This is a genomic window from Paenibacillus sp. J31R34 (assembly GCF_059383715.1).
Genome location: NZ_JBXENU010000001.1, coordinates 634,385 through 749,727, shown reverse-complemented (window position 1 = coordinate 749,727; position 115,343 = coordinate 634,385). Strand labels below are relative to the sequence as shown.

At 48.1% G+C, this 115,343-nt stretch carries 101 protein-coding genes and 2 pseudogenes (2 of these 103 running past the window's edge); 16 read left to right on the top strand and 87 right to left on the bottom strand.

Annotated elements, in window-relative coordinates; translation table 11 throughout:
• The 3 genes in view from AC50YG_RS03205 to AC50YG_RS03195 are tightly spaced (at most 29 nt apart) and all read right to left on the bottom strand, a layout consistent with a single transcriptional unit that may run on beyond the window.
• On the bottom strand, positions 1-657 hold the 5' portion of the coding sequence (locus AC50YG_RS03205) for a carbohydrate ABC transporter permease (RefSeq protein WP_494824641.1). It extends 177 nt beyond the left edge of the window; 657 of the gene's 834 nt are visible here — the first part of the coding sequence; its start codon is at positions 655-657; its stop codon lies beyond the left edge, outside the window.
• Complete coding sequence (locus AC50YG_RS03200; RefSeq protein WP_494824639.1) at positions 654-1,607, bottom strand: carbohydrate ABC transporter permease; 954 nt, start codon at positions 1,605-1,607, stop codon at positions 654-656. Before AC50YG_RS03200 ends, AC50YG_RS03205 begins: the two co-directional genes overlap by 4 nt.
• A gap of 29 nt (positions 1,608-1,636) precedes the next feature.
• Positions 1,637-3,052, bottom strand: a complete 1,416-nt coding sequence (locus AC50YG_RS03195) for an ABC transporter substrate-binding protein (protein ID WP_494824637.1) — start codon at positions 3,050-3,052, stop codon at positions 1,637-1,639.
• 220 nt (positions 3,053-3,272) lie between these two features.
• Here AC50YG_RS03195 and AC50YG_RS03190 point away from each other — a divergent pair, with 220 nt between their 5' ends.
• Together AC50YG_RS03190 and AC50YG_RS03185 are read left to right on the top strand one after the other, a co-directional pair.
• On the top strand, positions 3,273-3,683 hold the full coding sequence (locus tag AC50YG_RS03190; protein ID WP_494824635.1) for a hypothetical protein: 411 nt from the start codon (positions 3,273-3,275) through the stop codon (positions 3,681-3,683).
• Entirely contained in the window at positions 3,680-4,108 is a 429-nt protein-coding gene (locus AC50YG_RS03185) for a DUF3995 domain-containing protein (protein ID WP_494824633.1), read from the top strand. Before AC50YG_RS03190 ends, AC50YG_RS03185 begins: the two co-directional genes overlap by 4 nt.
• 410 nt (positions 4,109-4,518) lie before the next feature.
• On the opposite strand, the gene AC50YG_RS03180 is transcribed toward AC50YG_RS03185, so the two are convergent.
• Positions 4,519-5,268 carry a GH25 family lysozyme gene (locus tag AC50YG_RS03180; protein ID WP_494824631.1) on the bottom strand — a complete coding sequence of 250 codons (750 nt, stop codon included), beginning with the start codon at positions 5,266-5,268 and terminating at the stop codon, positions 4,519-4,521.
• Between the two features lie 230 nt (positions 5,269-5,498).
• On the bottom strand, positions 5,499-6,161 hold the full coding sequence (locus AC50YG_RS03175) for a cell wall hydrolase (protein WP_494824629.1): 663 nt from the start codon (positions 6,159-6,161) through the stop codon (positions 5,499-5,501).
• A 241-nt stretch (positions 6,162-6,402) separates the two neighbouring features.
• Here AC50YG_RS03175 and xerS point away from each other — a divergent pair, with 241 nt between their 5' ends.
• A complete protein-coding gene (xerS, locus tag AC50YG_RS03170) occupies positions 6,403-7,476 on the top strand; it encodes a tyrosine recombinase XerS (protein WP_494824627.1) in 1,074 nt (357 codons plus the stop codon).
• Between the two features lie 127 nt (positions 7,477-7,603).
• Here xerS and AC50YG_RS03165 read toward each other — a convergent pair whose 3' ends face one another.
• Positions 7,604-8,137 (bottom strand): ADP-heptose synthase, encoded by a 534-nt coding sequence (locus tag AC50YG_RS03165; protein WP_099520235.1) that lies wholly within the window; start codon positions 8,135-8,137, stop codon positions 7,604-7,606.
• Positions 8,138-8,279: 142 nt separating this feature from the next.
• Between AC50YG_RS03165 and AC50YG_RS03160 the strand changes: the two genes are divergently transcribed.
• A complete protein-coding gene (locus AC50YG_RS03160) occupies positions 8,280-9,266 on the top strand; it encodes a YpdA family putative bacillithiol disulfide reductase (protein ID WP_494824624.1) in 987 nt (328 codons plus the stop codon).
• A 108-nt stretch (positions 9,267-9,374) separates the two neighbouring features.
• Here AC50YG_RS03160 and AC50YG_RS03155 read toward each other — a convergent pair whose 3' ends face one another.
• From AC50YG_RS03155 to AC50YG_RS03145, 3 genes and pseudogenes are all read right to left on the bottom strand, one after another.
• Positions 9,375-10,289 carry an NAD(P)/FAD-dependent oxidoreductase gene (locus tag AC50YG_RS03155; protein ID WP_494824622.1) on the bottom strand — a complete coding sequence of 305 codons (915 nt, stop codon included), beginning with the start codon at positions 10,287-10,289 and terminating at the stop codon, positions 9,375-9,377.
• Between the two features lie 348 nt (positions 10,290-10,637).
• Positions 10,638-11,519 (bottom strand): phosphotransferase family protein, encoded by an 882-nt coding sequence (locus tag AC50YG_RS03150; RefSeq protein WP_494824620.1) that lies wholly within the window; start codon positions 11,517-11,519, stop codon positions 10,638-10,640.
• Positions 11,520-11,622: 103 nt separating this feature from the next.
• Positions 11,623-12,441, bottom strand: a pseudogene (locus tag AC50YG_RS03145) (DUF3626 domain-containing protein); the annotation flags it as partial.
• A gap of 133 nt (positions 12,442-12,574) precedes the next feature.
• On the opposite strand from AC50YG_RS03145, the gene AC50YG_RS03140 reads away from it, so the two are divergent.
• Entirely contained in the window at positions 12,575-13,042 is a 468-nt protein-coding gene (locus AC50YG_RS03140) for a hypothetical protein (protein ID WP_494824619.1), read from the top strand.
• Between the two features lie 615 nt (positions 13,043-13,657).
• On the opposite strand, the pseudogene AC50YG_RS03135 reads toward AC50YG_RS03140, so the two are convergent.
• Positions 13,658-13,999: pseudogene (locus AC50YG_RS03135) on the bottom strand (winged helix-turn-helix transcriptional regulator).
• Between the two features lie 353 nt (positions 14,000-14,352).
• Between AC50YG_RS03135 and AC50YG_RS03130 the strand changes: the two are divergent.
• Entirely contained in the window at positions 14,353-14,973 is a 621-nt protein-coding gene (locus tag AC50YG_RS03130) for a hypothetical protein (RefSeq protein WP_494824617.1), read from the top strand.
• Between the two features lie 308 nt (positions 14,974-15,281).
• Here the strand turns inward: AC50YG_RS03130 and AC50YG_RS03125 are convergent, their stop codons facing one another.
• The 11 genes from AC50YG_RS03125 to AC50YG_RS03075 all read right to left on the bottom strand — a co-directional run bounded on the left by AC50YG_RS03125 (position 15,282) and on the right by AC50YG_RS03075 (position 26,309).
• Complete coding sequence (locus tag AC50YG_RS03125; RefSeq protein ID WP_494824615.1) at positions 15,282-15,950, bottom strand: DNA alkylation repair protein; 669 nt, start codon at positions 15,948-15,950, stop codon at positions 15,282-15,284.
• A 264-nt stretch (positions 15,951-16,214) separates the two neighbouring features.
• On the bottom strand, positions 16,215-17,597 hold the full coding sequence (locus tag AC50YG_RS03120; RefSeq protein WP_494824614.1) for a hypothetical protein: 1,383 nt from the start codon (positions 17,595-17,597) through the stop codon (positions 16,215-16,217).
• On the bottom strand, positions 17,594-18,568 hold the full coding sequence (locus AC50YG_RS03115; protein WP_494824612.1) for a DUF58 domain-containing protein: 975 nt from the start codon (positions 18,566-18,568) through the stop codon (positions 17,594-17,596). Before AC50YG_RS03115 ends, AC50YG_RS03120 begins: the two co-directional genes overlap by 4 nt.
• Before the next feature lie 150 nt (positions 18,569-18,718).
• Complete coding sequence (locus AC50YG_RS03110; protein WP_473758534.1) at positions 18,719-19,678, bottom strand: AAA family ATPase; 960 nt, start codon at positions 19,676-19,678, stop codon at positions 18,719-18,721.
• Positions 19,679-19,717: 39 nt separating this feature from the next.
• Positions 19,718-20,641 (bottom strand): polysaccharide deacetylase family protein, encoded by a 924-nt coding sequence (locus AC50YG_RS03105; protein ID WP_494824610.1) that lies wholly within the window; start codon positions 20,639-20,641, stop codon positions 19,718-19,720.
• Positions 20,642-20,659: 18 nt separating this feature from the next.
• Positions 20,660-21,682, bottom strand: coding sequence for a phosphotransferase (locus tag AC50YG_RS03100; RefSeq protein WP_494824608.1), 1,023 nt, complete (start codon positions 21,680-21,682; stop codon positions 20,660-20,662).
• Positions 21,683-22,060: 378 nt separating this feature from the next.
• Positions 22,061-23,695: an amino acid permease gene (locus AC50YG_RS03095; protein WP_494824607.1), complete on the bottom strand. Its 1,635-nt coding sequence runs from the start codon at positions 23,693-23,695 to the stop codon at positions 22,061-22,063.
• 121 nt (positions 23,696-23,816) lie between these two features.
• Positions 23,817-24,410: a response regulator gene (locus AC50YG_RS03090; protein ID WP_494824606.1), complete on the bottom strand. Its 594-nt coding sequence runs from the start codon at positions 24,408-24,410 to the stop codon at positions 23,817-23,819.
• A 33-nt stretch (positions 24,411-24,443) separates the two neighbouring features.
• The gene (locus AC50YG_RS03085; protein WP_494824605.1) at positions 24,444-25,055 is read right to left on the bottom strand and encodes a DUF3298 and DUF4163 domain-containing protein; all 612 of its coding nucleotides are present in this window, start codon (positions 25,053-25,055) and stop codon (positions 24,444-24,446) included.
• A 16-nt stretch (positions 25,056-25,071) separates the two neighbouring features.
• Positions 25,072-25,587: a GNAT family N-acetyltransferase gene (locus AC50YG_RS03080; RefSeq protein WP_494824604.1), complete on the bottom strand. Its 516-nt coding sequence runs from the start codon at positions 25,585-25,587 to the stop codon at positions 25,072-25,074.
• Positions 25,584-26,309 (bottom strand): phosphonate ABC transporter ATP-binding protein, encoded by a 726-nt coding sequence (locus AC50YG_RS03075; RefSeq protein WP_473758523.1) that lies wholly within the window; start codon positions 26,307-26,309, stop codon positions 25,584-25,586. Before AC50YG_RS03075 ends, AC50YG_RS03080 begins: the two co-directional genes overlap by 4 nt.
• Positions 26,310-26,592: 283 nt before the next feature.
• Here AC50YG_RS03075 and AC50YG_RS03070 point away from each other — a divergent pair, with 283 nt between their 5' ends.
• Complete coding sequence (locus AC50YG_RS03070; RefSeq protein WP_046232593.1) at positions 26,593-26,817, top strand: hypothetical protein; 225 nt, start codon at positions 26,593-26,595, stop codon at positions 26,815-26,817.
• A 154-nt stretch (positions 26,818-26,971) separates the two neighbouring features.
• Positions 26,972-27,706, top strand: coding sequence for an HAD family hydrolase (locus AC50YG_RS03065; RefSeq protein ID WP_494824602.1), 735 nt, complete (start codon positions 26,972-26,974; stop codon positions 27,704-27,706).
• A 194-nt stretch (positions 27,707-27,900) separates the two neighbouring features.
• On the opposite strand, the gene AC50YG_RS03060 is transcribed toward AC50YG_RS03065, so the two are convergent.
• The 10 genes from AC50YG_RS03060 to pdhA all read right to left on the bottom strand — a co-directional run bounded on the left by AC50YG_RS03060 (position 27,901) and on the right by pdhA (position 40,204).
• A complete protein-coding gene (locus AC50YG_RS03060; RefSeq protein WP_494824601.1) occupies positions 27,901-30,234 on the bottom strand; it encodes a type IA DNA topoisomerase in 2,334 nt (777 codons plus the stop codon).
• Between the two features lie 12 nt (positions 30,235-30,246).
• The gene (locus AC50YG_RS03055) at positions 30,247-31,449 is read right to left on the bottom strand and encodes a hypothetical protein (protein WP_494824600.1); all 1,203 of its coding nucleotides are present in this window, start codon (positions 31,447-31,449) and stop codon (positions 30,247-30,249) included.
• Positions 31,450-31,499: 50 nt separating this feature from the next.
• Positions 31,500-31,820 carry a hypothetical protein gene (locus AC50YG_RS03050; protein WP_473758518.1) on the bottom strand — a complete coding sequence of 107 codons (321 nt, stop codon included), beginning with the start codon at positions 31,818-31,820 and terminating at the stop codon, positions 31,500-31,502.
• Between the two features lie 84 nt (positions 31,821-31,904).
• Entirely contained in the window at positions 31,905-33,392 is a 1,488-nt protein-coding gene (locus AC50YG_RS03045; RefSeq protein WP_341277845.1) for a glutamate synthase subunit beta, read from the bottom strand.
• Positions 33,393-33,666: 274 nt separating this feature from the next.
• Positions 33,667-34,158, bottom strand: coding sequence for a dihydrofolate reductase (locus tag AC50YG_RS03040; RefSeq protein WP_494824598.1), 492 nt, complete (start codon positions 34,156-34,158; stop codon positions 33,667-33,669).
• 16 nt (positions 34,159-34,174) lie between these two features.
• On the bottom strand, positions 34,175-35,140 hold the full coding sequence (locus AC50YG_RS03035) for a thymidylate synthase (protein WP_494824597.1): 966 nt from the start codon (positions 35,138-35,140) through the stop codon (positions 34,175-34,177).
• Positions 35,141-35,359: 219 nt separating this feature from the next.
• Positions 35,360-36,775: a dihydrolipoyl dehydrogenase gene (lpdA, locus tag AC50YG_RS03030; RefSeq protein WP_494824595.1), complete on the bottom strand. Its 1,416-nt coding sequence runs from the start codon at positions 36,773-36,775 to the stop codon at positions 35,360-35,362.
• A 3-nt stretch (positions 36,776-36,778) separates the two neighbouring features.
• Positions 36,779-38,101, bottom strand: a complete 1,323-nt coding sequence (locus AC50YG_RS03025) for a dihydrolipoamide acetyltransferase family protein (protein ID WP_494824594.1) — start codon at positions 38,099-38,101, stop codon at positions 36,779-36,781.
• A gap of 15 nt (positions 38,102-38,116) precedes the next feature.
• Positions 38,117-39,094, bottom strand: coding sequence for an alpha-ketoacid dehydrogenase subunit beta (locus tag AC50YG_RS03020; RefSeq protein WP_473758512.1), 978 nt, complete (start codon positions 39,092-39,094; stop codon positions 38,117-38,119).
• Positions 39,095-39,124: 30 nt separating this feature from the next.
• Positions 39,125-40,204 (bottom strand): pyruvate dehydrogenase (acetyl-transferring) E1 component subunit alpha, encoded by a 1,080-nt coding sequence (gene pdhA, locus AC50YG_RS03015; protein WP_341277851.1) that lies wholly within the window; start codon positions 40,202-40,204, stop codon positions 39,125-39,127.
• A 311-nt stretch (positions 40,205-40,515) separates the two neighbouring features.
• On the opposite strand from pdhA, the gene AC50YG_RS03010 reads away from it, so the two are divergent.
• Positions 40,516-41,256 (top strand): alpha/beta hydrolase, encoded by a 741-nt coding sequence (locus tag AC50YG_RS03010; RefSeq protein ID WP_494825287.1) that lies wholly within the window; start codon positions 40,516-40,518, stop codon positions 41,254-41,256.
• Between the two features lie 119 nt (positions 41,257-41,375).
• Here AC50YG_RS03010 and AC50YG_RS03005 read toward each other — a convergent pair whose 3' ends face one another.
• On the bottom strand, positions 41,376-41,843 hold the full coding sequence (locus AC50YG_RS03005) for a low molecular weight protein-tyrosine-phosphatase (RefSeq protein ID WP_473758511.1): 468 nt from the start codon (positions 41,841-41,843) through the stop codon (positions 41,376-41,378).
• Positions 41,844-42,521, bottom strand: a complete 678-nt coding sequence (locus AC50YG_RS03000) for a trimeric intracellular cation channel family protein (RefSeq protein WP_473758510.1) — start codon at positions 42,519-42,521, stop codon at positions 41,844-41,846.
• A gap of 277 nt (positions 42,522-42,798) precedes the next feature.
• On the opposite strand from AC50YG_RS03000, the gene AC50YG_RS02995 reads away from it, so the two are divergent.
• A complete protein-coding gene (locus AC50YG_RS02995; RefSeq protein ID WP_494824593.1) occupies positions 42,799-43,437 on the top strand; it encodes a thiamine diphosphokinase in 639 nt (212 codons plus the stop codon).
• Between the two features lie 26 nt (positions 43,438-43,463).
• Here AC50YG_RS02995 and AC50YG_RS02990 read toward each other — a convergent pair whose 3' ends face one another.
• The 10 genes from AC50YG_RS02990 to AC50YG_RS02945 form a co-directional block, all read right to left on the bottom strand.
• Positions 43,464-45,422: an endonuclease MutS2 gene (locus tag AC50YG_RS02990; protein ID WP_494825285.1), complete on the bottom strand. Its 1,959-nt coding sequence runs from the start codon at positions 45,420-45,422 to the stop codon at positions 43,464-43,466.
• Positions 45,423-46,034: 612 nt separating this feature from the next.
• Positions 46,035-46,835 (bottom strand): MBL fold metallo-hydrolase, encoded by an 801-nt coding sequence (locus AC50YG_RS02985; RefSeq protein WP_494825283.1) that lies wholly within the window; start codon positions 46,833-46,835, stop codon positions 46,035-46,037.
• Entirely contained in the window at positions 46,832-47,506 is a 675-nt protein-coding gene (locus tag AC50YG_RS02980) for a GNAT family N-acetyltransferase (protein WP_494824592.1), read from the bottom strand. The genes AC50YG_RS02985 and AC50YG_RS02980 overlap by 4 nt, the downstream gene beginning before the upstream one ends.
• A 36-nt stretch (positions 47,507-47,542) precedes the next feature.
• Entirely contained in the window at positions 47,543-48,214 is a 672-nt protein-coding gene (locus AC50YG_RS02975) for a GNAT family N-acetyltransferase (RefSeq protein ID WP_494825281.1), read from the bottom strand.
• A 27-nt stretch (positions 48,215-48,241) separates the two neighbouring features.
• Positions 48,242-49,102: a carbon-nitrogen hydrolase family protein gene (locus AC50YG_RS02970; protein ID WP_473758506.1), complete on the bottom strand. Its 861-nt coding sequence runs from the start codon at positions 49,100-49,102 to the stop codon at positions 48,242-48,244.
• A gap of 17 nt (positions 49,103-49,119) precedes the next feature.
• Positions 49,120-50,475: a HAMP domain-containing sensor histidine kinase gene (locus tag AC50YG_RS02965; RefSeq protein WP_494824591.1), complete on the bottom strand. Its 1,356-nt coding sequence runs from the start codon at positions 50,473-50,475 to the stop codon at positions 49,120-49,122.
• Positions 50,472-51,170: a response regulator transcription factor gene (locus tag AC50YG_RS02960; RefSeq protein WP_338551486.1), complete on the bottom strand. Its 699-nt coding sequence runs from the start codon at positions 51,168-51,170 to the stop codon at positions 50,472-50,474. Before AC50YG_RS02960 ends, AC50YG_RS02965 begins: the two co-directional genes overlap by 4 nt.
• Positions 51,171-51,436: 266 nt before the next feature.
• Positions 51,437-52,993, bottom strand: a complete 1,557-nt coding sequence (locus AC50YG_RS02955) for an ABC-F family ATP-binding cassette domain-containing protein (protein ID WP_341277858.1) — start codon at positions 52,991-52,993, stop codon at positions 51,437-51,439.
• Positions 52,994-53,289: 296 nt separating this feature from the next.
• The gene (locus AC50YG_RS02950) at positions 53,290-54,945 is read right to left on the bottom strand and encodes a serine/threonine protein kinase (RefSeq protein WP_494824588.1); all 1,656 of its coding nucleotides are present in this window, start codon (positions 54,943-54,945) and stop codon (positions 53,290-53,292) included.
• A gap of 184 nt (positions 54,946-55,129) precedes the next feature.
• Positions 55,130-56,647 carry an extracellular solute-binding protein gene (locus tag AC50YG_RS02945; protein ID WP_494824586.1) on the bottom strand — a complete coding sequence of 506 codons (1,518 nt, stop codon included), beginning with the start codon at positions 56,645-56,647 and terminating at the stop codon, positions 55,130-55,132.
• Between the two features lie 94 nt (positions 56,648-56,741).
• On the opposite strand from AC50YG_RS02945, the gene AC50YG_RS02940 reads away from it, so the two are divergent.
• A complete protein-coding gene (locus tag AC50YG_RS02940) occupies positions 56,742-59,039 on the top strand; it encodes a helix-turn-helix domain-containing protein (RefSeq protein ID WP_494824584.1) in 2,298 nt (765 codons plus the stop codon).
• 27 nt (positions 59,040-59,066) lie between these two features.
• Here the strand turns inward: AC50YG_RS02940 and AC50YG_RS02935 are convergent, their stop codons facing one another.
• From AC50YG_RS02935 to AC50YG_RS02915, 5 genes are all read right to left on the bottom strand, one after another.
• Positions 59,067-60,212: a glycoside hydrolase family 88/105 protein gene (locus AC50YG_RS02935; RefSeq protein WP_494824582.1), complete on the bottom strand. Its 1,146-nt coding sequence runs from the start codon at positions 60,210-60,212 to the stop codon at positions 59,067-59,069.
• A gap of 78 nt (positions 60,213-60,290) precedes the next feature.
• Positions 60,291-61,172 (bottom strand): carbohydrate ABC transporter permease, encoded by an 882-nt coding sequence (locus AC50YG_RS02930; protein WP_341277863.1) that lies wholly within the window; start codon positions 61,170-61,172, stop codon positions 60,291-60,293.
• A gap of 47 nt (positions 61,173-61,219) precedes the next feature.
• Positions 61,220-62,131 (bottom strand): ABC transporter permease, encoded by a 912-nt coding sequence (locus AC50YG_RS02925; RefSeq protein WP_338556793.1) that lies wholly within the window; start codon positions 62,129-62,131, stop codon positions 61,220-61,222.
• A gap of 89 nt (positions 62,132-62,220) precedes the next feature.
• Positions 62,221-63,777 carry an extracellular solute-binding protein gene (locus AC50YG_RS02920; RefSeq protein ID WP_494824581.1) on the bottom strand — a complete coding sequence of 519 codons (1,557 nt, stop codon included), beginning with the start codon at positions 63,775-63,777 and terminating at the stop codon, positions 62,221-62,223.
• Between the two features lie 462 nt (positions 63,778-64,239).
• Positions 64,240-65,700 carry a M14 family metallopeptidase gene (locus AC50YG_RS02915; RefSeq protein ID WP_494824579.1) on the bottom strand — a complete coding sequence of 487 codons (1,461 nt, stop codon included), beginning with the start codon at positions 65,698-65,700 and terminating at the stop codon, positions 64,240-64,242.
• Between the two features lie 340 nt (positions 65,701-66,040).
• On the opposite strand from AC50YG_RS02915, the gene AC50YG_RS02910 reads away from it, so the two are divergent.
• Positions 66,041-67,291 (top strand): MFS transporter, encoded by a 1,251-nt coding sequence (locus AC50YG_RS02910; protein WP_494824577.1) that lies wholly within the window; start codon positions 66,041-66,043, stop codon positions 67,289-67,291.
• Positions 67,292-67,348: 57 nt separating this feature from the next.
• Here AC50YG_RS02910 and AC50YG_RS02905 read toward each other — a convergent pair whose 3' ends face one another.
• The 12 genes from AC50YG_RS02905 to AC50YG_RS02850 all read right to left on the bottom strand — a co-directional run bounded on the left by AC50YG_RS02905 (position 67,349) and on the right by AC50YG_RS02850 (position 81,875).
• Positions 67,349-68,383, bottom strand: a complete 1,035-nt coding sequence (locus tag AC50YG_RS02905; protein WP_494824576.1) for a glycoside hydrolase family 88/105 protein — start codon at positions 68,381-68,383, stop codon at positions 67,349-67,351.
• 29 nt (positions 68,384-68,412) lie between these two features.
• A complete protein-coding gene (locus AC50YG_RS02900; protein WP_473758489.1) occupies positions 68,413-69,249 on the bottom strand; it encodes a carbohydrate ABC transporter permease in 837 nt (278 codons plus the stop codon).
• 2 nt (positions 69,250-69,251) lie between these two features.
• The gene (locus tag AC50YG_RS02895; RefSeq protein ID WP_445933737.1) at positions 69,252-70,154 is read right to left on the bottom strand and encodes a carbohydrate ABC transporter permease; all 903 of its coding nucleotides are present in this window, start codon (positions 70,152-70,154) and stop codon (positions 69,252-69,254) included.
• 92 nt (positions 70,155-70,246) lie between these two features.
• A complete protein-coding gene (locus tag AC50YG_RS02890) occupies positions 70,247-71,566 on the bottom strand; it encodes an ABC transporter substrate-binding protein (protein WP_473758488.1) in 1,320 nt (439 codons plus the stop codon).
• Between the two features lie 130 nt (positions 71,567-71,696).
• Entirely contained in the window at positions 71,697-73,244 is a 1,548-nt protein-coding gene (locus tag AC50YG_RS02885; RefSeq protein WP_494825279.1) for a response regulator transcription factor, read from the bottom strand.
• A 10-nt stretch (positions 73,245-73,254) separates the two neighbouring features.
• Entirely contained in the window at positions 73,255-74,994 is a 1,740-nt protein-coding gene (locus AC50YG_RS02880) for a cache domain-containing sensor histidine kinase (RefSeq protein ID WP_473758592.1), read from the bottom strand.
• 75 nt (positions 74,995-75,069) lie between these two features.
• Positions 75,070-76,092, bottom strand: a complete 1,023-nt coding sequence (locus AC50YG_RS02875) for an SAM-dependent methyltransferase (protein ID WP_473758487.1) — start codon at positions 76,090-76,092, stop codon at positions 75,070-75,072.
• 30 nt (positions 76,093-76,122) lie between these two features.
• Complete coding sequence (locus AC50YG_RS02870) at positions 76,123-76,455, bottom strand: cyclic-phosphate processing receiver domain-containing protein (protein ID WP_494824574.1); 333 nt, start codon at positions 76,453-76,455, stop codon at positions 76,123-76,125.
• A 23-nt stretch (positions 76,456-76,478) separates the two neighbouring features.
• Positions 76,479-77,303, bottom strand: a complete 825-nt coding sequence (locus AC50YG_RS02865; RefSeq protein ID WP_494824573.1) for an Fpg/Nei family DNA glycosylase — start codon at positions 77,301-77,303, stop codon at positions 76,479-76,481.
• A gap of 39 nt (positions 77,304-77,342) precedes the next feature.
• Positions 77,343-78,155: a TIGR01457 family HAD-type hydrolase gene (locus AC50YG_RS02860; protein WP_494824572.1), complete on the bottom strand. Its 813-nt coding sequence runs from the start codon at positions 78,153-78,155 to the stop codon at positions 77,343-77,345.
• On the bottom strand, positions 78,145-79,593 hold the full coding sequence (locus tag AC50YG_RS02855; protein ID WP_494824570.1) for a ribonuclease H-like domain-containing protein: 1,449 nt from the start codon (positions 79,591-79,593) through the stop codon (positions 78,145-78,147). Before AC50YG_RS02855 ends, AC50YG_RS02860 begins: the two co-directional genes overlap by 11 nt.
• Positions 79,590-81,875, bottom strand: coding sequence for a DEAD/DEAH box helicase (locus AC50YG_RS02850; RefSeq protein WP_341277876.1), 2,286 nt, complete (start codon positions 81,873-81,875; stop codon positions 79,590-79,592). Before AC50YG_RS02850 ends, AC50YG_RS02855 begins: the two co-directional genes overlap by 4 nt.
• A gap of 196 nt (positions 81,876-82,071) precedes the next feature.
• Here AC50YG_RS02850 and AC50YG_RS02845 point away from each other — a divergent pair, with 196 nt between their 5' ends.
• The gene (locus tag AC50YG_RS02845) at positions 82,072-82,323 is read left to right on the top strand and encodes an autorepressor SdpR family transcription factor (protein WP_341282991.1); all 252 of its coding nucleotides are present in this window, start codon (positions 82,072-82,074) and stop codon (positions 82,321-82,323) included.
• 45 nt (positions 82,324-82,368) lie between these two features.
• Positions 82,369-82,998: an SdpI family protein gene (locus tag AC50YG_RS02840; RefSeq protein WP_494824568.1), complete on the top strand. Its 630-nt coding sequence runs from the start codon at positions 82,369-82,371 to the stop codon at positions 82,996-82,998.
• Positions 82,999-83,043: 45 nt separating this feature from the next.
• Here the strand turns inward: AC50YG_RS02840 and AC50YG_RS02835 are convergent, their stop codons facing one another.
• The 3 genes from AC50YG_RS02835 to metH form a co-directional block, all read right to left on the bottom strand.
• Entirely contained in the window at positions 83,044-84,012 is a 969-nt protein-coding gene (locus tag AC50YG_RS02835; protein WP_494825277.1) for a metal-dependent hydrolase, read from the bottom strand.
• Positions 84,013-84,120: 108 nt separating this feature from the next.
• Positions 84,121-85,056, bottom strand: coding sequence for a ribonuclease Z (rnz, locus tag AC50YG_RS02830; protein WP_494824566.1), 936 nt, complete (start codon positions 85,054-85,056; stop codon positions 84,121-84,123).
• 102 nt (positions 85,057-85,158) lie between these two features.
• Entirely contained in the window at positions 85,159-88,581 is a 3,423-nt protein-coding gene (gene metH, locus AC50YG_RS02825) for a methionine synthase (protein WP_494825275.1), read from the bottom strand.
• A 181-nt stretch (positions 88,582-88,762) separates the two neighbouring features.
• Between metH and AC50YG_RS02820 the strand changes: the two genes are divergently transcribed.
• Positions 88,763-89,305 (top strand): 1,2-dihydroxy-3-keto-5-methylthiopentene dioxygenase, encoded by a 543-nt coding sequence (locus tag AC50YG_RS02820; RefSeq protein ID WP_494824565.1) that lies wholly within the window; start codon positions 88,763-88,765, stop codon positions 89,303-89,305.
• Between the two features lie 113 nt (positions 89,306-89,418).
• On the opposite strand, the gene AC50YG_RS02815 is transcribed toward AC50YG_RS02820, so the two are convergent.
• From AC50YG_RS02815 to AC50YG_RS02795, 5 genes are all read right to left on the bottom strand, one after another.
• Complete coding sequence (locus tag AC50YG_RS02815) at positions 89,419-90,204, bottom strand: HAD family hydrolase (protein WP_494824562.1); 786 nt, start codon at positions 90,202-90,204, stop codon at positions 89,419-89,421.
• Positions 90,205-90,228: 24 nt separating this feature from the next.
• The gene (locus tag AC50YG_RS02810) at positions 90,229-90,735 is read right to left on the bottom strand and encodes a hypothetical protein (protein WP_341277881.1); all 507 of its coding nucleotides are present in this window, start codon (positions 90,733-90,735) and stop codon (positions 90,229-90,231) included.
• Between the two features lie 106 nt (positions 90,736-90,841).
• Positions 90,842-91,828: an aldo/keto reductase gene (locus AC50YG_RS02805; RefSeq protein ID WP_473758469.1), complete on the bottom strand. Its 987-nt coding sequence runs from the start codon at positions 91,826-91,828 to the stop codon at positions 90,842-90,844.
• Positions 91,829-91,858: 30 nt separating this feature from the next.
• Positions 91,859-92,062 (bottom strand): DUF896 domain-containing protein, encoded by a 204-nt coding sequence (locus AC50YG_RS02800; RefSeq protein WP_341277883.1) that lies wholly within the window; start codon positions 92,060-92,062, stop codon positions 91,859-91,861.
• Positions 92,063-92,420: 358 nt separating this feature from the next.
• Positions 92,421-92,801, bottom strand: coding sequence for a LysM peptidoglycan-binding domain-containing protein (locus AC50YG_RS02795; RefSeq protein WP_473758468.1), 381 nt, complete (start codon positions 92,799-92,801; stop codon positions 92,421-92,423).
• A gap of 235 nt (positions 92,802-93,036) precedes the next feature.
• On the opposite strand from AC50YG_RS02795, the gene lexA reads away from it, so the two are divergent.
• Complete coding sequence (lexA, locus tag AC50YG_RS02790; RefSeq protein ID WP_046232543.1) at positions 93,037-93,657, top strand: transcriptional repressor LexA; 621 nt, start codon at positions 93,037-93,039, stop codon at positions 93,655-93,657.
• A gap of 883 nt (positions 93,658-94,540) precedes the next feature.
• On the opposite strand, the gene AC50YG_RS02785 is transcribed toward lexA, so the two are convergent.
• From AC50YG_RS02785 to AC50YG_RS02695, 19 genes are all read right to left on the bottom strand, one after another.
• Positions 94,541-94,921, bottom strand: a complete 381-nt coding sequence (locus AC50YG_RS02785) for a dipeptidyl aminopeptidase (RefSeq protein ID WP_494824556.1) — start codon at positions 94,919-94,921, stop codon at positions 94,541-94,543.
• Between the two features lies 1 nt (position 94,922).
• Positions 94,923-95,045: a hypothetical protein gene (locus AC50YG_RS02780; RefSeq protein ID WP_494824554.1), complete on the bottom strand. Its 123-nt coding sequence runs from the start codon at positions 95,043-95,045 to the stop codon at positions 94,923-94,925.
• Positions 95,023-95,526 (bottom strand): accessory gene regulator B family protein, encoded by a 504-nt coding sequence (locus AC50YG_RS02775; RefSeq protein WP_494824552.1) that lies wholly within the window; start codon positions 95,524-95,526, stop codon positions 95,023-95,025. The genes AC50YG_RS02780 and AC50YG_RS02775 overlap by 23 nt, the downstream gene beginning before the upstream one ends.
• On the bottom strand, positions 95,519-96,160 hold the full coding sequence (locus AC50YG_RS02770; RefSeq protein WP_494824550.1) for a hypothetical protein: 642 nt from the start codon (positions 96,158-96,160) through the stop codon (positions 95,519-95,521). The genes AC50YG_RS02775 and AC50YG_RS02770 overlap by 8 nt, the downstream gene beginning before the upstream one ends.
• Positions 96,161-96,509: 349 nt before the next feature.
• Positions 96,510-97,838: a type I glutamate--ammonia ligase gene (gene glnA, locus AC50YG_RS02765; RefSeq protein ID WP_494824548.1), complete on the bottom strand. Its 1,329-nt coding sequence runs from the start codon at positions 97,836-97,838 to the stop codon at positions 96,510-96,512.
• Between the two features lie 48 nt (positions 97,839-97,886).
• Entirely contained in the window at positions 97,887-98,297 is a 411-nt protein-coding gene (locus AC50YG_RS02760) for a MerR family transcriptional regulator (RefSeq protein WP_341277890.1), read from the bottom strand.
• Between the two features lie 59 nt (positions 98,298-98,356).
• The gene (locus tag AC50YG_RS02755) at positions 98,357-99,676 is read right to left on the bottom strand and encodes a methionine gamma-lyase family protein (protein WP_494824546.1); all 1,320 of its coding nucleotides are present in this window, start codon (positions 99,674-99,676) and stop codon (positions 98,357-98,359) included.
• A 45-nt stretch (positions 99,677-99,721) separates the two neighbouring features.
• On the bottom strand, positions 99,722-101,014 hold the full coding sequence (gene hflX, locus AC50YG_RS02750) for a GTPase HflX (protein ID WP_494824545.1): 1,293 nt from the start codon (positions 101,012-101,014) through the stop codon (positions 99,722-99,724).
• Between the two features lie 35 nt (positions 101,015-101,049).
• Positions 101,050-102,033, bottom strand: coding sequence for an AAA family ATPase (locus tag AC50YG_RS02745; RefSeq protein ID WP_473758455.1), 984 nt, complete (start codon positions 102,031-102,033; stop codon positions 101,050-101,052).
• Positions 102,034-102,214: 181 nt separating this feature from the next.
• Positions 102,215-102,868: a YdcF family protein gene (locus AC50YG_RS02740; protein WP_494824543.1), complete on the bottom strand. Its 654-nt coding sequence runs from the start codon at positions 102,866-102,868 to the stop codon at positions 102,215-102,217.
• Positions 102,865-103,422, bottom strand: a complete 558-nt coding sequence (locus AC50YG_RS02735) for a ribonuclease FAU-1 family protein (protein ID WP_056028063.1) — start codon at positions 103,420-103,422, stop codon at positions 102,865-102,867. Before AC50YG_RS02735 ends, AC50YG_RS02740 begins: the two co-directional genes overlap by 4 nt.
• A 182-nt stretch (positions 103,423-103,604) precedes the next feature.
• A complete protein-coding gene (locus AC50YG_RS02730) occupies positions 103,605-104,258 on the bottom strand; it encodes a peptidylprolyl isomerase (RefSeq protein WP_494824542.1) in 654 nt (217 codons plus the stop codon).
• Positions 104,259-104,291: 33 nt separating this feature from the next.
• Positions 104,292-106,820 carry a transglycosylase domain-containing protein gene (locus AC50YG_RS02725; RefSeq protein WP_494824540.1) on the bottom strand — a complete coding sequence of 843 codons (2,529 nt, stop codon included), beginning with the start codon at positions 106,818-106,820 and terminating at the stop codon, positions 104,292-104,294.
• Between the two features lie 159 nt (positions 106,821-106,979).
• Positions 106,980-107,222, bottom strand: a complete 243-nt coding sequence (hfq, locus tag AC50YG_RS02720) for an RNA chaperone Hfq (RefSeq protein WP_056028072.1) — start codon at positions 107,220-107,222, stop codon at positions 106,980-106,982.
• Complete coding sequence (gene miaA / locus AC50YG_RS02715) at positions 107,219-108,241, bottom strand: tRNA (adenosine(37)-N6)-dimethylallyltransferase MiaA (protein WP_494824539.1); 1,023 nt, start codon at positions 108,239-108,241, stop codon at positions 107,219-107,221. Before miaA ends, hfq begins: the two co-directional genes overlap by 4 nt.
• Positions 108,222-109,013: a class I SAM-dependent methyltransferase gene (locus AC50YG_RS02710; protein WP_494824537.1), complete on the bottom strand. Its 792-nt coding sequence runs from the start codon at positions 109,011-109,013 to the stop codon at positions 108,222-108,224. Before AC50YG_RS02710 ends, miaA begins: the two co-directional genes overlap by 20 nt.
• Positions 109,010-111,169 (bottom strand): DNA mismatch repair endonuclease MutL, encoded by a 2,160-nt coding sequence (gene mutL, locus AC50YG_RS02705; RefSeq protein WP_494824535.1) that lies wholly within the window; start codon positions 111,167-111,169, stop codon positions 109,010-109,012. The genes AC50YG_RS02710 and mutL overlap by 4 nt, the downstream gene beginning before the upstream one ends.
• A 36-nt stretch (positions 111,170-111,205) precedes the next feature.
• Positions 111,206-114,007: a DNA mismatch repair protein MutS gene (gene mutS, locus AC50YG_RS02700; protein WP_494824534.1), complete on the bottom strand. Its 2,802-nt coding sequence runs from the start codon at positions 114,005-114,007 to the stop codon at positions 111,206-111,208.
• Between the two features lie 615 nt (positions 114,008-114,622).
• Positions 114,623-115,343: the 3' portion of a putative amidoligase domain-containing protein gene (locus tag AC50YG_RS02695; RefSeq protein WP_494824532.1), read on the bottom strand. 746 nt of this gene lie beyond the right edge of the window; the window shows 721 of its 1,467 coding nt (coding positions 747-1,467); its start codon lies beyond the right edge, outside the window; it ends in the stop codon at positions 114,623-114,625.

The window sequence follows — 115,343 nt, the reverse complement described above, 5'->3', positions numbered from 1 at the left end:
GGTAATGAATGCCAGCGGTCCTAAATAATCGTTCCAATTGGCGAGAAACGTGAGCAGGCCAACCACAATCATCGCCTGCTTGCCAATCGGCAAAATAATTTGCAAGTAGATGCGGAAATGTCCGGCACCGTCCACCTTGGCGGCTTCATCCAGCTCTGCCGGGATGCTGAGGAAAAACTGCCGCAGCAGAAAAATGTTGAACACGCCTCCCCCAAACCACGCGGGCGCAATGAGCGGTACGAACGTATCGGTCAAATGCAGCGTATTCCAGAACACATATTGCGGAATCATAACGACGAAAAACGGAATCATTAACCCCGTTAATATAAATCCAAACACCTTGTCGCGGCCCTTCCAGTGAATGCGCGAGAAGCTGTAGGCACAGACGGAGCTGGAAAATAACACGCCAAGCATCGCAGATGCCGTAATGACGGTGCTATTGAGAAAAAATCGTCCGAATGGATAAGCGCCCAGCGCCTGCTCGAAATTATCCCAGCTTAAATCGTCTGGCAGCAGCTTCGGCGGCATTTGATACAAATCGCCCATATTAATGAGCGAGGTGCGCAGCATCCAAAAAATCGGAAACAGGAAAAACAGGCTGCCTGCTATAAGCAGCGTGTAAATAACGATTCGATTGCCCAATGATTGCTTTTTCATCTGCGCTCCTCCTTGCCCTCATAATAGACCAATGACTTGGAGAAGTAGAAAATCGCTGCGGTGAACAGCATAATGACGAGAAACAGCAACACGGAAATCGCGCTGGCGCTGCCCATTCGCGAAGACTTGAAGCCTTCGTTGAACAAATACAGCACATAGAGCAAGCTCGCATTGTTAGGTCCGCCCTGTGTCATAACCGCTGGCTGCACAAATGTCTGAAACCCATTAATGAACGCAATGACCGTATTGAAAAAAATAATCGACGAGCTCATCGGAATGGTAATATAAATCAGCTTATGCAGCCGGTTGCCTCCATCCAGCTCGATCGCCTCGTATAAATGACCCGGAATGCCCTGCAAGCCTGCTAGAAAAATAACGATCGTATTGCCCAGCGTCCAGAAGCTGAATAAAAGGAGCGTCGGCACCACGGAGGTCGTATCGCCGAGCCATCTGGAGGTTGGCAAATGCAGCGCATCCAGCGCATAGTTGACGATGCCAAAGTCTGGCTGCAGCAGCCACATCCACACCATCGAGGATGCTGCAAGCGGGATAATAACGGGCAGGTAAAATACGCCGCGAAAAAAGCTTTTGCCCGCAACCTGCTGATTCAGCAGTATGGCTAAAAAGAACGATAAAATAATGCCCAGCGGCACGCTCAGTCCAACATAATAAACCGTTGCTTTCACTGCCGGGTAGAAAAAGGGATCTGCCCCGCTGAACAAGCTGGCATAATTGTCAAAGCCGATCCATTTCGGCACAGTGCCGACGCTGTAGGAAGTGAAGCCCAAATAGAAGGTTGCCGCAATCGGCACGATGACGAAAATGACGTAGCCAAGCAGCACTGGCGAAGCGAAGAGCAGGCCGAAGCCCAGCTCTCCGAATTTCCGTTTTTGCCTGACTCCGCGCTCCGCCTTTAATTCACGCTCATGAACGCTTGCCAGTGGTTTCATAACAGCTCTCTCCAAACTCGTTTTATCGTTTATTCACTCACATCATAACGGCCTTGAATTTCAGGCTGTACCTTCGCTTCGAGCTCCTTCATCGCTTCTGCCGCTGTTTTGCGGCCGAGCCATACTTCATCCATGCCGGAGAAGGTAATGGCATTCACCTTCGAGAAATTTTTAATATAATAAGAGCCATTCGGAACGCCGTTATGCAAAAGATTATTCATCATCGCATCCTTGAAGCCCGCCGGATGCGCAGGGTTATTTTCTGCCCACTTCGCTACAAGCTCTGGATCGGTGTACCATTTCGTCATCGTTGGCATCCAAAGTCCGCCTTTGTAGAGGTCGATCGAGCCTTCCGGATTTTCCAGGAATTTCGTAAGCAGCCACGCTTCCTCCAAATGCTTCGTCGATTGGTAAATGACCGACGCCCCGCTAATGCCCATTGGCACGCTGCGCTTCATTTTCGGCAGGACGCCGATATCGTAGTTGACTCCAGCCGCCCCGAGATCGAGATTAATCCACTGCCCATGCATCGACATGGCAACCAGCTTCGATTGCAGCGCCACAGCCTGTGAAGGAATCGACTTCATTTGTACCGGAGACGGCGCAACATGATGCACATTAATTAAGTCCGCTAAACGCTGGATCGCTTCGGTCGCTTCCGGCTGGCTAAAGCCGAATTTCCCATCCTTCGTAATCCATTCGCCTTCATTGTTAATCACCGTCGCATGCACAGGGCCATGCCAGGTTTCAAAGGATACACCGTATTGACGGATGTTTTTCGGATCAAAATCCGCTTCAGAGGCGTTTTTTCCATTTTTGTCAATCGTCAATTTCTTGGCAACATCGACGAACTCATCCCAAGTCCAAGCATCCTCCGCCTTCGAGGGCGGGTAAGCGGCATTCGCCTGATCGAACAAATCCTTGTTGTAAAATAAACCGAACGTCTCGCCCGCTGTGCTAATGCCGTAAGCGAAATCCTCGGAAGATTTGAACCAAATATAGTCGAGGAAATCCTCGCGCTTCAGCTCGCCGTCATTATCAAGCAGCTCAAACAGATTGACGAATTTGCCTTCCTTCTGCCAAGGGTCTGCAAGCTCCCCATGCATATAGCCGAGATCCGGTGAGTCGTTGCCTGCAACCATCGCCGTAATTTTCGCATCATAGTCAGCTTCCGGGATATGAATGGCGTTTACTTTAATCCACGGGTATTTTTCCGTAAAGGTTTTGGTCGCCTGCTCCATCGCCGCCTTCTCCTGCGGGCTTCCCCAAAACGTAAACTTGAGCGTTACAGGCTCTTTCTCCTCAGGCGTCGATGTCGCCTCGCCCTTCGGCGATTCCGCAGGCTGCTGGCTGCTGGCTCCTTCACTTGCTGGCGTGTTTCCCCCGCTGCCTGTGCCGCTGCATCCTGCCACAACGAGTGTTAGCGATAATAGCAATGTCGTCAATGCTGACCTTCCTTTGAATCGTGCGATCATATAAAGCCTCCCTTTGTTATGCCAATCTCTTTGTACAGCTCTATCATATTGAATGCGGTTACATTTTAAAATTCGAATTTATTTATAATGGTGGACTTTTTATAGCGCTTGCCAAAAACTTTAAAAAGGAACCTTTTATAATTACTTTCCTCGCAAGGAAGCGATCCTGCTGGATTTGGGCCAGACACAGATGGAAGTCACTCAAGCAAACCTTGAGCGATACCACTTAATTAACGACGTTAAAGAAAAATTGCTGACCCTGTTTCGCGACTTGTTTCAAAAATATGCCGTCAATGCTGAGCTTGCGAAGCTCACCATTTTGGAAATGCTGCGCTCTCCTCTGCTGCTGCAAGAAGAATTTAACGTCATTAATAAATTTGAAGAGCTGCTCTGCACCCTTTTGGATGAGGCCGAGAAGCTCAATAAATTGCCGTCCCAATTAGCTTCCGCAGATATAGCTGCCGTGCTGTCGGGGATGTACTTTCATGCTTTGCTTGATTGGGCAGCCTCCCATAAGGATATGTCACATATGCAGGCCAGCTTTGAACGCCGTTTTGAAGTTATCTGGGACGGCTTAAAAATAAGAGGTGAATTCGCATGATGCTGTGGATTGCAAAAAGCGGATTTATTTTGCTGCTGCTTAGCGCCATTCATGTTTATTGGGCTTTTGGCGGAAAATGGGGCGCAAGCGCCGCATTGCCTACGAAAGCAGGATCGCAGCAAACACTATTTGTACCGGGAGCAGCAGGTACGATGATCGTAGCCTGCCTGCTGTTTTGTGCGGCGATGCTCTTGCTCATGCAAGGAAGGCTGCTCCCCGCTTTCTTAGATGCTGCTTTCATCAAGTGGAGCTGTTGGGCATGTGCAGCTGCCTTTATGCTGCGGACGATTGGTGATTTCAACTATGTTGGCGTGTTCCGCAAAGTCCGCAATACCCGCTTTGCCAGATTTGACTTGTATTTGTTTACGCCGCTTTGCCTGCTGCTGTCAGCCGTTTTTTATGCGGCTACAGCCTGGGCAGTCTAACAAATTTAATATAGCCAACCAGATTCTGATGAATTCACGTACCGAATGGCAGCTTCATGCGCTTCGTTTCAGCGCTGACTTTCTGCACAAAGATAGACTTGCTGGGGCACAGCAGCCGCTATTTTAACAAAATCATGGGTTATAGCAAGGTGGCGGACTCAGGAGCCGCTAATGTGCGGTCAATCGTCATTTTGACGGGATAATGAAGGCAATAGCGGATTTCCTGTCCGCGTACAGCCTGAGATCGCATAAAAAGCCAGAATAGCGGAACCTCAGTCCTCCAAAAGCATGGAAGGAGCGTCAGAATGCAAGGAGCGTCCCAAACTGCGAGGTGTTGGCAACAGAGGTCTCATTAAGAGTGTCATACCTTACACAAAATTGTTATTCTGTTACGAATTTGTTTAAGCTTTTCACCCTTTTTGTTCTTTATTAGTGAAATCTGAGGCCGCAAACTGCTTCATAAAAGCGTCACGGCTTCCTTTAAACACATTGATATCGACGTACATGTCAATACCTGCCACATGTCCACGGTTATGATATTGCCAGAACTGCCAGCCGCGCTCTTCAAGCTTCGGATGTTTTACAATGTCGCGAATCCAGATTTCATAGGAGGCAAACGCAGATACATTTTCTATATAAGTATGATAAGTATCGTACGTCACATACAATATAGGCTTTTTGCCATAACCCGCCTCCATGCCATCCGCTAGCGCCTGCAGTTCCTTATGTATTTTAGCTTGGTCATGGTCCAGGCTGATTTCCAAATCGATGACTGGTGGTAGACTATCCGGCTCATAAGGAACTGTTTTTATAAAATGGGCCGCCTGCTCCTCCCCCGTACTCATCGTTGTGAAAAAATGATACGCTCCCGTCAAAAAGCGCTGCTCCCTCGCTCCCTGCCAATTTGCTTCGAACCACTTATCGGTATAATCTTTGCCCTCCGTCGCTTTCACAAACATGAATTCATATTTCCCCGTCGCCTTTATTTGCTGCCAGTTTATTTCGCCTTGATAATGCGATACATCCAGCCCTTTCACCTCATAGGCATTCGCAAATATGGAATTATGCCAAATGACTCCCTTATATTCTAAAACGCCAAGCAGCACTAGCAATGCCAGCCCGCCAATAATTATATTTCCCCATTTCTTATTACGCTTCATTTGCCTGCTCCTCCCCCTTAATAATGAATATTATACCAATTAGATACGTTAATGCCTACAAGCGTAAACGGCTTTCGCCGTCCTCTGGCGGTAAAGCTAACGTTTCGCGGTGAAATAGAAGGAGTATAAGGGAGAAACTTATAAATGCTTAAATTTTAAAAAAACTCGCCAAGCTTTCCTTGTTCAGGAAGCGAGCGAGTTTTTGCTGCTGCGTGCTGGATATAATGCTTTTAAATAGCAAAAATATGATTGCCAATTTGTACGATTTGTTCCCTCGTCCAAATCCATGATGATGTTGCCGTCTTCGGATTAAAATAATACAGTGCGCCATGCGTTGGATCGTTCCCGGCAACGGCTTCGACTGCCGCCCTGTAAGCTGTAGAATCCGGCTTAAGCTGGTATTGTCCATCATCAACTGCTGTAAACGCACCTGGCTGCTCGATAATGCCTTTAAGCGTATCAGGGAACTGCGAGGAAGCTAACCGATTCATAACAACAGCGCCTACAGCGACCTGCCCCTTAAACGGCTCGCCACGCGATTCGGCAAAAATAATACGAGCCAGCAGATTAAGCTCATGCTCGCTGACGGATACCTTTTTCAACGTCTTCCAGGTTTGTTTGCCAGCAATGCCGTCGGATTGAAGGCCATAATCTTTTTGAAACCGTCTCACGGCATCCTCCGTCATTTTACCGTAGAAGTCCGTTACCTCGTCATTCATAAAATACCCTAAAATCTTTAATCGATACTGAACGTCGGGAACATCTACCCCTTTGCTGCCATAGCTCAGTGTAGCTGGCGCCGCGGCTCCAACGATTTGAAGCGGCAAGCTGACGACCATAACAATTGCAAATATATATGCTAAGCAATTGCGAAATATTCGTTTATTTTTCATAATTCTAATATTCCTCCTTTGCAAAACAAGTTAAAAACTTATTTTTAAAATATATTTTTTATTAATTTCAGCACTCGTATGAGTTTAGCATAGTATTAATATGAAAGTAACCGTATTTGCTTAATTACATGAATTTACTAATGTTTGAACAGCTGTACTCGGCTCTCTTATACGCTGTACGGGAGTTTTCTCCAGGGAACTGCTATAATGAGGGTTAGATGATCGGCAGAGGTGATAAAGGATGAACATTATTAAAGTGAAGGATCGGCAGGAGCTCGACAAACGGGTTCCATCCATGCCTTGGTATATTGAGAAATTTATTAATTATAAGCTGCCAGACCTCTCTCCTTCGTCGCTGCTTGAGTATGTAAGGGATTATGAGCTCTTTCTAAATTGGCTTATTACAGAAGGACTCTCTGAGGCTGCGGTAATCAAGGACGTTCAGTTAACGGAGCTGGAGCAGCTTCATATGGACAGCATTGACAGCTTCCGCATGTTTCTCGCCACCCATCCGAGTCATAATAATCGTAAAACGACGATAACTCGCAAGCTGTCCTCGCTGCGCTCGCTCTTTCATTATTTGAGCCAGATCGCGGAGGATGAGCAGTTCTATCCGCTATTGAAGCGCAATGTCATGGCGAAGGTTGCTATTAAGCGCACAAGCAAGCCTAAGGATACGGCGGCGAAGCTGGAAGGCAAGCTGCTGCAGGAGGAGGAAATTGGGGAGTTTCTTGCTTATATTGCCAGCGGCTACGAAACCGATCTTGCCAGTAACAAGCAGGCGCTGTATTCCTATGAGTTGAACAAAATACGGGATACGTGCATCATCAGCTTTATTTTGCATTCCGGCCTGCGCATATCCGAGCTGATCAATCTCAACGTCGACGACATTGATATGAAAAAAAAGCTCGCGCATGTTTACCGCAAAGGTAAAAACGACGATTCGTTTAAAACCCCGGTCTATTTTCGCCAGGAGGCGGTAGATGACCTTCAGGTGTACCTCCAAATGCGCGATACGCATTATAAAGCACCAAAGCGTGAAAAAGCGCTGTTCCTTGCCATTGCGAACGGCAAAAAAGAAGGCTCTCGGATGACGAAACGGGCGGTGCAGGCCATGGTTATGAAATACGCGAAGCGTTTCGGCAAGCCCTATTTATCCGTACATAAGCTTCGCCATTCGTTCGCAACTGATTATTATTTGCGCAATGACTTGTACAAAACGCAGGAGCAGCTTGGGCATGCATCGCCGGAGACGACGCAAATTTACGCCCATTTGACCGATAAGACGATGGCGGAAGCAATTGATCGGGAATAATTCTGGATAATTGGCGAAGTTAACTGGCCCAGGCTAGTCCAGCCAACTAAAATCAAATAGCCTTCTCGGCTGCAGCTGGCGTTCAGCTTATGCAAGAAGGCTTTTCGTTTTGTGCTATATAATATGCTCAAAAATCTTTGGACAGCTCCATATCTGTAGCGGAAATACCCTCTTCCACCGCAAACTCAAAATCTTCAATGTCGTAAATTTGTACAGGGATTTCTGCTTGAATCAGCTTATCTTGAAACTCAAACTGGTCGGAAAGCAGCGGCAGATTAAATTTCAATGCGGTCAGCAGCAGCTCCGTCTCGATTGGATCAAATGCCTCGCCGTATTGTGCGCTGTCTACAGCATGTACAATTGTAAACTGTATCCGCTCGTTTAGCAGCAGCGGCGAGCTTTCCCGCCAAGGCACCTGCATCGTGCGTTCGATTTTTTTACGGTTGAGCGGATCTTCAAAAAAAGCAATCAGCTCGCCAATTTTATTTTTGACATGAGCATCATCATCTGGATCTTCCATTACGGGATCCGATCCGTCTCTCATATCATAAAGCTCTAAAATGGATGAATAAGGAACAACATAATCAATAGCACTGCTTGGAACGAGAAGGTGACCATAAGTTGCCACCATCACTGCCTCTATTACAAACCGTCGCGGCATGTTTGACCTCCTTCTATAAAACAACGTTTCCACATTATTATACAATAATCCAACTGGTGTACAAGATAGCCATTCGCCAAATTTGCATTAATTCCACGCGCCGCAGTACAATGGTGGGGAAATCATTATCGGAGGTACATACATGATTAGAGAAGAAGCTATCATTATTGGCGCTGGTCCATGCGGCCTTGCTGCGGCAATTGAGCTGCAGCGCATCGGAATCCAGCCCCTTATCATAGAAAAAAGCCATCTGGTCCATTCGATCTCACAGTATCCGACCTACATGCATTTTTTCAGTACGCCCGAGCTGCTTGAGATTGGCGATATTCCCTTCACGACGCCCAATGACAAGCCTTCGCGACTTGAAGCGATGAATTACTATCGCACAGCAGCGCTGCGCCATGAGCTTCGGATTAATCCTTATGAGACGGTAACGAGAGTCGCTCGTGATAATGGCCGCTTCACGCTCTCCAGCACCAATCGCTTTGGCGAACCGCTAACCTATTCCAGCCGCTATGTTATTATTGCCACCGGTTATTTTGACCATCCAAATTATTTGGGCATTCCTGGGGAAGAGCTGGAGAAGGTAACGCATTTTTTCCGCGAGGCCCATCCGTATACCGGAATGGAGGTCGCGATTATTGGGGGCAGCAATTCTGCTATAGATGCAGCGCTTGAGCTTGAACGGATCGGGGCGAAGGTGACCGTCATTTATCGCGGTGAGCACTATTCATCAAGCATTAAGCCATGGGTGAAACCAGGCTTTGAAAGCAAGGTAGCCAAGGGGCAAATTGCGATGCGCTTCTGCTCTCGCGTCACGAGCATCGACGACCGCAGCGTCACGCTTGAAGACCTCGAGAGCAAACATACGATTGCAAATGATTTTGTGCTTGCGCTGACTGGCTTTCATCCGGATCGGGATTTCCTAACTGACACAGGTGTCGTGATGGCGGAGGAAGGTTATCCGTTTTTCAACGAAGCGACGATGGAGACGAATGTGCCAAACTTGTTTTTGGCCGGTGTTGTTGCTTCACGCCATGAAGCGAATGAAATTTTCATCGAAACCGGACGTTTCCACGGCAGAAAAATTGCCTCGCATATCGCTCAAAACACCGCAGTCGAAAATTAAAATAGATTGATGGCAAAGGTTTGAGGCTGCCCATGCCCAGAGAGCACAATATAATGCGCTGTGCACCTGAGTATGGGCAGCCCCTTTTATAAATCTGTCATGAAACGGTTAGCCACGCTCGCTCCATGCTTTTCCCAATAATTCACTATTGATGCTTACAGCCGCCATTGATCCCATTGAAGCCGCCGCAACGACCTGATACTTTTGGGAAGCAGCATCTCCGGCACTATAGATGCCCGGCACATTCGTCTTGCCAAACTCATCGACTATAACAGCCCCTGCTTCTGTCATGGCACAGCCCATAGTCTGCGGAAGATCCGATCCAATCGCCAGCTTCGGCACAAAGAAGATACCTTCGCATGATAGGATCGATCCATCCTCCAGCACAACATGCTGAACGCTGCCGTTAGCAGCTTCAATTCGCTGAATTTTCGAGTCAAATATGGGTACATCATGCTGCTGCAATTCCTCGCGCTGCTCAGCGGTCATTTCGTCTGGACCATCGGTGCAAATGGTATATTGGCTTGTCCAGCCTGCTATTATTTTGGCAAAGTGCAGCGCATGATCCCCCTTGGATATTATAACCAGCTTCCTATCCCTCATTTCCCAGCCATCACAATACGGGCACACAAATGCGCTTTTTCCATAAACGTCCGTTAATCCTTCAATATCAAGTGGAAGATCCTTCATCCCTACGGCAAAAAGCAGCTTTTTAGCCCCAAAGGTTAATCCTTGGGCAGTCGTAATTATAAATTCCCCATCGGTTCCCGTTACCGCAACGGCTGAGTCATTTTCAAAATGAACGGTTGGGTAAACACTGATCTGCTCGCGCGCGATTTGACGAAACTCGTCAGGCTTAATGCCGTCTCTCGTTAAAAAGCCATGCGACTCCTGTGTCACCCGATTGCGCGGACGCTCTTCATCAATGACGATAACACTCTTCCTCGCTCTGCCTAATACTAGCGCGGCACTAAGCCCTGCCGGCCCTCCACCAATAATCGCAACATCCATCAATTGTTTCATATTAACCACCTTCCAAGAGCTTTAATGTCTTTAATTGAAAAATAAAAAACATTCTAATTCTCATTGTTTTCTATTGCGCTGCTATTGTTTAGAGATTGGATAAACATTACACTGCTTTGTTTAGAATCCCCTTTTCAAAACACCTATTAAAGATACTTTATATCTACTATTGAGTTGCAAACACTATTATAGACAAAGTAAATCTGTAATTCAAGCTTTATTTTTTGCCGGCAGCTCTGGTATGGTTAAATGAAGAGTATGCTGCCGACCAAGGTGAAGAAGCCAATCCTTTTGTAAGTGCTCGTGAGTTGGCTTTTTCGGATTATCTTCACCTGAACCGCGGACTACTCAATAACCCAGCAAATTCCTTAAAGTGAAAATATTTTCTTGAAGGAACGTTTGATTTTTTTCAATTCCTCTGTTTTTACACCAAACAACTGCGCTGAAAGCATCGTAGATATCATAAAATGGCAGCAATCTTTCCAGATCCAACATAGGTCGAATCGATTGATAACCTTCAATGAACGGTATCTTTGTTCTAGGATTGACTTCCCAAATATATCGATTGACTTTTGTGAAATCTATTTCCGAAGATCCACAACGGGCACTCTCGAAATCAATAATGCCAGCAACCTCGTTACCATTCACCAATATATTACCTGGTCTAAAATCCATGTGAACAATGCATGGTCCGTCAGGATCCGGTAAAGTAGAGAAAACTTCATCAAAGTGAAGAATACAACTTTCATACAATTTTGAGTCGAGAATCTCTTTGATTGGCTCTTTCCACTTTTCAAAATTACTTTTGATATGTAATCTCCAATTATTTTGGTCAAGCAACTTAAAACCATCGGTTAAATGGTAACCATACCCAGGAGTTTTAACCTCATGGAGCATAGCATGATAAACGCCAATTTGAAAAGAAAGTTTCTCATCAATGATCCCTGTACAAGGCATACCTTGAATTGCTGAAAGAAGCAATGCTCCAGTAGTACTTTCATCCCCATACCAAATGTCCAATACCTTAGGAACAGGTATTATACCCTTTAATGTTTCAAGCATCTGAAATTCACGGAATAGTTTATCCTTGTTAAATGGAATTTTTACAAACACGTTTTCTCCACTGGCAAGAATAAGTTTGTATACATCAGAACTAAATGACTCTGGAACATCTTCAACATTCAAGACGTTCAACTTTAGCTTTTCTATAACTTTTAGAATGGAGCTCATATGTTACCTCCTATATTAGATTTCCAGTGTTACCATAACACGAAACATACACGCATATATACAAATCCATGTCCCGCAAGGAATTCCGCAAAAAAACTTGCCCTTATTTATGGTACGGTTCTCCGAATCGCACCAGCACGTGCCACATGTATTTTAATTCCTGAAGCACCCCATCTAAATTTCCTCTATCACTCCAAAGATCCGGATTGCATATCAAATCATTGACCGCAGTTCCGACTGCTCTAACATCAATTAGATTGTCGATGGCTATACGTTTGGCGAGTAATGGCATGGTTGACCCCCTAAAATCCGGTGGTACTTTATCGGCCTGGATAGCATATCCCTTATGCCAATGAAGTTCTATTGAATATTTTAAGCATAGCTTCTCAAAAGTTCCCTCTATGTCTGTTCCTTGAAATGAAGGATCGGCCACCAGTATTTCCACGTCATCTTGCAGAAAAATATCACCGTGAATTTGAGCCTCAATGAAGTGATTAAGATTTCGACTAGGCATCTGTTTTATACGTTCAGTGATAGGGAGATTTAAGCAGAACAAAAGCCAATCGACCACTTTTCGGGGCGACAGATCCTTTTCTCCAAGAGCATATTCTCGGAAGAATGCATCTTTAAGAACGGCGGCTAAAATGTCATCGAATTCTTCATAGGTTCCTTTTTCTAGAGGATCATCCTGAGAACCACCGTAAGTATATGTGCAACGATAGGATGCCTGTGAAGCAAGAAGGATATAACACGAACCAAACCTCGGAGACGGACCATCAGAATGCAACATTAAATCTAACGCGCCGTATTTTGGCCTTTCACTGTTGGTGATGCCTTCCAACTGATAAGCGCCTCCAAACAACTTCATCTCCCAGAGATCCCGAGCGCCTCCCGGGTAGGCGGATACGCTGCCATTAGAAATCTAATAGAAATCGATTTAATCGAGAACAAAATGGCGGTAAATTACCCTTATTTTCATATTTATGTATATATTAGTTTTATTATCATATGCTCCATTTGTGGGGAGGCAATTATCAAGTTAAAGGAGTGGAATGATGAAAAAAAGGCTAGTCACTTCTATTGTTCTATTGTTTTCCATCTTTGTAATGGGTTTTAGTTTAAGCAGTTCGGCAGCACCATCCACATATGTCCACGGTATTTTTTCACAAAAACCGTTGTATGTATTGGATGGAACGACAGGCAATTGGCTGACCTCGACAAGCGGCAATGCGATAGCGAGTTGGACAGAAGCCCCGCTGGCTTCAGGAAATCAGGCATTTTTCAATGCAATCTCGATAGTCGGAACCGACCGTTTTGAATTCCGTCTAATCAGTCTTGGATCGACTACCGTCGATCAAATCAATGGCAAATTCGATATTTACAAAAATAATGTGAAGGTCGCTGCGGCGATTCCCGGCAGTGTATACGGTTTAAGCCAGCCGGTCGGAAATTATTTTAAATTTTATAACAGTACGAATACATGGCATGTATCCGGGTATATCACAGACCGGCTAGATTACTAAGAATTGACATCGAAGAAGTCCCACCCTCCCCGGACTTCTTGTTGCAATCATTCAAGCTTTTTTTGTAAACCTTTACATAAAATAACTCCGTCTGGTCCAACACCTACAATTTTAAGCCGAAACTGCTATGTATATGGGCAGACCGTTGCTGTCCTTGAATGCCTACCTTTATTCTACGCCATATCCACAAAAAAATGGAATTAATTTGATTTCAAGTTACAGAGTTCCTTAGCATAAAATTAAAAAAAGTAATTTCTCTTACATATATCATTTTCATGAACCATAGCCCGAATCCTACACACATTTATACAAATCCATGCCCCGCATGGATTCCTTCACAAAAACCTGCTTATTTATGATACGGTTCAGTGCGCTTTCTGTAACGGCAAGTCTCGTTAATCTATTCCTGCTTTCCGCATGCTATTCTATAAAACCAAGATTATCTATCTCGAAAGCAGGCATTTTCCTTCTAACCGTAGAACCACAATTGTTCTCGACTTCCGCTGATCATGACAGGTATGGGAAACCTCCACTTCGAGGACGAATCTATGATGCGGGATTACATTACTACCCTCCGTCAGCTTTACCCTCGGCGGCAGCATAAGATCTGCTTTATTAAGAGTCTTTCATAAAGTCGAGATGCTTAAATCCCCAACTGCACATATCCGTCAACACCGGCTCCAGCGTTTGTCCATGAACGGTTAATTTGTACTCAACTTTAGGAGGAATCTCCTGATATACACGACGTTCGACAAGCCCATCCCGTTCGAGCTCCCGCAGTTGATTGGTAAGCATACCCTGCGTAATTACCGGAAGCATTCGCCTCAGTTCTTCGAATCGCTTGGTCCCCTCATGCAGCAATATAAATAAAATCAGATACTTCTATTTACCTCCAATAATAGCCAATGTTGCTAGTATACCATCCCTCGTCTTATCGTCTTGGGCTCCTAACCGCAATATGTTCAACTCCCGACCATTGTAAGATAACCGCAAACCATCATCACAATATTAACAAAATATCTCCGATCCAAACACTAGTAGAAAATTATGGATATTTTTATTTTAAATTGATATGATGGTAGATAAAGTATTGATAATCGTCTGATGATGTGAACTGGCTGCCTTGTCTATCAAAGGAGGTGAACCTGAGAAAAGTTTAATTCTTAATTCCAGTTTCATACCAATTGGGGCGGGTTAATTTCTCCTTTGCCACCCCTGACAGAATGCTGTACAGAAACATGCACTAACTGTAACGTTTTCTTGTTCTATGCATTTAGCTTTAACCATTATAAAGATTAGGAGTGTATCAAATGAGTAAACAACTTTTCCCCCGTTTTTTTCGTATTATGATACCTTGCTTGTTGCTTTTGGTATTTGCCTTACCAGCGACGGCTTCCGCAGGCCATCTTGGAGATAGACTTACTATAGGTGGCAGCTTTGCAAAGGGGGATTATCTCACCTCGCAAGATGGTAGATTTTCAGCCATTTGGCAGAATGACGGAAATTTTGTCATCTATCAGAATGGTTCTTCTCTTTGGAGTAGCCGTACGAATAACAGTGGGGCCATTTCGTTTAAATTTGAACCAACTGGGAAACTGGTAATGTACCAATATGGAACAAAACCTCAAAGTATATACCAATATGCTTATCGTTTTGGATTCAACCACGCCACAGGTAAATTCGAATATCACTATGGGTGGGGGTATGATACGGTTTGGGTAATTGACACTACTAAAATTCAAGACGCTTGGTTTACCGATACCGCCTCTTGGATTTCCAAGCACGGAAGAGGTTTGCCAACTAACACAACTGGTGACACGCTGATCATGCAAAATGATGGGAATTTAGTTCTCTATAACTCAACCCTGACAAATAGCAATTATCCCAATAGTTGGATTCCTGTCTGGGCTTCGAACACGATTGGTCGATAAAATCAGATTGAGAGCCGCATAATCCGCGGCTCTTTTTTATTTATTCAAGCAACCTAATCATTTATCTGCTTAACGAAAAGAGCTCAACCCGTAAAAATCGGCGTATGAGCATTCAGATTTCTACCTCTGGAGAAAATTACATTTAAAGGCTTGCCGGTACTTGTGGTTACGGTTCACCGTATCATTCTAGAGGCGAAATTCTTTAAGCAAAAAGGATCTGGAAGCTTACCTTCAGAACCTTTGTCCATATTAAGGATTTCAATTCCTTTATTTTTACATCAAACACTAATGAAGTTTTTCAGGGGTAACTAATTTTTATTTCGTTTGTTAACTTCAATTGCAATGAACTCCGGCAAATAATTGGGAGTACAGCCCTTTGATACCATTTCATCTTTATAAAGACTCGTTTTCTCACCAAGTTTAATACAACGTGCTCGATACTTTTGATCATAAACGCCTATCCAGCCTGCGGTGAAATTCATTGCCCATTGAACTTCCGGTTCTTCCTGCGTAATATTAGCTTCTAATGTAGAAAGTAAGTCTACGGTGTTATCAGGCGGTGTTTGTCCAACCCATCTCAATCGCGCTTGAGAATACCAGAAAGCTCGCCTTTGAAGAGCAGAAGGGCTATTTTCCCATGACTCCATCAATGTAATTGTCTTCTTGTCTTTGGAGAGCTGATTAGCCATTAACCAATCCATTAAGTTATTTCGCTCATCAAAGGTGTGAGTCTGCATATCCTTATCAAGCTTATTTAGCACTTCTTTTGAAAGCAGTTTTTTATCCATAATTAAGATTGCTAATAGTCTGGGTAAAAACTCTTCGGTTGACCAAAGTTCCATAGCTAGTTCGTGATCTTTTTTAATGTCCTTCGCGATTTTTCGTAAGTCGCCTAGCTTAGTTTTACTATTGATCTGTGGTAGAATGTTTTCTGCTTTTGAAGAGTATTTCATTCCTGTACTTTTATTCCTATCCATTTGACACCACAACTCCTTTATTAAAGCACTGTTTCATAATATGTCCTTGGGGCGATATATCAATAACTTAATTTCGTTATAAGTGTTATTGCATACAATTGTGCAAGGTGTGATTCATTTCTCCCTACTTGTGATACGCTTCACCCAATCGCATCTTCAACTAAACTACCATCTTAATGCCGTTCAAAGTCTAGTCGTTTGTTTTTCTTGAACACCCATTCAAAACAGCCTGACCGGACCATTCTCCGACCAGGCTATTTTGAACTATTTACCGCGTTTCTTCTGGCGCGCATACAAGGCGTTTACCGCTTCTTCCTGCGGCTCCTCCTCCTTATAGCGCGCCTCCTCATAAAGCTTGATTAGCTGCTTTTGTTCTGCTTCGCTATAGCTATCCTCAGTCTTCGCAGCCACCTGCCATTTGACCAGCTCTTTTGCCGTTTCCCTAGGCGTCAAATGAGCCTGAAACACATACCCCTTACTTATGCTGCGCTTCACCCAGCGGCTGTATAAATAGCGGATTCGCTCCCTTGTTCCCGTGAGCTCCTCCCACTTCACAGCCTGCTCTCCCCTTTTGCTTTTTCTGCGCAGCCGCCAGCCATCCTGCCATTTATTTAAGGTCATTAAACTTTCAACCTCATCCGTGTAGCCTTGCTCGCCTCCCAGCCTTTCAGCAGAGCGCTCTGCCATCTTGGCGAGAAATGCTTTGGAGAGGCGATACACGACTCGCAGCAGCCAATAAACAGCTAGTCCTATCGCAGCAATAACGATGATTATAATAACGACTTTCAATACGTTTTCGATCCAAACGAGCCAAGTGGCAGGATCTTTTTGCTCCACAGGCGGAAAAGCGGGCGGCGATGCTTCCGGCTGCTGTGAAGCAGGCGTCTCCGCCTCGCGTCCCGTCATTAATGACAGAAGCAGCTGAACGAGAGAACGCACTGCCCATTCTATTCCCTGCGTAATTTGCCTGATGAAGCCGATTGCAATAATAGGAAGCAGCAGCAGAGCAAGCATCCATCTATTTTGACGTTTGAAGGCTTCTATAGAGGCTGAGATTGGGCGATGCTGCCCCGTCTGATCCGTCTCGCGCTGCATCAGCCGCTCATTCACCATGAAAAAATAAACAAGCAACGCTGTGATCCCGCCCGCTGTCATCCAAATCGAGTATTGCTGAAGCGGAATGAGCCAAAATTGAGCCAGTTGAAGCGCTAAATAGCCGAAAATGCCTATTATCATCGTGCTGCCGGTAAACATAATCGGCCAGCTGTGCAGCCGTTCATTCATTCCCCGATAAGCAGCGATGCTGCCGAAAATAGCAAGCGCTGGCCACCAAGCTTGCCAGCTTGCTCCTGATACCGTTGCAATTGCCCCACATACGGCAAGCAAACCATCAGAAAGCAAAATGCCAATCAGCAAGGCAAGGCATAGTCTTATTGCGCGATTGCTGTTAATCAGCTTCTCTGAAATGGCAAGCAGCAGCGAGCCAGCGCCATAGCATAATGGCAAGCTGATCAGCCATACGATAAGGAGGCCGCCTGAGAGCGCATAAGCACCAAACGGCAAAACGAAAGGCAGAAAAAACAACAGCTCCAGTAAGCCTTTCCCTACAGCTATTCCTGCGATTTTTCCGCTAAGCGATTTGTTCATGATACGCCACCTGCCTCCAGCTGTTCGCTAGCCTGCCCTGCTAATAGCCAAATCGAGACGGAGTTGCCGCCAAAACGCAGCTCCTGGGCAGCAAGCTCCAGCGTTTCATTCCAATACGCTGAAATAATGAGCACATCGCAGCCACTTACACCGCGCTCGCTCTCCCTTTGCAGCAGATCGCTGAACAGCTCCGTCCGGATCAGCGACAGCTTCGCGAGCAGCTCCAGTATCGCCAGCCACTGGTCATGTCCGCTGCGGGGCAGCAGCATGGCACTTTCAAGCTCGCCTTGCAGCGGCATATTGGCAGCAAAGCCGACTTCCATGCCGCTCGCCGTAATAGCCTCCGCTGCTCCTGCTGCCCATTCAATGCCCCGTTCGATTAATGCTTCATCCGTAATCGTACGCCACATTCCCTCATGATCCTCAACATTCAAATAAATCATCAGCTTCCGGTCAGCTGTATAATCATATTGATGAACCTGCAGCTTGCCTGCCCGAGCAGTCGCTTTCCAGTTGACCGCCTTGAAGGAGTCGCTTGGACGATAATCTCTTGCGCCTACCACAACGAATGGATCTTCCACAATCCATCGCCGCACCGACGTCTCGCCCTGCCAGCTATGGGAGGGCAGCTCATCCAACGGTACCTGTGCAGGGAGCGGATATACAAGCAGCTCGCCTTCAATCATCATTTGCTTCATATCATGCTGAATGCCCAGCAAATCGCCGCCGGTCAGGGCAACCGAGCGAAGCTTGTACACCCCGCGCCTGGCGCTGACAAACGAATGCGTGCGAGTAATTTTTGTATAAGGCATAAGGCTGAAAAAGCTTTTATGATTCTGGTAATGCTCGCCGCTGCTCACCGCAAGATTGTCCTGCGAGCGAAAGATGAGCTGAGAGGATAATTGAGATTCGACGCGAAGCCAAGGAACTGGCAGCCACTTGCCATTTGACAATTGCTCCACCAATTCCATACGATCACCACTAAAACAGGTTGATTGACTAAACCGCCTAGAGTAGCTAATGCTCCGCAGAGCAAATCTGCGAAAAATTTTAGCCTGAAGCACAACAATAATGATTGCAGCGATAATAAAAGAAAAGACAAGCATCGTCTATTAACTGGCCTATTTAGCGAGAAGCCCTGCCTCGGCAGGAACCTCGGTTCGCCTAATAATATCTTCGATAATTTTATCTGCGCTGCCTTGTGTACGCTGCAGTCCACGAAGCGCGAGACGATGGGCCAGCACGGGCTGCGCCATCGCTTTAACATCATCCGGCGTTACAAAATCTCTTCCCCGCAAAATCGCCTGCACCTGCGAGGCTCTCAGCAGCGCCTGGCTGCCGCGAGGGCTTACGCCCGTCTGCACTTCTTCTCTGCTCCGTGTCTGCTCTACAAGCTTCAACATATAAAGCAGCACATCATCCGATACGCGTACGGAGGAATACAGCTGCTGAGCTTCAGCAATTTCGTCTGCCCCTGCAATAGGTGCAAGCTGCTCCAGGGGGTCCTGTTCTTTAAAGCGCTTCAAAATTTGCAGCGCCTCATCCGTTGTGGGATAGCCCATTTTAATCTTGAATAAAAAACGGTCCAGCTGCGCTTCCGGCAGCGGAAACGTTCCTTGATGCTCGACGGGATTTTGCGTCGCCATAACCATGAACGGCCGCGCAAGCGGCATCGTCTCGCCCTCGAGACTAATTTGCCGCTCCTCCATACATTCGAGCAGGCTGGACTGCGTGCGCGGAGTGGCGCGGTTAATCTCATCAGCCAGCAGCATATTCGTAAATAAAGGGCCGGGCCGGAACTCAAAGTCGCCCTGCTTCTGATTGTAAAAATGAATGCCCGTCAAATCTGACGGCATTAAATCCGGCGTAAACTGCACACGCCGAAATGTCAGGCTGAGCGACTTCGCCAGCGATTTGGCCAGCAGCGTTTTGCCCGTTCCGGGCACATCCTCCAGCAGCACATGGCCGCCGGTAATTAATGCGATAAACAATAAATCGGCTATATGCTCTTTCCCTACGATAACGCGGCCAATATTGCTTCTCAGTTGTTCAGATAATGCAGCAATGGATTGGTAAGACATATTAGCAGCTCCTTTTTTTCACTATAAAATTAAGATGTTCTATTGGCCCCAGCCACAGCGCTCGCGCTGCACCCGCTGCAGATCCGACCAGCGAACGAGCCGAATGCCCTCGCCATGCAGTACCTGCACAATCTCTCGATCACGGAACAACTGGAACTCAAGCCCGCGTTTCTCAGGCTGGCCATGGAAGGAAAACAGCTCATCGGTTACGAGCGACGGATGAATAATAAGCTCTGTCAAACCCGGCTTAAGGCTGCGCAGCTGCTGTTTCATCGCCTCTTTGAACGACACATACGTCTCCCCTGCCTGCAGTTGAAATGGCAAGGCGACTAAGTAATCCAGTATGATGACGCCTTTGGAATCCGCCAGCATTCCGAGCTGCTTCGCCTGCTCAGCAAGCTCTGGAGAGGCTGTTTGTGCACGATCACCAAGCAAATGACGCGGAAGGCGAAAAGGCAAGCCATATTTGGCGCACACGTCGAATACAATAGGTAAAAAATGCTTGCCTGTCGCAAGCCCATACAAGCTGCCCATATGATTGTCGGCATGGCTCGGCTTCATCCCTAATTGCAGGGCAAGCTCTATCTGGGCAACCAGCTCTCGCTCAACCTGCTCGGAGTCGGCCTGCAGCTCAAACGTGCGGCTATCTTTCGGGAAATATCCGCCCTCTACGAGCAAAGAAGGAACATTCTCGGGCTTGCTTACGGGCCCCCAGCGATAATTATCCCACTCGCTTGTAAACGTGAAATGAACGCCAACATCGTGCTCCTGATGTAGTGCGCTCCACCTCGCCGCTTCCCGTGCTGCGGGGCACGGCATCATAATCGTTGCCGAGCTTACTGCGCGCTCTTCCAACAGCTGCTCCACCGCTTTATTGACTGAACCACATAAGCCATAATCATCTGCATTAACAATGAGCAGTCTTTCATCGCTGCTGTATCCTAATGCGGCTGCAACACTCATGAGCCCAACTCCTCCAAATTATTGTGGTCGACCAACACCAGCAAGCAGCTCCTGAAATAGCGCTTTCAAACGCAGTTCATTGCTGCCTGTCCATTTCACTATATTTGCCGCTTGGATTACAATTTTCTGCAATACCGCCGCTTCGTCAAGCTGCTCTCGCCAGCGTGTCATAAAATGCAGTGTCACATCAAGCATCCGCAGCTTAAGCAGCAGCGGAATGGTGTTGGCCTCCTCCTCTGTCAGCCGCAATTCCGCCCCAAAGCCTTCACAAAACAAGGCGATACGCGCAAGCTGCCCATCATCTGCCCAGTCAATTAAATCCACAATAACGACTGCGAGCTCCATTGCCCTTACATCGACGGTACAAAACTCAAAATCCAGCAAGCCGACTACAGCATCCCCACGTGCAACGGAATTGCTGAAATTCAAATCGCCATGAATCCATTGATGTGGAAGCTCGGCTATGCTTTTCAGATCGCTGCGCAAGCTTTCTCGTTCCTGCTGCAAGCAAGCGATTTGCTCCTCAAATTCCGGCAGCATCCCAGCTTCGCCAGCAATATCTCGCATAGCTGGGATGCTTATGGCCTCATAAGATTGCTCCAGCTTGTAATAGGGATCATAAATAGGCTCCCCCTGTGGCTTAATGACGCTTAATCCTTTGCATAAGGCAGCCGCAGCGGTTCCGAGTCCCCTAATGTGGGAAATATTTTCGACGGAAGGCCGCTTGCCTTCAATGAAATGGCATAACGTTGCCAGCTTGCCGCCCTGCGCCTCCGTTACGGTCTGCCCTGCGCGGTTCGCTACAGGCATCGGAACGTCAAAATGGCGATTTTTTTGCCCCAACAGCCCAAATAACACCTCGTGCTCCAGCAAAACGGTCGACTTATTCTGATGATTGTTGTAAATTCGCAGCACATAGCGGTTATTTCCCGCCTGCACGATCCGTGTTGTATTGTTCATGCCGCTGTCTCCGGCAGCTATTTCCCATCGTGCGCCAAGCTCATATTGGTCCAAAAATGTTGAAAAATCATGCTGACTCAATGGTTTTGTCCTCCCCTAAGCTACCAGTTGCTGCCTTTATTATACTTGCTGGGAGCAGAAGTTGGCAAAAAATCGGAAATCAGCCGATGAGATTCGCTATTTCCCCTTAATTGAAGTGTCCTTTTACAGGCAAGCTTCGACACATTTTGTAACAGCTAGATACTGCTTAATCGCTTCTGAGCGCCTTCATTTTGCCATATCTAGTTTCCACTGATTTTACCCCTTCCATCTGTTGTGGGCAGACACGCTATCTCGGGTTTTAAGCTTTATTAGGCAATCGTTAGCCTGCTGTCGAAATCATTTTAAACATGTTGGATTGTGCGCTTCCCCGGGAAATAGACGGCTCATTTCCACCTCTCTATTTCCCATACTGGCTCCTCACTCCGTTAGTTCGAATTTTCGCTCAATTCTAATAATTTCTCCGTGAGTTTTATTCAGGCGGCTTTGCAGCGTCTCTAGATGACGTCTTCGGTACCGCAAATCGAGCACTGCCGACACAAGCAGCACCGCACCCGCTCCCATGATGCCCTCCTTGCCAAGCACGATCGCCGCCAGCACAACGCTAAGCAGCAGCCAGACCAGTGCCGTTATATTCACAGCAGGGCTCCACCTTCCGAGATGCCAAGGCGCATCTATGAGCAGCTTGTGCTTCTTGCCTGCGTGCAGCGCTAACGCTATCGGTATTGCATACGCCGTGTATAGGCAAATCAGTGTGAAGCTGGGGACGACAGCCGTCAGCAGCTGCTCTGGAATGAGCAAACAGGATGTCACGAGGATAAAGAAAAACAAAACGGCAGCGAGCCAGACGCATTTCCCGGGTGATTGAGTTGCAGGGTGAACGCCCGACAGCTGCTTGCTGAAAGGCAGCGCCTTATCGCGCGTCAGGCTGTACAACAATCGCGAGCAAGCGATCAGGACGCTGCTGCTGCTCGAATAGAGCAGTACGACTAGGAGCAGTGACACGAGCGGGGATCGGCTTATAGCATCCAGCAAACTGCCCGCAAACCACACGCTCCCGCCAGTCGGTATGCCTCCATTTGAGAAGCCAGGCCATACAAGAGTCAGCACAGCCAGCAGCACAAAGCCAATAATAAACGTGTAAGCCGTCGATAAATAGATCGCCCATGGCACGCGAATGCGGGGATCGGATGTCTCCTCGGCACCTTGGGCAGCGCTGTCCATGCCGAGAAACAGCTTTTGCAGAAGCAGAAAGCCTGCAAGCAGGCCAATGGTGGACTGCCCCTTCCCCTCTCCGTTATAGGCAGGAAGCGTAAATAACAGCTCTGGCGAAAAAGCACCCGGCCAATACAGCGCCATTAGAATGCCGATTGCAGCGATTGCAGCGATAAGCTGCAGCCACAGTCCGCTGCGCAGCAGAACAGCCAGCAGGCGGACGCCCCGGCTGTGTAAAGCGGCCTGCGTGATCACCATTGCCAAGGCAATAATGGCTTTCGTCCATATGGAAGGCATATAACCTAGCCAGCCCGCAAGCAGGCCATCCAGCAAAGAGGCGCATAGCAGATTGGTCAGCAGCAGGAGACCCATGTAACCAGCCATGTGAAACCAGCCCGCATGCCAGCCCCATACACGTCCTCCTAATGCGGAGGACCAGTGATAGACGCCACCGGCGGTCGGAATAGCAGATGACAACTCAGCAAGCGATGCACTTACCATTAAGGCAAACAACGCAGCAAGCGGAATGCCGATGCCGACGACAATGGGCCCTCCCTGCTGCAGGGCAGGCGCGAGAAACAACAAAGCTGCTGCACACAGCCCCATCGTGTTGAAGGAAAGTCCGAATGAAGCAGCCGCTCCAAATTTGCGTCTAAGCTGCTGGGCAAGCCCAAACAGATTCAAATCATGCTTATCCTGCTGCATTTGAATATAGGTGGCATAAGCCGTCATGCTCTGATGGCTTGAAGATTTGATACTTTGCTGCGCCTTCACAGCCCCAGCTAATGCAGCCGCACATACAGCGAAAAATAAAGCTAGCCCGATTACGAGCGCAATCATCCCACCACCCCCATCGTTAAGCATTATATGTAAGGGCGGAAGGGCTCATGCCAGCAATCAAGCAAAATAAATCATGGCATTAATTATTTATGACATTAACTATTAGGCAAAAGCAGGCACCCTATACTAGCGCGAGCACCCGATTCAACAATTGGTCGGTGTCAAACGGTTTTTCTATCCACTCGGTAATGCCCAGCTCAGCCGCAGCCTCCATTTTTTCAGGCTCTCCGTAGGCGGTAATAAGCAATACTTTAACGCTCGCATCGCTTTTGCGAATCGCGCACAGCACGTCCAATCCGTCCATATCAGGCAGCATAAAATCAAGCAAAATGCAGTCTGCACCATGACGCTCGAATTTCTCAAGCGCGCTCATCCCATCCGCAGCTTCATACACGGTAAATCCCGCCTTCTGAAACAGCTCTGCCAGCATGAGCCGAATAAGCGGCTGGTCGTCAACTATAAGCAGCTTTTTGCCTTCCGCTATCTTTGCTGCATCCGCGCTGCCAGCCAAAGCTTTGAGCGCCTGCTGGCTGCGCCCGATGCCTTGCTTGCCAGGAAAGCTTTTCTTTACTGGACCCAGCTGCAAGCTTGAAGACTGTCGCCGAACGGGGGGCGCGGAAAGGCTCGGCCCCTTGTCCTTTTTCACATACTGCAAATAAACAACGAAAGCGATCGTCGTGACAAATACAGCGCATAATAAAATAATATACATCATGCTGTCTTCTCTCCTGCTGCAAAGTTGCACAAATCAATAATTGACGACCATTGGTCCGAGCGGGCCATTTTCATTAATCATATCCTCAATGTCATAGACGGAGATAGGGAAATACGGAAAACCAAAAGCGTAAGGCGTCAGCTCATAGAGGGCAAAATAAAGCACCAGCGTCCGGTCCGCAATATAAAAGTCCTGATCCGGCCTTATGGCTTTGAACGGCGACAGCGTGCTAATATCTCGTGACCTGATTTGAGCGGTGACCAGCGCAGACAGCTTGACGATATAATTGCTGCCGGGCTTAAACAGCTCAGCAAGCGCATAAGAACGTCCCGTTGTCAGCTTGAAGGTAAGCGACTGCTGCAGCGTCAGTCCATGCGCTCCGCCCGTATAAGCATAGTTGAACAAAGACAGGCTGAGCACATCCTTCTGGTTGTTTTTGAGCTCAAAATATCCTTGCATCTCCGCATGCGGGTCTTCAAGCGTACCTTGCTCGGCTATGAGATGCTGCGCTGCTGAGTGAATGATCCCATTGATTTGACTATCCGCTGCCTCATTGGATCCCCCGCTAATATGAGGCATCCACAGTTCGACCTTTGGAGACGTACTGCGGACAGACTGAACGATTACAGGAGATTGGAACGCCATATCGGGCTACACCTGCCTATTCGCTAGAATGTTCCATTGTATGCAGATTACGCCTCATCTCATGCCACTCAATTCCTCCATGTGTGGAAGAAGCCTTGCCTACGTATGTAAATTTCGCCTGTTCATAAAAAGAAATAAGAGGCGGCTCGCACATTAGTATAATCGCTTTCAGCCTTTCATTTTCGCATGCCTGGATCAGCTTGTCCAGCAGTTTTGCAGCAATTCCCCTGCGCCTGAATGCCGGAGCTACAGCAATAGTCAGTATGCAAAAGTTGTCTCCCGCGTATTCGCCTTGGTGACTTCCCTTCATCTCATCACCGCAGCTTTCCTGCTCCGTTCGAATCCCATTGGCTATGCCAAGCAGTTCTCCTTCCTCTGACCAGGCGGACCAGAAATAAGAAGGATACTCCTGAAAACGGTACTGAAATCCCGCTCCAGTCGCCGCGGCCTCAGGTGAGTAACAGCGCTGCTCAAGCTCCAGCGCCTGTAAAAGCTCATGCTGCTGAATCAATCTCAGCTTTACTTCGCTCATAGCAGCATTTTCTCCCGTTCGGTCAAGCGCCTGCCTCTAATGTCGATGACAAGCTTGCCATTATTGAGCCCAATAATGCGGTCCGCGAAACGTTCCGCATAATCCCCTTGATGCAGCACGGCAATAACCGTAACGCGCTGCTCTGTGCAAAGCCGTTTTAAATCCGCGAGCACCTGATCAGCCGTGTGCGGGTCAAGTCCGGATACCGGCTCGTCCGCCAAAATGATTTTCGCTCCGTGCACGAGCGCACGGGCAACGGCGATGCGCTGGCGTTCTCCCCCGCTCATCTTCTCCGCCTTCAGATGTGCTTTATCGAGTAGGCCAAGCTTCTCTATCGTATCCATAGCGCCCATGTAATCGTCGCCGCGCACCATGCCGGTCCATCGCCGCCAAGCCGGCGTCTGGGTCACCGATCCGATAACCACATTTTTCAGTCCCGTCTTGCTCGGATACAAAGCAGGCTTCTCCTCCAAATAAGCCACCTCACGGCGAACTTTAAATCTACCGGTAAGACCTTGCTTTAGTACGTCCGTTCCATCCAGCTTGTAAGTTCCCCGCGTCCATTTTTCCTGCAGCGCCAAGCATTTAAGCAGCATCGACTTGCCGCTTCCGCTCGCTCCCTTAATGGCGATAAATTCTCCATCTTCCACATCCAAATGTATATCGTCGAGCACTTTCGGCCCTCCGGGAATTACCTTCGTTAAATTCGAAATTCTTATCATTTTCCGCGCCCCTTTGTTTCACGCATCATATTTTCAGCATTTTGTATAATTCGATTCGGGTCGCTCCGAGGTGCAATATTTAGACCGATAAAACCGCTTCGCTCTAAATATTGTACATTGAAAGTCGCTCAGGGGATTTATGCAAAATGCTCATTTATATAAATCTAGTTTACGGGAAACAAAAAACAGTTTCCACACGAACAAATGTTTGCTATAATAAAAACAAGAACAAATGTTCCTATTGACTATTTTTCAAACATCTAATAAGGGAGGCAGGATCACCATGAAGAGCACTTGCGAAAATTTTCGTTACGTTGAGAAAAATTGGCCACGTCGGGATTTAACTTTTAAGTTTTATGCAAACGGAGAGTTGACGATTATTGATAACAGCTCTGAGGAGGTGATCTCTCCGAATGACTTGCGGGGCGACAGCTTGGATTTCTATATCCGCCGCCGCATCGCTTTTATTAAGACAACGCTGCTTGTGTCGCAGCTTAAATATGCTTGATTTTTCATGAAAATGCCCGGCTGCCCTACTGTTTATCCTTAATTTTCCTAATTTACTGTTGTGAAAACGGGTTTGCTGCGTTGACGTAAGGCTCCCGATACTGTAGATTGATTTCATACACCGTCTATTTTGCGCTAAAGGAGCCGTGCTTTTTATGAAGCAACACATTATGTTTGACCTCGACGATACATTAATCCATTGTAATAAATATTTCTATTTGGTCATTAGTCAATTTGTTGATGCGATGACGACCTGGTTTGCTGGATATGAAGACGTTACTGCAAACACTGTAAGGGATAAACAAACAGAAATTGATATCGCCGGAATTGCTGTGCTTGGTTTCAAGAGCGAGCATTTTCCCCAATCCTTCGTTGACAGCTACGCCTATTTCTCCGACGTTACAGGGCGGAAGCGCTCTACTGTTGAGCAGGACTTTCTATGGAAGCTTGGGCTTAGCGTATACGAGCATGATACTGAGCCCTATCCAAATATGGAGGAGACTCTGTACTCCTTAGCGAATCAGGGGCATGAGCTTCATCTCTATACAGGTGGCGAGCAGTTGATTCAAACCCGCAAAATCGATCAGCTCAATCTGAGCAAATATTTTAATAACCGCATCTATATCCGTCAACATAAAACCAATGAGGCATTAGAGCATATTTTAGCGGAAACCGCGCTGGATCGCGCTCGCACTTGGATGATTGGCAACTCCATTCGTACGGATGTTGTGCCTGCCTTGACTGCCGGCATCCACGCCATTCATATGCGCAAGGATACCGAATGGCAATATAATGTCGTCAATATTGAAGTTGAGCCTAAAGGGGCCTTTTTCACTTTGAATGATTTAGTTGAAGTGCCGGAAGCCATCTATGGATATATTAATCGCTAGTTAAAGAAATACAAGATTAATCTCAAGTGTACACGGCTGTCGCCGTCCTCTAGCGGCAAAGATACCGTTTCGAGATGAAATAAGCCGCCCTACCAGCAGATTTGTTGGTTCGGCGGCTTATTTTGCTGCGATGTTCGGTAACGCTTGATCAAATCGAAAAATGCTCAATCAACTAGGGTACGAAAGTCAGGTAACTAGTCAGCCGGCCGAATCGTGAGCGTCCCTTTGTCACGGTCGGTCAATACAAGCCTGCCCTTCAAGCTGTTTCCATCAGACTGCTTAAAGGTGAGCTGGCTGGTTGCCCCTTTTTCCAGCAGGGATTGCAGCATCGGTAGCGTAATCTTCTTCCCCTGCTGCTCCTTCCAAATAACAAAAGAACAGCCCTCGCGAAAGCTGCTGCAGCCATAACCACGCTTGCCTTCAATAATACTGCCATTGCAGCCCTGCCTCGGGCAGGCAGCTAGCGGCCCTCTTGAAGCCGCAGAAGCCGCTGCTTGCTTGGGCGGCTTCGCCGCTTCGCTACCGGCTGACCGTGTGGAGCTCCCGCTCTTGCTAACCCCGGCAGGCGACTTCGTGCCTGCCTTCGCTTCTGACGAGCGTGAGCTGCTTGTACGGCCTCCACCTTTCGTCGAGCCTGCTGCCTTCTTCCCTTTCGCAGAGGTATCCTCGAACGTCCCAGGCGCAGCAGGACGCTGCTGACGAACCTTATCGACGATGACGGCTGCGAATTGCTTCACCTGTGCAATAAAACGATCATCCGAAGCTTCGCCTTTGGAAATTTGGTGCAGCCGCTGCTCCCAGCGTCCCGTCATTTCTGGCGAAGCGAGCAGCTCAACGCCTGCATTCCGGATAAGCTCAATCGCAGCGAGCCCTTTGGACGTAATATCCAGCTTCTTTCCTGCCAGCTGGATATAGCCAACATGCTTCAGCCGCTCGATTGTCGCTGCCCGTGTCGCAGGCGTGCCAAGCCCGGTGTCCTTCATCGCTTCCCGCAGCTCATCATCCTCCATGGACTTTCCTGCGCCTTCCATAGCTTTGAGCAGCGTGCCCTCTGTAAAGGACTTGGGCGGCTGAGTCATTTTTTCCATCGCCTCAACGCTGCTGCAATGAACCGCTCCATGCGGGTCCAGCTTAAATGGCTGATCGGTCACCATTTCCTCATCATCGCCTTCCTTATCATCCTTGGCTTTGCCTCGCTTAGCTGGCTTAGCCGCAGTGGAATCCTGCTGAGGCAGCACCACTTTCCAGCCGGGCTCCAGCTGTTCCTTCGCCTTTGTACGGAAGGTTTCGCCTTCGACGACCGTCAGCACCGTGTGGTTTTTGTAAACCGCCGGCGGATAATAATGCGATAGAAAACGTCTGACAATCATGTCGTAGACGTTTTGCTCCTCCTGGCTGAGGCCAGAAGCACGCTTCGGTGTAGGCATAATGGCATGGTGATCTTCGACTTTGGATGGATTACACACCGCTTTGTTCCCTTTGTGAACACGAGAACGGTCCGCTCCCTTCGCAAGCTCGCCATAGCCGCTAGTGCCCTGAAGCATCGTTAATACATTGCCCATGACCGGAATGTTCTCCTCGGTTACATAGTTGGAGTTGGTCCGCGGGTACGTAATCACCTTATGCTTCTCATAGAGCGCTTGAGCAATATCGAGCGTCTTCTTGGCCGAATAGCCATGCTTGCCATTGGCTTCCCGCTGCAGCAGCGTCAGGTCATAAAGCCTGAACGGATACTCCTTGCTTTCCGCCACCTGGTAATCTTCCACTTTCGCAGGCTTATTTGCTGTCTTTGCAGCCAGCGCCTCCGCCTTCGCTTTATCGGTCAGACGCTCCCCCTGCCAAATACCAGAATAGCCAAATCCGGACTGATCAAACGCCGCTTTAACGACAAAATAAGTTTCCGATTGAAACGCCGTAATTTCCTTATGGCGATCATACAGCAGCGCCAAAACCGGCGTTTGTACACGGCCCACAGAAAGCAAGGCTTTATGGCGAATCGTAAAAGCGCGAGAAGCATTCATGCCGATCAGCCAATCGGCTTCGCTGCGGGCACGTGCTGCTTTTGTAAGCGGCTCATATTCGTCATCACTGCGCAGCGAGTCAAAACCGCGGCGAATGGTCTCCGCTGTCAAATCCGATATCCATAACCGATCCGTGGGCTGCGCCAGCTTCAAATATTGTCTGATTAGGTGAAAAATAAGCTGGCCTTCTCGACCGGCATCGCATGCGTTAACAAGTCTGCCGCATCGCTTGGCTAGCTCGCCAATCGTCTTAAGCTGATCCTTCGTTCGCGGATTCGGCCACAGCTTGAACACCTGTGGAATAATCGGCAAGTCCTGATCATTCCACCGTTTGTAGCGCGCGTCGTATTGGTCAGGCTCAGCGAGTGATACCAAATGCCCAATCGCCCATGTAATAATATAACGGTCGCCTTCCAGATACGTTCGGCGATTCGCTGCCTTTGGCTCAAGCACGGCAGCAATCGTCCTGCCCATATCCGGTTTCTCCGCAATAATTAATGTCTTCAACAAATCGCCTCTTTACTTCTTGCTTGTTGTCTCCACATATTGCTTCATGGAAGCAAATATCGACCGAACGCCGTTCGACCAGTTAGGGTCTTCCGCATATTTTCGGTTAATCCATGTGAAGGGATCCATTCCTTCTGGCCGTCCCTTGCTTAAATTCACAATCGTTCGCGACGCAATTTCAGCGGAATCGCTAATCGTCGTATTATATTCCTTCCAGCTGTGAAACACATTGAATGGATTATTCGCAATTTCCTTCGCCTGTTTGTTCGTAGTAGGTACAAAAGCCTGCTCCTGTCCAGTTATAGCAAAAAGCAGCAGCGGATGTATATCAAATGATTTCGCCTGGGCAATAATTGCATCTAAATAAGGCTGCCTGGCAAGTATCGACGATTTGCCTTTCAAATACTGCGTCAGCCTCTTCTTATCAATTTCTACATACCGCAGCTCTTGCGGCAGGCCATCCAGCTCGACGATCTCCACAGGTTCATTGGGAGCAAGGATTAAAGGTTCCGGCTGCGCCCCTCTTAACGTACGCGTCAGAGACTCTCCATACAGTAGCGTAACGCTCACAAGCAGTATACTGAGCAATCCGTACACAATAACGTGATTGCGCCGTTTATGAGGGACTGGCGCGTTCTGAGGTGCTGCAAGCGGCAATGGCAGTGGTATGACGTCAGCCAAGCCGGGGGAGCCGGCCGCTCCCGCTCTAAGCAGATCTTCAGCCAGTGGCTCATCGTCAGCCGGCTGCAAATCATTTTTCAACTGAAGCCAGCTCTCGTTCACCGCAAGACTTGCACTTGGCAAAGGGAGCGCGCTCATGTCCGCTTGCTCTATAGAACTACGCAGCTTGTCCATCGCCTGCCGATAGCGCTCGATCTCGACGACGCTTTGCAGCTGCTTCTCCACCCATTGATGCATCGGCTGCTCCATATCCTGCTCTCGGTCGTCAAGCAATAATAAACAAGCTGCAAAAATATCATCTGCACGTACGGGGCGCTTCTGCTCCAGTACTGCCGTTCGAATAAGCTGCGCCGTCACCTGGCGCTTAATCGACTCGTCAAAAGACGGAAGCTGCTTATGTATAATGCGATTCACCGCATCGGCAATCATTTCGGTTTTCTTTTCCTGTGGTAGCGCTCCATATTTGTGCTGGACATATTTTCGAATATTGCTGACATCTGCCGGGGATAACACATAAGCTTCTTCAGCATGCATGACGAATCGCTCCTTCACGTCATCTCACACTGATTTTACCACAACCTTCCTTATATTGGGGAGGGGAGCTGCCTAATTCTCAGCTGATTTTGCTCCTGCAAAATAAAGGCTGTAATTTGTTCCTTCTCAAATGCAGTAAATTGATATTCACAGTCACAATCTTCGTCCAGCGGCACCATTTGAGCAATACTGCCCTCCGGCGTACATATGACCAGTCCGCTGAAATCAATGAGATCGTCGGGCGCAGGGGTTTCCTCCGAAAGCTCAAACAACAGCTCAATATCCACCCATTGATCATTGCGCCGCTCCATGCTCGCCACGATTTTCTCAAACTTTAGCTCCGTTACCGTATCCAGACCATATTTAATCATAACGCTTAAATTTCCTCCTATCGACAAGAAAAGCGCCCGAAGGCGCTCCTCATAAGCTGCTATTCCATTTATCATACCATTAATTTAGGGAAGCAAGGAAGCACCCATCAGGAACTTATCCACTTCACGAGCCGCTTCGCGACCTTCATTAATCGCCCATACAACCAAGCTTTGACCACGACGCATATCACCAGCTGCGAATATTTTCTCTGCATTCGTCGTATATTTGCCATAAGGCGCCTTCACATTCGTACGACGGTCCTGCTCTAGGCCAAAAGCATCAATCAGCGTATTTTCAGGGCCTTCAAAGCCGACTGCGATAAATACCAGATCAGCTGGCCATACTTGCTCGGAGCCTTCGATTTCTGTATAAATTCTGCGTCCCGTTTCCGGATCAACCGTACGTTCAATCTGTACCGTATGAAGCTCAGTCAGCTTGCCATTTTCGCCAACAAATTTCTTTGTCAGTACGGAGAAAGCACGCGGGTCTTCGCCGAACAGCGCTTTTGCCTCTTCGTGTGCATAATCAAGCGTATAGACGTTCGGGAACTGCGGCCAAGGATTGTTGATACTATCGCGTACCAGTGGAGCCTTAGCGTGCGTACCGAATTGCGTAACTGATTTACAGCCATGACGAAGCGCGGTTGCCACGCAGTCTGTTCCAGTATCGCCGCCGCCGATAACAATGACATTTTTGTCTTTCGCTGAAATGTAGTTGCCATCTTCCAGATTGGAATCCAGGTAGCTCTTAATTGTACCGTTCAAATAATCCATCGCCATATGAACGCCTTCAAGCTCATGGCCTTCAATATCTACCGGGCGCGCTTTCGTAGCGCCGCCGCACAATACGATTGCATCAAACTGACCTTGCAGCTCATCAGCCGATACATCTTTACCGATCTCTGTGTTTACAACGAAGTTTATGCCTTCCTCCGCCATCAAGTCTACACGACGCTGAACAACCTTCTTGTCAAGCTTGACTGTAGGAATACCGTAAGTGAGAAGTCCGCCAATGCGGTCCGCACGCTCGTACACCGTTACAAGATGTCCCGCTTTGTTAAGCTGCGCTGCGCACGCAAGACCCGCTGGGCCCGAACCGACAACCGCTACACGTTTGCCTGTACGCACTTTCGGAGGCTGTGGAACAACCCAGCCTTCGTCAAAGCCGCGGTCAATAATCGCTTGCTCAATCGTCTTAATCGTAACCGCATCACCAATCAGGCCAACCGTACAGGAGCCTTCACATGGAGCCGGGCAAATCCGTCCCGTAAATTCAGGAAAATTGTTCGTTTTGTGCAAACGATCCAGCGCTTCACGCCATAAACCGCGATAAATCAAATTGTTCCACTCGGGAATGAGGTTGTTAATCGGACAACCCGACGTTGAGCCAGCTAGCTCCATTCCCGAATGACAGTAAGGCGTTCCACAGTCCATACAGCGCGAACCTTGAGTACGAAGCTGTTCATCGGACAAATGCTTATGAAATTCTTCCCAATCTTTAATCCGCTCAATCGGATCGCGATCGGCTGGGAGTTCTCGTTGATATTCCATAAAACCAGTAGGTGTAGACATGAACGCTTTTCCTCCATCCGTTATTCCCGTCAACCGTTGTAAGGCTTCTCTAACAAACTATATCGGGAATTCAGCAATTATTCAATAACAAACATTTTCAATTTTCGCGAGCCATTTTACAAAATCCTAACACTCTTACCTGCCATCGTTAATGGATTATCCGTACAATCATTTGCACTTTATAACATAATGTTCGTACGTTTCTACCAGTCGACTCAAATAAATGCGCTTCCGATGTCATATTTGCCCTCTGTGCCCTCGCGAAAAAAGCCGATTAACGGTTTTTACGTGTAAAAGTTTGCCATGTAAAATCATGCAAATTGCGTTCATCCTTGCGATGAGGGATGGATTCCACCAATTCCCAGTCCGCCTCATTGAACGCAGGAAAAAAAGCGTCGCCTCCCGCTACTTCCACATCCACAGCTGTCAGGTGAAGCTTGTCTGCAATCGGTAGAAATTGCGTATAAATTTCCGTTCCGCCTATAACCATAAGCTCCTCCGCACCGAAACGCGACAAAACCTTCTCAATCGAATGAACCGTCTCACAGCCTTCAGAGGCAAAATCAGACTGCCTCGTTAAGACGACGTTATGGCGGTCCTTCAGCGGCTTAGGCAGCGATTCAAACGTTTTACGGCCCATTACAACGGTTTTGCCAAGCGTGTGCTTCGTGAACAGCGCCATCTCCGCTGGAAGCCGCCATGGCAGCTTATTGCCGATTCCAATCGTTCTGTTGCGGTCCATCGCTGCTATTAATGTAATCGACATCGTGTATCCATCCCTTCTATACGGCTACAGGCGCTTTGATTGAAGGATGAGGCTGGTAGTCTTCCAGTACAATATCATCCACTTCCACATCAAATAATGAGCTTACGGCTGGATTAATCCGTACTTGTGGAAGCTCGCGAGGCTCGCGGGCAAGCTGCGTCTTAATCTGCTCCATATGGTTAGAATAAATATGCGCATCACCAAGCGTATGCACAAATTCTCCTGGCTGCAAGCCGCATTCATGGGCAATAAGCAGTGTGAGCAAGGCATAGCTGGCAATATTAAAAGGAATTCCGAGAAATATATCTCCACTGCGCTGATACAGCTGGCAAGAAAGCTTGCCCTCTGATACGTAAAATTGAAACATCGTGTGGCAAGGCGGTAGAGCCATATTTCTAGGAACATCCTCTGGGTTCCACGCGGAAACAATCATTCTGCGGGAATCGGGATTGGTCTTAATCGTATGAATAACATCCTTCAGTTGATCAATGGATTCGCCTTGCGAGGTTTTCCAGTCGCGCCACTGTTTTCCATATACATTGCCCAGCTCGCCGTACTTTTCCGCAAAAGCATCATTGCGCAAAATTTGCTGCTTGAACAGCTCCATTTGTTCCAAATAAAGCACATTAAAAGCTTCATCACTTTGCGAGCGCAGGCCAAAGCCCGTCATGTCTGGGCCTGTATAATCAGAGCTCTCAATCCACTTCTTAAAAGCCCATTCATTCCATATATTATTATTGTGCTGGAGCAGGTAACGAATATTCGTATCACCTTTTATAAACCACAACAGCTCGCTGACAACCAGCTTAAACGGCACGCGCTTCGTCGTAATGAGCGGAAAGCCTTCGTTTAAGTTAAAGCGCATCTGGTAACCAAACGTGGAAATCGTTCCCGTTCCGGTACGATCTTCTTTGATCGTGCCGCGTTCCAGAACGCTGCGCAGCAGCTGCAAGTATTCGTTCTCACTAGTATGAACACTCATTCACTTACAACTCCTAATTTGGACATATAGATTTGTATTATATCATTATAATCAATCATTTAAAATAGTTGCCTATGCTAATTCTGTATAAATTCTCACCCATGCACATAATTATTAACTTTTCATTAAAAAAGGCCCGCGGGCTTCAGTAGCCGCGGGACCTCTTCTCTAGCCGCCGCAAATACGGCAGCTGCTATTTTATTGAAGCAAAACAATTAATTACTTAAGAACCGTGTGGATCGGGTGACCAAGCGCTACTTCTGCAGCGTCAAGCACGATCTCACCCAGCGTTGGATGCGCATGGATAGTAAGAGCGATATCCTCAAGCGTAGCGCCCATTTCAATTGCAAGACCAAGCTCAGCAATCATATTGGAAGCTTCCATACCAACGATATGTGCGCCGAGCACAAGACCGCTGTCTGCATCCGCAACAAGCTTAACGAAGCCTTCAGCCGCATTAAGCGACATTGCGCGTCCGTTGATAGCAAATGGGAATTTGCCCACTTTAACATTATGCCCTTTGTCTTTTGCATCCTTCTCCGTGTAGCCAACGCTTGCGCATTCTGGATCGGAGAAGCAGACAGCAGGAACACATTTATAATCAATCACGCTAGGCAGGCCGGAAATCGCCTCTGCCGCAACGCGTCCTTCATACATTGCTTTGTGAGCAAGTGCAGGACCAGCAATAATATCGCCGATTGCATAGACGTTTTTGTTGCTAGTACGGCATTGATCGTCAACTTCAATCAGACCGCGCTCGCCAACTGTAATGTTAGCCAGCTCAAGACCAAGATCTCCATCTGTGTTAGGACGACGGCCAACCGTAACCAGCAAGTAGTCCGCCGTTACTTTTTCTTCTTTGTCGCCAACTTTGTAAGTCAGTGTTACATCGTTATCCGTTTGCTCAGCACTTTGTGCAAGAGCTCCTGTTACGATATCCACTTTCGTACCTTTAAGCTTCTTAACGACAAGAGAAGACATGTCTTTATCAAAGCCTGGCAGGATGCTGTCTCCGCCCTCGATAACCGTTACTTTCGTACCGAATTTCGAGAACATTTGACCAAGCTCAATACCGATATAGCCGCCACCGATTACGATAACGCTTTTCGGCAGCTCAGGCAGCGACAAAGCTCCTGTAGAGGAGATAATACGCTTGCCATACGGGAATGCTTTCAGCTCAATTGGACGGGACCCTGTAGCAATAATACAGTTTTTGAAACGGTAGCGTGGAGCTTCTTGATCGTTGAATACACGCGCTTCGTTTTCATTGATGAACATCACTTCACCACTGAAAAACTGTACTTTATTCGCTTTAAGCAAGGAGCCTACGCCGCCAGTCAATTTCTTGACAATGCCGCTTTTGAACTCCTGTACTTTACTCCAGTCAACCTTCACATCGCTAGCTGTAATACCGAAAGCGTCTGCGTGGCTGATGGACTCATACTGATGGGAAGCGGAAATCAAAGCTTTGGACGGGATACAGCCCACGTTCAAGCACACACCGCCTACATATTCCTTATCTACACAAAGCACGCTTTGTCCCAATTGCGCAGCGCGGATTGCCGCTACGTAACCACCAGGACCTGCACCAATGACTAAAGTATCGATATCTAATGAAGCATCTCCAACAACCATCGTTTATACCTCCATAATGAACAGTTCTGGGTTGCCCAGCAGCTGTTTAATGTAGTTCATAAAGTTTTGAGCGGTTGCGCCATCGATTAGACGGTGGTCGAAGCTCAGTGACAGAGCCATTACAGGAGCAGCCACGATCTCGCCGTTGCGTACGATTGCTTTTTCGGAAATACGTCCAGTACCGAGGATTGCAACTTCAGGGAAGTTGATAACCGGTGTAAAGAACATACCGCCTGCCGAACCAATATTGGAAATGGTAATCGTGCTGCCTCTCAGCTCGTTAGCCGAAAGCTTGCCGTCGCGTCCACGAACAGCCAGATCACGAATCGAGTCAGCCACTTTCCAAATGTTTTTGCGATCCGCATCTTCAATAACAGGAACGATCAAGCCGTTGTCTGTATCTGTTGCGATACCGATATTGTAATATTTACGCAAAACGATTTCTTGATTAGCTTCGTCAAGCGTCGCATTCATAATTGGGAATTCACGGGCAGCAGCTACAAGCGCCTTCACGATGAATGGCAAATACGTAAGCTTAGCGCCTTTCTTCTCTGCATAAGGCTTGTATTTCGCACGAAGTGCAACAAGCTCAGTAACGTCCACTTCATCCATGATCGTTACATGCGGAGCTGTATAAACGGATTTGGACATGGCGCCCGCAATAATTTTGCGAATGCCTTTGAATGGCAAGCGCTCTTCCGGACGGTAAGCTGTACCAGCAGCAACTGGAGCTGCTTTCGCTTCGCCAGCACCTTTTGCAGCTACAACTGCGTTGTCTTGCTGCTCAGTAGGAGCCGCCGCTTGCTCGGATGCTGCAGGCGCAGAACCGTCAAAGCCTGTAACATCTTCACGCGTAATACGGCCGTTTTTGCCAGTGCCGCTTACTTGCGTCAAATCAACATTTTGCTCGCGAGCGAACTTGCGAACGCTTGGTGTAGCAAGCACAGAAGCATTTGTAGCTTTAGGAGCTTCTTTAGCTGCTTCTACTGCAGGAGCAGCTTTTGCCGCTTCTGGAGCAGGGGCCGGAGCTGCTTCTTCCTTCTTAGGCTCTTCAGCTGCTGGAGCAGCTTGCTCAGGCACTTCGCCTTCAGCATCGATCAAAGCGACTACTTCGCCTACATGGCAAACTTGGCCGTCTTTAACCAAAACTTCAAGTACCGTACCGTTAACTGGACAAGGCACTTCAACAATCGCCTTGTCGTTTTGCACTTCCATAATAATGTCATCATCTGTTACTTTGTCGCCGGCTTTAATGTGCACTTTAATGATTTCGCCTTCGTGCAAGCCTTCGCCAAGCTCAGGGAAACGATATTCGAATTTAGCCACCGCGTATATCCTCCTTTAGAAATCCAGTACTTTTTGGACAGCTGCAGAAATGCGGGCTACCGATGGAAGCCATGCATCCTCAACTTGCGCAAACGGATAAACGGTATCCGGACCTGCAACCCGAAGCACCGGAGCTTCCAAGTGCAGAATTGCTTTTTCATTGATTTGAGCGATTACTTCAGCGGCAACGCCGGAAGTTTTTTGTGCTTCTTGAACGACAATTGCACGGTTCGTTTTTTGGATAGAAGCGACAATGGTATCGATATCGAGAGGCACAAGGGAACGAAGGTCGATAACTTCAGCCTTGATTCCTTGTTTCTCAAGCTCGTCAGCCGCTTTAACAGCCGTGTGAACCATCAAGCCGTAAGCAATAATTGTAACGTCGCTGCCTTCACGAACGACATTTGCTTTACCGATTTCAACCGTATATTCGCCTTCTGGCACTTCTGCACGGAAAGCATGATAAAGGTTCAAATGCTCCATGAAAAATACAGGGTCATTATCGCGAATAGCCGAGATAAGCAGACCTTTTGCATCATAAGGATTGGATGGAATAACAACTTTGATACCTGGTGTCTGTACAGCAAGACCTTCCAGGGAATCTGTGTGCAGCTCAGCTGCTTTCACGCCGCCGCCGAAAGGCGTACGGAATACGATTGGCGAGTTGTAGCGTCCGCCGGAACGGTAACGCATACGAGCCGCTTGAATAAACATTTGGTCCATCGCTTCATAGATGAAACCTACGAATTGGATTTCAGCAATTGGGCGGAAGCCTTGAATACCCATACCCACTGCCAAACCGCCGATAGCGGACTCCGCAAGCGGCGTATCAAATACGCGGTCTTCGCCAAATTCAGCTTGAAGGCCTTCGGTCGCACGGAACACGCCGCCGACTTTACCAACATCCTCGCCAAAAAGTAATACATTGGGATCCCGTTTAAGTTCAACGCGCATTGCGTCACGGATCGCTTCTTTCATGTTCATTTGAGCCATGATCTATAGTTCCTCCTTCGTTAAAGGCTATTATTGGAAATCAGCTTTTTGCTCTTCGAGGTGCTGCGGCGTTGTTTCGAACATCGAGTCGATCAAGCCTTCAACCGTCATTTTCTCAACAGCTTCCGCTTTCTTGATTTGCTCGTTAACTGTAGCTTTCGCTTCTTCCTTCACGCGAGCTGTATCCTCTTCCGACCAGAGACCTTTGCTTTCCAAATATTTACCGAAACGAATGAGTGGATCTTTAGGAGCCCATTCCGCTTCCTCATCTTTGGTGCGATATTTTGTCGTATCATCTGCCATGGAATGCGCACGATAACGGTAAGTAAGAAGTTCGATCAGCGTAGCGCCTTCGCCGTTGCGGCCGCGCTCAGCAGCATCTCTAACTGCTTTAATAACAGCAAGTACGTCCATGCCATCAACCTGTACGCCTTTGATACCAGCAGCAAGTGCTTTGTGCGCAACAGAAAGTGCAGCTGTTTGTTTAGCATAAGGAGTTGTAATCGCATAGCCATTGTTTTGTACAACATAAATAACCGGAAGCTTGAACGCGCCTGCGAAGTTCATGCCTTCGTAGAAATCGCCTTCGGAAGAACCGCCATCGCCTGTGTACGTAATTGCAACGCGTTTTTCATTCTTTTTCTTGAAAGCCATGGCAACACCAGTCGCGTGCAAAATTTGCGCGCCAATGATGATTTGCGGCATTAGAACGTGAACATCCTCAGGGATTTGTCCGCCATGCTGATGTCCTCTGGAATACAGGAACGCTTGGTACAGCGGAAGACCATGCCATACGAGCTGCGGAATATCACGGTAGCCTGGACAGATGAAGTCATCTTTATTCAAAGCGTATTCGCTACCAATCATAGCAGCCTCTTGACCGGATACTGGAGCGTAGAAGCCCAGACGGCCTTGACGACCCAAGTTCACGGCACGATCATCCCATGTACGGGTAAATACCATACGGTACATAATTTCTTTTAATTGGTCGTCCGTAAGCTCCGGCATTTCATCCGGGTTAACAACTTCACCATCAAGCGACAAGACGGACAATGGTGTAACTGGCTCCGTTTGAACTTCATATGGCAGTTTGCTAAGCACTTTGCTCATTGTGAACGCTCACCTCAATCATTAATATTTGAATATTACAGTACTCTGTTATAGAATTATTATAAACCTGTTTAACAAAAATGGTCAAAGCAAAAAGCAAAAAATACGTTGTATTTTCAACGCTTATGCCCTTTTTGTTAAGAAATTGTATATGTAACAGCTGTTAAAAAGTTATGTAACAGCATAATACAATGTTGAAACTATGGAGCTTGTACAGCCTTTCCGTCTGCTGCCGAACCCGCATCACTATGGCATCTCTCTATTGTTTACCCACATGCTCCCATTCCATTCAACCAACGGAGGAAGAAATGATGACAGATGAACGTTATTTGAAACGCACCGTCCTCAGGGAAACGGTTGCAAGCAACTATTTGCAAGATGGCCAGCGCTCGCTTCGTGTCTATTTGCCGCCCGGCTACAATGAGCTGCTGAGCTATCCCGTCGTCTACTGCCAGGACGGAGAAGATTTTTTCAACTTCGGCCGTATAGCAACGACGGCGAACCGCATTATTTTGGATGAAGGCGTTGAGCCCTTCATTATTGTTGGCGTCGATGTGAATAAAACATTCCGCACAGCGGAATATGCTCCTGACGGAGACCGCCATGAGGCTTATGTCCGCTTTTTCGGCGAGGAGCTGCTTCCCTATATAGAAGCAAAATATCCGGTCCGTCGTGAGGCCGAGCATCGCGTACTTGCCGGCGATTCGCTTGGCGGCACCATCTCCCTTCATCTTGCGCTAGCCTATCCGGAGCTGTTTAGCCGCGTGCTTTCCTTGTCAGGCGCCTATTTCGAGCGCTCGCTTGAAATTATGGCTGCTCAGAATGATCTTTCCTGGCTGGAGCTCTACATGATTGTCGGCCTGCAGGAAACGGCTTATGAAACAACGGATAGAGGCGTGCATAATTTTGTCGAATTAAACCGTGAAGCCAAAAAGCTGCTTGAAGAAAGACAAGCTCCTTTTTATTATGCGGAAAAAGAAGGCCAACATCAATGGGGCTTTTGGCAGAAAGAGCTGCCGGAAGCATTAATGTATTTTATTGAGCGTCAATAAGCGCTGCCGTCTTGCCTCCAAAATGAGACAAAGCCTTGATTTCCCCCGCCCAAGGAGGAAGCCAAGGCTTTGTTTGTTTATTTAAAAATATTCACCTGCTGCATTCTCACAAGGCCAGTTTACTTAAGCTTCACATGGTCTAGCAGCCGCTCGCAGCCCGCATCCACCAGTTCAAATACATAATCGAATTGACCCGTATAATAAGGATCTGGCACATCCGTTACCCCACGCTCGGGCAGCAGGCTCATAAAGGTCAGTACCTCCGCGCTTCCCGCACGCGTTCCAAGAATTTCACGCACATCGCGCTCGTTTTTCGTATCCATGCAGACGATAAAGTCAAAATCCACATCATCCTGCTGCGTGAACTGACGCGCCTTCATACCCGTATAGGATATCCCGTTTAAATCAAGCTCCTTGCGTGTGCCTTCATGCGGAGGATGGCCGATATGCCAATCTCCCGTACCTGCCGAGTCTACAATAATTTGATCTGACAGCCCCGATTGCTCCACCTTGCTGCGAAAAACAGCTTCCGCCATCGGGGAACGGCAAATATTGCCGAGACAAACAAACAATACTCTTTTCTTCAATTAGGCCTCTCCTTTCTCCTGAACGATTTTCTCCCGCAGCGAGCGACGCGGCAGCTTCCATTTGTAATACACCGACAGCATCCTGAACACAATAATGAGCAAGAACAGGAACAGCAAATCGAGCGTCGAATGAAACCAGCCTTTGCCAATAACCAAACCGCCAATCATCGCCCAAACGGCATAAATTTCATCCCGCAGCACAAGCGGCTTGCGCCCTGCCAGCACATCGCGAATGATGCCTCCGCCGATACCTGTCAGCATAGCCGCTACCATCACGGCGCTAATGGGATGGTTCATCTGCGTCGCATACAGCGCGCCCTGAATAGCAAAAGCTGATAAACCGATCGCATCGAAAAAAGCTTCGCTTTTGCGCCACGTATAAATCCATTTAACCGGCAGCAAAAAAGCAATCGTCATTGCAATGAGCGCGATTTTCAGCAAGCTCCCCTGGCTCCAAAGCGACGTGACCGGAACGCCGATAAGCAAATTCCTTATGACCCCTCCGCCAAACGCCGTAACCAGACCTAGCACAAAAACGCCAAGAATGTCGTATTCCTCCTCCATTGCCACAACCGCGCCGCTGACGGCAAAGGCAATAGTGCCGATAATGCTGAATACGCCAAAAATCTCCAAATCCAACGTGTACGCCCCCGCTTCCGTTCTCCCATCCAATGTCATCTATCGAATGGTCTATCCTTTCCCATTTTAGCCCCGACGCTTTCGTAAAGCAACGACATATTTCGTCAATTTGCTGCCGAAATTCTACCTGCTACTGGTGTTTCTGCACAAAGAAACTATATACTAGCAAAAGCGACAAGCAACAAGGTGAAACGGCTGTAGCCATCCTTTTGCGGCAAAGTTACCGTTTCGAGGGTGAAATATAGGCCCCTTATAAGGGTGTAACTTATACTTGCTTATAGTTGAACAAATAGGTTAGAGAAAGAAGGAAGCGAATATGCCTCAACGTATAGTCATTTGCTCAGGCGGCGAGCTTGGTGCCTTTGCGCTGCCGCATCTGAAGCAGGATGCTTTTCGCATTGGCGCCGACCGCGGCGCACTATTTTTGGTGGAGCAGGGATATGCACCGCAGCTTGCAATAGGCGATTTTGATTCCGTAACGGACGAGCAGTTGGAGCTAATACGCTCAGCCAGCACGGAGTTGATTACCTGTGATCCGGTTTATAAAGATTATACGGATACAGAAATGGCTTTGCGCTATGCGCTGGAGCAAAATCCGGATGAAATTATTTTACTGGGCGCCTTAGGCACTCGTTTTGATCATTCGTTATCGAATGTGCAGCTGCTTGTGCTCGCCGAACAGCGGGGTATTCCCGCCTGTATTATCGACGAACATAACTGTATTACTGTCACTTCCTCTAAACGAGTAATACAGAAAGGGCCTTATTCGAATGTTTCCCTGCTGCCCTTAACTTCTGCTGTTTCTGGCATTACATTAAGCGGCTTTCAATACCCTCTGCATAATGCCAGCTTGAAGATCGGCCAATCTCTGGGCATAAGCAATGTACTCGCGGAGACGGAAGGAATCATTACAATTGATGAAGGAATGCTGCTCATTATCCAGAGCCGTGATTAAGCAATAATGAGCTGACTGCACAAACATCATTCAAAAGCCTCGGGCTTCATCTCGATGACCAGCCCTTCCACATGCTTGCGGCAGAGCTGTTTGCGGAGCTTGCGGTTTTCCTTGGAATCAAAGACGATACTCATATCATAATCTTCCCCAGGATACAGCTCCTCCCTGCCAATTGACAGCTTCAGCCGCTTTCGATTGAAGGCCAGCTTGCGGCCCTGCACCTGAACAATGACCTCTCCTCGGGCGTCAGCCGGACGAAAAACGATACCCAGTCGCTTCAGCGGATAAATCCATACCGCGTCGCCCGCTTGTAAGGGCTGCAAGGCAGTTTTGCCTGCGTCCTCTTCTTTTTTGCTGCTATTTTTCACTTTGGCCTCGGTATGAGCTTCGGTTTGAGCTTCGTTTTGTTCTGCTTTAACATCTGTGCTTAGTTCATCTTGGCCTAGGGTTACGATCTGCTGACGATTAGCTGCAAGCTGCTCGGCCCGCTGCATCACCCGCTCTGGCAAACCATATCGACGGGCAATTGCGAAGGCTTGACTTTCCCCTGCCTCCCCAATGATCAATTGGTATAACGGAAGCAAGGTATCCGGATCAAAAGCCATTCGTGCATTCATACAGCCCTTCGTGCGCGAAGCATATTGCTTAATCTCATTAAAATGTGTCGTTGCCGCCGTCAAAGCTCTTCGATTGTGAAGCTCCTCCAACACGGCTATTGATAGCGCTATGCCTTCGCCTGGATCTGTGCCTGCCGCCAGCTCATCAAGCAGCAGCAAGGAACGCGGTCCAGCTGATTCCAGCATTTCGCCTAATACACGAATATGCGAGGAGAAGGTGCTTAACGATTGCTCCAAGCTTTGTCCATCTCCTAAATCTGCAATAATCGTCCGGAAAATGCCGAAGCGACTCCCTTCCCCCGCCGGAACCAGCAGCCCTGACTGAGCGAGCAGCGCGAGCAGGCCGATTGTTTTCAGCGTCGCTGTTTTCCCGCCCGTATTGGGCCCTGTAATAATGAGCTGGCTCCAATTTGGACCAAGCTCCACATCAAGCGGAACCGCCGACTGGCCAAGCAGCGGGTGACGGGCTTGTGATAAAGAGATGTGAGGTTCATCGGTCAATTGAAACGATTGACCAGCGTAGGAACGCGAAAGCTTGCCGCGCGCCATAATGAAATCGAAAGTGGCCATCGCCTCTAAATTAAGTTTAAGCTCGGCTTCATGCGCATCAGCCAAATCGGATAAGCCCGATAAAATAACAGTGCGCTCGCGCTCCTCCTCTGCCTCCCATTGCCGCAGCTCTACTTGCAAATCGACCACATCAACCGGTTCTACGAATAAGGTTTGCCCGCTAGCCGATTCATCCCACACCGTGCCCGGCACCTGTTTGCGCAGCTCGCGCTTCACAGCGATAACAAGCCTGCCGCTTCGTTTACTAATAATCGACTCCTGTAAGGCTGATTTATATTTGGAAAGCGAAGCTTCCATTTTACGACTGATTTTATCCTCTACCGCGTAGCGATGCCTGCGAATTTCTGCGAGCGCAGCGCTAGCTTGATCGGTGAGGCTTCCGTAACGAATACAGCGGCTCAGCTCCTCCCGCAGCTCCGGGCAATCATGCATGGAATCTGCATAGCTGGCAATGATCGGTGCAATCCCCCGCTTACTGGCCATATATCTCCTCATTTGCATAACAGAAGCTAGCCATGTCTGCAATTGCTCCAGCTCCTGCTCGACATAAATTCGTCCTTTGCCCAGCAGCGCCATAAAAGGATCAATCCCCTCCATCGCGGATAAAGGAACACTTGCCCCGGATGCAAGCAAGGCGGAGGCTTCCTCTGTCTCTGACAGCCATGCTTGAATTTGTCTAATTTCTATGCTGGGCATATGGCGTTCCGCCAGTAATCGCCCGGCTGGCGAAACGGTATAGTCGATCAATTGTTCCTTCAATTTGTCATATTCCAAACGCTTTAGCGTAGCTTCGTGCATCATTTTCAATCGCTCCTCATTAAAATCAGATGTATTTCCTATTTTGCTGGCGTGAATAATTCGAAATAAACCGAGCCTACACAACGTTGTCGCCCTATGTGAAACGACCAATTCGTGCAGATATAGATGCCTATTCACAAAAAAAACAGGAACAGAACGCATGAGCGTTCCATTCCTGTTTTAAACGGCTGCTATACCTAACCAAACGTTATTCGGCCTAACGCAACCGCCATATATAAACGGTTAATATTAGGAAATAACGCAAAAAAACCGTGCTGCAAGAGCACGGTGGTCAGGCCGCTGCCGAATAGCATTCAGGCGGAGTCCACATGTTCTTAACTCTTGGTATCAGACAGCTGATGAAGATGCGTTCATAGAAACCTGCCATAACTGCACAAAGCAGCCAGCAAGCTCCCATTCGCCTTCAACGCGATCTAATCTATCCAATTTATGAGTTAAGAACACCTGTCAACATAAAATAAACCCCTTCCTGAACCATCCAGCCAACAAAATATAATTCCAATTTACTTCAAGTACAAAGCTCTTGTCAACCCCATTAGCTTTCGCCAGAAAATTTATGCTCATGCTCTGTCGGGGCCTTGCTATACCTTGCTATACCGTCACTTCCAGAGCCGCCCTTGCAAACTGTACAGCAGCTGGAAGTCCATAATCGCTGTTCAAATCAATGTCGTGAGACATATGCGTAAAAATCGTATGTTTCGGCCGCCAAAGTTGAATCAGCTCCAGCGCTTCCGTTACATCATAAACAGAACGGGTTTCATAGGCGAACGGTTCTTTATAAAAGCTAGTGCCGAGCACCAGCAGATCAAGACCATAAAGCGGCTGCTGCTGTTCATCGGTCAGCCCAATGGCGTCAGAGCAATAAGCCCATGAACGCATTTCGACCGCATGATCGAAGCGAAAAGCATAGGCATAGCCATTTTTGCCATGATTAATTCGCCAGCTTGTTATATCCCAGCTGCCAATCCGCAAATTTCCGCCGTCTATCGCATGAAAATCGATTTGCTGCTGCAGCCAAGGAAAACGAGCGTTAATTTCGCTAATCACCTCAGCCGCTGCAAAAGCCTCGCCCTTCACGTTCAGCCAGCGGCAAGCGTCAGCCCATTCCACTAGACCGCCAATATGGTCAAAATGGGCATGCGTAATTAAAATCCGTCTGACGAAACGGAGGCCTGCCGCTTCCATTTGCCTTCCCCAATCAGGGCCGCAGTCAATCCATACCGTTTCATCAGCTCCACCAGCAGATCCCGCTCCCCATCCATCAAGCTGCACAAGAGAACGCAAGCGGCGATTAATGCCCGTGCTTCTCGCCTCTTCACATACCGCGCAGCTGCAATAAACACGCGGAACACCCATCGAATCACCTGTCCCGCGAAATGTAATGCGCATTATAGCGGCAGCAGTGCGACCTGCTCCTGTTGTCGCAGCTGATTAATCATATCGAGCCAAGCTTGCGGTTTATTAGGCAGCGCCTCATAGTAGCCTTCAAGAAAAGTCACGATGAGTGAAGCCGGCAAAAATGCTAAATTCTCATCAGCAGGCAGGAAGCTGAGCTGAAGGCCCGTTACGGCTTGACCCTCATGGTCCCAAGACGGATGTACATACGGGAAATCCAATCGGTTATATCCGATATGCGACAATACTTCGCGGCGCACAAATGGATTCATTGGCGTTACGCCACCAAATGCATGCTGCTCTTCCCTTTCATATGGGTTATAAATTTCCGCAAACATGCCGATTGATTCTGTACTGGATTGCTCAGCAAGACGCGCCAAATCCTTTTCCCTAGCACGCAGCAGGAAGCGCCCGATGCCCTTGCCAGCTTGTCCAATTATGGTGAAGTCGGTCATCGCAACGCGCAGCTCTGGATAATAACGATATTCCGTGGAGCCTACTACTTTGCCGTCTTCTACCGCAACATAAACATGGATACCCGCATCCTCGAGCGGTTCTCTCCATAGCTCATAAGCCAGCACTTCTTCTGGCGGAAAAATCGTTTGAAGCAGCTTATGCAGCTCCGCAAAATAAGGGTCGTCAATCGACGTAATACGATGATACAGCATGAAAATATCCCCTTTCATTAGGTACAGGTATTGGATTTAATCGGCAGCAAGAAATGGATTACGCCATTCCATCAAAGCTGCATAGCCGCAGGACTGCTCGTCTTCCAAATAATTAGCCGCCACCCCTGTAGGAGTACGGCCGCAGCGCAGCAGAAAAGACAGAACAGGGTCGCTGTATGTTCCAGCAACGACCCCACTAACGTAATTTTCCGGTGTTATTTCGTCTGCATAACGATGGTAGCTGGGCATACGCCCTCCACCAAGCAGCCTTTTTAGCTGTAAATGCACGACTGTCTCATACATCGTCTGCATCAGCCATTTTCCAATGCCCGACTTTCGATACTCTGGAATCACACAAATATCTACAACATAAAGCGTGTCGCCGCTGCCGTCATGATTGCGAATAAAACCATTATCCGTAATCGTTTCCCAGCTGTGTGAATGTCCATAATCATCCATATTAACAATAAGGCCTGTCATCGATCCGATAAGCCTGCCACCTATTTCAGCACATAGCGCACCTTCGGGAAAACGGGAAACATGCTCGGCAAGCTGCTCCTTGCTCCACCATAAATCCGAAGGAAACGGTGGCGGGAAGCTTTCGCGCTGTACGTCGATCAGCCCTGCAAAGTCCTGCTCGGAGTAGCGCCGAATGACAGCCTCTACCGGAGCACCCTCATGATATACATATAATTGTTTACGAATAATGCCACATCCCTTCTGCCAGGGAAAGCTTTAATACCAATCGGTATAAAGATCAGTGCGACGGTCCCGCCACGTTGTAACAGAGCCTGCGGTGCGCACATCTTCAAGCAGCTTCAGATCAAGATCAGCCACAACAAGCATATCATCATTAATGATTCCTTCTGCCAAAATGCCGCCCGGCGGAAAGGGGATATCATTGGGCGACAAAATCGCCGCTTGCCCAAAGTTGGCCCGCATAAAATCGACCTTCCGCAGCGAGCCCACTGTACCTGTCGTCACCACATAGACTTGATTTTCTATTGTGCGTGCATGAGCGCTATAACGAACGCGATAAAAGCCGTGGCGATCATCCGTGCAGGATGGGCAGAAAATGACGTCCGCCCCTTTCGCTCTTGCCATACGCACGATTTCTGGAAATTCAATATCATAACAGGTCAGCATGGCGATTGTGCCATACGGGGTTTGGAACACTTCCAGACCTTCGCCTGGTGACATCGCCCAATCGCTCACTTCCGTCGGGGTCAGATGGATTTTTGACTGACGGTCGATCTTTCCATCCGGATGGAACAGATGTGCAACATTGCGAAGCTTCCCGCCTTCCACTTCTACAACATGGGTTCCTGCCACAATGTGCATATTGTATTCCGCCGCCAGCTTAACGAACAACTCTTCATAGGCAGCTGTAAAGCTAGGGAGTTGGTCGAACTTCAAGGCTTTGCCACTGCTGTCACTGATGGACAACAGCTGCGTTGTAAAAAACTCAGGAAACAAAAGAAACTGTGTGCCGTATTCCGAGGCATTGCGCACATAATGCGCGACCTGCTCGGCGAATTGCTCAAAAGAGCTGATGTCGGCCAATTTGTATTGAACGGCCGCTACTCTATATTTCAAAACCGACCCTCCTACCGTTACTTTCGTTGTTTAAATTGAAGTGTAATCGTCGTGCCAATATCCTGCTGACTGAATACATCTACCTTGCCATCATGCAAATCAACAATTCGTTTTGCAATGGAAAGACCGAGTCCGGCTCCGCCAGTCGCACGGCTTCTAGCACCGTCGACCCGATAAAAACGTTCAAACAAATGCGGCAGATCACTCTCTGGAATGCCTACGCCTCTATCTTTGACTTCAATCTTGACGATTGTTTTCACTTGGCTAACCGAAACATCAATCGAATCCTTACTATACTTTATGGCATTATCGAGCAAAATGACGAACAGTTGTTTAATTTTTTCTTTATCGCCATACATTCTAATAATTTTCGAGCTTGTTTTAATCCGAATCGGACGGTGAAACGTTGTCTGCAGCATGCCTGCCAGCTCATCGATAGCCTGAACGACATCGAACTGCTCCTGCTTCAGCCAATCCTCTTGCTCAGCTTCGGCAAGCGTTAGCATGGACTTAGTCAAGTTCTGCATCCGTTTTGCTTCCCGGTCAATCGCTTCAATCGCTTCATCTCGCACTGCGGCATCGTCGCGTCCCCAGCGCTTGAGCATATTGGCATAGCTGGAAATGACCGTTAGGGGCGTTTTGAGCTCATGAGATGCGTCTGCCACAAATTGCTTCTGCTTCTCAAACGTACGATCCAGCCGCTCAATCATTTGATTGAAAGCCCGAATCAGCTGCTGCAGCTCCGCAGATTCCTCGTGGCTGGTCGTCTCAATAACCCGCAGCTTCCCGCTGCGATCGATTTCCCGCATCGTCGTAACCATTTGCTGAATAGGCGCCGTCAGTCTAGACGTGAACCAATACGTACCGAATATCGCGAACAAAATCGCACCCGCGCTCGTTACCGTGAGCGCGGCCACTAAAATTTGCAAATAATTATCCAGCTCATTCAAGACTCTGTTAATTTCCAGCATGCCGACGATTTCTGTCCCATCGTAAAGGGGAACGCGCGTATACAAAATACGTTCGCCGCCCTTCGAAATCATACCGGTATCATGTTGCTTTTCAAAAGCTGCTGGGAGACCCAGCAGCACAGGGTCCGAGCCTGTAATATTAACGACCTTGTTATCTAGCTGCACAATGCGAATCATTTCATTCACATTGTAATATTCGCTTAGCAAATCCGAATTGTTAAGCCCTTTGCCGCTTTGGATTTGCGGATTTTCCAGCATGAGAGTGACTTTGTTTGCGATAACGCGCTCTTCGCTTTCTGTCGTAATCTTTATGACATAAAAATAAACGAAAATGTTAAACAAAATCAATATGAAAATAAGCCAGAAAATCGTGAAAAGCGTAAATCGTTTACGCAGCGTCATGCGTCAGGCTCCTTGACCATATAACCAACACCCCGAACGGTATGAATGAGCTTGTGGCGGTAGCCTTTGTCCAGCTTTTGCCGCAAGTAACGGATGTACACATCGACCAGATTCGTCTCGCCGATGAAATCATAGCCCCATACCTCGGAGAGGATATCCTCACGGGATTTCTCTTCATTTTTGTTTTCAACCAAATAAACGAGCAATTCAAATTCTCGCGGCGTAAGCTCGATTATAATATCTTTGCGGAAAACTTTGCGCGTGCGCAGTTCAATCGTCAAATCGCCTACCTTAATCATATCCGAGCCTTCGGATTCACGCGGATTTTGCTGGAATATACGCAAAATATTACGAACGCGCGCGAGCAGCTCCTCCATTGCAAACGGCTTCGTAATATAATCGTTAGCCCCATGCTCAAAGCCGCTAACTTTATCGGGAACGGTATCTCTCGCTGTAAGCAAAATAACGGGCACCGTATTGCCCGCCTGTCGCAGACGGCGCAGAACCTCGATACCATTAAGCTCCGGGAGCATGACATCCAGCAGCACGAGCTCCCACTCCCCTGACGATGCCATTTCATAGCCTGTCCGTCCGTCCAAAGCCGTGCCTACTGTATAACCTTCATGCTCAAGCTCAAGCTGTAAAATGCGGGAAATGCCTGCTTCATCTTCTACTACCAGGACACGTTCTTTCATCTTAAGCGTTCACCTACCTTAGCAAATAGTCCTACATGGACCCGTTTTGTACTCATCATAAAGGAATCTTCGATTCAAATGCAAGCAAGCCGGACTACTGCCGCTTGCAGTCCGGCTTGCTTGTTTTCCTCAAGCGTTATTACGATCAAGGTGAAACGACCGAAAGCCGTCCTCTTCCTCTGGCGGCGCGGCACGTTTCAGTCCGAGAAATATAGAGAAAGTATGGCAAAATCATATACTTTCCTATATTTCAAGCTGCAGCCCGTTTAATTCTGGGTTTGCATGGACCAGCTTTCGACATCCCAAGTTTTCGTAACCCAATCCTCATAAAAATCAGGTTCGTGGGACACGAGAACGACGGTGCCTTTGAAAACGCTAAGTGCGCGCTTCAACTCGGCTTTTGCAATGACATCCAAATGGTTCGTCGGCTCATCGAACAAAATCCAGTTACTTTCGCGCAGCATCAGCTTGCAAAGACGAACCTTCGCCTGCTCGCCGCCGCTCAATTGGTTGAGCGCCCGCGTAATATGCTCATTTTTCAAGCCGCAACGGGCAAGAGCTCCACGAACTTCACTTTGCGTCATATTCGAGAATTCATTCCATACATCATCCAGGGGTGTCATCGTTGGCGCCTTTGCTTCCTGCTCGAAATATGCCGGGTGCAAATAATCGCCGCGATAAACTTTACCGTCAAGCGCTGGAACGACGCCGAGAATCGTTTTAAGCAGCGTTGATTTGCCGACACCGTTACAGCCTACGATCGCAATTTTGTCACCGCGCTCAATCAGCATGTTCATCTTAGGCAGCAGCGGCTTATTGTAGCCGATGGACAACCCCTCAGCTTCGAATACCGTTTTACCGCTCGTACGGGCATCCTTAAAACCAAAGGTCGGCTTAGCCGCTTCCTCCGGCTTGTCGATGCGATCAATCCGATCAAGCTGCTTCTCACGGCTCTTCGCCCGTCCAGAAGTCGAAGCACGCGCTTTATTGCGCGAAATAAAATCTTCCTGCTTCTTGATAAAATCCTTCTGTTTCTCATAAGCGTCAATATGCTGGGCTTTGTTCATATCTGCCATCTCAAGGAACTTCTCATAGTTGGCGGAATAACGGGTCAGCTTGGAAAACTCCAGATGGTAAATAATATCAACCACTTGGTTCATAAAGCCCGTATCATGGGAAATCAGAACGAACGCATAAGGATACGACTTCAAATAGTTCGTGAGCCAATTAATATGCTCTTCATCCAAATAGTTCGTAGGCTCATCGAGCAATAAGACCGTCGGCTTCTCCAGAAGCAGCTTGGCAAGCAACACCTTCGTCCGCTGTCCACCGCTGAGCGCCGTTACGTCGCGTTCAAGCCCAATCGCATTCAGCCCAAGACCATTGGCCATCTCGTCAACCTTGACATCGATTAAATAGAAATCGCCAATTTCCAGCTCTTCCTGAATTTCACCCATCCGCTCCAGCAACTGCTCCAGCGTATCCGGATCGGCATCGCCCATTTGTAGCGCAATATCATTCAATTCCTGCTCGAGCAGCAGCATCGGTGCAAAAGCATCCTTCAGCACATCCCGAATCGACTTGCCCGGCGTTAATTTCGTATGCTGATCCAGATAGCCGTAGCGGACGCGTGGTGTCCATTCTACTTTGCCTTCATCCTTAAGCAGCTTTCCGGTCAAAATGTTCATCATTGTCGATTTTCCCGTTCCATTGGCACCTACAAGACCAACATGCTCGCCAGCCAGCAGGCGGAACGATACGTTTTTGAACAAAACGCGGTCACCAAACGTATGGGATAATTGCTCTACTGTTAATAAACTCATTTCTTCTTAGCTCCATTCATGCACTTGTTTATGGCAAGGATTCGCTCCATTCCCAGGCTGGGAATAGGACAAACAAAGCCTCATCGTATGATAACGCCCGCATCACTTTGCCTTTTCGGCGTTTGTGTCGGTGCGTAATACTTGTCGTTTTTAAGCTTATATATGTTTATGCCCGATCTATTGTACCACAAGAGCTGCTCAGTTGTGTAAAATTTCAATGTGGGCTTTGTCTCTTCACCCCGCTGCTGCTGTGAGGTGGACAAAGGAAGTTAAGCCGACTGGCTCCATCGGCAATCTCATTTCCCTTTACCCTTTTTCACCATTTGGCCAATTAACTCAAGCAGCGGATTAAATGCCTGCTTAACAGGCTTGCCAAGCCGTTTGTCCTCCGTCACCCATTTGCCACTCCAAAGCCCATTAAGCCATTCGGCTGCTGGCAGCATAGGCAGCACTGCTATTGGTTGCTCTGGCAGTAATTGCAGCCATTGCTCCCGCTCTACGAAGCGGCTATCCTTATTGGCCAACCATACGAAACGCCCATCCTGAGCATTCAGCTTCTGCTGAAGCGTTTGAAGGCGACGCAGCTGTGGTTGCTGCCATTTTGCCGGAAAAGGATCGGCGACTATACAAACCAGTTGACACCGAGACAGCCACTCGCCTGCTGCTTGCTCATTGAAGCTCGAGAAATCGACAATTTTCACTCCATAATGCTGCTGATTCAAAAAAAGCTCCCATTTTTCCAAGTCGTATGCTTCTGGCTCTATACGGGCAGGCTCTTGGGCAAGCCACTGGATAGCGCCTTCCTGCCAGGTCCAATAATTACCGAATGCTAGCCTTCCGCTAGCATATTGAGAGGGCAGGAGTGCATGCCATTCCGACTGATTGCTTGGAAATTCAGCTGCGATGCAGCTCACTCCGCTTTGACCAAGCAGCTTGGCTAGCGTAATAGCGGCAAAAGTTGCTCCCGCTCCCGGTGACAATGACAATAGGGCAATCGTGACGCCATTTGCTGCCGTATTAACGTGACCTTGCCTATTGGAGTAACCGGATGATGGTCTGACATGATCGCCACCAGCAAGTTGAACGATTGCCAGCAGTTCGCGCTCTACTTGCTCCATATTTGCGGTGCGGTCCTCGAGTCGATAGGCGAGCATCCTGCTAAGCACATTAGCCAACATGAGAGAGCCCTCTGCATTCATTCGACCCTTCCATTGAAAGTGAGGCTCTAGCCGTGGAACAACGGGCAGGGGCTGATACAGCTCACCCCCGCTTGCCAAATAATAGAGCAGTGCTCCAAGCCCATATACATCCGTTCGGAGATCACTTTGGCTGCTGCCTTGATACTGTTCAGGAGCTGCAAAGCCCGGTGTACCAAGCTTTTGCGTATCTTGGCCTCCCATTGCTTTAACCTGCCTTGCAATGCCAAAATCAATTAGACGCAGATGTCCGCCCCCTTCCTCCACCATGACATTGGACGGTTTTAAATCCCTATGAATGATTTGCGGCCTTTGACGGTGCAGGTAGTTAAGTGCCGAACACAACTGGAGCCCAAGCTGAACCACCTCAAGCAGCAGCATTTGGCACTGTCGTTTTTGAAATTGTACAGCAAGCGTTTCTCCATGAATGAAATCCATCACAACCGCATAAACAGAATGTTTATGTATCGGAAAAGCATCCACGATATGAGGTAGGTTCGGATGATTTAGCCGCACTAGCATGCCCGCCTCCGCGGTAATGGAATGAGCTTCGTCCACTTCCTCCTCTACCGATAGAGGTGTAATTTTAATTGCCCGCAGCTTGCCCTGCAGCTTTCGGTCTTCCACCGCATATACGATGCCCATTCCGCCCTTGCCCAGCACCCGGATAACGGCATAGCGATCTGCTATTATTGAACCCGTCTCCCAAAGCGGGAGTTCATGCTCTCCTTCACGGATAACTTTGCTTCTTTCCATGTTGGCCATCCTTCCCTAGAAATGCAAAAAATCCCGGCTGGACAGACGAATCTCGTTCGTCTTCCAGCCGGGATGCTTTCCCGCTCATCGTTTAAAATAACATTAAGCTTTATTTTAACGCTGATTATATCATACGGACATCAAAAAAAGAATGACAATTTGTGTATTATTCGCTATGCGAATGTTACGATCTGCCCGCATATCCCGCATTAAACTCCTGAATAATCTGATCGCCGCCAAGCTTCTTCCACCGCTCTACTTCCTTATCGAACCCTTGCTCATCAAGCAAACCAAGTATAAAAGAGTTGGTCGCGTTCTGAATAATGATATTCAGCTCGCCTCCACGTTCATTGGCGGTTGGAGAATCAAGCGAGGCGGCAGGGTTGACGACGAGGAAGCTGCGATTATCCTCTGTCAAGCGGTCACTTTTTTCCCTAAGCGGATCACCCTGCGGACGAATAGCAAGCGCTCTGAGCCCCATCAGCGAAATAAGCGGCCGTACCTCCTGCTCCCATCGCTCGCTTTCATTGGAGAGCAGCTCTACCATATCACCATTTTCCAGCTTATAGTGAATGCCTTCAACGCCATAATTCAGCATATATATGAGCTCTGGGTCAGCAAGCCGATTAAAAAATTCAAGAATGCGCAGCAGCTCAGCCTCGCTTTTCACCTGCGATTTTGGGAATACGAATATGCCGTTATGCCCCGCCTGCGACCATACATGAGGCTTGCCGTCAGGCCCGTTGATCCGGTTCACCAAATCAATTTCGGCTTTTGGATTGCTTTGAATAAGCGTCTTATATAAATTACGGCCATCATCCATGTTTCCTATATAAACACCCGCGCGCCCCTCCGTAAATTCCTCCCATTGCTGCTGCTTGCTCGTCACAGCAAACTGCTCATTCATTAATTTCCCTTCATACAGCTCCTTCATAAATTTCATCGTATCCTTATAAGCGCTGAACATAAATGCAGGCTGCAGCTCTCCACCCATCCAGCCCCAATCATTAGGCGTGCCAAAATAAGAGGCCAGCGTTTGGAAAGCGCCAAACTTCAAATCGTTGCGATCCGTTAGGCCGTAGGTATCATTTAAGCCATTGCCATCAGGATCATTTTTCGTAAACGCCTCCATTACTTTATAAAGGCTTTCCAGATCTGACGGAGCTTCCAGCTTCAACTGGTCGAGCCAATCCTTGCGGTAGATGATGCCCTGGCGGGATAAGTCTCGCTCCCGATAAATGCCATATATTTTGTTATCAATTGATGTATTTTGCAAAATCGTTTTGTCCATTGCGTTCAAATTCGAAAATTGCGATAAATAAGGACCAATTTCCCAAAAAGCACCGGCACGCACCGCGCTCAAAAAAGCCGAATTGCGAATATCCTGAATCGTGACGATTTTGGTAAGCGCATCCGAAGCAAGCGCGATGTTCAGCTTATCCTCCTTCATTGCATCAGCGACCCAAATAATGGACAGCTTCGTGTTGGTCGCTTCCTCAATATGCCCCAGCACAACATCGGATGGCGGGCTTTCCGTGTATTGAACGGCTGTCCACGTTAAAGCAAGCGGCGCTTCCTTGCTCTGGGCGGCCACACTCTCATCGAGCTGTTGGCAGGAAACCATCACTACAGCTGCTCCGCATACTAAGGCCGTTAAAACCGATTTCGCACAGCGATGAATCTGTCTCTTCACAAAATTCATAGGCAACTTGACCCACTTTCTGGTATAATACCCTAGTAATTATAGTTGCGAAGCAGTGCAGCGTGTGGCTCGCAATAGTTTTGGAGGAGATATGATGGCAGCCCCACCTAATCGGTATTTTTTGCGCATTTTGCTGTTCGGCTTTCTAATTAGTTCCTTACCCGTCATTATTGTTGGACTATTCTCCTACATGAAATCCTCCGACACAATTCAGCAAAATGTAAACGTATCCAAGCTGTTGCAGTTGGAGCAAATGCAAATGAATGTGGAGCAGGTCATGCGTACCGTAGACCATTCTATGACGTATTTCGTCAATTCGTCTTTTTTGAAGTCCGCCATGTTGGAACCGCTTAATGTGGAACAATTTCAATTATTTAACCAAATCAAGCAAGAAGTCAACCATTTACAGACATTTGATACAGGAATTGAAAATATTATTTTATTAAGTACCCGGGAAAATTGGTATATTGACAACTCTGGCCTATATCGACTGAGTGAATTGGACAAAAAAGACCAGCTGCTTCAATATAAGGAGCTGCCCTTCGATTCGCAATGGATTACAGAGCCCGTCAGTAATACCGTGCTGCTTGGCCAATCCTCAAGTCGTTGTACATACGGCATCAGCCTCGTAAAGAAGCTGCCGCTGACGGCTTCAACCAAAAATGGGCTCGCGGTGTCAACGATCCCTTCCTGCTATTTGAACGAGCTGCTTTCCTTTGATAAAAATAGCGAAGCTGTGCTCGTATTTAATGATAGAGGCGAGCTGCTGTTTGGGCAAAATGAAGAGCTGCTGCCGTCTGAGGGCTTATTCACTGCCCTTTATCAGGATATTACTAAATCTGACTCCCTCCTTGCTCAATTTGATACGCAGCTAGAAGGGACAGACTATACGGTATCCTACCGCAAGTCTGATTATAACGGATGGACGTATGCTTCTATTACATCTCTCCATGCGTTGTCGAAGCAATCTCGTGCCATTGGCTGGTTTACTGTGTTTATTTGCCTAGCATTGCTTGCTATTACGCTGCTTGTGACCTGGTTCGGCTCTCAACGCTTGTATAAGCCGATTGAGCAGCTGTTTGTGAGCGTCTTCCAGCTGTTTCCCTCCAAGCATGATAAGCCAAGCCGCGACGGCTTCGTCTATATTGCCGATCAAATTCGGCATGTCATTCGCGAGAAAAGCGAATTGGAAAGCACGATGAACAATCAGATTGACAGCTTGCGCACGTTGTTCATGATGGAGCTGTACCAAGGAAAAAGCAACAGTCGAACGATTGAAGAGCGGCTCAAGACGCTTTCCTTGCCTACGGCGTTTAAAGGCTATGCGATTATGACGCTGCGCATTGATTTTTTTGAAGGAACGAGCTATTCGAAGGGCGATACCGATTTGCTGCTGTTCGCCGTGAATAATATTGTGGAGGAATTGGTTGATGCGAGCGACAGGCTGGCGCCTATCGTCTACGAACAGTCGCAAATTACACTTCTGCTGAACCGTGAGCATAACCAGGATACTTTTTTTGCCCAATTGGTTCCATTGGCAGAGCAAATTGCGCAAACCGTAAAAGAAGTGCTGAATCTGTCCGTCAGCTTCGGTTTTAGCGGCTACCATGACAAGCTCAAGTCAGCGGGCACTGCGCTTGAGGAAAGTATGGAGGCTTATAAGCATCTAAAGCGGTTTGGCGACTCATCGGCGATGTTTTATCGGGATCTGCCACAAAAGCTGAGCTTCAATACTTCTTATCCGGTACGCCTGCAGACGGAGCTAAATGACGCTATCAAGCTTGGAGATCGCACCAAAAGCGACGAAGCGCTGGCGGAGCTATTCGAAGCGGTGTTTAAGCAGCAGCTGAGCGCCCATGATTTTGAGCTGACGACTGCAAGGCTGCTAATTGATTTAATTCATCTGTCCCAGTCGCTCGGCATTCACGAGATGGAGCTTGGCGACCATTCATCCTTATTTGAATATTTGTTCAAGCCGCACTCTCCGAAGGAAGTTCGCAACTGGTTTCTGCAAAACATCGTGGAACCGATTATTGTAGCGGTAGAGGAGCGAACCAATTCTCAGTATAAAAATATTTCTGAGGAGATCATTCATATGATTCACCAGCAATATGACCAGGAGATTACGCTGGAAGCCATTGCAGCGAGCATGCATTACAATGCGAACTATGTAAGCAGCGTATTCCGCAAGGAAACTGGAACTTCCTTCAGCGAATATTTGGCTGCGCATCGTCACCGCATCGCGCTTGGCCTGCTTCAGGATACCAATATATCGGTCAAGGAAATTTCCGAGCGGCTGCAATATACGAATCCGCAAAATTTCATTCGTTCCTTCCGCAAGCTCGAAGGAACAACTCCCGGCAAATACCGGGAGCTGCATCAGCTGGGGTAGCCACTTACTGCTCCCCGGCTAATCTGCCTATTCCTGTTGTGCTTGAGCTGGCTGCAAACTAAGTACGCCATCCAACTCCACACAAGCCAGAACGAAGGCTCCTACACCATGCAAATCGTTCTCGCTTGTTGGGCGCGTCACATAGTTGCGATAATCCCCCGCTGACGTTCCGATGCAGATGCCGGTCACAATTAGTCCCGTCTCATCGGAATGCAGCGTGCGGAGCAGCCCTTCATAGCCTTTTACCGCAATCTCCGAATAAGCTTTCGAAATACACCCATGCTTAATCGCTTTCGCTATCGTATATAGAAAGAGGCATGTGCACGAGGTTTCCAGCCAATTGTCCTCCCGCTCGCCTTTATTGACAACCTGATACCACAATCCGCTTTGATCATCCTGAAACTCGGTGAGCGCTTCAACAAGGGCCGCGACCTCCAGCTCGATTGCAGCTCTGCCCGGATGTGTAGCCGGCAGTACATCGAGAAAATCGACAAGCGCCATGCCATACCAGCCGAGTGATCGGCCCCAAAACTCTGGTGAGCAGCCCGTCTCCTGGTTTGCCCATGGCATGCTTCGCGTCTCATCCCACGCATGATACAGCAATCCTGTCCGTGTATCCTTCATATGCCGATTCATTAATCGCTCCTGCTTGAGCGCCATATCCAGTAGCTCAGGCTTGTCATATTTCGCACCATAAATCATTGCGAATACACCGCCCATATAGAGGCCATCCAGCCACATTTGATACGGATATTTATCCTTATGCCAGAAGCCTCCCTCCGATGTCTGATTGAGCGTCCCGAACAGTCCGAGCAGTCGGTCTGCCGCTAGGCGATACCTCGGATCATCAAACTGTTCATCCAGCGTAAACAAAATCAGCCCAGCCATTATCGCATCCAGCTCGCCGCGATCAAAAGTCAGATTCCCATATGGATCGATTAAGGCATCCGCATAGCTTTTAATATAAAGCAAATAGCGCTCGTCGCCATTTTGCTCCCATACCTTGAGCATACCATACAAAAATACGCCTTGATGGTAATGCCAGCGGTTTGCTGGAGGCAAGTCATGCGCTTGGGGAAATCTCGCCATTAAGGAATCGCAGGCGGCAACGCCCCATTCCAGCGCTAACGCATCGCGTACACGCATCGTTTCAGCTAAAGTGGATAGACTCATTTGACTTCAACCTCTCTTCATATAGGATACAAGGATGACAACCCGGGGAACCCCCGAAGGGAAGTGTCTGCAGGCAGACTACCCCTTCACCGAGCCCAGTAAAGCGCCTTTATCAAAATACTTTTGCAAAAATGGATATACGAGCAATACCGGAACGGTCGCTACCACGATGACGGCCATTTTGATCGTCTGATCTGGAGGCGTAACAAAATCACCCGAGAAGCCCGAAGAATCCGCCGTCAAGCCGCTTGCCAAAATAACAATTTGCCGCAGTAATACTTGAATCGGCCACTTTTCAGCACTATCAATGTACAAAATCGCCGGCAAATACGTGTTCCAATACGTTACGGCATAAAAGAGGGAAATCGTTGCAATCGCCGGCATAGAGAGCGGAATGACAATACGGAATAAAATGCCCCAATCCGTGCAACCATCGATTTTTGCCGACTCCTCCAGACCATCCGGCAAGTTTTGAAAGAAGCTGCGCAAAATAATCAGGTTAAACGCATTAATAGCCGTTGGCACAATAAGCGCCGCATAGCTGTCAATCATGCCTAGCGACTTGACGACGATGAAGGTCGGAATCATCCCGCCGCTGAACAGCATCGTAAACACGATCATAAACATGATCTGCTTGCGACCAACCAAATCACGTCGAGACAAGCCATAGGCCATCAATGACGTAAGTATCATGCTGAACAGCGTACCAAAGCTAGTAACCCCAATCGAAACCAGCATACTGCGAAAAATGGTATTCGTTGAGAAAATATAGGCATACGCATCCCAGCTAATTTTCGTTGGGAACAGGACGAACCGCTTTTGCGCAAGCTCATCAACTGTCGTTAGCGATCCAGCAATAATATGCAGGAAAGGAAGAATCGTCACTAACGCAACTAAAAATAATATTACATAGACAGCGCCATCAAATAAGCGGCCGCCAATCGTTTTGTCATGCACCATAATAGCCTTTCCTCCTCAAGATGTTGCTTCGGCGGCAAACGTAGAGCTTAGTATACGCCCTCTTCGCCGAATTTTTTGGCCAGCCAGTTCGCGGACATTACCAGTACTAAACCGACGAAGGATTTGAAGAAGCCTACCGCGGTGCTGTAGCTGAATTGCCCTTGTTTAAGCCCCGCCGTATACACATACGTATCAAAGATTTCCGCCACATTCCGGTTCATCGCGTTAAGCAGCAAATACACATGCTCAAATCCCAGCTCCAGGACATCGCCAATTTTCAAAATGAGCAGGATTACAATAACGCTGCGGATTGACGGCAATGTAATATGCCAAATTTGGCGGAAACGGTTGGCACCGTCCATCCGCGATGCCTCGTACAGCTGCGGATCGATGGCCGCAATGGCCGCCAGGTACACAATCGTTCCCCAGCCGGCTTCACGCCAGATGACCTGCAAAATGTACATTGGCCGGAACCATTCATCGCTTAGCAGAAAGTTGATTTTCTGCATGCCCATCGCATCAAGCCCCTCATTAATCATACCGCCATCCATCGTGACCATGACGAAAGAAATCGATACGATGATAACCCAGGACATAAAATGCGGAATGTACACAATCGTTTGTACAAAACGCTTGAAGGCTTGCAGTCTTACTTCATTTAATAAGATCGCAAGTATGATGGGGACCGGGAAAAAGAAAATTAAGTTCATCAGAAACAAGACGATCGTATTGCGAAAAATAGTCCAAAACATCGGTTCGGTAAACAGGCGCTGATAATGCTTGAAGCCTACCCAATCACTTCCGAGAATACCGTCGTATGGACGGTATTCCTGGAAGGAGATCACAAGCCCCCACATGGGGAAGTATTTGAATAAGACGAAATACAGCAGTCCCGGCAAAATCATGAGGTAGATTGCTTTATTTTTCAATATACGCCGGCGAAGGTCATGCTTCTTCATGTCCGGCTTAACGGCTGCTACTGCTGACGCTGAGTTGCTGCTCATGTGAAACATCCTTTCGGTTCCCTGTTTTTACAGGAGTTCTATTCCTATTGCGATTTAGCTAAAGATTCATTGTATTCAGCGATAATGCTCTCGCCGCCGCCTTTTTTCCAACGCTCGATTTCGCCATCAAATCCTGCCGCGTCCAGATTGCCCAAAATATAGCGGTACGTCGCATCGTTAATAATTTGCTGAAGCTCTACGCCCTTCTCGCCAAATGTCTTGGAATCAAGCGCCGCTGTTGGATCGTTAATCAGCATGCTGTTGTTTTCGATAATGAGCTCCTCTGCTTTTGCTTTAGCTGGAAGCTTGTTGTAGGCACGCAGCATATCAATCGTGCTTTCGCCGCCCACTTGCAAAATTTCGTAAGGCTTTTGCTCGCGGTCTGTCATCTTCGTATCTTCGACCTTTTGCACTAAGCCGCCTTCTACGAGCGTGTAATGCTTGTCTGGAACTCCCCATTTCACGAGATTGGCCAGCTCTGGCTCCATCAGCTTGTCATAGAAAGCTAAAATGCTTTTCAGCTCTTCTTCCGATTTAACCGCTGATTTCGGGAACAATACTAAGTTTCCGTAGCCTGGAATCGACCAAATACCCGCATCGCCGTTCGGTCCGCTAATGTGATTCGCTACATCGTAAAGGGCGTTTGGATTAATTTCCACGGTTTTCTGGTGCAAGCTTTGCACATCCGCCATCGAGCCAATGTACATACCCGCTTTTCCTGTAATGACTAGATTCTGCTGATCTTCCTTGCTCGTAACCGGGAAGTCTTTATTGATTAGGCCTTCGTCATACAGCTTCTTGAAGAAATCCATCGTTTCTTTATACTGCGAGAACATAAATTCCGGCTGCAGCTTGCCGTCTGCCAAGCCCCAGTTGTTTGGTGTGCCAAAATACGAGGCAACCGTCTTGAATGCGCCATACACCAAATCGCTGCGGTCGGTCAGGCCCATCGTATCCGCCTTGCCGTTGCCATCCGGATCGCCTTCCTTAAACTGCTTCAGCATATTGTACAGCTCATCCGTCGTTTTTGGTGCTGCGAGACCTAGCTTATCCGCCCAGTCCTTGCGGAAAATAATGCCTTGACGCGATAGCGGACGCTCTTGATAGATAGCATACGTTTTGCCGTCTACTGCTGTATTTTTCACAACCAGCTCATCGAGCTTGCTTAAGTTTGGATAGTCCTTAATGAAGGGACCAATTTCCCAAAATTGGTTATTGCGAATCGCGTCGCGGAATAGAATGTAGGTGGTCTGATTTTTCATGTATACAGCCTGAGGCAAGGAGCCCGTTGCAAATGACGAGTTCAGTTTTTCTTCATAGCTACCATCTGGTACCCAGTTAATCGTCAAATCCGTATTCGTTTTTTCCTCTAGCAATTTCTCAATCGCATCTGTAGGAACTTCGGGTGTATGCAAGTTTGTCATTATTGTCAGTTTAAAAGGAGCTTGTGCTTCGCTCGTAGGTGCGCCTCCTTGATTAGTGCCTGATGTTGCGCTTCCCTCGTTCACGCCTGAGCCTGATGCACAACCTGCCAAAATACAGCCTGCTAATGTCGTTGTACACAAGACGCGAAATGTTGATGCCATTTGTTTCTTTCTCATGCTTTGACCTCCCGAATTTGGAATTCATTTAGGTGCTCTTGTTACCCTTTTATCGTATACCCCGCTGGGGCAGTTTGCCTATAATCACCACGCCATATGTTATGGCGCAATCCCTTGTGGCGCAAGGGTTACAGCCAAATGTGAGTTGAGGATTATAGCGGTTATGCCCTAAATCCAGCCCTTTTTCCGCCAAAAAAAGGGTAGCAAAAAAGCATGCAGGGTGTAGCTCGATTGCTCCCTGCATGCTTTTTTAAAATATAGGAAAGTATATAATTTTTCTATTCTCCCTCTATAATTCTCGGAATGAAACGCGCCACACCTCCAGAGGACGGTGACAGCCGTTTCACCTTGAAATATAGGAAAGGATATGATTTTTTCATCCTTTCTCTATATTTCTCGGAATGAAACGCGCAACGCCGCCAGAGGACGGCGACAGCCGTTTCACCTTGAATAGTTTCAATTTCAAGTTGAGCTTGGTGTTGGAATCGGTGTTGGAGCAGCGCTCGCTCCCGCATCTTCCACACCCTTTGGTGTTTCCTCCACATTCGGGGTTTCGGTTGCTGGGTCAGCCGTTGGCGTTGACTCGACTGATGGCTCCGTCACAATCGATGCTGTCGGACTCGGTGAAGAAGGAGTCACCTCTGGACTTGCAGTCGGTATCGGTGTCGGGGTTGGAGTCGGCGCCGGCTTGCTCCACGGCATTGCAATACTTTTAGCTATCCATCTGCTCCCTTGCCCACTTATCTGGATCTCATACCAGCTTCCTTTTTCCCTCGTCACCTTATAGACACCTGCTTTAACGCGGCTAGCCGTCTCCCGGTTCAGAACGGGAAAACGATAAGTTTCTGCAGGCGAGGTCAGTTCGATGGTGGCAGATGCTTTCTTTGCTTTTTCACTCAGCATCGCTTGTTCGTAAGCTGTCATCCCAATAAGCCACATCGTATCCTTATGCTGCTTCCAGATCCGATCCCAGTAGCTTAGTGGCACATTCGTCTCTCCTACAGCAGGAGCGATTTCTGGTGTAAGCGCTGGCTTTCCGAACTCGGTAATAAACCAATCGGTATAGCCTCCTCCCGAAGGATTAGCTTCCGGAGCTACCGCCCGGTAGCCGGTCATCGCTGCATAAGCTTGAACAAATGCCCGGTCCCTTGGCAAACTTACTGCTTTCGTCTTAAAATTCCAAAATATAATTTCACCCGATGAATGATAGGATATCGCGATTTCTGGTTTTAGCTGCTTTGTGAAATTGTACATAAGCTGGGCTTCTTTCGCTTGCAGCGGTTTTTTGCCTTTATAATTTTTATAGGAAGGCGCATATTCGGCTTGGCGAATCGTTTCCCAATCGGCGGGATACTGCCTGTTTAAATCAATGCCTTTGCCATTGGCCTTCCAGCGTTTGAAATCGCGGCTATTTTTGTTCATTTTGATTAATTCGGCATGATCCTGCTGTGGAAAAGCAGCTAATCCCTTTTGTTGGAGGGTAACGCCATCGGGATTAACCATAGGCACAATTTGAAACGTGATATGGTCGAATAAATCAGCCGTATTAAGCTGCTTCCACACTCCCCGCTTAGCTGCACTTGCAGCCATCGTCTCCGCCATATTCATCATCGTAATGGTCGTGATCCATTCCCTTGCATGATGGGATGCATTCAGCAAGACATTGACGGGGCCGTTGCCAATCTCCATCACCCACAGCTCGCGCCCATATTCACTTTTTCCGATGCTTCGATAACGGATCAGCTCCGGATATGCAGTGGCGAGCTTCTTGATATCACTCGTCATTAATTCATAGCTGTAGAGCTGCTTTGGATTTACAATTGCTTGCTTGGAGCCCCCTCCACTCGCTGCTATTAAAGTAGGCAGTACAACCGCTAAAATAAGCAGCAATAAAAACGTTCTTTTTCTCAAAAACAAATGCATGTAAACGAGCCCCTTGTCTTTATTCGATAGATTTCAACATCATCCATGGAATTTCGACAAAAATACTATATTTACCTGCTAGATTTACAAAATAATATACTTATGGATATACCATTTATCCGTCTTAAGGCGGAGTAATCTTTCATTCTAGCGAGCCTTTTTACACCTTCGAATGTCCTGTAAAATTCCCATTGAATACAACGCTGCTCAAGGTGAAACGGCTGTCGCCGTCCTCTGGCGGCACAGCGCGTTTCAGTCCGAGAAATATAAGCTCAATTTATACGTGAAAACTTATAAATTCTTATATTTTAAAAAAAGTGAAAAAGGAAAGGTGAAAACGATGACAGCCAATCAACCTGCTTCAGCATTTTCGCTGTTAAGCAATCGATTTGTACAAGCGATATTGATGTCCACTTTATTTTTGCAAATCGGCATCTGGGTACGGAATATCGCGGTTTTGCTTTATGTGAAAAAAATGACTAATGATGATGCATTTGCCGTGTCGCTCATCTCCGTAGCGGAATTCGCGCCCATCTTCGTATTTTCGTTTATTGGCGGGACGTTCGCAGACCGCTGGCGACCCAAGAAAACGATGGTATGGTGCGACCTGTTAAGCGCCCTATCCATTCTAGCCGTGCTATTCGCCATGGAAAATGGGACTTGGCATGCCGTCTTTTTTGCCACATTAGTTTCAGCCATCTTGTCTCAATTTTCTCAGCCTGCTGGCATGAAGCTGTTCAAGCTGCATGTGCCTGAGCATTTAGTGCAGACGGGAATGTCGCTGTATCAAACGCTGTTCGCCGTATTTATGATTTTCGGCCCCGTCGTTGGGACATTTATCTACCAAAGCTACGGCATCGAGACGGCCATTGGTGTAATGGGAGCAGCCTTTCTATTATCTGCTGCTTCGCTAGCTTTCCTGCCGCGTGATCGAGACGATGCTGGGGAGCAGCAAAATTCCCGGGTGCTGGAGGACATTAAGGCCGGCTTCCGTTACGTATGGTCAAGTAAAATACTGCGTACACTCGGCGGCGGCTTCATTGCTGCTGGACTTGGCCTCGGCTTAATTCAGCCAATGGGCATCTTTCTCATTACGGAGCGACTTGGGAAACCGGAGGATTATTTGCAGTGGTTTCTATTAGTGAACGGCATAGCCATGATTATCGGCGGCGTCCTTGCGATGAGCTTCTCCAGCAAACTATCGCCGCAGAAGCTTCTGGCGCTTGGCATGACGGTCGACAGCTTAGCAATGATCGCTATGGGACTATCGAAGGATTACTGGTTCACGCTTGGTCTTCAGTTTATAAGCGGATTTGCGCTGCCATGCATCCAAATTGGCATTAATACTTTGATTTTACAAAATACGAAGGAATCCTTTATCGGCCGTGTAAATGGCATTTTAACTCCGATGTTCATGGGCTCAATGGTGGTTACGATGATGCTGTCGGGTTTAATGAAAAATGCCATTTCGCTCACGCCTATGTATATCATTGCAGGATTATTTTTCCTTGCAGGTGTAGCTATTCTCCTTCCATTATTTAAGCTGCAGAGCGGAATTAAGCCCGTGGCAGAGAAGGCTATGGCTGAGTAAATAAGCAGATCGTAAAAAAACGCTTCCCCACCTTAAGTGGAGAAGCGTTTTTTACTGCTACGAAAACTCTCGTTTTTTAGATTGCAGCACCGTTGCCAGGAAGGCGAGTGTCAGCCCTTGGCCCCAGCCTTGAATCCGTTTACAGGATACTCCTTTATAGCCTTCCGCATCATTCATAACAGCCGTACCTGCCGATACACCTTGTACTGCGCCATCTTCGGTAATTTGCTCCAAAATGCCGTCAATCGACCTCTGGATGTATTTATTGTACAGCGACCCGAAAGTGAACAAGCCTACCCCGATGCCTGCCGAACCGGATGTTTCCTCATAGGAGGTAGGGTCGGTCACAATCGTATGCCAGAGTCCCTTCTCTGATTGCAGGCGCACTAGCGTAGCTGCCTGATCGCGCAGCGACCCTTCAATAATCATAAAGGATGGGTGCTGCACCGCAATGAGTGGAAGCGCTTTGGCCATCGTAAGCGCCGCCCAGCCATTGCCGCGTGCCCAGAAAATGCTCGACATATGGTTTTGAGCAATATTATCCCAGCCATGATAATACAAGTTGCTGACAGAATCTTGCAATACACGCTCATGTCCATGATATTGCAGCAGTCCGTCCTCCAAATAATCTTCCCGTCCCAGAAGCTCGCCCATACGAATGAGGAAGTAGCCTGCCATCATCATCGTATCGACCCATGCCTGCTCAGGGAAATTGTAGGTTTCAGAATTAACCGTATGCTGAAAAATGCCTTCGGCAAACCGTACCGCATCGTTTTGCAAATAATCTGCCATTTTAATTGCAATATCTAAATACTTACGGTCATCGGTTGCCTTATACAACGTAATGAGAGCGTGGCCAATAGATACGCCATTAACCGAAAGCTTAGGAAGATCGTCCTCAAGCTTCTCGTCTACCCATTCTTTTAGCAGCGTTAAGTATTTTTCATTCCCCGTTGCCTCATAAGCTTCACATACACCGAAGAATGCGACGCCGCCGGGCCAATCCCAGCCAAAATCCATACGAAACGTACGGTCTACGACTTTATCGATTACTTCACGTAAATGCTGTTCATCAAATTGCAGCTGTGGCATTTCACTCGTCTCCTCATTATGCATGATTGCTATTTTAACCCGCTTGTGCTTATTCCTTCTACAATATAACGCTGGAATAAGAAGAATACACCTAACACCGGAATCAAGCTTACGATCGACATCGCGAACATGGCACCCCAGTTGGATACACTTTCGCTGTCGAGGAACATTTTCAAGCCGAGTGATACGGTATAAGCGCTTGGTTTATTCAGGTAAAGCAACGGACCCATTAAATCTTCCCAACGCCAGTAGAAGGAAAAGATCGAAGCGGTTGCCAGAGCCGGAATAATGAGCGGCAGAATAATCCGTAAAAACAATCCAAACTTCCCAACTCCGTCAATCGTAGCTGCTTCATCCATCTCTCTTGGAATGGTCCGAATAAATTGAACCATCAGGAAGATGAAAAATGGAACACCGAAGTATTGAGGGACAACAATTGGCGAAATCGTACCAATCCAGCCTAGCTTGGAGAACATAATGTATTGCGGAACAAGTACTACGTCATGTGGCAGCATAAGCGTAACCATCATAACAGCGAACCAGATCGCTCTACCCTTAAATTGCAAACGTGCGAAGCCAAAGGCGATAAAAGCGGAAGACAATACCGCTCCAATCGTCGAGAGAATAACAATTTCCAGCGAGTTTGTAATAAAGCTCATGAAAGATTGTCCAGAGGACCCAATCCATCCCGTAACGTAGTTGCTCCAAATCCATGGATCAGGAATGAGTGAGCTCGATGTTGTAAAAATAAGATTACTAGGCTTAAAGGAGCTCATGAGCAGCCAAATAACAGGATACACCATAACGATCGCCAGCAGACCAACAAAAATGTGATAAATCGGCCACTTGAATTTTTTAAGTATCATGTTTAGCGGCCTCCTTCTGTTTCATAGTGAACCCATAGCTTGGATGTTGCGAATACTGCCGCTGTCAAAACACCAACGATGATGAGCATAACCCATGCCATAGCCGATGCATAACCCATATCGAAGAATACGAAGGCTTGACGGAACAGATACAAGGAATACAGCAGCGTGCCATCTAGCGGACCGCCCTCGCCTTTGGAAATAATGTAGGCTGGAACGAAGGTCATGAAAGCACTAATTAATTGCATAATCAGATTGAACAAAATAATCGGAGTCAGCATTGGCAAAGTGATGCGGAAAAACTTTGTAAAGAAGCCTGCACCGTCAACACCGGATGCTTCATACAATTCAGTCGGGATATTTTTCAGCCCCGCTAGGAAAATCAACATGGAAGAACCAAACTGCCATACCGATAGCGTTACGAGCATAAACAATGCGGCATTCGGATCACCGAACCAGCGCACGCTGTCTATTCCTATCGAGTTCAGCATCACATTGATAACCCCTTGATCACCGAACAAGTTCCGCCACATAATCGATACTGCGACGCTTCCTCCAATAATTGAAGGCAAATAATACACCGTTCTATATAACCCGACAGCTTTCGAGGTTGTATTCAAGATCATAGCGACGAATAAAGCGAAAATCAGCCGCAGTGGAACACCCAGAAACACGTAAAGCATCGTCACCTTAAGCGATTGCATATAGCGGTCATCCGAGGTAAACATAGAAGTATAATTTTCAAGCCCTATCCAGCTCGGCGCGGACAGCAAATCATAATCCGTAAAGGAGAAATAAAGGGACGCAGCCGCAGGTATAAGGGTGAAAATAAGAAAGCCAATGACAAACGGAGATATAAAGGTATAGCCAACGAGATTATTACGCAAGGACAATGATTTCATCATACCAGCTCCTGCTCCTAGTGAAGTCTATTAAGTCGGTTTAAGGGAAGGGCGATGGGCCGTCTTATAAGCGCCATCGCCCGCTTTTCCAACTTTTATTTATTTTTCTTCAAAACGTTTTCTGCTTCACTTCTAAATTTCTTAGCAGCATCCTCTGCCGAAATTTGTCCGTAGTTCAGTTGCTCCGTCAAGCTTTTCAGCGATGCAAATACTTCGATAGCACCGATAGGATCAACTGGATCCATTGGGGAGCTGTTTTCTTCCGACCAAGCTACATAATCAAATACTTGAACTTGCTCTGGGGACAATAGCGGTTTAAGCTCTTCTTTAATAACACTGGATACCGGAACGCCACGTTCGCCGAGAATCAGCTTGTTTGCATCTGCATCGTTAACGAAGAAGTTGATAAATTTAGCTGCTTCTTCCTTCGCTTTCGAGTTTTTGGAAATCGAGAAGAACATGCTTGGCTTCAGGTACAAGCCTTCTTTAGCGCCTGGGTTCAGCATTGAAGCAATTTTCATCGGACGGTTCACCGCTTGCTGAAGGGCAACAAACTGGTTGGACCACTGCCACACGCCGACTTGCGTGCCTTTTACCGTCATATCATCCTCAACACCCTTAATTTGAGCGAGTGTATCTGGAGTTGGCGCTGCGCCGGATTTCACGAGATCCGCCAGTTTGCCAAAGAAGTCAACGAACAATTGGTCATCTTCATAGCCTAGTCCATTGCCTGCTTCATTATAAAGCTTCTTGCCAACTGTACGGAGGTAGTAGCCGAAGAATACTTCTGCCCGCATGCCACCGTCGATGTAAATGCCGTTCTCTTTCGCTTTCGCCGCCATGGACAGATAATCATCCCACGACCAATTTTCCGGGATGCTGTCTACGCCAGCTTTAGCAAGTGTTGCCGGATCGTAATGGAAACCTAGAGAGTTGACGCCAAGGTTCATCCCATACACGCCCTCGCCCAATTTACCACCGTTCAAAGCATTTTCAGAAATGTTTGTTACATCAATTTCTTTGCCGAAGTACGGTGTCAGGTCTGCTAGCTGGTCTTTACCTGCATACTGTGCATAATAGCCAGTATCAATTTGCATAATGTCTGGAAGCTCATTAGCTGCCGCTTGCGGAGCGATTTTTTTCCAATAGTCATCGTAGTTTGCATATTCCACTTCAATCGTTACATTTGGATTTTTTGTTTTATAAAGGTCAATAACTTTTTTCGTGTATTCGTGACGTGTTTCAGAGCCCCACCATGACATGCGAAGCGTTATCGGCTTGTCGCCGCCACCGCTGTTCGTACCTGTATTTGTGCCTGTTTCCGAATTCGTTCCTGCGTTGCTGCCACAAGCGGTAGCCAGCATGAGTGCGGACGCCATGAGGGCGAGAACAACTTTTTTAGCTTGCTTCTTCATTTCGTATTCCCCCTTATTTCTTCTTAGTGATTATTTATCTTGCTTACAAATCAAATTATAGCGTTTTGTATGCGTTTTCTTAATAAAGAAAACCGCTTTTTTTGTTAAAAAAACAGAGATCACTATACGGTTATAGTGATCTCTTGTAGTCGGATGGCGTGTAGCCGGTATGTTTTTTAAAAACTTGGCTGAAATATTGCGGGTTGTCACCGAAGCCGAAACGCTCCGCCAGCTCGAATACTTTAACGTCCTCCGTCCGCACAATTTCCTCCATCGCCTTCTCCACACGCAGCTTCATGACGTAGGCTGAAAAACGCTCGCCCGTTTCTTTTTTGAACAGCTTGCCTAAATAATCAGCATTCATATATAAAATTTCATTGGCTACCCAGTTGAGTGACAATGCCGGATCAGCTATGTTCGATGCGATAACCTCTATCATCTTTTTAATAACCGTCGATTGCTTGCTGGAAAATGAATCAAAATTCGCCTCGCAGATATCTTTAGCCGCCTGACTCACGAAAGCTTCAATAGCCTTCAGCGTCTCCAGCTCATCAAGCCGTGCCAGCATTTGCAAATAATCGTTTAAGCGTTCCGGAGTACTTTGCCGAGCAATCGAAACGAAGAGCGGAATGACATATGATTTCGTCAGCACCGTATCCATGCGCTGATCGGCGAGCAATTGAAAAAAACGGCTCAGCTCCTCGCTCGCGGCTTCCCAGTTTCCTGCTTTAAGCTCCATGCCGAGCTGCTCCTCGTCATAGTCAAAGCTCGAAAGCCGCGCCGCTGCTGCGGTTGAAAGATCCTGTGGCGTAATAATCGCCCCCTCCCCTACATGAAAGCGGAAGTTCAGGCATTCAAGCGTCTCGCGGTACATTTTGCGTGCATCGGTAATTTCCCCGGCGCCGCTGACGGCAATCGTCGTTTCAAGCTTATAAAAATCAGTGAAGGTGCACTTCATGCCCGATAGCCGGGAGAACAGCTGCTCCTGCTGCTCCGTTTCCTGAATAAGCAGCAGGACGTGACGACCAATCGTTGTACTAAGCAGAACAATCTCCTCGCCAAGCTTTTCTTCGGCAATGTTCGTCAGCGCAAAAATATGCTCGTATTCAAACATTCCTTCCACCTGCATCAATATGAGCCTGATTGGCAAAGTCTCATGCGTAATATGAAACATCCGGCGGTACGTATCCCAATCGCGCTTGCCATATGTTTTATTCGTAACCAGCTCTTTAAGAAATTGCGCTTTCGCATGGGGAAGTACTCTGGTCAGCTCGCTTTGAATCGTTTGAACGAATTGATGCTGCGTGAGCTGCGACTGGAGTTCTTCGATAACCTCAGTAAGCGCCTCCGTAATCTTCGTCTCATTACAAGGCTTAAGCAAATAATGCTTGACGCCATAAGTCATCGCAGTACGTGCATAGTCAAATTCACTAAACCCAGAAAGCAAAATGAATGCAATTTGGGGATACAGCTCCTTCACCCGTTCTACGAGCTGAAGACCATCCATGCCTGGCATCTTGATATCTGAAATAATAATATCAGGCTGTTGTTCTTCCATGAAAGTCAACGCTTCCAGACCATTTCTGGCTGTGCCGATTAACTCTGCCCCAGAGCTTGTCCACGGAACAATTTGTGAAATTCCTTCCAAAATAATACGTTCATCGTCTACCAACAGCACTTTGAACAAGCTAATCCTTCCTTTCGTAAGGCAGCTTCAGGCTGACCGCCGCCCCTTCATTCGGCTGGCTGCTCACATGAAGGCCATATTCCTCACCATACAACAGCTTAATACGCTCATCAATATTTCGCAGTCCAAGCCCGGTTCCCTTCGTCTGCACTTCGCCGCTTAACAGCTTATCTGCATACGCCTGCTCCATGCCAGGCCCGTTATCCCGTACAACGATATACAGGTACTCTTCCTCTGTATAAGCCTGAATGCTAATGGTACAGCTGTCAATCATTTCTTCCAATCCATAATGAATGGCATTTTCAATCAGCGGCTGCAGCGCCAGCTTTGGCAAGCCACAAGTGAGCAGTTCAGCCGGAACATCAAGCTTGAAATCAAGGCGCTCCTCAAAACGAAACGTTTGAATCGTAATGTAATGATTGACGATTTCCAGCTCCGTCCGCAGTGGAATAATCGACTCTTTCAAGTTAATCGACGTGCGAAGCAAGGAGCCCAGCGCCTCCACCATTTGTGAAATTTGCAGCTGATTGCTCATTTTAGCGCTCCAGTTAATCGAATCCAGCGTATTGTACAAAAAATGCGGATTAATGTTCGCCTGCAGCGCCTTGAACTGCGTATCCTTGATCGCGAGCTGCTTGACATAGTTTTCATGAATGAGCTCATTGATTCGCTCGACCATAATACGGAAGTTTCGCTGCATTTGGCCTACCTCATCCATCGCAAGCGCCCGCTCCGCCGGGGCCTCTACATAATCGAAATACCCCAATTGAATGCGCTTCATATTGGCGTTAAGCCGTTCAATCGGCTTGGTGATGCCATTAGCAACCCGCAGCGCAAATATGCCCGATATAATAAACAGCAAGCCAAAAGCCGCAATAACGAAATTTTTGACCCAAACTAAATTGCGAAAAATATCATCAAATGAGATGATTGTATAATAATACCAATTCATTCGATTGGAAGCGACGTAGGTGACAAAAAAGGAATTGCCTTCCCGCTCCATAATGCGGTATCCACTGGAGCCTGCTGTCAAACTTAAGAGCTCTTCAATGGAAAAAATAGCATTGTCCGGATATATTAATTCCGCACCTCTGGCAATCATCATATTGGCTCCACTGCTGTCAAGTCCGGCTGACAAGTCATGAAACAGCTTAACCGCATCGACGCGCACAACAATGGTGCCTAAATAATCCATATCCAAATTTTTATAGCTGCGAATTTCACGAGCTGCCGACAACGCACTGTCACTTTCGCCAGGCGCCACCCACGTATTGCCCCCTTCATTTCGCTTCGTCTCCAGCTTAAGCCGCTCCAGTCTTGCACTGGATAAATTTATCGTTCGCACGCCGGTTGCATATGCCTTGTCATGCACATCATATAGCTGAACGGAATGAATGTATTTATCCAAACCACCTAAATTAACGACGCGGTCCTGAATATTGACTTGAAGCACGTAATTATCGTATTCTGTTCCACCGCTCTTAATGGTCCGCAAATATTCCTGTACTTTGGTGTCTGTTGCAATCGTATAGGACAACTGCTCGATTTTTCGAAGCTCATTCTCAATGGTTACTGCAGAGAGACTTAACGCTTTGGCAGATTGCTCATAGATTTTCTGATCGTAGATGTCGAAGGCATATTGCTGAAGAACGCCGCCAAGAACCGCAACGGTTAGGAGGACGGCGGAGAGGAGAAGGAACAGCTTATGTTTAATACGCAAATTCGCATAAAGCGCTCTCATATTACGCAAAGGAACTGCCCCCTTATCGACAATAAGCGCCCCGGTTGGAGCGCTCATCACCTATTGCTTCTATTTTTAGGCCTTGCGATACTTTAAATACAATGTAATTTCGTCGCGATTGTGGAACAACTGCTTTGCCCTCTCAATCGTAAAAGCGGAGCTGAGCCGCTCTGACACATCTCGAATCGTTTGCAGCGGCTTGCGGTGCATAAGCTTAATTGTAATAATCGCTGTAGCTTCACGCGCCAATGACTGCTGCAGGTCAAGCACGAGCCTGCTCATTTGCATAGGGCTCCAGCTCATATCGCAGACGAGCAAATCATAGGCTTCTGCGGGCAGCTTCACATCCGACGCATTACGCTTATGATAAGTCAAAGCGTAATGTCCATTCAACGAAGGATGCAGCTCACCAGGATCGACGGCCGTTACTCGAAGGCCACGCTCCAGCAGCAGCGATGTCCAGCCTCCCGGTGCTGCACCTATATCCAGCGCTTGCTGGAATGTTTCATAATTCAGGCCGAACTCCCGCTCCGCTTCAAGCAGCTTGAACTTTGCACGGGAAATTTGTCCTTCCTCCCGTTGAAAACGCACAGCGCCACCCGGCCAATCAGACAACATCTCGCCTGGTGTGCCACAGCCTACATAAAGCTGACTAGCTGCTGCGTATATCGCAATAATCATATCTGGCTTTTGCCTCGCTGATTCGGCACCGATTTCTTCGAGTACCGCATCCAGCACCGCTTTCGTATCCGCTGCAGAATACGGGTAGACGGTTATCTTCGCCTTACGCAAATGAATCGATACCTGCTTGTCCACAAAAGAAAGCTGCGCATTCCGAACAACTCTGGACAGCTCTTCCAAATCATCCGCATTGCCGCTCGTCTCAATGACGCGATCAACCGGCTGCAAATGCCGCAAAAAAATCGGCAGCTGCCGCTGAACCGCTTCCAAGGTTTCTTCCCTTGAAAGCGGGCTTTCAAATAAAAACACTTCACCAGCCGCAAGCTGTGTCACTTTCAGCTGGCCTAATAAACGCCTCAGCTCTTCTACCGCATAGGCAGCATATCCTTGATTAGCCGTACCAATCCACCGGCTCATAACGCCACCTCCCTAACATCACACAAACCTTTACAATGAAGCAATTTCCTCCAGCAGCGAGAACGGCATCGGCCCATTATGCACTTTCGTTTCCTTCGGTGCATTAGCGTACAGCATCTGGTACATTTGTACCCGCCCTGCTGCGCTGGAGGTGTGCAGGAAAACTTGCTTCGGATAACGGCCCGTGCTCACCATATGGCGAACAACCTCCGCACCCGTATCCTGGTTCCAGCCTAAATCATAATCAAGGGATAAAATATCAATGTCTTCCGTGTCAATGATTTGTTTGCACTGCTGAGCTGTCAAAGCCAGTACAAACCCTTTTGGGCAATGCCTGTAATCGTCTAAAAAAAGATGAATCATGAACGATTCCCCCGTTCGCGACTTTAGCTTTCTTCTTGCTCCGGCTGGCAGGAAGGACATACAAATGCCTTGCGCGCAGCAGTGCCAACTACTTCAATTGGGGTACCGCAAGTGCCGCATGCTTCCCCCGCACGCTCATAGACACGGCGCTGTGTGTAATAGCCGCCTGTCAGCTTGTCGTCCATAGTAAGTGGCTGCTCCACGCTGCCTCCCTTACCCGCCGCTTCTTTCAATACTGCATGCATCGCCTCATATAGACGCTTCCATGCCTCTTCCTGAATAAGCGGAATTTTGATATCTGGCCGCACAGCGGCAGTGTATGCAATCTCATCGGCATAAAAGGAACCGATTCCACTAATCACCTGCTGATCAGCCAGCGCGGCCTTCAATGCTCCGCGTTTTTTACGGAACAACTGGGTAAACTTTTCAAGCGTCAGCCTTTTATCCAAAGGATCTGGCCCGAGTTCTGCCAGCACCTGCCCAGTCTCCTTTACTGATAAAAGATGCACGAAGCCCTGCCGCATTCCTACAACATAAAGGCTTCCCGTTTCCAATTGAATGACAACTTGCGCCTCGCTCTGCGGGCGTTCATCGCCTTGCCCATAAAACAGCGACGCTCCAGCATCGAGCTGCGCAAGCAAACGTTTGCCGTTATCAAGATGCAGCAGCAGATGCTTGCCACGACGCTCGACAAACCAGATCGTTCTATTCGTAAGCGCCTCGTCAAACTGCTCAGCAGAAACATTTAGAAGCTTCTCTTGCAGCACTTGCACTCCTGTAATTCGGTCTCCTGCGAGCCGTTCTGTTAATAAAACGCGATAATTTTCAATTTCCGGCAATTCCGGCATTGCTGTTCGCTTCCTTCCTGTCTATACGCTATCCCTATGTCAGCTGTTTGCAGTTTTCGTAATATAAGAGATCAGCTCATCTAAATTTCTACATATTTTATCCGGTTCGCAGCCCGCGCGTTCCGAATAGTGCTTATAATTTTTCTCTGTTGTAAGTCCTGTCAACACGAGCAGCGTCCCACAACCCGAAGCGCGGCCAGCCGCAATATCCGTAGCTAGATTGTCACCGATTACCCAAGTATCCGCAGCCGGTAGACCCAACTGCTTTAAAGAATAATCCATCAAAATAGATGAAGGCTTGCCAATGACAATCGGCTCCTTGCCCCCTGCTGCTTGCAGCAGCGCTCCAATTGAACCAGCCCCCGGCATTAAACCGCCCTCTGAAGGAAGCAGCAAATCCGGGTTCGTTAAAATAAACGGAGCTCCGCCATGAATATAGCGAACCGCAAGTGAAAGCCTCGAATAGCTAAGCTCTCGGTCAATACCTTGAATGACAAAATCAGGCTGTTCTTCCGTTAGCCGCAAGCCCGCTTCTACAATAGCCGCGCGCAGACCTGCCTCTCCAATAACAAAAACAGAAGCCCCCGGCTTTACCGAAGCCACATATTCAGCAGCAGCCTGCGCCGATGTGCACACGTCCTGCGCTTCCGCCGGAATATCCATCCTGTTCAACCGCTCCGCTACATCTCCCGGCGTGGCCGAAGAATTGTTCGTAACGAAGCGGTAAGGAAGATTCAGCTCTTTAAGCTTGCGCAGCAAGGCATCTGCACCATCAATTCTTCTCGTTCCATGATAAAGCGTGCCATCGAGATCGATGAGCAAGCCTCGCATTTCAGGCAAATTATGTCCCATGATTCCCCAGCTTCCTTCCTATCTTGCCCTGCAAGCGCAATGACCGCTTGCGAAGCTCTGCAAGCTCCGCCCGCTGCTTGGCAGTCTGACGCCCCCGAAGCGGATGGCTAAGCGCCATCTGCAGCGCTTCGTCCGCATATAATAAAGCCGATTCATAATCTTTCAGCTTATGTTCGTAATACATAGCGAGTTCGATAAAGGCGCTGTCATCGCTTGCCCCAAACTTGTGAGGCAACATTACAGCCTTCTGCCACAATAACACAGCTCGCCGCCAATTTCCAGCCTTCTTGTCACGTGCAGCGAGCAGCAGCAAAGCATTAAGCGTCATTCCCGGAAGCTGCTCCGCCACCGCGAATAGGCGTTCTGCCTTCTCCGCCTGTCCCATCTTCTCCAGCCACAGCCCTGTTCGCACAATTTCCTCCGGCTCTTCCGGCATCGGAAGCGGGCCGCAGCCCGCTTCGCCATTAAGCAAATGCCCAAAACGGATCGCCAAGCTTGCAAGAGAAAGCATGTCGATTTCATTATGGCGGAATACGCCTGCCAGCGGCTCCGGATTTTGATCGGCTAAATATTGAAAATACAGCTGTGGGGCAAGCGAGCCCGGCACATCATCCACACGTTCGATGCCAAGCCGCTCTTCCTCCACATGGCTAAGCCTGCAGGAAGCAAGCGTATTGCGCCAAACGCTTCGTGCAGGATGAAGAAAATCCAGATGCAGCGGCGCCCAAACTTTGCTGCCAAAGCCATTCAAGATAAATCGGTTCAGCATAACGGGCCAATCGAACGTTCTTCCATTGTACGTTACCAGATACGCATAGGCCGTCAGCTTTTCCTTCAAATAGGCCAGCATCGCCCGTTCCTCTGCCGGATGGCGAATTAGCGCCTGCTCTACTATGAACTGCTGTTCCTGCCAGTAGGCGATGCCGACCATAAACGGCACATTGCCTGTCCCGACTCCGAGGCCGGTCGTCTCCAAATCCAGAATGAGCAAGTGCTCTGCGCCAATCTGCTCCCCGTGAAAAGCAGATAGCCCTTTGCTCGCCTCCTTGAGCTCCGAGAGCCGGTGAATGCCATGCTGATGAGCGGCAGCATATTTTACTTCACGCAGCAAGAAGGTGCCGACTTCATTGGTTTGCAGCTTGACGCCCATAGCAAGCCAGCTCTCGGGAAGCTGCTCGGCGCCTGCTTCTGTTTCCAAAATAGTGCCATCCATATTGGCAGTATGGGAAGCGTCAAGTTCATGCACTTTGCTATTGGCTAGTACATTGGTTTCTTTATTTCCTTCTATCGAGGTTTCTAGGGAGCCTTCTAGAGAGGCTTCTAAATCAAGCTCTCGAGAGGGCTGCTCCCCTGCACCTTCCGGTGCTCCGCCTGTGCTGCTTGCCGCTCCAGCTGCGCTGCTGCGCAGGCGATTCATTCGCTCTCGCAAACTGCTCATGTATTTCCCTCCGCTTCTTCCAGAAGCTTTAGCGCCTGCTCCTTGCCCAGCAGTCCAACCTCTTCAATCGGTCCGACACAAGCAGGGCAGCCACTCAAGCATGTACAGCCGCGAATGAGTGACTTTGCCTGCCGGATCAGTTCATCATGCACCTCAAACAATCTTTCACTCAGTCCGATGCCGCCTGGATACCTGTCATAAAAATAAATCGTCGGCTTCTGAGTATGCACAGCCTTCACCTGCGGCACGACGCGAATATCATAGGGATCGCACATGAGATAAAGCGGTGCAATATGAACCAATACATTCGCAATGCCCAGTAGTGCATATTGCATTTCATTTTTGCTTTTGCGCGCTGCAGCCTCTTCGCTGAACGAGAACCAGTAGCCGCTCGTATGCAGCTCTTCCTCCGGCAAATGAATCGGACCTGAGCCAATATTTTCATGGCTTCGCAGCCGAATTTTTTTGAAAATCGTCGCCTTCGCATTCAGCGCCAGCTCGCCGTACTGCCGCGTCAGCTCGCCCGATTCGCGCTCTTTGTCTACATATAGCACCTTCAGCTCTACTGCGAGATTCGCATCGGTGTAATAATCGACATCGACTTTGCGGACATAAGCTTTCTTCTCTGCATAATCCAGCTTCTCGACCTGATACTGCACGCCCTCGTGAATATAGATCGCTTCTTCGTGAATAAGCGTTGGTGCGCTGAAGCGATCGACTTCGCCCAGTACGCGGCTGCCCTCGGTCATGTCAATGATGACAAAGTTTTCCTGCGCCGCGGAGCGCAGCGAAATGTTATGGGCGGGAAACGATTGCTCCATCCAATACCAGCGGCTGCCCGCACGGTGCAGCACCTTTTCCTCCGTTAAAAACTCCATCATGTCCGCAAGCGATTCCTCCCCAAATTTCTCGCCTTCTTCAAAAGGAAGCTCATATGCCGCACATTTCACATGGTCAATGAGCACAAGTAAATTATCGGGATGAATAAGCGCACGCTCCGGCGGCCGATTGAAAAAAAAGTCAGGATTTTGAATCATATATTGATCCAAAGGATTGCTGCTTGCCACTAAAAAAGTAACCGCGCTGCCCTGGCGGCGTCCCGCACGTCCCGATTGCTGCCAGGTGCTTGCTACTGTGCCCGGATAACCGTTCAGCACGCAAGCTTGCAGTTGCCCAATATCAATACCGAGCTCCAGCGCATTTGTGCTTACGACGCCGCGAATTTCACCGCTGCGCAGACCGCGTTCAATTTCCCGACGCAGCTTGGGCAAATATCCTCCGCGATAGCCGCGGATGGTTTTCGCATCAAGCTTGTCTTTAATGATGTCCTGCAAATAGGTCAGCAGCAGCTCCACACGCACCCGGCTTCGGGCGAATACAATCGTCTGCACGCCTTGGCGGAGCAGCAAGCCTGCCAGCTTCCTCGTCTCCAGCACACTGCTGCGGCGAATGCCGAGCTGCCTGTTCACAACAGGCGGATTGTAAAATATAAAATGCTTCTCCCCCGTCGGCGCACCATTGTTATCTACGAGCCGCACAGGCTCGCCTATTAGCTTTGCTGCATGCTCGGCGGGATTATCGATGGTCGCTGATGCACAAATAAATTGCGGGGTCGACCCATAAAACCGGCAAATTCTTTTGAGCCTGCGGATCACATTGGCAACGTGGCTTCCAAACACGCCTCTGTATGCGTGAAGCTCATCGATCACAATATATTTAATATTTTCAAACAGCTTAACCCATTTCGTATGATGCGGCAAAATCGCCGAGTGCAGCATGTCCGGATTCGTCACGACGATATGTCCAGCATTGCGAATTACTTGTCTCGCTGTTGGAGGGGTATCCCCGTCGTATGTATTCGTCTTGAGATCAACGTCCATCAGATCGGCAAGCGTCTGAAGCTCGGCCACCTGATCCTGCGCCAGCGCCTTCGTCGGAAATAAATACAGCGCTCGTCCTTCATCATCTTCCAATAATGACTGGAGCACCGGCAGGTTATAGCATAAGGTTTTGCCAGAGGCAGTCGGGGTAACCGCTACAATGCTATGGCCTTCTCGTACGAACCGATAAGCCGTCTCCTGATGTGTATATAGTTCATCAATTCCCTTTGTGCGCAGCGCTTCCGCAAGCTTCGGATGCAGATCCGCAGGCAATGCCGCAGTACTAGCCTCGCGCGGCGGAATGGTCCGCCAATGGGTGATATTATCCATTATGTCCTGATCATGCTTCAGCAGCTCCAGCCACTCCTCGAGTCCCGAGGTCTTTCCCGTCCAGCGGTTCATGACTGTTTCTCTCCTTGTATCCTGACTTATAAAGGCCACTCGTTTCTTACATTTTACAAGAATACATGTTCGGCCTGCAATTTTATTTTTTGGGTATCCGTTTATTGACAGCTTGGGGCATGGCGATTACAATGTGATTATATTAGATTGTTAGATAATTATCTAAATATCGAAAGGAGATAGCTCCTCATTGTCGATTAACCAGGCGTTTAAAGCATTATCCGATCCGACGAGACGCACAATACTGGATTTATTGAAAGAGCGGGATTTGACAGCGGGGGAAATTGCTGACCATTTTCAAATGACCAAGCCGAGCATTTCCCATCACTTAAACTTGCTTAAGCAGGCTGAGCTGGTGTCGGATGAACGTAAAGGCCAGCATATTTACTACTCGCTAAATACGACCGTCTTTCAGGATTTGCTCAAATGGATTGCTTCTTTTCAATAAAACCTTAACTTATTAACCACCTGACTTGGAAAGGAACGATGAATGATGAAAAAGAACATTTGGACTTGGCTCATTGTTGCACTATCTTTTATTGCCGGGATGATCTCCTACTCTTCTCTGCCTGACACCTTGCCCGTACATTGGAATGCATATGGCGAACCAGATCGGTATGCCGGTAAAATGTTTGCTCTATTTCTCATCCCGGCCATTATGGTGCTGCTTATGCTGTTATTTAAATATTTGCCGAAAATCGACCCCAAGCTGGCTGCAAGCTCCAGCACCATCAAAAGCACCGATACCATCAATCAAGTGCTGATGCTTGGCCTAGCCGCTATTCAAGGCTTCATCATCGCGTATGGCTATGGCGTCCAGCTTGATATTCAGATGATCGTCATCCCGTTTGTCGGCATTTTGTTCATTACGATAGGGAACTACTTGCCGCGCATGAAGCCCAATCGCATTGTCGGCATTAAAACACCGCTAACACTGAATAACGAACAAGTGTGGCGCAAAACCCATCAGCTTTCGGCCAAAATATTTTTCTGGGGCGGCTTTCTCATTATTGTGACGGTGTTCCTGCCAGGCATGCTGCAGCTGATAAGCTTTCTGACGGTGGTTGTGCTCGTATCCATCCTGTCGGTCTTCTCTCTGGTCTTTGTTGCCAAAAAAAATTAGCGCCCTTGGGAGAGCGCTTGCCGTGCGTTTTCTCAAAATACTTCACTAAACGTGGGGTGGCTCCCACGTTTTTTTATTCCAGCCTAGTCGGTGATTCAGCACCTTCATATCTGCATCGAGCGTCACAGCTACCCCAAACGGCATTTGCTGCTTATTCCAAAAACGCACATCGCTCCAGGTCACTTCGTAACCACCCTGCTTCTCCTGCACATTCACATGAACCCGCTCGGAAAATGACAATAGAGCTTTTACCCCTTCCTCATTCATCGCCGCACGCACGACCGGAGCCAGCTCCGTACTATCCGACTTGCTGACTGTCGTCTCGATTGTAACCAAACCCCCGGCAACCGTTCCCGCCGCATAATGGTCGCCGCAGTCTGCTGTAAACTGCCAGCTATAGCCAAGCAGCGATGGTACAAGCGTTATGCCTGTACTGATGCCAAAGCTTTCCCGGAGCAGCCGCTTCACCTTTCGGCTTATTAGCAGCCTCCATCCGATGTAGAAAACCGTTATGGTGTAAACAATGGCAAACATCGGACCTGGCGCGGCTATGCCTGACGCCCAAAGAATACAGCCAGACGCATGCAAGACAAACAAATACGGATCAAATAGGCATAACGTATCTAAATGCAGCCATTTCTGCGAAACAGGCCTAGCGCATTGTACCCCAAAGGAATTGAACAAATCCAGCAAAACATGAAAACAGACCGCTACGAACATCCAGCCTACAACTTGCCAGGCGAGCTCCGGTACGCCATAAAGCCACGCAATTGGCAAGCCCAGCAACGACCAAATGGCGGGTGCAGGCAGCGAATGCGTAATACCGCGATGATGGCGAACATAGGCCGCTTGGCCTTTTAAGCGCATCACCGTATCAAAATCCGGTGCATGGCTGCCGAGCAGCGTCGCCGTCCATACGGCAAGCATCGCGGCTGGCTGCGCAGCCAGTGCAGGGTCGAGCATCGCGAGTCCCCCAAGTGTTGCGCCGAACAATAAATGGCTTGCTGTATCCATCACGAATCAGCCTCCCGATGTGTAAACTGCTGTTCACAGCCATCATACGGGGCTAATGTCAACGCATTATTTTCAGCATATGTTGATTTCGTAAGGGGTAACTGATGACTAGCAGTCGCTGCGCCGCGCTATTTTAGCATGAAACAGATCATAGGCCGCTTCCGATTGCGGAAAAATACGCTGTGCCTCTTCCTTCAGCATCGGCATATCCTCAAGCATAAAACGCGAGCTGAAATGCGTCATAATAAGCTGCTGCACCCCAGCATCCTTCGCAGCCTGCGCCGCTTCAATCGTCGTCGAATGGCCATATTCATGCGCTTTCTCTTCCTGTCCTGCCGCGAACGTCGCTTCGTGAACGAGCAAATCCGCATTTTCGGCAAGCCGGGCAATGTTGGCGCATGGGCTGGTATCGCCAGCAATCGCAATAATTCTGCCTTTCAATGGAGCACCAGCTACATCAGCAGCACGCACCTTCGTGCCGTCTGGCAGCTCCACATCCTCGCCCTGCTTGAGCTTGCCATATAGCGGCCCTGACGGAACACCAAGCGCTTTCAAACGCTCTGTATTAAGCTTGCCTGGACAATCGCGCTCCAGCAGGCGGTAGCCATAACAGGGCAGGCGATGATCTAATGACCACGCTTCCACAACGAATCGCTCATCCTCATGAATAACGCCATCCACTTGGATCTCGGTTATGAGCAGCTCGTAATCAATATGGGTTCCGCTCAGCCGCAGCGCGGTTCGCACCATCTCTTCAATGCCCACAGGACCAAACAAATGGAGCGGACCTTTGCCCCCGGAATAAGACCTTGTGCTAAGCAGTCCCGGAATGCCAAAGGTGTGATCACCATGCAGATGCGTAATGAATAAAGCATTCAGCTTGCCCATTTTCAGCGGGGATCGCATCATTTGATGCTGAGTTCCTTCGCCTGCATCAAACATCCATAGCCCGCCATCTGGCTCTGGCAGCCGCAGCGCGATCGACGTCACATTTCGTTCTTTCGACGGCCTTCCCGCACCTGTTCCAAGAAACCAAATTTCCATGCTCCTACCGCCCCCTGTTCAAAAATAGGATAAAGCCTCCGCCAATCGTTAAAAACGATTTTACGGAGGCTCTCCCTGCTATTCATGTTGCTATTTATGCTCCTAACGCTCAACCTTTTCAACGTTAAAATATTGCGCTTCCGGATGGGAAAATACCATCGCAGATACCGACGCTTCCGGCTCCATCATAAAGCCCTCTGTCAACTCAACCCCAATATCCTCCGGCTTCATCAGCTCGAACAATGGGCCTTGATCTTCCAGATCCGGACAGGCCGGATAGCCAAACGATACGCGAATCCCTTGATAACGTGCGCCGTGGCGCTGCTTCATCGTCATCGTATGCGGATCCGGGTAGCCCCAAATATCCCGCATCATATGGTGGACGCGCTCAGCGAGCCCTTCAGCCACCTCAAGCGCCACCGATTGCAGCGCGTGCGAACGCAAGTAGTCGCCTTGATCCTTCCATTGCCCTGCCAAATCACGAATACCTTCGCCAGCCGTTACAACGAGGAATCCAACATAATCCATGATGCCGCTATCTACCGGCTTCAGGAAATCAGCCAAACAAAGGAATGGCTCTACCTGCTGGCGCGGGAAGGTGAAGCGTTTGATTTCCTTCGTCTGATCTTTAGCATCGTAAATAATAATATCGTTGCCTGAGGACTGTGCCGGGAAGAAGCGGTACATGCCGTTAGCCTTCAAAATCCCGTTCGTCGTTCCTTCATGCAAAATGTTGTCAACCGTTTCTTTGAGATGAACCGCCTTCTCGTTCTTTTCCTTCAGCAGGTTTTCCACATTGCCCTTCAGACCAAGATGATGACCGAGCAGCATTTGCATATTGATATAAGGAATAATATGCGGCAGCGGAACATCGCGCAAAATATGGCGATCCAAATCAGGTGGAATGTACACAGGAGCGTCTACAGAAATTTTCGAACGCTCGATCCGGGTAAGCTTAGGCAGCTCTTTACTTTGAACCTCTTCTTCGCCGCCCGATGCTTTGTATTCGGCCATTTCATCTTCCATACGTTGACGGTGGTTCTTATCCATCAGCTTATTGGCAATATCAAGCCCGTCCATTGCATCCTTAGCGTACAGCACCAAGCCGTCATATTCCGGACCAATCCGCGTCTTCGTAAATTTCCGGGTCAACGCCGCCCCACCGACAAGAATCGGCGCGTCAATGCCTGCACTGCGCATATCCTGAGCCGTTATGACCATCTGCTGCGCCGATTTAACGAGCAAGCCCGACAGGCCAATCGCATCCGCCTTCTCATTGCGGTAAGCTTCTATAAGCTTCTCAGGCGGTACTTTAATGCCAAGATTTATAATTTTGTAACCGTTGTTGGACAAAATAATCTCAACTAGGTTTTTGCCGATATCATGCACATCGCCTTTTACCGTCGCCAATATAATTTTCCCTTTTACGGACGATTCATCCTTCTCCATAAACTGCTCCAAATGAGCAACCGAAGCTTTCATGACCTCTGCGCTTTGCAGTACCTCTGCCACAATCAGCTCATTATTATTAAACAGTCTGCCGACCTCTTCCATCCCCCGCATGAGCGGTCCATTAATGACCTCCAGCGCCGTATATTTGGCAAGCGCCAAATCCAGGTCAGGAAGCAGCCCTTCCTTCGTGCCTTCAACGACATAGGAACCGAGTCTTTCCTCGAGCGACAGGTTGGAGATCTTCTCCTTCTTGACCACTTTCTTCTCGCGGAAGGCAGCAACGAAAGCAGCCAGCGTCTCATCCGTCGTATTAAAAATCAATTCCTCCGCCAGTCTGCGCTCCTCTTCAGGAATCGAAGCGTATCGCTCCAGCTTCTCGGTGTTCACAATCGCATAATCGAGTCCCGCTTTTGTGCAATGGTACAAATAAACCGAGTTAAGCACCTCGCGGCCCGCATCCGGCAAACCGAATGAAATGTTGCTGAGACCAAGAATAGTTTTGGCTAGCGGATATTTTTCTTTGATTAGCTTAATACCCTCAATCGTCTCCACCGCAGAGCCAATATATTGCGGGTCGCCAGAGCCAACCGGGAACATATTCGGGTCAAAAATAATATCCTCTGGATTCATTCCGTATTTATCCACTAGCAAACGATAAGAACGCTCTGCTACTTCGAGCTTCGCTTCTCGGCTAACCGCCTGACCGCGCTCATCAATTAAAATCATGACGACTGCTGCACCATATTGATGGATAAGGGGAAGAATCTTTTCAAACTTGGCTTCGCCATCCTCCAGGTTAATGGAGTTAATGATTGCTTTGCCTTGCGAATATTTAAGGCCCAGCTCGATAATATGATCGTAGGTTGAATCGAGCATGAGCGGCACTTTAATCTTCTTGACGACTTGCGGTAAAAAATGATGAACGGCGTACGCTTCATCAATATCCGTATCCTGCAAGTTAATGTCAATGACATGGGCTCCGCCTTTTACTTGCGCTCTGGCAATTTCCGAAGCTTCGTCAAACTTCTCTTCCTTAATGAGACGCTTGAACTTCCGCGAGCCGGAAATATTCGTGCGCTCCCCAATCATAATCGGGCGGTTTTCAGGCTCAATATAGACGGTATCAATGCCGGATACCGCTGCAGGATGCTCACCATATTTGGTACGCGGCGGATATTTCGCCATCGTCTCGACAAGTGCGCGGATATGTTCCGGCGTCGTACCACAGCAGCCGCCAGCAATGTTCAGCCAGCCCTGCTCGGCAAAAGCAGACATTTTTTTCGCCAGCGATTCCGGGGACTCATGATAATTCCCGTTCTCATCCGGCAGGCCTGCATTCGGATAACAGCTGACTGCCGAATTGGCAATTTCGCTTAGGGTACGAATATGGTCACGCATAAACTCAGGGCCCGTCGCACAGTTAAGTCCCATGGATATTGGCTTCAAATGCTCAAGCGAAATGTAGAAGGATTCAATGCTTTGACCGGCCAGCGTCGTTCCCATAGGCTCAATCGTTCCCGAAATCATAATCGGAAGCTCGCGTCCCATCGTCTCAAATGCATTGCGAATGCCGATGCTGCCCGCTTTCACATTAAGCGTATCCTGAGATGTTTCCAGAAGCAGCGCATCTACATCCGCCTCCATGAGCGCAACGACTTGCTCGTAGTAGCTGTCTACAAGCTCTTCAAAAGTAACCCCGCCTGTTACGGAAAGCGTCTTCGTCGTCGGACCAAGCGCCCCTGCCACATAACGCGGATGCTCAGGTGTCGAATATTTATCCGCCGCTTCACGGGCAATTTTTGCCGCAGCAAGGTTAATTTCGCGCGCCTTTTCAGGTATATCGTATTCAGCCAGTACGACGCTTGTAGCTCCGAACGTATTCGTTTCCAAAATGTCCGTGCCTGCCTCTAAATATTGTTCATGTATAGTACGGATGACATCAGGACGCGTCAACACGAGTATTTCATTACAGCCATCCATATCCTCGCCGCCAAAATCATCCTCGGTAAGATCAGCCTGCTGAATCATCGTTCCCATTGCGCCGTCCAAAATCAATATCCGCTTTTGCATCATTTCTTGTATGGTTGGTTTCGACAATTTTTGTGCACCCTTCCTGTGAAAATCACTAAAGTTCAGTTTAACAGAATCGTCGCAATGTGAAAAGCAATTGCAATCGACAATCCACTGATTTTGCATTATAATCAGTATATATTTAATATAACATTTAATTTCAATAGGAAAAGAGGGAATTGTGATGGCTGAGATTAGAATTCGCAATACTGAGGAAAGAATATCGGGCGAGCAGAACGTTCGCGCGTTTTTGGAAAGCCAAGAAGTCCTTTATGAACACTGGGATGCTAGCAAGTTGCCAGGCCATCTGCAAGATAAATTTGTATTATCCGATGAAGAGAAAGCGGAAATTCTTGCTACTTACGATGTTGAAATTCGTGAGCTTGCCCAGCGTCGCGGTTACAAAACATGGGATATCGTTGCCCTTTCAGACGCTACACCAGGTCTTGATGATATTTTGAAACGTTTTGAGCAAGTGCATACGCACACGGAAGACGAAGTACGCGCAATTACAGCCGGACGCGGCATCTTTATTATTAAAGGCAGCGAAGAAGTCGGTTATTTCGACGTTGAGCTGGAAGCTGGAGACGTTATTTCGGTTCCAGAAACGATTCCTCACTTCTTTACTTTGATGGACAACCGCCAAATCGTTGCTGTTCGCCTGTTTATTGAAACAGAAGGCTGGATTGCCCACCCGTTCGAAGACCCTGCTTTCTCCAAAGCTTGATTATATCATTATTGATTTTCGTCATTATATGTAGAAGCCCCTTGAGCCATTTCCAATGGACCAAGGGGCTTCTTTTTGTGCTTTTGCAGCAGCAATGGCGCGAGTATATGCGATTACCCCAGCAGCGGCAGCAATTCCTCTAAATGCTTGATTTCATATGTAGGCACAATTTCATCCGAGCGAACAGCGCCATGGCGATTAATCCATACCGAATCCATTCCAATCGTATTAGCACCCAGAATATCCGTTGTCAATTTGTCCCCAACCATAACGCCCTGCTCAGGTTCAATGCCCAGGTTCTCCAGCGCATGGCGGAAAATCGAAGCTGCCGGCTTGCCTTCTCCGAAAGCGCCAGAAATAATGATGTGATCAAAATAAGGAGCAAGCTGTGGAACGCCTGTAAGCTTCTCCTGCTGCAAATCCGGAGAACCGTTCGTCAGCAGCAGCAGCTTATATTTGCCCTTTAGCGCATCTAGCAGCCGGAACGTTTCATCATAAACGATCGGACGCGATCTACGCTCTGCTGGAAACTGCTCGGCCAGTCTGGCACCAAGCTCTTGATCGTCAACGCCAAGTGCTTTAAGCCCTTTCGTCCATGCTTCACGACGATAAGTTGGTGCAAGCTGCTCCAGCTTTCTGAACTCTTCCTGCTCTCCCTCACGGAAGTTAGCCCATAGGCCTTCAAAAGGATTAATTCCAATCATTTTCGTGAAAGGGAACGTTTCATACGATTCATATAGGCTGCGAGCCTCCTTGCGGACAGCTTCCTCCAACTCTACCGCATCTACGCCCGCTGCTTGCGCACCTGCTTGACAGGTCGCATCAAATGCTTCTTGCACACTACGGTCATCCCATAGCAGCGTGTCATCCAAATCAAATAATACCGCTAGCTTTGCCATTGTTCACAGACTCTCCTGGTCGATTTATTTTTGTTCGTATGTTATGCCGTTTTCTTTGGCAAACTGCTCTAATTTCGCGCTGATTTCATCCGTTGGATACCGATGAAATGCTCGTGAAAAAGCCCACGTCGACCCTTTTTGCGGTTCAATCGACACATAGCCAGGCTGTACGCGAATCGTCTTGATCGCTTCTGCACCTAGACGCTTGTCGCCGGTCAGCTTGCGAGTTTGAACATAGTTTTTACCGATTGTAATATACGGGCGCCGCAGGAAAAACACAATTGCCAGAAATACATAACAGCCAATCGTCACACCCAGCAAGGTGTCGAATTTAAATTGCGGGTCCATTTGTGCAAGAATAACGTACATGGCAATAAACAGTAGGAGCAAAATCGGCGCAATATAGCTGCGGCCAACAAAACGATCTGACTGGGGTCCAGCAGGCTTAAAGCTCGGACCGCCTTGTTTTTTGCGATTTTTGTTAATTTGATTCGTATTTCGGCGCACTTTGCGCTCCCATGTACGTGACAAAATCGTTCCTCCTTATAATGCTGCCTCACAAAATCAAGCTTTATCGATCTAGTTTGACAAGTGATGCAGACTGACACTGTTTATCTATAGCTTTCACTGCACTCTGTTAAAACGGGCGTTTGAATTTTGCAATAAAACGATTCGGATAGTCTTCGGCAAGCGCACTGACATCGTCCAGACGATTCCATACCTCTTCTGGCATCGACCAGCCGACAGCTCCCATATTATCCTCATATTGTGCAAGCGTACTGGCTCCAAAGATTGGGGACGTAATGCCTTCCCTCTGCAGCAGCCAATTTAATGAAACTTGAGCAGGTGTTTTATCAAGCTCCTTGGCAGCCGCTACTACAGCATCCAAAACAGCAAAATTGTGCTCACTTGCCCGATTTGCCCAAGCGCTTTCGCCTACTTTGCTAGTCAATCTGCCCTCCGTCGGCTCAGTGCGATCATACCTGCCCGTCAGAAAACCGCCACCAAGCGGAGCCCATGGTATAACACCCACGTTTTCTTCCAGACAAAGCGACATCATTTCGCGATCCATCTGACGGCTGACAAGGCTATATTGAGGCTGCAGCGAAACAAAGCGTACATAACGATTAGCATCGCTCCAAGCTAAGGATTTCATAAGCTGCCACGCAAAAAAGTTGGAGCAGCCGATATAACGTACCTTGCCTGATGTGACAAGGTCATCGAGCGTCCGCAGCGTCTCTTCAATAGGTGTAGCATGATCCCATACATGAACCTGATACAAGTCAATGTAGTCGGTTTGCAGTCGCTTAAGGCTCGCTTCAACGCCGTCCATAATATGCTTGCGGGACAAGCCTACTCCATTAATATCAGGCGATGTTGTCATTCTAACTTTCGTCGCAACGACCATCTCCGAACGACGCCCTTTAATGGCTTTCCCAACAATCTCTTCAGAGCGTCCGCTTACATAAACGTTAGCCGTATCTAAAAAATTACCGCCTCGTTCCACAAAACGATTGATCATTTCAAGCGAATCCTGTTCATTCGTTGTATTGCCAAACGTCATTGTTCCAAGACAAAGTTCAGAAACAGCCAGTCCACTACGTCCAAGCAATTGGTATTTCATAAATAAAGCCCGCCTCTCCCATTAAGATGATTAATGCTGTGGCTTCTCGTCTTCCGCTTCATTCTCTTCATCTTCTACGAACTTAATCGTATCAAGCTGCTGGCGAAAATTACTTTTAAACTGCTCCATATATTTACTGCGCAGCTCAGCCCGTTCCGTCAGTTCCTCGGGCGTCAAACCGATCGTTTTATTTTTACGGGATAATTCATTAATTCTTGCAATAAGCTCTTCCATTGGTTGCTCACCTCACTTGCTGTACTTTTCCCAAACTCTTTCTACTTTGACATTACCAATACGCTGTTGTCAAGGTGAAACGGCTGTCGCCGTCCTTTGGCGGCGCAGCGCGTTTCAGTCCGGGAAATATAGAGAAAGGACGAGAAAATCATATACTTTCCTATATTTCAAGAAAATGGGTGTGTAATTAAATACAGAATAGATCGTACAACGATAATGCTATCATTGTTCCGATCTATTCTGTATTTTAGATAGCGTATTGGCACTTTCTGAGCTCCAAAGTTCAGCTATATGATTTCTATCAAGCAGACACCGTTCTATACAATTCTATACCATAGAGATATTTTGCTTAACGACACTAGGACGAAGGAATGACCAGCTTCTGCCCAGGCCATATATCTGGTGACGACAGCTGGTTGCGCTCCCGTATTTGAAAGACGGACCAACGTATATCATCAGAACTGTCCGAATATTTACGTGCAATCTCCCATAATGTATCGCCTTGTGCGACTACTACCGTCTGCTCTCCAGCAGACGCTGGTGCAACATGATTCACTGAAGCTTCTGTACGCACCAATAAAAAACCAGAAAACAATACAATAAACAGGGCCAGACACACTGCCAACTTCAAAGCGTAGTTGCTAACTGCAGCCATGTTGATTTGCGATTTCATCTTTGCCACCTTAACAGGCGCTTTCTCTGAAAAAATAGATTGATAGGATTCTGGATAAATGATCATTGCCCTCACTCCCAAACATTTGTTCTGTTTTGATATTAACACGAACATTTGTTTGTGGTCAACACACAATGCGAACTTTTGTTTTTAGGAACTTATGTTTGTACGAACGGCGGTTCCATGTTATAATTTGAGAAATAAATACTCATATTGCGCTTCTAATGCAGTGCCTGAATCAAAGTTTCAATCAAAAATCTTGTCGCACTCATCATGGAGTGCGTGAACTGGAGTGATCATGTTGTCCAAAGCTTCCAATCGCCAGCAGTCGATTCTGGAATTTATAAAGAACGAAGTTCGCGAGAAGGGTTATCCGCCTTCCGTACGTGAAATTGGAGAAGCAGTTGGACTTGCTTCAAGCTCAACCGTACATGGTCATCTGGACCGTCTGGAGAAGAAAGGACTTATCCGCCGCGATCCGACTAAGCCACGTGCCATCGAGATTTTGGACCAGGAAGATGTCGACGGAATTATACGCCCTGCTGTTACCCATGTACCGATCGTCGGTAAAGTTACTGCAGGTGTGCCGATTACCGCTACCGAGAATATTGAAGAATATTTCCCAATCTCTTCCCATTATGTAGGTGATGATGATGTATTCATTCTTAATGTCATTGGAGAGAGCATGATTGAAGCAGGCATACATAACGGCGACTACGTTATTGTGCGCCAGCAGCAAACCGCTACTAACGGTGATATTGTGGTCGCTATGACTGAGCACGATGAAGCAACGGTCAAAACCTTCTACCGCGAGAAGGATCATATCCGTCTCCAACCTGAGAACGTAACAATGGAACCTATTCGCCTGAAGAATGTTACGATTTTAGGCAAAGTCATTGGCTTGTTCCGGGATTTCCATTAATCGTTTATATTTCATACTCTTCATACATGAAGAAAGCTGCATCCTTGCCCGTATAAGAAACGGGCTGGATGCAGCTTTTTTATTTAGGCAGAGGATTTTTTCTAGCTCTCGAACTTCCTACTCAGACTGCTTCGGTATGACGACACTTCGGATAGCTTGAACAACTAGCTTTGTCCCCCTATAACTAGATCAGACCGAAATCACCTTATGCTTGTGTCACCGTCACTTTGCATCCATGTGCTTATAGAAGCTGTCAAATATATTTCCCAAACTGTCGCCCCTCCAACGCCATACTACCTAACTTGCGCCCAGACTAAGAAGAACCACAAATACTTGTACCAGATCGATTTCCTTTTATTCCATATATGTTTCACCACGCTTTAATCTCCTTTATTAATTATAATATACCTTATAAAAAACATAATGTAATTTATTGTCTATTATTAAAAATAAATCGATAAAAAACACCAAAACAAAGCGCTACTGATGTAGATATCAGTAGCGCTTTGTTTCGACCCTTCCGACTTTTTAAAGTCAGTCATAGGACGTAATCTATTGTTGTATCAATCATTCGCTTTCAAAATGATGATCGAATTCAGCGGGGATCTACACAAACATGTTGTTTTAACAATATAGTGAAGTGCATTTTCCCCCGCTGTCTGAAAATCGATCATTTCTGTTTTAATATCTCTGTCTCTATAATGATATTCGTTTCCCTCTGTTTTACATTTTTAATATAACACAGAAGAAATCATCGTTATGTCGATTTTTGTCGAATGCCATTAACATTTCCATACTAGTATGGAAATTTATTGACATTACAAAAAAAGCACTGTATAATGCTTTTTTTTGTATAAAGGACTGATTCACTAACCTAAAGACATCAGCCCTTTATAATTAAATGCTCCACCAAATGAAGTTTACGACCAATTACATTTGCCGTTACACCACCATCAAAAAAAGCTGTGTTTCCAAACCTTTCGACCTTCACATAATTGATGTGGTCGATATTAACAAGAATATTGCTATCCAGCGATTTAAAGCCAAGTGGGATAAATATTTGCTTGCAGGCATCAAGCGTTAATATAACTGTAAAGATTCCTTTTACTGTATAGAAACGCGGAACGACATAGTTTTTCTTTGGCTTGAAGACATCAATCAGCATAACTTCGGATAAAATGAATGTATCAAATTGTTCTCCATCTATAACATCTCCGTATACCCGCTGACCTAAAATCTCTGTTGACATGTCCATAGAACTCACGCTACTTCAATTCCTTCGGTACCGGCTGGATCCCAAGGAAAATCTTTCTTTTTTTTCCTTCTGCTGATTTTTCTGCTTGTTTAAATAGAATTTCCGAGAATTTACGAGCAAGTTTCTGTTTCATGCCCCTTTTCACCTCCTATCTGTTGAAGAATAACAAAGAAAATCTGTATAAAAAAAGCAAGCGCAATTACATCTGATTTAAGATATATATTTGATAATACAAGCAATAAAGAGATACCCTTCTCCCTCCGAAAAACAAATAATAGCATTCCGCTTATTATTGTTAATGTTATTGCTGTTACATCATTCAAAACAATATGTGGAATTGTTGAAAGTAGCAATGTAGAAATGGCGAAACATTTGGTTAATGATGAAAAATGGAAACCGCCTATATCACGCCTCAAAACGCAAAAAGCAAGCATACCTATTATCGTCTCGATGAGGGCCTCGGTCATCCATCCTACAACTAAAGTCAGCACTACTATCGCCGTTGGATTTAACCAATAGCCTAATTGATAGGCCATTACATCGACAGATACATTGCCCTGCGGATCAGCCTTTTTTATAGACAGCGCTATTTGTCTGGATAAATATTCAATCATCTTCCCGATCCCTTCTACTCGATAAATAGTATAGTACGATTAAGACAAGCAATACCATCGGATATATAAACATGATTACATCGAAATAAAGAGTTATGTACAATGCAATAGTAATAGTGACAGCAATTCCAATTGAAGTAACAATAATTAACCTATTCGTTCCACTGAAAAACTTTTCCCTTATGTCAAAATCATGCGGTGGAATTACAATGAACGCAAAACCAAAGTTAAAGAGTTTAAAAACAGCACCTATAATCAGTGCAACCGAATTAGTTATAACTTGTATAAATTCGATTCCCGGGACACCTGACTCAGCTGCAACGGATTCATTAACGCCGAACAGCGTTGCAACATAATAAACAGGTAACTGCAAAGCGACAAAGACACCAAAACCTGTCGAGACCATTATCCATGAATAAAAAACTTTCACCTTCAACAAGAACCTATTGAATAGAAGGAAAATCACAATCTGCGCCAACATATCCAGAACAGGAGATATATCAAGCACAACCCTAAATAAATAAGATGAGCATGAGCTTAAAGCGCATAAAAGAGCAATTATATATTTGTGATCCCATAAACTCTGCCTAAAAATTTTAAACATCAACACAACGACAGCTAGAGCATCAAACATGCTTAACATCAAAAAATTAATAGTATTCAGAACGCCACCGTCTTTGATAGTATTTTAAAAAGCAAAATTTTATTATAGTTTATGATTTCATCATTGCATGATGATGTACATATTGGCAATAAGAATTTTTGACGCTAAATGAATAACTAATTTAATCACTCGACCTGAAAATCAAAGCTAACCCAGCCTACTCCGGTCTTAGTCCTTTATATTATCATTAATATTCAATCCTACATCAACAAATTGTTTATTCATTATTTCGCTCTCAAATATCTATTTTTATATTCACCTCTGATATTTGCCCATAAAAAAATCCCTCAGCGCTTACAGCGCCAAGGGATTTCACCTTCTAGAACAATGTCAAATATTGATCTCTTTCCCACTGATGGACTTGCGTCTTGTACATGTCCCACTCAATTTCCTTCAGCTCGTAGAAGTGAGCCAGAGCGTGCTCGCCGAGCGCACTGCAGATAACATCGCTGCGGAGCAGCTCGTCCAACGCTTCCTTAAGATCAACCGGCAAGCTTGGCACACCGGATTCAATACGCTCTTCCTCCGTCATAATGTAGATGTTGCGGTCTGTTGGAGCTGGAAGAGTCGTTTTGTTCTTGATGCCATCCAGGCCAGCTTTCAGCATAACGGCTAGTGCCAAATATGGATTAGCTGCAGGGTCTGGGTTACGCACTTCAACGCGCGTGCTCAGTCCTCTTGAAGCCGGAATACGGATCATTGGCGAACGGTTGCTTGCAGACCATGCCACATAGCAAGGTGCTTCATAACCTGGTACAAGACGCTTGTACGAGTTGATTGTCGGATTCGTAATAGCAGCCATTGCGCGAGCATGCTCCAAAATACCTGCCATATAATAACGAGCAGTTGCGCTAAGGCCCAGCTTGTCGCTCTCATCATAAAATACGTTGGTGCTGCCTTGGAACAGCGATTGGTGACAGTGCATGCCCGATCCGTTCACGCCGAACAGCGGCTTAGGCATAAATGTAGCGTGCAAGCCATGCTCTCTCGCAATCGTTTTAACAACGAGCTTGAACGTTTGAATTTGGTCAGCGGCTTTAATTGCATCTGCATATTTAAAATCAATTTCATGCTGTCCTGGAGCAACCTCGTGGTGAGATGCTTCGATTTCAAAGCCCATTTCCTCAAGCGTTAATACGATTTCACGGCGACAGTTTTCGCCCAAATCCATAGGAGCAAGGTCAAAATATCCGCCTTGGTCATTCAGTTCCATTGTAGGCTCGCCGCGCTCATCGGTTTTGAACAGGAAAAATTCCGGTTCAGGACCGACGTTCATCGCCGTATAACCCATTTCTTCCGCTTCCTTCAGCGCACGTTTCAGAATACCACGCGGGTCCCCTGCGAACGGTGTGCCGTCAGGCATATAAATATCACAGATCAGACGAGCTACACGATCTTGTGCAACCCATGGGAATACAACCCATGTATCTAAATCAGGGTAAAGGTACATGTCAGATTCTTCAATACGCACATAACCTTCGATGGAAGAACCGTCAAACATCATTTTATTATCAAGCGCTTTATCCAACTGGCTCATTGGAATTTCAACGTTTTTAATCGTTCCCAGCAAATCTGTAAATTGAAGGCGGATGAATCTTACGTTTTGTTCCTCGGCAATTCTCTTGATATCCTCTTTAGTATAGCTCACTAAAAGTCATCTCCCTTGTTTGCTTGATTATAATGGTACGATTGCATCCTAGCGCTTGTGCAAGAAACGCGATAGCTGACCCTGTATAAGCGAGGCCTGACCAGGCCGTTTCTCCAATAGCTGCTGCTTGAGCATGCGGTGAAGCTGGGCATCAGACAGTTCCTTACGCGTAACCTCCGATTGCTCACTAACAATAGTCGCGTCGTCGGATTCTTTGGAAACCGGATTCATAACCTGCTTGATTCCAGCTATGTTGACGCCCTTTTCAATTAAAGCTTTAATTTCCAGCAGCCGTTCTACATCATTAAAAGAAAACAATCGCTGGTTCCCAGCCGTCCTAGCCGGTACTATCAAATCATGCTGCTCGTAATAACGAATTTGGCGGGCTGTTAAATCAGTAAGCTTCATTACAATGCCTATTGGAAATAAGGCCATATTTCTACGTATCTCGTCAGCCATATCACATCAACCTTCCAGTCGCTCATTTACATCTATTTTAACGTCCTACCAAGGAAGTGTCAAGTCGTGTGAGGTTTAATTACAATTAATCCTTCAACAACGAGTCGCTTCAATGCCGTCAAAATACCGTATTTCGCATGGGCAAACGTAAGCCCACCCTGCATGTAAGCGATATAAGGCTCGCGAATTGGCGCATCTGCAGATAACTCAAGGCTTCCGCCTTGAATAAACGTTCCTGCCGCCATTATGACAGGATGTTCATATCCGGGCATGTCCCATGGCTCTGGTGTAACATGGGAGTCAACTGCCGCTGCCTGTTGAATACCCTGTACAAAAGCAATCAGATGCTCCGCGCTGCCAAATTTGACAGCTTGAATTAAATCCGTTCGCGGCGTATCCCAGTGAGGCTGCGTATCAAATCCAAGCTGCGTGAATAATGCCGAAGCGAGCACGCTGCCTTTAACTGCTTGTCCCACTAAGTGAGGGGCTAGAAACAGCCCTTGGTAAATCGAACGAAGCGTCCCCAGCATAGCGCCTACCTCGCCACCAATGCCCGGAGCAGTTAAGCGGTAAGCCGCCGCCTCGACTGCCGCAGATGTACCGGTAATATAACCGCCAGTCGAGGCAAGACCGCCTCCAGGATTTTTAATCAATGAACCTGCCATTATATCAACGCCAACCTGGGTCGGCTCCAAAAGCTCGGTAAATTCACCATAGCAATTGTCCACAAACACCAGCACATCAGGCTTAATCTGCTTGACGCGGCTCGTTATTTCACCAATTTGCTGCACAGTAAAAGAAGCACGCCAGCTGTAGCCGCGAGAGCGCTGAATGCCGATTACTTTAGTTTGCGCTGTAATGGCTGCTTCAATTCCTGTCCAGTCAAGTCCGCCGTCTTCCAGCAGAGCCACCTCATTGTATTGGATGCCAAAATCCTGCAAGGAGCCCTTTCCATCGCCCGGCTTGCCGATGACTTTATGCAGCGTATCATATGGCGTGCCCGTCACATACAAAAGTTCGTCTCCTGGTCTTAATACCCCAAATAAGGCGCAGCTAATCGTATGTGTTCCCGACACAAAATGAGGGCGAACGAGCGCCGCCTCTGCACCGAAAATATCGGCATATACCAAATCAAGCACTTCACGCCCACGGTCATTATAGCCATAGCCAGTTGAGCCGCTAAAATGATAATCGCTTACTCGATGCTTCTGGAAAGCCTGAATGACCTTCCATTGATTTCGTTCTGCAATGCGGTCAACCGCCTTCATTCGATCGCCTGCAAGCTCCTCTGCTTCCTCAGCAAGCTCCTCAAGCCGTTTCCATACCAAATCTTCTTCATTGCCATTCAGTCCATTGTCAACTCCGCTATTTCCGTTCATTGCTGCTGTAGTCTCTCCCTTTTGTCGATCGGCTCCAAAGCATCCTTAGACGATATAAGGATGCAGACGGTGCCCGTTCACTTCATAATCCTGTTTGCTCAACTGAATCGTCAGACGAAGCAGTTCTCCCTCTTCGCCATCCACTTCTTGCTCAATTACTTCTCCCGTGCGGTAAGCAAGCGCAATTAAATCGCCTCTGGCGGCTGGCAGCGCAAACACAACGGTATCCCCCATAAGCTTTTCTTGAATCGTATCGCAAAGCTGATTCAAGTCGGCTTCCTTGTATGCGTTGATGATCAGAGAATCTCCACCAGAACGAAGCGTGTAGGCTTCCTCAGGCGAGCAAAGATCGATTTTATTATAAATCGTCAGCGTAGGCTTGCCTGCTGCCCCGAGATCGTTCAAAATGCGATCTACAACGGCCATTTGCTCATCACGCATGGGCGAACTGCTGTCTACGACATGCAGCACTAAGTCCGCCTCGTTGACTTCCTCAAGCGTCGCGCGGAAAGCGGCAACGAGATCGTGAGGAAGATTTTGAATAAAGCCAACCGTATCGGTCAAAATTACTTCTCGGCCGTTAGGCAGCTCAAGTGTGCGTGAAGTTGGGTCTAGCGTGGCGAACAGCTGATTCTCCACGTATACGTCGGCATCCGTCAGCTGACGGAGCAGCGTCGACTTACCCGCATTCGTATAGCCGACCAGCGCTACTTGAATGATGCCGGATTTCTTTCTGCGCTCGCGGTACAAATGCCGATGGCGAACAACTTCATCCAATTGAGCTTTAAGATCAGTGATGCGCCCCCGAATATGGCGCCGATCTGTCTCCAGCTTGGACTCGCCGGGACCGCGTGTACCGATGCCGCCGCCAAGACGCGACAGGTTTTTGCCGTGTCCCGACAAGCGCGGCAGCAAGTAACTGAGCTGAGCCAGCTCAACCTGTATGTTCCCCTCGCGCGTTCCCGCACGCTGGGCAAAAATATCCAAAATAAGCTGCGTCCGGTCTACAATTTTCACATCCAGCATCTCTTCGAGATTGCGTACCTGCGCCCCAGAAAGCTCTTGATCAAAAATAGCGGTTGTCGCACCCATTTCGTCGGCAACCAGACGTAGCTCCTCTGCCTTGCCTTTGCCGATAAACCATTTTGTATCGGGCTTTTCACGGTTTTGTGTTAATGTTGTGAGCACTTCAACGCCTGCCGTTTCGGCAAGCTTAACCAGTTCCTCAAGTGAATGCTCCGGATCGCTGGAGCCGCGTTTAATTTGTTGTGTGACCAAAGTGACCAATATAGCGCGATCCTGAATATCAGTCTGTGTATCGTGCGTCTTTTCTCGCATATGTTTACCCTCTCAATCGTTCTTTGTGCCTCCCATCAAGCTTTCGGCTCCCATTTGAAGTCCTCTGGCCTGATGGTCATCAGCTCCTGCTTTGGCGGTACACCGCTTGCATAATGATTTAGCAGCCGCACCGCCTGATGGCGAATCGCCTTTTCCAATATGTTTCTAACGTATCTTGCATTGCTGAAGGAAAAAATGTCATTTTGCTTCTCCGTCATTAAATGCTGCCTTAACTTAAATATGGACTGCTGAGCCAAATGATAATCACGATCCTTGGACATCAGCTCGGAAATTTGGATTAATTGGTCCACCGAATAGTCAGGAAAATCAATCTGAATCGGGAACCGCGAAGGCAAACCGGGATTCGTCAGTAAAAAATGATCGATCTCGGCCGGATAGCCGGCTAGAATCAACACAAAGTCATTGCGCCGATCCTCCATGCACTTCACAAGCGTATCAATCGCTTCCTTGCCAAAATCTTTTTCTCCGCCTCTAGCAAGGCTGTAAGCCTCATCGACAAACAGCACGCCGCCCATGGCCTTGCGAACCAAATCACGCGTTTTCTGCGCCGTGTGGCCAATGTATTCGCCTACAAGATCTGCACGCTCCACCTCAATCAGATGGCCCTTCGACAGCACGCCCATTTTCTGAAACAGCTTGGCGACGATGCGGGCGATCGTCGTTTTTCCAGTGCCGGGATTGCCTTTGAAAATCATATGATACACATGCGAGCCGCCAAAAAGGCCTGCTTCCGTCCTCATGCGGCTTATATAGAGTAGTGCATAAATTTCATAAATCAGCGTTTTCACATTTTCCATCCCGACCATCGGCTCAAGCTCTTTCTGAATTTCAGCAAAATGGTCGCTCGCAGGCAAAGGCTTCACCGCTGATAGAGACTCGCTTTCAATCAGGGGCGCAGAAGCTGCAACTGCATACGTCTCATGGCTTCTGAGAATAACGTTAATTTGCCTTGAAGGCCTGGGTCCGCTATTAGTGCCCGATTTGACATGTCCGCTCATCTGACGCATCACCTATCCTTCGCACTTGTCGTTAGGAATGAGCGCAAATACATAGCGCTGCATTCAAGCAGAAACCGCTCCCTAGCAGCAGCCTCGCTGCTTGGGCATTGTTCCGCTTTACAAGTGTATTCAGGCATAAACGGTCCTATTAACAGATTTTATAACTATAGCTGTCATATGGTCAGCCTAACCAGAGCATCAGGGCATCAAGCTTCCATTTCGTGTATGCTAAAACCTCACGCCCCTCAGCATTCCACGGCTTCAACACCTGTGAAGGCGTACCAGCAGCCTCAACCGATGTGTAGTTCAAAAATTTCGCAATTTCAAATGCTCTAGGCGCATGAAATTGATGGGTAATAATTAAAGCGCTCGCAAAACCTTCGCGCTCCATAATGGTTTTGCTAAACAGCAGATTCTCATATGTGCTTGTCGATTGATCCTCCAGCAGCACCTTGTCCTCTGGAATGCCTTTATCGACCAAATACGTCTTCATTCCCGCCGCCTCTGTGACAACTGCGCCTCCTGCATCAAGACCGCCGCTCATAATGAGCTTGTCCACCTTGCCCTGCTCATATAGCTTATACGCAAAGTTCAGACGCTCTTTAAGTGCAGGACTTGGCACATTGTCCCAAAGCGCGGCACCGAGCACAATACCGACCTCTGCTTTCTTGCTCTCTTTAGCAGCATCATAGCTGTTAATGACCCATAACGCATAACCACACCAGAAAACCCCAGCAACCGTACACCATGCCAGCATACGAAACAGGAGCAGCCCCGGACGCTTATTCGTCCGCCGCTTGCGCCGGCTGCTCCCTGTCCTTAGCATTTGCTTCATGACTCGCTTAACTCCCCTGTCTTCTCCGCCAAGCTTTTGCGATGCTTCAAGCTTAACGTAAAATAACGGAAACGCCCATTGCGGATATTGGAAAGCAATCTGCCGGCTGTCTTGCGTGCCATAGCAGCCTCCTTGCCAGTAACATCGCCCTGACGCAGCGCATCCTCAAGCTCATCCTCATCGAGCAGAAATACTTCTCCGCTTGGCAGCACAACTACATCAAGGAACAGATCATCGAACCAGGGAACCTGTTGATCCGTCAGTCCCTGAGTCTTGCAAATGTCAATGTACCACTGTACAACACGGCCCTTGTCATCAAACATCGTCGTCACGACGAAATGCTCGCCACGAGGAAAATGCTGCATCCACAAATAGCCACGATCGGCCAGACACAGCCGACGTCCGTTGTACTCTTTCCAAAGCGGCTCACGCAATTCGTGAATGCGGTAAAAGGTTACCAAGCCTCGGAACTCATCATTGTCCAGCGTGATGCAAGAGTAGCTCTTGCGCAAAATGCGACGCCAGTTCGCACGGTCAGAAAATTTTCGTTTCATACGGAACGTACCTTTCCGTTGAGATAAGCCCTGAAGCAACGGCTTTCGATGGTAAAGGATAGCTTTGTAAAAAGCTTACCATAACCAGCCGCGCATCTCCACCCGACTTGAAAAATAAACCAAGCTTCGCCTTTCCCAAACTGCAAAATCGCCGCCCCGGTGACGGGACGGCGATAGCAGAGCTACTTTTCCTCGATGACTATATTTTGAATAATGATATCTTCAAGCGGCTCATTATTGTCAACTGGCGTCTTCGCTATATCAGCCACCGTATCCATGCCGCTTATGACTTTTCCGAAAATCGAATAGTTCGGGTTCTGATTCAGATTCTCGGAGCCGGAGCCTGTGCAAATGAAAAATTGACTGCCGCCTGTATTCGGCTTTCCAGCATTGGCCATTGCAACTATACCGGGCTCATATTTAATTTCCGTGTCCAGCTCGTCCGGAATCGAATAGCCAGGTGTCCCAACGCCATTGCCTTGCGGATCACCGCCCTGAATCATAAATGATTCAATAATGCGATGAAACGTCAAACCGTCATAGAAGCCATGGCGCGCCAGAAAAACAAAGTTATTTACCGTTATAGGAGCTTCATTAGCGTACAGCTTCACAGTAAAATTCCCTTTATTCGTTGTAAATACGGCGGTATACGATTTATTGAGATCCAGCTCCATCTCCGGCATACGCTCCCAGCGCATCACCTTCTCGGCATTGCCGGATTCCGCTGCAGTTCCTTGACTGGTCAAGCTCCCTTTCGCTCCACAGCCGGCAAGCAATGTCATTATGAGGAGTGCCATTAGAAAAGCACTGCATACCGTCCACTGTTTCCTGCTCATTCTTGTAACCAGCTCCTTACGTATTGCCGCTTGCTACCCGGCTTCGTTAGTCGTTCCATCCCCTTGGGCGGGATCCGGCGTCGCGTTCGCCGGATTGTCCTCGCCACCTGCATTGCCGCCATTTTGCCAGCCTTCCTCTACCGGAGGGCTAGCAGGGTTATCCGTTGGCTCGGGACTAACTGTCCCTGGGTCAATGGTTTCAACCGGAGGCGTCTCCGTGCCCGGCGTCGGGGTTGGCGTCATGCCGCTGTCAGGACTGAAGGATGGCAGTTCAATTTCACCTTCATCTGGATCAATGGAGTCCATCGGGACGTCTGGAACATCAATAACCGTTTCGGGAATTTGTACGGTTATCGTCTCGGACTGCTTGCTAGTCAGGTTATTTTCCGCATCGATCGCTACGACATAATAGTCATACGTCATACCTGGTGCTACTGACATATCATCAACCGTTGTACCAGCAGCATCAACAAACAAGCTGAAATCTGCTTGGTCCATCGCTTTGCGATAAACCTTATACGAAATGTTGCTGCTAGCTGCACCTTGCCATGACAAAGCAACTTTCATTTGCTCTGGAACAAACACAGCATTAAAATTCGTTACTGCACCTACATCTTTAACTGGCTCTTTCACGCCCTGCGGCTTCTTAAAGCTGGACTTCGGCATGTCTGCCATCGCCTGCTTCATCACCTTGGAGAACATGGCAGCCGACTGGGCACTGCTCTTCTTGAGCACATGCTGCTCATCCGTTCGATCGTACCCCATCCATACGGCGGCAGTCCACTCCGGCGTGTAGCCTACAAACCAAGCGTCACGGTTTGCGCTGGAGTTAAAGCCTGGAATACCATGCTGAGTCGTACCCGTCTTGCCGGCGACGGGGCGATCTATTGCCGCACCAGTTCCCGTACCGCCAGATTGGACAACCGTCTGCAGCATTTCCGTCATGTACCAAGCGCTATCAGCATTCATTACCTGGTCTGCTGACGGAGCTTTATACGTATAGACAGCCGTATTGCTGCTCGTCGTAATTTCTCTAATCGTATGTGAGTCAACGGTTTGGCCGCTATTGGCAAAAGTACTGTAAGCCGTCGCCATCTGCAGCGGTGTAACACCTTCCGTCAATCCGCCGAGCGCAATCGCAAGATTGCGATCCTGGTCGCTCAGTTCAAAACCAAGCTTTGTCGCAAATTTCACACCGTTGCTAACGCCAATTTCATTTAGCGTCCATACGGCAGGCAAGTTGCGGGAATGCTTAACCGCCTCCTGCATCGTAATCGGCGTTGCGCCTCTTGAATCTTTAGGGCAATAGTTGCCGAAGCAGGTTTTATCATTTTTCAGAACGGTCCATGGAAAATATTGACCGGTTTCCAGTGCCGGGCCGTAAGAAGTAATCGGCTTGAACGCTGATCCCGGCTGCCGCGGCAATTCCACGCGGTTCAAGCCTTTGCGTTCGTAATCACGGCCGCCTGCAATAGCCTGGATGGCCCCGTCCCGATGGTCGATAATGACCATTGCTCCCTGAACCTTCTTGTCGTCAACGCTTTCCTCAAAGTTGGAATCGTCGGCAAATTCTTTTTCGACGACTGTTTGCGCTGTTGGATTGAGCGTCGTATAGATCCGGTAACCGCCGATGCGCAGGTCCGTTTCGGTCATATCCGGCATAACTCTCAATGCTTCTTCTACTGCGTAATCAACGAACGCTTTATAAGGCTCGTCCTTGCTTTGTTCTACTGTAGGCGGAGTCACATAATCGACGGCCTTCGCCTCATCCATTTCGTCCTTCGTAATGTAGCCCTGATCATACATCAGCTGAAGCACAACTCCGCGGCGCGTCTTGGAGCCTTCCGCATCATTTACCGGATTGTAGCGGCTTGGCGCTTTCGGCATTCCGGCAAGCGTAGCCATTTGCCATAGCTTCAAGTCCTTCAGCTCGCTGTTGAAATAATATTTTGCAGCTCCCTTGACGCCGTAAACCCCTTTGCCAAAGTAAATCCGATTTAAATAAAGCGTCAATATTTCTTCCTTCGTCTTGTTGTTTTCCAAAGCTACGGCAATGGATGCTTCCGTCGCTTTCCGGAACAACGTTTTATCCGAGGATAAAAACATATTTTTAGCTAGCTGCTGAGTAATCGTACTTCCGCCCTCAACCGCGCTGCGAGCGATAATGTCCTTGACGAGTGCCCTTCCAATCGCAAAAAAGTCGATGCCGGCATGCTCGTAAAAACGCTGATCCTCTGTCGCTACAAGGGCATTCATCATTTCCTTCGGAATTTCATCATATTCGGCAATTTCACGATTTTCTTCTGCTGTGGACAATCGCGAAATTTCATCTCCATTCGCATCGTAGACAATGGATGCTTCGCCCATAACCATCATATCGGCTCTTTCCTTAAGCATTCGCTCACCGTTCAAAATAATAAGCGAATACCCGATGATACCGCACACGATAGCAATAACTACAGTGAAAAACAACAGGAAAAACCACGTTTTCCCCGACATTCTTCTTTTCTTCTTAGGCCCTTTTTTCTTCTCAGGTTGTGTTCTTTGCCTGCGATCAGCCATTGTGACTCCCCTCCTGCGCTTCTTCCTAGAAGCTATCTGTCTTCTTATTTATACCCCCGGAATGAAAAGGACAACCCCTGTTAAAGCGGGCTGCCCTTTCCTTCCGCTATCTAGTTAAACGCAGAACGCTATTAGAAAGTTTCACTAATGGCGTGCGCCTTACGAGTCAGAGCTGCTGTTGTCCTGCATGAGAGATACATTTCGCTGCGGAGTAAACGTCGAAATGGCATGCTTGTACACCATTTGTTGACGGCCTTCGCTGTCAATAATAATGGTGAAGTTGTCAAACGCTTTAATAACGCCCCGGATTTGGAACCCGTTCATCAGGAAAACTGTAACAGGAATGTTATCTTTACGCAATTGGTTCAAGAACGTATCTTGAATGTTGATGGATTTGTTCATTGGACGTTACCTCCGACTACTAATGATTGATTAGAAGTATATTCAAGATGGACTTGAAACTTTCCTGCTATTATACCATGAATCCGATGTAAATTGTTGTGAAAATTTTCCCCCATATCGATCCATTCGATATCTTTCATGTGACGAAACCATGACAATTGGCGCTTGGCAAAGCGTCTCGTGTCCCGTTTAAGCAAAGTTACCGCAGCCTCAAGCGTACATTCTCCCCGTAAAAATGACGCTATTTCCTTATAGCCGAGTCCCTGCATAGCTACTGCATGAGGCGGAACGCCGCGCGAAAGCAGCGCCTTCACTTCCTCGACCAGCCCCTGCTCCAGCATCTGGTCAATTCTCAGCTCAATCCGGCGGTACAGCTCCGCCCGATCCATCGTCAGCCCGACGATACACAATTCGTACGGGGATTCTTTTTTCTGACCCTCGAGCTGCTCAGATTGCTTGATGCCTGTTAAATGAAACACTTCAAGCGCACGTATAACGCGCCTTTGGTCATTTGGATGCAAACGCTCCGCGGACTTTGGATCAATGAGCGCGAGCCTCGCATGCAGCGCCTCGGCGCCGTGCGCTAAAGCGAACTGCTCCTGCTCCTGGCGAAAGGCCTCATCAGAGCCGCTCTCTGAAAATTCAAAGCCATAGCACACGGCTTCCACATAGAGGCCCGTGCCGCCAACGATGAAGGGCAGCTTCCCTCTAGCAGCAATCTCTTCAATGCTGCTTCCGCAGCCCGCCTGAAAGTCTGCCACCGAATAGGGGTCATCCGGATCGCGAATATCAATTAAATGATGCGGGATGCCCTCGCGCTCTTCCATAGGAAGCTTCGCTGTTCCGATGTCCATGCCGCGATAAACCTGCATCGAATCGCCCGAGATGATTTCCGCCTGCCAAGCTTTGGCCAGCTCCAGGCTTAAATTGGTTTTGCCTACTGCCGTAGGGCCAATTAATACGAGCAAGGGCTGCTTTTTGCCCAGCGCGGTTACCCGCTTATTCTCTTGTTCTGGCAACCTCTATCACTCCATAAGCAATTTTTGAAGAATGTAAATGCCGCCGCTCAAAGCCGAGTCTTGCAAACTCCTCGCTATGGCGATGCTCCTTAAGCACGACGGTTTTGCGCGCCACTCGCAGCGCTTCGGCCACTGCCTCGGAAGACAAGGCGCTGTCATTGACCAATTGGCGCAGCGGCTGAATCGAGCTCGACTCATGAATCGGCTGCCGGAACATCGGGTCAAAATACACAACGTCGACGCTTTGATCCGGCAGCTGCCGCAAATAGTCCAGATGGTTCATGCTGAGCATGCGAATTCTGCGCATCGCCGCATCCACATCAGCAAGCCCCGATTCATAGACGGCAAGCCCTTCACGCACCAAGGCGCATAGCACCTGCTCGCTTTCAATAGCGGTAACTTGTCCGGATGTGCCCGCCGCATAAGCGAATACGAGAGAATCAGAGGCAAGTCCAGCTGTACAATCTACAACTGTATCGCCTTCCTCGCAGCGGGAGAGCATGATGAGCGGATCTGTTTCTCCCCTTCGAAGCCGCTTGACTCTTACAAAAGCCATGCTAGGGTGAAAAAATAACGGCGTATCCGTCTGTCCTTCATAATACCTGACTTCGCGATCCGTCACAACAAACAGGCGAATCTCGGCCATCTCGGCGCCGATTTGCCGCAGCGTCATTCTCCCCCTCGCCCGATAAGGAACGGAGAGTTCACCTGCAATTCTTCTCGCCTTGGCTACCGTCGCCTCAGATGGACGATCGGCGGTCGTTACGATCATGACATCACCCGCTTAAACATTTTTTCAAGCTGATAGGTGGACATATGCACGACTATCGGGCGTCCATGCGGACAGGTATACGGTTGATGGCACGCTCCAAGCCTTGAGAGCAGTGCTTCGCCCTCTTCCCGCGTAAGCCTGTCATTAGCTTTAATCGATGCTTTGCACGAACACATAATAGCAGCCTTCTCGCGCAGCTTGGCAATATTGATCGATTTGCGCTCGGTGAGCAGCAGATCCGCCATTTCTTCAATAATGTCCTTCTCCTCGCCATCCGGCAGCCACTGCGGGTAGGCCCGAACAAGAAAAGTTTGGGAGCCAAATGGCTCAAGCTCGACGCCCGCTTCATTAAATAACGGCAGCATGCCGCGCAACTGCTCTGCCTCACCCGGTGTAAACTCCAGCGTAAGCGGCACTAGCAGCTGCTGGCTTGCAGCCTCGGGCATGCCAAACTTGGCATAATAATATTCATAATTGATTCGCTCATGCGCCGCATGCTGGTCAATTAAATACAGTCCTTCCTCCGATTGTGCCACAATATACGTGCCATGCAGTTGGCCAATCCAATGCAGCTCGGGAAAACCCGCTTCATTCGCTGCTGAAGGCTGCTCCGGAGCTGCTGGCGCTTGGCTGCCTTGTCCAAGATTCATGTCGGGCAAGGAGGCCGTATGAACAGAGGCAGCAGCTTCACTGCTTAAATCGGCAGTTGCTGCCCCTATGCCTTCCAATCCGTTGCCGGGCTCGTTTCCGTCTGCGACAGTCTGCGAGCTAGCCATGCTAGCCGCGTCTTGACGAATCCAGGAAGGCTCGGCTGGAAGCGGAGCGTCTTGGCTTTGCGACGGCGAACGATTCGCCGTAACACCTCCATGGGGATGCTTTGCTTCAGAGACAATGTTCTCCCATGCTGCGCCTGCTTCGCGCGCCATACCATTTCCAGTCTGGGCAGGCTTGTACAAACGTTCCGCCGCATCCTTCGGCACAAATTCTCTAGGAGCACCTTGTCCAAATGGAGAATAAGGGGCTTGCGCAATCGTCTTGTCCCCTTTGCTGTCTCCCGCTGGTGAAGACGGTGCTTTGGGCTCCGGACGATGAAAGGACATGGCGCCCTGAACGAATACCGGACCGGACCTTTTCTGGTTATGTATAGAATCCGGGCCTGGAATGTGACGCTCCTTGCCAAGTGCAGCCTGTATAGCCGACTCAACGAGCGTCCGCAGCTCTGCTTCCTTGCTGAAGCGAACCTCCATTTTGGAAGGATGTACGTTTACATCAAGCAGGCTCGGATGCATGCCAATTTCAATAATCGCAAGCGGAAAACGATTAATCGGCAGCAGCGTATGATATGCCTGAAGCATCGCCTGATTAACCGCATGGCTGCGAATATACCGCCCATTCACAATGACGGTTATGCCATTGCGATTCGACCGTGTCAGCTCAGGCTTGGAAATATAGCCTAACAGCTCATAATCCGGGCTTTCGCCTTGTATCGCCATCATTGCCTTGGCCGTATTCGAGCCGTAAATAGCAGCGATTACTTGCAGACGGTCGCCTGTACCAAGCGTTCGCAGCAGCGTATTGCCATTGTGCTTAAGTGTAAAAGCGATGCCGGGATGCGCAAGCGCAATACGGTAAATATAATCTGAAATATGTCCAAGCTCGGTTTGCACCGCCTTCATATATTTCAACCGGGCAGGCGTATTGTAAAACAAGTCGCGCACCGTCATATCCGTACCTTGCGGCGTAGCAGCCGGAATGCTGGCCGTTATCGTTCCGCCTTCGATGGACAGCTTATGGCCTAAGCCGGTCTGTCCGGTAGAAGACAAGCATTCCAGCCGAGAAACGGCCGCGATACTTGGCAGCGCCTCGCCGCGAAAGCCTAGGCTTGCGATGCGGAACAAGTCGCTGCTCGTGGCAATTTTGCTTGTGGCATGGCGCTGGAATGCCGTTTCAATTTCTTCGGCAGGAATGCCGGAGCCATTGTCAATAACACGAATAAGGTTCAAGCCGCCCTCTTCCACTGTGATGTCGATTGTGGAGCTGCCGGCATCGACAGCATTTTCGACCAGCTCCTTAATAACAGAAGCAGGCCTTTCTACCACTTCGCCTGCGGCAATCTGATTCGCGAGCTGCTCGTCCAGCACAAGAATTTTACCCATTTGTATGCTCCTCCTTCCCACGCGGACTTGCCGCTTCTAGTCGTTCATTTTGCGTTTCATATCACCCAGCCACTGCATCGCCTGCATCGGCGTCATATTATATAGGTCGAGCTTGCGCAGTTGATCAGCAAGCTGCTCGGATTTGGCATTTCCTTTACGGCGGCCCGACTCAGCCTGCGCGGCAGCTGGCTCATCCCAAATGGACAGCTGGATGGCCGCAGCAGTTTCACGTACGCCAGCATTCGATGCTTGGGTGGCCGAATGATCTGTTTCGGAGGAATTGCTGTTATAGGCATGTTCAGTTGCATTGGATAAAGCAGCACCAGACTGTATAGCTTCATACAATTGTTCCTGCTCTGATTCAACATACGGATCTTGCTGCTCAGCCGTTTGACTCTCTGTTCCCGCAACAGCACCTGTACTCACCTTGCTGCTCGCATTCGTTTCAACCACTGCTTCCGAAACTTCCAATAGCTCATAGGAGCGGGAAATAATGGACTCAGGCAAGCCTGCCAGCTTCGCGCAATAAATGCCGTAGCTCGTTCCGGCTGCGCCAGGTATCAGCTTACGCAAAAAGGTAACATGATCGCCGCTTTCCTGTACCGCCATACAAGCATTGGTCAGCAGCGGCAAGGAATCCTCCAAATGCGACAGCTCATGAAAATGGGTCGATACGAGCGCTTTACAGCGAATTTGATGATGCACATATTCAATAACCGCTTGGGCAATGGCCATGCCTTCGCCCGTAGAAGTGCCGCGTCCCAGCTCGTCAATAATGACAAGGCTGTTCTCCGTCGCCTTCTCGGTCATAATTTGAATATCCTTCATCTCGACCATGAACGTACTTTGTCCGCCAATTAGGTCGTCCGCCGCGCCAATCCGCGTGAAAATCCGGTCAGTCAGTGGAATTTGTGCCGATTTTGCCGGAACAAAGCAGCCGATTTGCGCCATAATGCCAATCAATGCGACTTGGCGCATGTAGGTGCTTTTGCCTGCCATATTCGGCCCCGTAATAAGCAGCATCGTGTTACTTTCTTTATGAAGCTGCGTCGCATTAGCGATGAACGCTGCACCATTTTCCATAACGGCCTCAACAACAGGATGCCTGCCTTCTTCGATGACCATATCGAACGAATCGGTAATCGATGGGCGGGTAAATCTGCGCTCTGCGCTGACCGTCGCAAATGCCTGATACACATCAAGCTCGGCTATGACCTCGGCAAGGAGCTGTAGACGGTGAAGCTGCCCTGCTAAATGCTCACGCAGCTCTAGAAACCGCTCATATTCGAGATCGACCATTTTCTCCTCAGCTTCAAGAATTAGACGCTCCTTCTCCTTCAGCTCAGGCGTTACGAATCGCTCAGCATTGGAAAGCGTCTGTTTTCTTTCATAGCGGCCTTCCGGCAGCATCGCGAGATTGGCTTTGGAAACCTCAAGATAATAACCGAATATTTTATTGTAGCCGATTTTGAGCGAGCGAATGCCGGTTGCTTCGCGTTCCGCACGCTCCAGCTCAGCGAGCCATTTTTTACCATTAGTGCTGGCTTCCTTAAGCTGGTCCAAATAATCATCGTAGCCAGCACGAATAAGTCCGCCTTCGCGAATCGAGACTGGCGGCTCGTCTACGACCACCGTCTCAATCATATCTCCCAAATCGGCGCAATCATCCAATCCGTCAATCAGCTGCACCAGCCGCTGCGAGCCCGAGTCTCTACATAGCTGGACTAGCTGAGGAACGCGCTGAATGGACGTTTTGAGGGCATTCATGTCGCGTCCATTGGCACTGCCAAACGCCACTCTGCCAACCAAACGCTCCAGATCATAAATATCATGCAGCTCAGAGCGAATATCATCGCGCAAAATCAAATTCCGATATAAAGTATCAACGGCCTCCAGCCTTGCTTCGATCGCGGTGCGCGAAAGCAGAGGCTTGTCGATCCAGCGGCGCATCAGCCTTGCGCCCATTGAGGTTTGGCTGCGGTCGAGCAGCCAGAGCAGCGAGCCTTTCTTCGAGCGGTCGCGCACGGTCTCGGTCAGCTCCAGGTTTCGGCGGGTATAATGATCTAGAATCATATATTGACCCGGCTCATAGCTGCGGATTGCGCGAACATGACCGAGTGAACGTTTTTGCGTATCATCCAAATAGCCAATCAGCAGGTTCACGGCGCGCAAGCATGCTTCATTCAGCTGTAAAAGCTCCTGCCTGCCGAATTGGTCGAGCAGCTTTTGCTCCGGCACGAGCTCGCGCTTCGTCAGCAATATTGGGCGATTCCAAGCATTTGAAGCTTGAAGCTTGCCGAGCAATTCCTCATCACCAACAATTTCAGCGGGCTGATAGACGTTAATTTCATCAATCAGCGCTTCCATCTGGAGCGGGAACGAAGTGACGTACAGCTCTCCCGTGGATAAGTCGCAGGAGGAGATCGATACTTTCCCATTTAATAGGGCAACTGCTGAAATAAAATTATTCGTTTTATCGGAGAGTGCCTTAGACTCCATGACTGTTCCCGGTGTAATGACCTGAACAATTTCACGTCGTACGACGCCCTTGGCAGCAGCTGGATCCTCAACCTGCTCGCAAATGGCAACCTTGTACCCTTTTTCAACGAGTCTTGCGATATAGTTTTGCGCAGAATGATAGGGTACACCGCACATTGGAATTTTTTCAGTGCCGCCGCCTTCTCTTCCGGTTAGTGTAATTTCAAGCTCTCGCGAGGCCGCAATCGCATCTTCAAAAAACATTTCATAGAAATCGCCCAGACGAAAAAAAAGAAACGCATCCTTCGCTTCTTCTTTAATCGCTAGGTATTGCATAATCATCGGGGTATAGCTTGCCACTGTTGCCCCTCCTTTATTTTTGTAAGCGAACGCGGGCGTTCGCAATCTAGGTTTATCGTATGATCAGAGCCGTAAATTCCGCCAAATCTCCGAAATTCTAATCAAGCAACTTTCTACTATTATATCAAGCGTTGGCTTGCCGCGCCAACTTGTCTATTTTTCCGGGTGTGCATAAAGGGAGAAAAGCCGGGGGAGTATGCACAATAAAGTGAGAAGTAACGGGAGAAATAAAGCGGGAAGTAACGCGGTGAAAAGAGGGAAATGGCCTGTTTGCTTGGCATACAAGCCATTTTGAAAGTGCAGGGAAGCCCTATTGTTGAACACGTGTGAAAAATAGGGAGATCTGAAAAAAAGAACGAATATGCCTCGCATGTTTGGAGGACTTACTTGCTAAAAAAGAGCTCCCCGCTTTGCCGCTTCGATAACTGCCAGCGCGTAGGTTGGTTATAATGTCAGCTTCGTTGGCTTCCATTATAGAACTGAGATGAGGCATGCAATAGACATTGGACATTAGAAATTAAAGAATAAAGAATAAAGAATAAAGATTAGTGAATAAAGATTAGAGAATAAAGATTAGAGATTAGAGACTACGGACTACGGACTACGGACTAAACATTATGTCGTCTTTTTGTTAGACGACCTGTTAGAAGCAGGAGCTGGCATGGGGATGCGCCATTTGTGGCGGATGTCAGCCCGCTCATCCCAGATTATGCCGCGCCGCGCTGCATCGAGCAAAGGCTCGATGTCGGCTGCAAGCGCCGCGTAGCTTGGCGTCGCCGCGAGCGCTGCGGCTAGCGGGTCCAGGCACCCGGCCAGCGCCGTGCGGTCGCCGGAGTAGAAGGCTTCGACATACCGTTCGTCAAGAGCCGGTATGTCTGTGAGGGCTCTAGTCTCGCGCGCGCACAGCAGCGCGAGCGCGAGCGCGGCTTTTGCCGCTGCTGGCGAGATGAGCCAGCTCGGCAGCGTGCGGTATTCGAAGCCGCCATGCGGCTGCTGGCGGTATTCGCCAAGGGCGCCGTAACGGGGGCGTCTGCCCCGTCCGGCCGGGTCTTCGACGAGAGCGAGCGGAAACGCCGCGTAGCTGTCGAGCAGCCGCAGCAAACGGCTGGATAGCGGCGTGCCGCTGAGATGGATGTGCCCGCCGAGCGGCAGTCCCGGCACGGGCATTGCTCCAGCGACCCAGCAGAGGCTGGGGTCGCTGATACGTTCCGCGGCGCGCAGCAACAGCCGCCGGAGATTCGCGGCCAGTGCGGCCGGGCTTTCGGCCGGCTCGGGCCGCAGCTCGGCGACGGGGTAGACGATCCGTCGCCCAATAAGCATGGCGTCGCTGCCCGCT

Excerpts from the sequence above, each read along its gene's own strand:
- AC50YG_RS03200 (WP_494824639.1), bottom strand. The coding sequence starts at position 1,607 with ATGAAACCACTGGCAAGCGTTCATGAGCGTGAATTAAAGGCGGAGCGC.
- AC50YG_RS03190 (WP_494824635.1), top strand. The coding sequence starts at position 3,273 with ATGGAAGTCACTCAAGCAAACCTTGAGCGATACCACTTAATTAACGAC.
- AC50YG_RS03185 (WP_494824633.1), top strand. The coding sequence starts at position 3,680 with ATGATGCTGTGGATTGCAAAAAGCGGATTTATTTTGCTGCTGCTTAGC.
- AC50YG_RS03180 (WP_494824631.1), bottom strand. The coding sequence starts at position 5,268 with ATGAAGCGTAATAAGAAATGGGGAAATATAATTATTGGCGGGCTGGCA.
- AC50YG_RS03175 (WP_494824629.1), bottom strand. The coding sequence starts at position 6,161 with ATGAAAAATAAACGAATATTTCGCAATTGCTTAGCATATATATTTGCA.
- xerS (WP_494824627.1), top strand. The coding sequence starts at position 6,403 with ATGAACATTATTAAAGTGAAGGATCGGCAGGAGCTCGACAAACGGGTT.
- AC50YG_RS03165 (WP_099520235.1), bottom strand. The coding sequence starts at position 8,137 with ATGCCGCGACGGTTTGTAATAGAGGCAGTGATGGTGGCAACTTATGGT.
- AC50YG_RS03160 (WP_494824624.1), top strand. The coding sequence starts at position 8,280 with ATGATTAGAGAAGAAGCTATCATTATTGGCGCTGGTCCATGCGGCCTT.
- AC50YG_RS03155 (WP_494824622.1), bottom strand. The coding sequence starts at position 10,289 with ATGAAACAATTGATGGATGTTGCGATTATTGGTGGAGGGCCGGCAGGG.
- AC50YG_RS03150 (WP_494824620.1), bottom strand. The coding sequence starts at position 11,519 with ATGAGCTCCATTCTAAAAGTTATAGAAAAGCTAAAGTTGAACGTCTTG.
- AC50YG_RS03140 (WP_494824619.1), top strand. The coding sequence starts at position 12,575 with ATGAAAAAAAGGCTAGTCACTTCTATTGTTCTATTGTTTTCCATCTTT.
- AC50YG_RS03130 (WP_494824617.1), top strand. The coding sequence starts at position 14,353 with ATGAGTAAACAACTTTTCCCCCGTTTTTTTCGTATTATGATACCTTGC.
- AC50YG_RS03125 (WP_494824615.1), bottom strand. The coding sequence starts at position 15,950 with ATGGATAGGAATAAAAGTACAGGAATGAAATACTCTTCAAAAGCAGAA.
- AC50YG_RS03120 (WP_494824614.1), bottom strand. The coding sequence starts at position 17,597 with ATGAACAAATCGCTTAGCGGAAAAATCGCAGGAATAGCTGTAGGGAAA.
- AC50YG_RS03115 (WP_494824612.1), bottom strand. The coding sequence starts at position 18,568 with ATGGAATTGGTGGAGCAATTGTCAAATGGCAAGTGGCTGCCAGTTCCT.
- AC50YG_RS03110 (WP_473758534.1), bottom strand. The coding sequence starts at position 19,678 with ATGTCTTACCAATCCATTGCTGCATTATCTGAACAACTGAGAAGCAAT.
- AC50YG_RS03105 (WP_494824610.1), bottom strand. The coding sequence starts at position 20,641 with ATGAGTGTTGCAGCCGCATTAGGATACAGCAGCGATGAAAGACTGCTC.
- AC50YG_RS03095 (WP_494824607.1), bottom strand. The coding sequence starts at position 23,695 with ATGATTGCGCTCGTAATCGGGCTAGCTTTATTTTTCGCTGTATGTGCG.
- AC50YG_RS03090 (WP_494824606.1), bottom strand. The coding sequence starts at position 24,410 with ATGATGTATATTATTTTATTATGCGCTGTATTTGTCACGACGATCGCT.
- AC50YG_RS03085 (WP_494824605.1), bottom strand. The coding sequence starts at position 25,055 with ATGGCGTTCCAATCTCCTGTAATCGTTCAGTCTGTCCGCAGTACGTCT.
- AC50YG_RS03080 (WP_494824604.1), bottom strand. The coding sequence starts at position 25,587 with ATGAGCGAAGTAAAGCTGAGATTGATTCAGCAGCATGAGCTTTTACAG.
- AC50YG_RS03075 (WP_473758523.1), bottom strand. The coding sequence starts at position 26,309 with ATGATAAGAATTTCGAATTTAACGAAGGTAATTCCCGGAGGGCCGAAA.
- AC50YG_RS03070 (WP_046232593.1), top strand. The coding sequence starts at position 26,593 with ATGAAGAGCACTTGCGAAAATTTTCGTTACGTTGAGAAAAATTGGCCA.
- AC50YG_RS03065 (WP_494824602.1), top strand. The coding sequence starts at position 26,972 with ATGAAGCAACACATTATGTTTGACCTCGACGATACATTAATCCATTGT.
- AC50YG_RS03055 (WP_494824600.1), bottom strand. The coding sequence starts at position 31,449 with ATGCATGCTGAAGAAGCTTATGTGTTATCCCCGGCAGATGTCAGCAAT.
- AC50YG_RS03050 (WP_473758518.1), bottom strand. The coding sequence starts at position 31,820 with ATGATTAAATATGGTCTGGATACGGTAACGGAGCTAAAGTTTGAGAAA.
- AC50YG_RS03045 (WP_341277845.1), bottom strand. The coding sequence starts at position 33,392 with ATGTCTACACCTACTGGTTTTATGGAATATCAACGAGAACTCCCAGCC.
- AC50YG_RS03040 (WP_494824598.1), bottom strand. The coding sequence starts at position 34,158 with ATGTCGATTACATTAATAGCAGCGATGGACCGCAACAGAACGATTGGA.
- AC50YG_RS03035 (WP_494824597.1), bottom strand. The coding sequence starts at position 35,140 with ATGAGTGTTCATACTAGTGAGAACGAATACTTGCAGCTGCTGCGCAGC.
- lpdA (WP_494824595.1), bottom strand. The coding sequence starts at position 36,775 with ATGGTTGTTGGAGATGCTTCATTAGATATCGATACTTTAGTCATTGGT.
- AC50YG_RS03020 (WP_473758512.1), bottom strand. The coding sequence starts at position 39,094 with ATGGCTCAAATGAACATGAAAGAAGCGATCCGTGACGCAATGCGCGTT.
- pdhA (WP_341277851.1), bottom strand. The coding sequence starts at position 40,204 with ATGAGCAAAGTGCTTAGCAAACTGCCATATGAAGTTCAAACGGAGCCA.
- AC50YG_RS03010 (WP_494825287.1), top strand. The coding sequence starts at position 40,516 with ATGACAGATGAACGTTATTTGAAACGCACCGTCCTCAGGGAAACGGTT.
- AC50YG_RS03000 (WP_473758510.1), bottom strand. The coding sequence starts at position 42,521 with ATGACATTGGATGGGAGAACGGAAGCGGGGGCGTACACGTTGGATTTG.
- AC50YG_RS02995 (WP_494824593.1), top strand. The coding sequence starts at position 42,799 with ATGCCTCAACGTATAGTCATTTGCTCAGGCGGCGAGCTTGGTGCCTTT.
- AC50YG_RS02990 (WP_494825285.1), bottom strand. The coding sequence starts at position 45,422 with ATGCACGAAGCTACGCTAAAGCGTTTGGAATATGACAAATTGAAGGAA.
- AC50YG_RS02980 (WP_494824592.1), bottom strand. The coding sequence starts at position 47,506 with ATGCTGTATCATCGTATTACGTCGATTGACGACCCTTATTTTGCGGAG.
- AC50YG_RS02965 (WP_494824591.1), bottom strand. The coding sequence starts at position 50,475 with ATGACGCTGCGTAAACGATTTACGCTTTTCACGATTTTCTGGCTTATT.
- AC50YG_RS02960 (WP_338551486.1), bottom strand. The coding sequence starts at position 51,170 with ATGAAAGAACGTGTCCTGGTAGTAGAAGATGAAGCAGGCATTTCCCGC.
- AC50YG_RS02955 (WP_341277858.1), bottom strand. The coding sequence starts at position 52,993 with ATGAGTTTATTAACAGTAGAGCAATTATCCCATACGTTTGGTGACCGC.
- AC50YG_RS02950 (WP_494824588.1), bottom strand. The coding sequence starts at position 54,945 with ATGGAAAGAAGCAAAGTTATCCGTGAAGGAGAGCATGAACTCCCGCTT.
- AC50YG_RS02945 (WP_494824586.1), bottom strand. The coding sequence starts at position 56,647 with ATGAATTTTGTGAAGAGACAGATTCATCGCTGTGCGAAATCGGTTTTA.
- AC50YG_RS02940 (WP_494824584.1), top strand. The coding sequence starts at position 56,742 with ATGGCAGCCCCACCTAATCGGTATTTTTTGCGCATTTTGCTGTTCGGC.
- AC50YG_RS02935 (WP_494824582.1), bottom strand. The coding sequence starts at position 60,212 with ATGAGTCTATCCACTTTAGCTGAAACGATGCGTGTACGCGATGCGTTA.
- AC50YG_RS02930 (WP_341277863.1), bottom strand. The coding sequence starts at position 61,172 with ATGGTGCATGACAAAACGATTGGCGGCCGCTTATTTGATGGCGCTGTC.
- AC50YG_RS02925 (WP_338556793.1), bottom strand. The coding sequence starts at position 62,131 with ATGAAGAAGCATGACCTTCGCCGGCGTATATTGAAAAATAAAGCAATC.
- AC50YG_RS02920 (WP_494824581.1), bottom strand. The coding sequence starts at position 63,777 with ATGAGAAAGAAACAAATGGCATCAACATTTCGCGTCTTGTGTACAACG.
- AC50YG_RS02915 (WP_494824579.1), bottom strand. The coding sequence starts at position 65,700 with ATGCATTTGTTTTTGAGAAAAAGAACGTTTTTATTGCTGCTTATTTTA.
- AC50YG_RS02910 (WP_494824577.1), top strand. The coding sequence starts at position 66,041 with ATGACAGCCAATCAACCTGCTTCAGCATTTTCGCTGTTAAGCAATCGA.
- AC50YG_RS02905 (WP_494824576.1), bottom strand. The coding sequence starts at position 68,383 with ATGCCACAGCTGCAATTTGATGAACAGCATTTACGTGAAGTAATCGAT.
- AC50YG_RS02900 (WP_473758489.1), bottom strand. The coding sequence starts at position 69,249 with ATGATACTTAAAAAATTCAAGTGGCCGATTTATCACATTTTTGTTGGT.
- AC50YG_RS02895 (WP_445933737.1), bottom strand. The coding sequence starts at position 70,154 with ATGATGAAATCATTGTCCTTGCGTAATAATCTCGTTGGCTATACCTTT.
- AC50YG_RS02890 (WP_473758488.1), bottom strand. The coding sequence starts at position 71,566 with ATGAAGAAGCAAGCTAAAAAAGTTGTTCTCGCCCTCATGGCGTCCGCA.
- AC50YG_RS02880 (WP_473758592.1), bottom strand. The coding sequence starts at position 74,994 with ATGAGAGCGCTTTATGCGAATTTGCGTATTAAACATAAGCTGTTCCTT.
- AC50YG_RS02875 (WP_473758487.1), bottom strand. The coding sequence starts at position 76,092 with ATGAGCCGGTGGATTGGTACGGCTAATCAAGGATATGCTGCCTATGCG.
- AC50YG_RS02870 (WP_494824574.1), bottom strand. The coding sequence starts at position 76,455 with ATGATTCATCTTTTTTTAGACGATTACAGGCATTGCCCAAAAGGGTTT.
- AC50YG_RS02865 (WP_494824573.1), bottom strand. The coding sequence starts at position 77,303 with ATGCCGGAATTGCCGGAAATTGAAAATTATCGCGTTTTATTAACAGAA.
- AC50YG_RS02860 (WP_494824572.1), bottom strand. The coding sequence starts at position 78,155 with ATGGGACATAATTTGCCTGAAATGCGAGGCTTGCTCATCGATCTCGAT.
- AC50YG_RS02855 (WP_494824570.1), bottom strand. The coding sequence starts at position 79,593 with ATGAGCAGTTTGCGAGAGCGAATGAATCGCCTGCGCAGCAGCGCAGCT.
- AC50YG_RS02850 (WP_341277876.1), bottom strand. The coding sequence starts at position 81,875 with ATGAACCGCTGGACGGGAAAGACCTCGGGACTCGAGGAGTGGCTGGAG.
- AC50YG_RS02840 (WP_494824568.1), top strand. The coding sequence starts at position 82,369 with ATGAAAAAGAACATTTGGACTTGGCTCATTGTTGCACTATCTTTTATT.
- AC50YG_RS02835 (WP_494825277.1), bottom strand. The coding sequence starts at position 84,012 with ATGGATACAGCAAGCCATTTATTGTTCGGCGCAACACTTGGGGGACTC.
- rnz (WP_494824566.1), bottom strand. The coding sequence starts at position 85,056 with ATGGAAATTTGGTTTCTTGGAACAGGTGCGGGAAGGCCGTCGAAAGAA.
- metH (WP_494825275.1), bottom strand. The coding sequence starts at position 88,581 with ATGATGCAAAAGCGGATATTGATTTTGGACGGCGCAATGGGAACGATG.
- AC50YG_RS02820 (WP_494824565.1), top strand. The coding sequence starts at position 88,763 with ATGGCTGAGATTAGAATTCGCAATACTGAGGAAAGAATATCGGGCGAG.
- AC50YG_RS02815 (WP_494824562.1), bottom strand. The coding sequence starts at position 90,204 with ATGGCAAAGCTAGCGGTATTATTTGATTTGGATGACACGCTGCTATGG.
- AC50YG_RS02805 (WP_473758469.1), bottom strand. The coding sequence starts at position 91,828 with ATGAAATACCAATTGCTTGGACGTAGTGGACTGGCTGTTTCTGAACTT.
- AC50YG_RS02800 (WP_341277883.1), bottom strand. The coding sequence starts at position 92,062 with ATGGAAGAGCTTATTGCAAGAATTAATGAATTATCCCGTAAAAATAAA.
- AC50YG_RS02795 (WP_473758468.1), bottom strand. The coding sequence starts at position 92,801 with ATGATCATTTATCCAGAATCCTATCAATCTATTTTTTCAGAGAAAGCG.
- AC50YG_RS02780 (WP_494824554.1), bottom strand. The coding sequence starts at position 95,045 with ATGAAACAGAAACTTGCTCGTAAATTCTCGGAAATTCTATTTAAACAA.
- AC50YG_RS02775 (WP_494824552.1), bottom strand. The coding sequence starts at position 95,526 with ATGATTGAATATTTATCCAGACAAATAGCGCTGTCTATAAAAAAGGCT.
- AC50YG_RS02770 (WP_494824550.1), bottom strand. The coding sequence starts at position 96,160 with ATGTTTGATGCTCTAGCTGTCGTTGTGTTGATGTTTAAAATTTTTAGG.
- AC50YG_RS02760 (WP_341277890.1), bottom strand. The coding sequence starts at position 98,297 with ATGGCTGACGAGATACGTAGAAATATGGCCTTATTTCCAATAGGCATT.
- AC50YG_RS02755 (WP_494824546.1), bottom strand. The coding sequence starts at position 99,676 with ATGAACGGAAATAGCGGAGTTGACAATGGACTGAATGGCAATGAAGAA.
- hflX (WP_494824545.1), bottom strand. The coding sequence starts at position 101,014 with ATGCGAGAAAAGACGCACGATACACAGACTGATATTCAGGATCGCGCT.
- AC50YG_RS02745 (WP_473758455.1), bottom strand. The coding sequence starts at position 102,033 with ATGAGCGGACATGTCAAATCGGGCACTAATAGCGGACCCAGGCCTTCA.
- AC50YG_RS02740 (WP_494824543.1), bottom strand. The coding sequence starts at position 102,868 with ATGAAGCAAATGCTAAGGACAGGGAGCAGCCGGCGCAAGCGGCGGACG.
- AC50YG_RS02735 (WP_056028063.1), bottom strand. The coding sequence starts at position 103,422 with ATGAAACGAAAATTTTCTGACCGTGCGAACTGGCGTCGCATTTTGCGC.
- AC50YG_RS02730 (WP_494824542.1), bottom strand. The coding sequence starts at position 104,258 with ATGAGCAGGAAACAGTGGACGGTATGCAGTGCTTTTCTAATGGCACTC.
- AC50YG_RS02725 (WP_494824540.1), bottom strand. The coding sequence starts at position 106,820 with ATGGCTGATCGCAGGCAAAGAACACAACCTGAGAAGAAAAAAGGGCCT.
- hfq (WP_056028072.1), bottom strand. The coding sequence starts at position 107,222 with ATGAACAAATCCATCAACATTCAAGATACGTTCTTGAACCAATTGCGT.
- AC50YG_RS02710 (WP_494824537.1), bottom strand. The coding sequence starts at position 109,013 with ATGATCGTAACGACCGCCGATCGTCCATCTGAGGCGACGGTAGCCAAG.
- mutL (WP_494824535.1), bottom strand. The coding sequence starts at position 111,169 with ATGGGTAAAATTCTTGTGCTGGACGAGCAGCTCGCGAATCAGATTGCC.